The 115,343-nt window shown below is 44.7% G+C and carries 101 protein-coding genes, 3 tRNA genes, 3 pseudogenes and 1 other annotated feature (1 of these 108 only partly in view); of the genes and pseudogenes, 72 read left to right on the top strand and 35 right to left on the bottom strand.

Annotation, left to right across the window (positions count from 1 at the left end):
• Positions 1-10: 10 nt before the first annotated feature.
• From MKY16_RS15405 to MKY16_RS15385, 5 genes are all read left to right on the top strand, one after another.
• Entirely contained in the window at positions 11-412 is a 402-nt protein-coding gene (locus MKY16_RS15405; RefSeq protein WP_254350043.1) for a hypothetical protein, read from the top strand.
• Between the two features lie 170 nt (positions 413-582).
• Positions 583-1,656 carry a thermonuclease family protein gene (locus tag MKY16_RS15400; protein WP_340955947.1) on the top strand — a complete coding sequence of 358 codons (1,074 nt, stop codon included), beginning with the start codon at positions 583-585 and terminating at the stop codon, positions 1,654-1,656.
• A 166-nt stretch (positions 1,657-1,822) separates the two neighbouring features.
• A complete protein-coding gene (locus MKY16_RS15395; RefSeq protein ID WP_340955946.1) occupies positions 1,823-2,404 on the top strand; it encodes a hypothetical protein in 582 nt (193 codons plus the stop codon).
• Positions 2,405-2,723: 319 nt separating this feature from the next.
• Positions 2,724-2,789: transfer RNA gene (locus MKY16_RS15390), tRNA-Met, on the top strand.
• 416 nt (positions 2,790-3,205) lie between these two features.
• Positions 3,206-3,937, top strand: a complete 732-nt coding sequence (locus MKY16_RS15385) for a hypothetical protein (protein ID WP_340955944.1) — start codon at positions 3,206-3,208, stop codon at positions 3,935-3,937.
• Between the two features lie 544 nt (positions 3,938-4,481).
• On the opposite strand, the gene MKY16_RS15380 is transcribed toward MKY16_RS15385, so the two are convergent.
• From MKY16_RS15380 to MKY16_RS15365, 4 genes are all read right to left on the bottom strand, one after another.
• Positions 4,482-4,694, bottom strand: coding sequence for a hypothetical protein (locus MKY16_RS15380; protein ID WP_069010291.1), 213 nt, complete (start codon positions 4,692-4,694; stop codon positions 4,482-4,484).
• Between the two features lie 177 nt (positions 4,695-4,871).
• On the bottom strand, positions 4,872-5,078 hold the full coding sequence (locus MKY16_RS15375; protein ID WP_069010292.1) for a hypothetical protein: 207 nt from the start codon (positions 5,076-5,078) through the stop codon (positions 4,872-4,874).
• A gap of 266 nt (positions 5,079-5,344) precedes the next feature.
• Positions 5,345-5,677 carry a hypothetical protein gene (locus MKY16_RS15370; protein ID WP_069010293.1) on the bottom strand — a complete coding sequence of 111 codons (333 nt, stop codon included), beginning with the start codon at positions 5,675-5,677 and terminating at the stop codon, positions 5,345-5,347.
• 290 nt (positions 5,678-5,967) lie between these two features.
• Positions 5,968-7,464 carry a GDSL-type esterase/lipase family protein gene (locus MKY16_RS15365; protein WP_340955942.1) on the bottom strand — a complete coding sequence of 499 codons (1,497 nt, stop codon included), beginning with the start codon at positions 7,462-7,464 and terminating at the stop codon, positions 5,968-5,970.
• Between the two features lie 168 nt (positions 7,465-7,632).
• Here MKY16_RS15365 and MKY16_RS15360 point away from each other — a divergent pair, with 168 nt between their 5' ends.
• Positions 7,633-9,894 carry a helix-turn-helix domain-containing protein gene (locus MKY16_RS15360; RefSeq protein WP_340955938.1) on the top strand — a complete coding sequence of 754 codons (2,262 nt, stop codon included), beginning with the start codon at positions 7,633-7,635 and terminating at the stop codon, positions 9,892-9,894.
• On the opposite strand, the gene MKY16_RS15355 is transcribed toward MKY16_RS15360, so the two are convergent.
• Positions 9,891-10,790, bottom strand: coding sequence for a carbohydrate ABC transporter permease (locus MKY16_RS15355; RefSeq protein WP_013311057.1), 900 nt, complete (start codon positions 10,788-10,790; stop codon positions 9,891-9,893). The genes MKY16_RS15360 and MKY16_RS15355 overlap by 4 nt on opposite strands.
• Before the next feature lie 268 nt (positions 10,791-11,058).
• On the opposite strand from MKY16_RS15355, the gene MKY16_RS15350 reads away from it, so the two are divergent.
• The 7 genes from MKY16_RS15350 (at position 11,059) to MKY16_RS15320 (ending at position 19,189) form a co-directional block, all read left to right on the top strand.
• Positions 11,059-12,018, top strand: coding sequence for an ABC transporter permease (locus tag MKY16_RS15350; protein ID WP_023989418.1), 960 nt, complete (start codon positions 11,059-11,061; stop codon positions 12,016-12,018).
• 21 nt (positions 12,019-12,039) lie between these two features.
• A complete protein-coding gene (locus MKY16_RS15345; RefSeq protein ID WP_340955936.1) occupies positions 12,040-12,663 on the top strand; it encodes a YesL family protein in 624 nt (207 codons plus the stop codon).
• Between the two features lie 28 nt (positions 12,664-12,691).
• Positions 12,692-14,212, top strand: coding sequence for an extracellular solute-binding protein (locus MKY16_RS15340; protein ID WP_029517726.1), 1,521 nt, complete (start codon positions 12,692-12,694; stop codon positions 14,210-14,212).
• Positions 14,213-14,343: 131 nt separating this feature from the next.
• Positions 14,344-15,705 carry a glycoside hydrolase family 28 protein gene (locus MKY16_RS15335; protein WP_340955933.1) on the top strand — a complete coding sequence of 454 codons (1,362 nt, stop codon included), beginning with the start codon at positions 14,344-14,346 and terminating at the stop codon, positions 15,703-15,705.
• Positions 15,706-15,728: 23 nt separating this feature from the next.
• On the top strand, positions 15,729-16,613 hold the full coding sequence (locus tag MKY16_RS15330) for a dienelactone hydrolase family protein (protein ID WP_340955931.1): 885 nt from the start codon (positions 15,729-15,731) through the stop codon (positions 16,611-16,613).
• Positions 16,614-16,638: 25 nt separating this feature from the next.
• A complete protein-coding gene (locus tag MKY16_RS15325) occupies positions 16,639-17,595 on the top strand; it encodes a pectinesterase family protein (protein WP_029517723.1) in 957 nt (318 codons plus the stop codon).
• 16 nt (positions 17,596-17,611) lie between these two features.
• On the top strand, positions 17,612-19,189 hold the full coding sequence (locus MKY16_RS15320; protein ID WP_340955929.1) for a glycoside hydrolase family 43 protein: 1,578 nt from the start codon (positions 17,612-17,614) through the stop codon (positions 19,187-19,189).
• Between the two features lie 60 nt (positions 19,190-19,249).
• Here the strand turns inward: MKY16_RS15320 and MKY16_RS15315 are convergent, their stop codons facing one another.
• A complete protein-coding gene (locus MKY16_RS15315) occupies positions 19,250-20,137 on the bottom strand; it encodes a LysR family transcriptional regulator (protein ID WP_029517721.1) in 888 nt (295 codons plus the stop codon).
• Between the two features lie 118 nt (positions 20,138-20,255).
• On the opposite strand from MKY16_RS15315, the gene MKY16_RS15310 reads away from it, so the two are divergent.
• Together MKY16_RS15310 and MKY16_RS15305 are read left to right on the top strand one after the other, a co-directional pair.
• A complete protein-coding gene (locus tag MKY16_RS15310; protein ID WP_069010298.1) occupies positions 20,256-21,281 on the top strand; it encodes a YeiH family protein in 1,026 nt (341 codons plus the stop codon).
• A gap of 239 nt (positions 21,282-21,520) precedes the next feature.
• A complete protein-coding gene (locus MKY16_RS15305) occupies positions 21,521-23,065 on the top strand; it encodes a GH25 family lysozyme (protein WP_029517719.1) in 1,545 nt (514 codons plus the stop codon).
• Positions 23,066-23,136: 71 nt separating this feature from the next.
• On the opposite strand, the gene MKY16_RS15300 is transcribed toward MKY16_RS15305, so the two are convergent.
• Complete coding sequence (locus MKY16_RS15300; RefSeq protein WP_025719729.1) at positions 23,137-23,403, bottom strand: DUF2642 domain-containing protein; 267 nt, start codon at positions 23,401-23,403, stop codon at positions 23,137-23,139.
• A gap of 168 nt (positions 23,404-23,571) precedes the next feature.
• Between MKY16_RS15300 and MKY16_RS15295 the strand changes: the two genes are divergently transcribed.
• The gene (locus tag MKY16_RS15295) at positions 23,572-23,700 is read left to right on the top strand and encodes a hypothetical protein (protein WP_013371969.1); all 129 of its coding nucleotides are present in this window, start codon (positions 23,572-23,574) and stop codon (positions 23,698-23,700) included.
• A 189-nt stretch (positions 23,701-23,889) separates the two neighbouring features.
• On the opposite strand, the gene MKY16_RS15290 is transcribed toward MKY16_RS15295, so the two are convergent.
• Both MKY16_RS15290 and MKY16_RS15285 read right to left on the bottom strand, forming a co-directional pair.
• Positions 23,890-24,120 (bottom strand): hypothetical protein, encoded by a 231-nt coding sequence (locus tag MKY16_RS15290; RefSeq protein WP_029517718.1) that lies wholly within the window; start codon positions 24,118-24,120, stop codon positions 23,890-23,892.
• Positions 24,121-24,232: 112 nt separating this feature from the next.
• Positions 24,233-24,899, bottom strand: a pseudogene (locus MKY16_RS15285) (cupin domain-containing protein).
• 457 nt (positions 24,900-25,356) lie between these two features.
• Between MKY16_RS15285 and MKY16_RS15280 the strand changes: the two are divergent.
• The 6 genes from MKY16_RS15280 to MKY16_RS15255 all read left to right on the top strand — a co-directional run bounded on the left by MKY16_RS15280 (position 25,357) and on the right by MKY16_RS15255 (position 29,951).
• Complete coding sequence (locus MKY16_RS15280; protein ID WP_340932626.1) at positions 25,357-26,010, top strand: cell wall hydrolase; 654 nt, start codon at positions 25,357-25,359, stop codon at positions 26,008-26,010.
• A 183-nt stretch (positions 26,011-26,193) separates the two neighbouring features.
• A complete protein-coding gene (locus MKY16_RS15275) occupies positions 26,194-26,544 on the top strand; it encodes a hypothetical protein (protein WP_029517714.1) in 351 nt (116 codons plus the stop codon).
• Between the two features lie 31 nt (positions 26,545-26,575).
• Positions 26,576-27,562, top strand: coding sequence for a ketoacyl-ACP synthase III (locus MKY16_RS15270; RefSeq protein WP_340955927.1), 987 nt, complete (start codon positions 26,576-26,578; stop codon positions 27,560-27,562).
• Between the two features lie 201 nt (positions 27,563-27,763).
• Positions 27,764-28,312 carry a GNAT family N-acetyltransferase gene (locus tag MKY16_RS15265; protein WP_029517712.1) on the top strand — a complete coding sequence of 183 codons (549 nt, stop codon included), beginning with the start codon at positions 27,764-27,766 and terminating at the stop codon, positions 28,310-28,312.
• A gap of 133 nt (positions 28,313-28,445) precedes the next feature.
• Complete coding sequence (locus MKY16_RS15260) at positions 28,446-29,549, top strand: glycerol dehydrogenase (RefSeq protein ID WP_029517711.1); 1,104 nt, start codon at positions 28,446-28,448, stop codon at positions 29,547-29,549.
• A gap of 186 nt (positions 29,550-29,735) precedes the next feature.
• Entirely contained in the window at positions 29,736-29,951 is a 216-nt protein-coding gene (locus tag MKY16_RS15255) for a hypothetical protein (RefSeq protein WP_013311038.1), read from the top strand.
• 72 nt (positions 29,952-30,023) lie between these two features.
• On the opposite strand, the gene MKY16_RS15250 is transcribed toward MKY16_RS15255, so the two are convergent.
• Both MKY16_RS15250 and MKY16_RS15245 read right to left on the bottom strand, forming a co-directional pair.
• The gene (locus tag MKY16_RS15250; RefSeq protein ID WP_029517710.1) at positions 30,024-31,055 is read right to left on the bottom strand and encodes a glycosyl hydrolase; all 1,032 of its coding nucleotides are present in this window, start codon (positions 31,053-31,055) and stop codon (positions 30,024-30,026) included.
• 31 nt (positions 31,056-31,086) lie between these two features.
• Positions 31,087-31,365 carry a hypothetical protein gene (locus MKY16_RS15245; protein WP_340955925.1) on the bottom strand — a complete coding sequence of 93 codons (279 nt, stop codon included), beginning with the start codon at positions 31,363-31,365 and terminating at the stop codon, positions 31,087-31,089.
• A gap of 353 nt (positions 31,366-31,718) precedes the next feature.
• On the opposite strand from MKY16_RS15245, the gene MKY16_RS15240 reads away from it, so the two are divergent.
• From MKY16_RS15240 to MKY16_RS15230, 3 genes are all read left to right on the top strand, one after another.
• Positions 31,719-31,901: a hypothetical protein gene (locus tag MKY16_RS15240; RefSeq protein ID WP_029517708.1), complete on the top strand. Its 183-nt coding sequence runs from the start codon at positions 31,719-31,721 to the stop codon at positions 31,899-31,901.
• A 52-nt stretch (positions 31,902-31,953) separates the two neighbouring features.
• Positions 31,954-32,280, top strand: a complete 327-nt coding sequence (locus MKY16_RS15235; protein ID WP_023989398.1) for a YnfA family protein — start codon at positions 31,954-31,956, stop codon at positions 32,278-32,280.
• Positions 32,281-32,375: 95 nt separating this feature from the next.
• Positions 32,376-32,528, top strand: a complete 153-nt coding sequence (locus MKY16_RS15230) for a hypothetical protein (protein WP_322251737.1) — start codon at positions 32,376-32,378, stop codon at positions 32,526-32,528.
• A gap of 75 nt (positions 32,529-32,603) precedes the next feature.
• Here the strand turns inward: MKY16_RS15230 and MKY16_RS15225 are convergent, their stop codons facing one another.
• Complete coding sequence (locus tag MKY16_RS15225) at positions 32,604-32,792, bottom strand: hypothetical protein (protein WP_023989396.1); 189 nt, start codon at positions 32,790-32,792, stop codon at positions 32,604-32,606.
• A 129-nt stretch (positions 32,793-32,921) separates the two neighbouring features.
• On the bottom strand, positions 32,922-33,080 hold the full coding sequence (locus MKY16_RS15220) for a hypothetical protein (protein WP_013311032.1): 159 nt from the start codon (positions 33,078-33,080) through the stop codon (positions 32,922-32,924).
• Positions 33,081-33,317: 237 nt separating this feature from the next.
• On the opposite strand from MKY16_RS15220, the gene MKY16_RS15215 reads away from it, so the two are divergent.
• Positions 33,318-33,403: transfer RNA gene (locus MKY16_RS15215), tRNA-Leu, on the top strand.
• A gap of 266 nt (positions 33,404-33,669) precedes the next feature.
• On the opposite strand, the gene MKY16_RS15210 is transcribed toward MKY16_RS15215, so the two are convergent.
• Entirely contained in the window at positions 33,670-33,918 is a 249-nt protein-coding gene (locus MKY16_RS15210) for a hypothetical protein (protein WP_340955924.1), read from the bottom strand.
• Positions 33,919-34,617: 699 nt separating this feature from the next.
• Positions 34,618-34,947: pseudogene (locus tag MKY16_RS15205) on the bottom strand (response regulator transcription factor); the annotation flags it as partial.
• 918 nt (positions 34,948-35,865) lie between these two features.
• Here MKY16_RS15205 and MKY16_RS15200 point away from each other — a divergent pair.
• The 9 genes and pseudogenes from MKY16_RS15200 to MKY16_RS15160 form a co-directional block, all read left to right on the top strand.
• On the top strand, positions 35,866-36,447 hold the full coding sequence (locus MKY16_RS15200; RefSeq protein WP_049816996.1) for a YkoP family protein: 582 nt from the start codon (positions 35,866-35,868) through the stop codon (positions 36,445-36,447).
• Between the two features lie 201 nt (positions 36,448-36,648).
• Positions 36,649-37,275, top strand: a complete 627-nt coding sequence (locus MKY16_RS15195) for a YqaA family protein (protein ID WP_049816997.1) — start codon at positions 36,649-36,651, stop codon at positions 37,273-37,275.
• Positions 37,253-37,774: a phosphatase PAP2 family protein gene (locus tag MKY16_RS15190; RefSeq protein ID WP_029517704.1), complete on the top strand. Its 522-nt coding sequence runs from the start codon at positions 37,253-37,255 to the stop codon at positions 37,772-37,774. Before MKY16_RS15195 ends, MKY16_RS15190 begins: the two co-directional genes overlap by 23 nt.
• Before the next feature lie 24 nt (positions 37,775-37,798).
• Complete coding sequence (locus tag MKY16_RS15185; protein WP_241113309.1) at positions 37,799-38,965, top strand: MGDG synthase family glycosyltransferase; 1,167 nt, start codon at positions 37,799-37,801, stop codon at positions 38,963-38,965.
• A gap of 30 nt (positions 38,966-38,995) precedes the next feature.
• Positions 38,996-39,697 carry a polysaccharide deacetylase family protein gene (locus MKY16_RS15180; protein ID WP_340932617.1) on the top strand — a complete coding sequence of 234 codons (702 nt, stop codon included), beginning with the start codon at positions 38,996-38,998 and terminating at the stop codon, positions 39,695-39,697.
• A gap of 22 nt (positions 39,698-39,719) precedes the next feature.
• A complete protein-coding gene (locus MKY16_RS15175) occupies positions 39,720-40,853 on the top strand; it encodes an MGDG synthase family glycosyltransferase (protein WP_340932616.1) in 1,134 nt (377 codons plus the stop codon).
• On the top strand, positions 40,853-42,076 hold the full coding sequence (locus MKY16_RS15170) for an MFS transporter (RefSeq protein WP_340955922.1): 1,224 nt from the start codon (positions 40,853-40,855) through the stop codon (positions 42,074-42,076). The genes MKY16_RS15175 and MKY16_RS15170 overlap by 1 nt, the downstream gene beginning before the upstream one ends.
• A gap of 21 nt (positions 42,077-42,097) precedes the next feature.
• Positions 42,098-42,412 carry a hypothetical protein gene (locus tag MKY16_RS15165; protein WP_029517699.1) on the top strand — a complete coding sequence of 105 codons (315 nt, stop codon included), beginning with the start codon at positions 42,098-42,100 and terminating at the stop codon, positions 42,410-42,412.
• A 1,470-nt stretch (positions 42,413-43,882) separates the two neighbouring features.
• A pseudogene (locus MKY16_RS15160) lies at positions 43,883-44,168 on the top strand (IS110 family transposase); the annotation flags it as partial.
• 37 nt (positions 44,169-44,205) lie between these two features.
• Here MKY16_RS15160 and MKY16_RS15155 read toward each other — a convergent pair.
• Complete coding sequence (locus tag MKY16_RS15155; protein ID WP_241081055.1) at positions 44,206-45,999, bottom strand: response regulator; 1,794 nt, start codon at positions 45,997-45,999, stop codon at positions 44,206-44,208.
• 299 nt (positions 46,000-46,298) lie between these two features.
• On the opposite strand from MKY16_RS15155, the gene MKY16_RS15150 reads away from it, so the two are divergent.
• Together MKY16_RS15150 and MKY16_RS15145 are read left to right on the top strand one after the other, a co-directional pair.
• The gene (locus MKY16_RS15150) at positions 46,299-47,525 is read left to right on the top strand and encodes a serine hydrolase domain-containing protein (protein ID WP_340955915.1); all 1,227 of its coding nucleotides are present in this window, start codon (positions 46,299-46,301) and stop codon (positions 47,523-47,525) included.
• A gap of 853 nt (positions 47,526-48,378) precedes the next feature.
• On the top strand, positions 48,379-48,714 hold the full coding sequence (locus MKY16_RS15145; protein WP_318627884.1) for a YolD-like family protein: 336 nt from the start codon (positions 48,379-48,381) through the stop codon (positions 48,712-48,714).
• Between the two features lie 457 nt (positions 48,715-49,171).
• Here MKY16_RS15145 and cysK read toward each other — a convergent pair whose 3' ends face one another.
• The gene (gene cysK, locus MKY16_RS15140; RefSeq protein WP_029517693.1) at positions 49,172-50,110 is read right to left on the bottom strand and encodes a cysteine synthase A; all 939 of its coding nucleotides are present in this window, start codon (positions 50,108-50,110) and stop codon (positions 49,172-49,174) included.
• Positions 50,111-50,427: 317 nt separating this feature from the next.
• Here cysK and MKY16_RS15135 point away from each other — a divergent pair, with 317 nt between their 5' ends.
• Positions 50,428-50,694, top strand: a complete 267-nt coding sequence (locus MKY16_RS15135) for a hypothetical protein (RefSeq protein WP_340955912.1) — start codon at positions 50,428-50,430, stop codon at positions 50,692-50,694.
• Between the two features lie 177 nt (positions 50,695-50,871).
• On the opposite strand, the gene MKY16_RS15130 is transcribed toward MKY16_RS15135, so the two are convergent.
• Positions 50,872-52,815: a serine hydrolase domain-containing protein gene (locus MKY16_RS15130; protein ID WP_340955910.1), complete on the bottom strand. Its 1,944-nt coding sequence runs from the start codon at positions 52,813-52,815 to the stop codon at positions 50,872-50,874.
• Positions 52,816-53,072: 257 nt separating this feature from the next.
• Between MKY16_RS15130 and MKY16_RS15125 the strand changes: the two genes are divergently transcribed.
• The 5 genes from MKY16_RS15125 to MKY16_RS15105 all read left to right on the top strand — a co-directional run bounded on the left by MKY16_RS15125 (position 53,073) and on the right by MKY16_RS15105 (position 59,289).
• A complete protein-coding gene (locus MKY16_RS15125; protein ID WP_340955909.1) occupies positions 53,073-55,133 on the top strand; it encodes a glycosyl hydrolase 115 family protein in 2,061 nt (686 codons plus the stop codon).
• 119 nt (positions 55,134-55,252) lie between these two features.
• The gene (locus MKY16_RS15120; protein ID WP_340955906.1) at positions 55,253-55,915 is read left to right on the top strand and encodes an S-layer homology domain-containing protein; all 663 of its coding nucleotides are present in this window, start codon (positions 55,253-55,255) and stop codon (positions 55,913-55,915) included.
• A gap of 259 nt (positions 55,916-56,174) precedes the next feature.
• Positions 56,175-56,843, top strand: coding sequence for a uracil-DNA glycosylase (locus MKY16_RS15115; RefSeq protein WP_340955905.1), 669 nt, complete (start codon positions 56,175-56,177; stop codon positions 56,841-56,843).
• 16 nt (positions 56,844-56,859) lie between these two features.
• On the top strand, positions 56,860-57,282 hold the full coding sequence (locus MKY16_RS15110; RefSeq protein WP_340955904.1) for a hypothetical protein: 423 nt from the start codon (positions 56,860-56,862) through the stop codon (positions 57,280-57,282).
• A gap of 120 nt (positions 57,283-57,402) precedes the next feature.
• Entirely contained in the window at positions 57,403-59,289 is a 1,887-nt protein-coding gene (locus tag MKY16_RS15105) for an Ig-like domain-containing protein (protein ID WP_340955902.1), read from the top strand.
• A gap of 68 nt (positions 59,290-59,357) precedes the next feature.
• Here the strand turns inward: MKY16_RS15105 and MKY16_RS15100 are convergent, their stop codons facing one another.
• Complete coding sequence (locus MKY16_RS15100; RefSeq protein ID WP_013310964.1) at positions 59,358-59,660, bottom strand: hypothetical protein; 303 nt, start codon at positions 59,658-59,660, stop codon at positions 59,358-59,360.
• Between the two features lie 385 nt (positions 59,661-60,045).
• Positions 60,046-60,240 (bottom strand): hypothetical protein, encoded by a 195-nt coding sequence (locus tag MKY16_RS15095; RefSeq protein ID WP_029517686.1) that lies wholly within the window; start codon positions 60,238-60,240, stop codon positions 60,046-60,048.
• A 141-nt stretch (positions 60,241-60,381) separates the two neighbouring features.
• Between MKY16_RS15095 and MKY16_RS15090 the strand changes: the two genes are divergently transcribed.
• Positions 60,382-60,822 carry a NucA/NucB deoxyribonuclease domain-containing protein gene (locus tag MKY16_RS15090; protein ID WP_340955900.1) on the top strand — a complete coding sequence of 147 codons (441 nt, stop codon included), beginning with the start codon at positions 60,382-60,384 and terminating at the stop codon, positions 60,820-60,822.
• Here the strand turns inward: MKY16_RS15090 and MKY16_RS15085 are convergent.
• Positions 60,815-60,991 carry a hypothetical protein gene (locus tag MKY16_RS15085; protein WP_176715684.1) on the bottom strand — a complete coding sequence of 59 codons (177 nt, stop codon included), beginning with the start codon at positions 60,989-60,991 and terminating at the stop codon, positions 60,815-60,817. The genes MKY16_RS15090 and MKY16_RS15085 overlap by 8 nt on opposite strands.
• 114 nt (positions 60,992-61,105) lie before the next feature.
• Between MKY16_RS15085 and MKY16_RS15080 the strand changes: the two genes are divergently transcribed.
• From MKY16_RS15080 to MKY16_RS15050, 7 genes are all read left to right on the top strand, one after another.
• Positions 61,106-62,926, top strand: coding sequence for a sensor histidine kinase (locus tag MKY16_RS15080; protein WP_340955898.1), 1,821 nt, complete (start codon positions 61,106-61,108; stop codon positions 62,924-62,926).
• Positions 62,901-64,526 (top strand): response regulator transcription factor, encoded by a 1,626-nt coding sequence (locus tag MKY16_RS15075; protein ID WP_340955895.1) that lies wholly within the window; start codon positions 62,901-62,903, stop codon positions 64,524-64,526. Before MKY16_RS15080 ends, MKY16_RS15075 begins: the two co-directional genes overlap by 26 nt.
• Before the next feature lie 136 nt (positions 64,527-64,662).
• On the top strand, positions 64,663-66,345 hold the full coding sequence (locus MKY16_RS15070; protein WP_340955893.1) for a sugar ABC transporter: 1,683 nt from the start codon (positions 64,663-64,665) through the stop codon (positions 66,343-66,345).
• Positions 66,346-66,596: 251 nt separating this feature from the next.
• Positions 66,597-67,487: an ABC transporter permease gene (locus tag MKY16_RS15065; RefSeq protein WP_029517681.1), complete on the top strand. Its 891-nt coding sequence runs from the start codon at positions 66,597-66,599 to the stop codon at positions 67,485-67,487.
• 27 nt (positions 67,488-67,514) lie between these two features.
• Positions 67,515-68,393, top strand: coding sequence for a carbohydrate ABC transporter permease (locus MKY16_RS15060; RefSeq protein WP_029517680.1), 879 nt, complete (start codon positions 67,515-67,517; stop codon positions 68,391-68,393).
• Between the two features lie 26 nt (positions 68,394-68,419).
• A complete protein-coding gene (locus MKY16_RS15055; protein ID WP_340955892.1) occupies positions 68,420-70,507 on the top strand; it encodes a beta-galactosidase in 2,088 nt (695 codons plus the stop codon).
• Positions 70,508-70,608: 101 nt separating this feature from the next.
• Positions 70,609-71,661 carry a glycoside hydrolase family 53 protein gene (locus tag MKY16_RS15050; protein WP_340955891.1) on the top strand — a complete coding sequence of 351 codons (1,053 nt, stop codon included), beginning with the start codon at positions 70,609-70,611 and terminating at the stop codon, positions 71,659-71,661.
• A 93-nt stretch (positions 71,662-71,754) separates the two neighbouring features.
• Here the strand turns inward: MKY16_RS15050 and MKY16_RS15045 are convergent, their stop codons facing one another.
• From MKY16_RS15045 to MKY16_RS15030, 4 genes are all read right to left on the bottom strand, one after another.
• Positions 71,755-73,518: a methyl-accepting chemotaxis protein gene (locus MKY16_RS15045; protein WP_209949555.1), complete on the bottom strand. Its 1,764-nt coding sequence runs from the start codon at positions 73,516-73,518 to the stop codon at positions 71,755-71,757.
• A 326-nt stretch (positions 73,519-73,844) separates the two neighbouring features.
• On the bottom strand, positions 73,845-74,804 hold the full coding sequence (locus tag MKY16_RS15040) for an AEC family transporter (RefSeq protein WP_069010563.1): 960 nt from the start codon (positions 74,802-74,804) through the stop codon (positions 73,845-73,847).
• Between the two features lie 99 nt (positions 74,805-74,903).
• Positions 74,904-76,622 carry an NAD-dependent malic enzyme gene (locus MKY16_RS15035; protein WP_318627887.1) on the bottom strand — a complete coding sequence of 573 codons (1,719 nt, stop codon included), beginning with the start codon at positions 76,620-76,622 and terminating at the stop codon, positions 74,904-74,906.
• 379 nt (positions 76,623-77,001) lie between these two features.
• On the bottom strand, positions 77,002-78,243 hold the full coding sequence (locus MKY16_RS15030) for a nitrate/nitrite transporter (RefSeq protein ID WP_029517674.1): 1,242 nt from the start codon (positions 78,241-78,243) through the stop codon (positions 77,002-77,004).
• Between the two features lie 419 nt (positions 78,244-78,662).
• Between MKY16_RS15030 and nirB (MKY16_RS15025) the strand changes: the two genes are divergently transcribed.
• On the top strand, positions 78,663-80,837 hold the full coding sequence (gene nirB, locus MKY16_RS15025; RefSeq protein ID WP_340955887.1) for a nitrite reductase large subunit NirB: 2,175 nt from the start codon (positions 78,663-78,665) through the stop codon (positions 80,835-80,837).
• A gap of 81 nt (positions 80,838-80,918) precedes the next feature.
• Complete coding sequence (gene nasC, locus MKY16_RS15020) at positions 80,919-83,099, top strand: assimilatory nitrate reductase catalytic subunit NasC (RefSeq protein WP_241113519.1); 2,181 nt, start codon at positions 80,919-80,921, stop codon at positions 83,097-83,099.
• 126 nt (positions 83,100-83,225) lie between these two features.
• Here nasC and MKY16_RS15015 read toward each other — a convergent pair whose 3' ends face one another.
• Both MKY16_RS15015 and MKY16_RS15010 read right to left on the bottom strand, forming a co-directional pair.
• The gene (locus tag MKY16_RS15015) at positions 83,226-84,299 is read right to left on the bottom strand and encodes an anthranilate phosphoribosyltransferase (protein WP_340932589.1); all 1,074 of its coding nucleotides are present in this window, start codon (positions 84,297-84,299) and stop codon (positions 83,226-83,228) included.
• A 19-nt stretch (positions 84,300-84,318) separates the two neighbouring features.
• Positions 84,319-84,921 carry an ANTAR domain-containing response regulator gene (locus MKY16_RS15010; RefSeq protein WP_029517669.1) on the bottom strand — a complete coding sequence of 201 codons (603 nt, stop codon included), beginning with the start codon at positions 84,919-84,921 and terminating at the stop codon, positions 84,319-84,321.
• A 446-nt stretch (positions 84,922-85,367) separates the two neighbouring features.
• On the opposite strand from MKY16_RS15010, the gene nirB (MKY16_RS15005) reads away from it, so the two are divergent.
• Both nirB (MKY16_RS15005) and nirD read left to right on the top strand, forming a co-directional pair.
• Entirely contained in the window at positions 85,368-87,800 is a 2,433-nt protein-coding gene (gene nirB, locus MKY16_RS15005; protein ID WP_340955885.1) for a nitrite reductase large subunit NirB, read from the top strand.
• A 12-nt stretch (positions 87,801-87,812) separates the two neighbouring features.
• Entirely contained in the window at positions 87,813-88,142 is a 330-nt protein-coding gene (gene nirD, locus MKY16_RS15000; protein WP_029517667.1) for a nitrite reductase small subunit NirD, read from the top strand.
• Between the two features lie 247 nt (positions 88,143-88,389).
• Here the strand turns inward: nirD and MKY16_RS14995 are convergent.
• Positions 88,390-88,461: transfer RNA gene (locus MKY16_RS14995), tRNA-Val, on the bottom strand.
• Positions 88,462-88,603: 142 nt separating this feature from the next.
• On the opposite strand from MKY16_RS14995, the gene MKY16_RS14990 reads away from it, so the two are divergent.
• The gene (locus MKY16_RS14990) at positions 88,604-89,047 is read left to right on the top strand and encodes a GNAT family N-acetyltransferase (RefSeq protein ID WP_029517666.1); all 444 of its coding nucleotides are present in this window, start codon (positions 88,604-88,606) and stop codon (positions 89,045-89,047) included.
• A gap of 87 nt (positions 89,048-89,134) precedes the next feature.
• On the top strand, positions 89,135-89,371 hold the full coding sequence (locus MKY16_RS14985; protein WP_165150297.1) for a DUF3892 domain-containing protein: 237 nt from the start codon (positions 89,135-89,137) through the stop codon (positions 89,369-89,371).
• Between the two features lie 122 nt (positions 89,372-89,493).
• Here the strand turns inward: MKY16_RS14985 and MKY16_RS14980 are convergent, their stop codons facing one another.
• Positions 89,494-90,252, bottom strand: a complete 759-nt coding sequence (locus tag MKY16_RS14980; RefSeq protein WP_340932583.1) for an MBL fold metallo-hydrolase — start codon at positions 90,250-90,252, stop codon at positions 89,494-89,496.
• Positions 90,253-90,453: 201 nt separating this feature from the next.
• Here MKY16_RS14980 and MKY16_RS14975 point away from each other — a divergent pair, with 201 nt between their 5' ends.
• Together MKY16_RS14975 and MKY16_RS14970 are read left to right on the top strand one after the other, a co-directional pair.
• Positions 90,454-91,011, top strand: coding sequence for a hypothetical protein (locus MKY16_RS14975; RefSeq protein ID WP_013310940.1), 558 nt, complete (start codon positions 90,454-90,456; stop codon positions 91,009-91,011).
• Positions 91,012-91,090: 79 nt separating this feature from the next.
• Positions 91,091-91,396 carry a DUF1292 domain-containing protein gene (locus MKY16_RS14970; protein ID WP_007431055.1) on the top strand — a complete coding sequence of 102 codons (306 nt, stop codon included), beginning with the start codon at positions 91,091-91,093 and terminating at the stop codon, positions 91,394-91,396.
• A 108-nt stretch (positions 91,397-91,504) separates the two neighbouring features.
• Here the strand turns inward: MKY16_RS14970 and MKY16_RS14965 are convergent, their stop codons facing one another.
• Positions 91,505-92,980 (bottom strand): aminotransferase class I/II-fold pyridoxal phosphate-dependent enzyme, encoded by a 1,476-nt coding sequence (locus MKY16_RS14965; protein ID WP_029517663.1) that lies wholly within the window; start codon positions 92,978-92,980, stop codon positions 91,505-91,507.
• Between the two features lie 187 nt (positions 92,981-93,167).
• On the opposite strand from MKY16_RS14965, the gene MKY16_RS14960 reads away from it, so the two are divergent.
• Positions 93,168-94,451 carry an MFS transporter gene (locus MKY16_RS14960; RefSeq protein ID WP_340955882.1) on the top strand — a complete coding sequence of 428 codons (1,284 nt, stop codon included), beginning with the start codon at positions 93,168-93,170 and terminating at the stop codon, positions 94,449-94,451.
• A gap of 25 nt (positions 94,452-94,476) precedes the next feature.
• Here the strand turns inward: MKY16_RS14960 and MKY16_RS14955 are convergent, their stop codons facing one another.
• Positions 94,477-95,109 (bottom strand): YktB family protein, encoded by a 633-nt coding sequence (locus tag MKY16_RS14955; RefSeq protein WP_029517661.1) that lies wholly within the window; start codon positions 95,107-95,109, stop codon positions 94,477-94,479.
• Positions 95,110-95,388: 279 nt separating this feature from the next.
• On the opposite strand from MKY16_RS14955, the gene MKY16_RS14950 reads away from it, so the two are divergent.
• Both MKY16_RS14950 and gndA read left to right on the top strand, forming a co-directional pair.
• Complete coding sequence (locus MKY16_RS14950) at positions 95,389-95,988, top strand: hypothetical protein (RefSeq protein WP_029517659.1); 600 nt, start codon at positions 95,389-95,391, stop codon at positions 95,986-95,988.
• Positions 95,989-96,161: 173 nt separating this feature from the next.
• Positions 96,162-97,568 (top strand): NADP-dependent phosphogluconate dehydrogenase, encoded by a 1,407-nt coding sequence (gene gndA / locus MKY16_RS14945; protein WP_013310934.1) that lies wholly within the window; start codon positions 96,162-96,164, stop codon positions 97,566-97,568.
• Between the two features lie 248 nt (positions 97,569-97,816).
• Here gndA and MKY16_RS14940 read toward each other — a convergent pair whose 3' ends face one another.
• Entirely contained in the window at positions 97,817-98,122 is a 306-nt protein-coding gene (locus tag MKY16_RS14940) for a rhodanese-like domain-containing protein (RefSeq protein ID WP_010345522.1), read from the bottom strand.
• 269 nt (positions 98,123-98,391) lie between these two features.
• On the opposite strand from MKY16_RS14940, the gene aroA reads away from it, so the two are divergent.
• The 4 genes from aroA to ptsP all read left to right on the top strand — a co-directional run bounded on the left by aroA (position 98,392) and on the right by ptsP (position 104,077).
• Complete coding sequence (gene aroA, locus MKY16_RS14935; RefSeq protein ID WP_340955879.1) at positions 98,392-99,684, top strand: 3-phosphoshikimate 1-carboxyvinyltransferase; 1,293 nt, start codon at positions 98,392-98,394, stop codon at positions 99,682-99,684.
• Between the two features lie 33 nt (positions 99,685-99,717).
• Positions 99,718-100,152 carry a CoA-binding protein gene (locus MKY16_RS14930; protein ID WP_013310932.1) on the top strand — a complete coding sequence of 145 codons (435 nt, stop codon included), beginning with the start codon at positions 99,718-99,720 and terminating at the stop codon, positions 100,150-100,152.
• Between the two features lie 299 nt (positions 100,153-100,451).
• Positions 100,452-102,335, top strand: coding sequence for a glucose PTS transporter subunit IIA (locus MKY16_RS14925; RefSeq protein WP_023989337.1), 1,884 nt, complete (start codon positions 100,452-100,454; stop codon positions 102,333-102,335).
• Positions 102,332-104,077, top strand: a complete 1,746-nt coding sequence (gene ptsP, locus MKY16_RS14920) for a phosphoenolpyruvate--protein phosphotransferase (protein ID WP_029517655.1) — start codon at positions 102,332-102,334, stop codon at positions 104,075-104,077. Before MKY16_RS14925 ends, ptsP begins: the two co-directional genes overlap by 4 nt.
• 193 nt (positions 104,078-104,270) lie before the next feature.
• Here ptsP and MKY16_RS14915 read toward each other — a convergent pair whose 3' ends face one another.
• Entirely contained in the window at positions 104,271-104,801 is a 531-nt protein-coding gene (locus MKY16_RS14915) for a type 1 glutamine amidotransferase domain-containing protein (protein WP_029517654.1), read from the bottom strand.
• 338 nt (positions 104,802-105,139) lie between these two features.
• Here MKY16_RS14915 and MKY16_RS14910 point away from each other — a divergent pair, with 338 nt between their 5' ends.
• The 4 genes from MKY16_RS14910 (at position 105,140) to MKY16_RS14895 (ending at position 107,957) form a co-directional block, all read left to right on the top strand.
• Positions 105,140-105,586: a hypothetical protein gene (locus MKY16_RS14910; protein ID WP_029517653.1), complete on the top strand. Its 447-nt coding sequence runs from the start codon at positions 105,140-105,142 to the stop codon at positions 105,584-105,586.
• A 101-nt stretch (positions 105,587-105,687) separates the two neighbouring features.
• A complete protein-coding gene (gene ytxJ, locus MKY16_RS14905) occupies positions 105,688-106,029 on the top strand; it encodes a bacillithiol system redox-active protein YtxJ (RefSeq protein WP_069010576.1) in 342 nt (113 codons plus the stop codon).
• A 107-nt stretch (positions 106,030-106,136) separates the two neighbouring features.
• The gene (ccpA, locus tag MKY16_RS14900) at positions 106,137-107,144 is read left to right on the top strand and encodes a catabolite control protein A (protein ID WP_029517652.1); all 1,008 of its coding nucleotides are present in this window, start codon (positions 106,137-106,139) and stop codon (positions 107,142-107,144) included.
• A 114-nt stretch (positions 107,145-107,258) separates the two neighbouring features.
• Positions 107,259-107,957 (top strand): 5'-methylthioadenosine/adenosylhomocysteine nucleosidase, encoded by a 699-nt coding sequence (locus tag MKY16_RS14895; protein ID WP_025724019.1) that lies wholly within the window; start codon positions 107,259-107,261, stop codon positions 107,955-107,957.
• 14 nt (positions 107,958-107,971) lie between these two features.
• Here the strand turns inward: MKY16_RS14895 and MKY16_RS14890 are convergent, their stop codons facing one another.
• Positions 107,972-108,604 carry a GNAT family N-acetyltransferase gene (locus tag MKY16_RS14890; RefSeq protein WP_340955876.1) on the bottom strand — a complete coding sequence of 211 codons (633 nt, stop codon included), beginning with the start codon at positions 108,602-108,604 and terminating at the stop codon, positions 107,972-107,974.
• Positions 108,605-108,844: 240 nt separating this feature from the next.
• Here MKY16_RS14890 and acsA point away from each other — a divergent pair, with 240 nt between their 5' ends.
• A complete protein-coding gene (acsA, locus tag MKY16_RS14885; RefSeq protein WP_340955873.1) occupies positions 108,845-110,560 on the top strand; it encodes an acetate--CoA ligase in 1,716 nt (571 codons plus the stop codon).
• Between the two features lie 88 nt (positions 110,561-110,648).
• Here acsA and MKY16_RS14880 read toward each other — a convergent pair whose 3' ends face one another.
• The gene (locus MKY16_RS14880) at positions 110,649-113,672 is read right to left on the bottom strand and encodes a transglycosylase domain-containing protein (RefSeq protein ID WP_340955871.1); all 3,024 of its coding nucleotides are present in this window, start codon (positions 113,670-113,672) and stop codon (positions 110,649-110,651) included.
• A gap of 135 nt (positions 113,673-113,807) precedes the next feature.
• Positions 113,808-114,073, top strand: a binding site (T-box leader).
• A 66-nt stretch (positions 114,074-114,139) separates the two neighbouring features.
• On the opposite strand from MKY16_RS14880, the gene tyrS reads away from it, so the two are divergent.
• Positions 114,140-115,343, top strand: the 5' portion of a protein-coding gene (tyrS, locus tag MKY16_RS14875) for a tyrosine--tRNA ligase (protein ID WP_165150271.1). Its footprint extends 50 nt past the window's final position; only the first 1,204 of its 1,254 coding nucleotides appear in the window; the start codon lies at positions 114,140-114,142; its stop codon lies off the right edge, out of view.

Below are 115,343 nucleotides of genomic sequence, written 5' to 3'. Positions count from 1 at the left end.
GGGATGAGTATTGAGTATACGAAAAGAAGTTGCACAGGGAATTAAAGATTATAAAACTGGAGGTTTAGCAGAAGGGTTTGTTCTAGCTGAAATTTTGGTTTTGTGTGTAGTCGTTGGTAGATGGGCTGATAGAACTTGGTGGCCAGACGGAGAATGGTGGATTGGAGCTTGGGTCTTTGTCGTTTGTCTACTTCTTCTTTTTGTACCTATAACTTGTTTAATTATGATGATAGTGTTTACTTTGGGTTGTGGTGTAGCGGGTTGGGTGATAGGTGACTATCTATTCAATAATTTGGGTGCTTCTGTGGTGATTTCAATCATTTCTGCAGTTATTGGACTAAGTATGAATGTGTCAGGCTGTCCCAAATACGCTTCAAAACGTTTAGTTAAAGAGCTTGGTGATAAACTTTAAATTATGAAATTTTCAGTTACAATAAAAGATCTTCAGAAAAATCTAAAACCGTACGTAATAAATATTTCTGTAAGCCCTGGGACAATCTCAGGGTTTTTGTCATAAATACGTAGAATTTGGAAAATCGACGTGGTATATTTATCCTACAACTAAATACCCAAGGAGGAACTATGAGTAGGGGAAGCAATAAAAACATTGGTACAGCAAAGATACTAGGTTTTGTATTTATCATCATGATAGTCTTGGCGATCATACAGTATTTTGGGTTACTTATTATTGCAGGTGGTCTAGGGTATTGGGGCTATAAAAGATACCAGATTGGAAAGGCAGCTAATCAAAAGAGTAAATCGGCTACAGTGTTATTTTCATTAGCCGGTATTTTTTCCGTCTTCTTTCTTATCAATATCACTGTACATAAAGACGAAACGAAGGTCGCCGCTCCTACAGTAGCTCCAGTTGAACAGACTGTAAAGACTGAGCAGAAAGCAGAGTCAGTCTCGGCCAATGCTGCTCAAACTTCACCTGTTGTTACTACTGCTGATCCTGCTAAGGGAACTAATCAAAAAAATCGTCTTTCTATTACACTGATTGAGGGTACGGATGGCGACACATTCAAAGCTTTGGTGAAAGGCAAGGAGGAAAAGATTCGTCTTTTGCTGGTTGATACACCAGAGAGCGTGAAGCAAGGAACGCCAGTTCAACCGTTTGCCAAAGAAGCATCTGACTTCACATTAAAACAATTGAAAAAAGGCAATTTGAAGTTGGAACTAGACATCTCCGAGCGTGATAAATATGGTCGCTTACTCGGTTATGTATGGGTTGGTGACAAAATGTTAAATGAGCAGCTTTTAGAGCAAGGTTACGCCAGAGTAGCGTACGTCTATCAACCTAACGTAAAATACGTTGACCATTTTGAAGCAATCCAAACGACAGCGAAAAAGGCTGGAGTAGGAATTTGGAGTCTTGAGAACTATGCTCAGGAAGATGGATTCCATGAGCAAGTGGCGAAAAAAACAACAGCTGCAGCGAATAGTGAGAATAATCACAACAGCTCATCGTCACATGTTAAACGGTCCACACCCAAAAAAGAAACTGTTAAGCCTGCTCCTGAGTCAACAGAGTATGTCTTCTATAAAAATTGCTCTGAAGCGAAAGCCGATGGAGTTGCTCCGCTCTATGAGGGAGAACCTGGGTACAGACCTAAATTAGATAGGGATCATGACGGGGTAGCATGTGAGAGATAAATAGGAGACCTGGATATTGTAAAATTTGTTCAGTCGGATATTTATCAGTTTAGTAACAACAACCTAGTAATGTTTTAGCTATATTTCAGTATTGGGTATAAACCAACAGTAAAGGTAAAATTAATGTAGGGCTTCGTAATTTGATATCAACAATTAGGAGGACACAATGCAATTTATTACACCGATTATTACAGCTTTAGTAACTGCCGGATCCACCTTTTTACTAATGTATATTAAAGATGTACGACTTCAAAACAATAAAGAAAGGGTTTTACTAATTAAAGAAAAGTTGGAGAGTTGTTACACTCCTTTGTATGTAAAGTTAAGAACAAAGAATGAGATACAGGAAGGATTTTTAGAAAATGAAATTAATCCTATTGTTCTTTCATTCGGACATTTTATGTCTTCAAAATCTCTTGCTGAGTATTCAGAATTATATGATTTAGAAAGAGAAATTAAAAGTCTAATAATAGCTGAAAAAGATGAAGAGCGAAAATTAGAAGAATATAAAAAGGAAGTTGAGAAAGCTGATTCCGGAGAATCATCGATGAAGAAAGGTAGTCCAATGTACGAAAATTTACAAAATAGAATAGAGAATCCTAAAATGCTTGGAGCTATATTGGGAAAAAGATGGAAATTAATGGATGAATATAAAGGTGGTATTTCTGCATTTAGGGTAAATATAAAAGAAGAGTATGAGTCTTTAATAAATAGTTATGAAAAGTACTACAATTCTCAGATTATTTAAAAATATTGGTTCTTGTGTGGAATAAATTGAGAATTACAATTCAACTTATCGAAGCTCCTTTAATAATATAAGTTTAAGATGTCTAATTTCATTTTTTGTTTATAATATATTATAGTTATATTTAGGAAATGTTTGTTATTAATTGTTTGACTTATTTAATCTATTAAGGATTAATTGAGTATATATAGTACGATGATTAAGAATGAATGCTAACGCATTTGCTAACGAACATATAAAAACTTAGTGATATTAAAAATGAGAAGACTCCTTATACTAACAGATTTATAAGCATAATAAACCTGATAATAGCGTTTTAACTAGCTCAGTTGGTTAGAGCGGTCGGCTCATAACCGATTGGTCGGGGGTTCGAGTCCCTCAGGGCCCATTTCCTCAAAAACCCTTGCTTAGCAAGGGTTTTTTCGTCGTTTATAGAAGCATTAGGAAAAGAGTGACACAGGACTACTGAAAGTGATTTACAAGATGGAAACTTAAAAGTGACCCTCTTATTAATCAAATAAATTTAATTTAATTTAATTAAACTTTTTGAAAAAGGAAGAATGGTATTGAATAATTTATCTATGAAAACCTTTTTCCATAAGAAGGATAACTTGGGGGACACTGTTTCCACAAAGAATACTATCTTATTAGTAGAAGTCCTTATATACCTATTTATTCATTTGTCGAAGTATTTTTAAGTTGATGACATAAATAAAGTGAAAATTGCCCGGACATTTATAACTATGACTTTATAAGCTAAGCATGTAGTTAACAATCATATTGATCAGCGAAGGAGTGGTGATTGTGAAGAACAAGGTGGGAAGTTTGAAAACTTCCCGAAAAAGTCCGGCTCAGCAATTAAGAAAAAAAGGAAAGCAAAATTTTATTTCATCTGTCAGATCGCTTCAGCTTATTACCTTACCCGAAGTAAAAAATCTAAAGGGCAAAAAAATCCGAACGACTGTACCAAATATAACCGGGACAATTACCGCCACAGTAGGGGATTATGATTCGAATACAAACCGAGTCCAGTTGATTAATATTATTAGTGACAGAACAGGAGTAAACTATGGAAATCTAAGTTATCTTCCTGATGAATTGAGTGGCTTAGAAGTGTTAGGCGGTGAGACACCGACACCAACACCAACACCAACACCAACACCAACACCAACACCAACACCAACACCAACACCTCAAAATTGTGCCATAACTGGAGGTAAAGGTAATCTCCTTTATTCGGGAGAAGCTAGTATCTCGATAGGGTCGGTAAGTTACACGGTACATGAATGCCAAATCGAAGTAACGCCAAAAGTTGCCGGAATACCTGTTCAAAAGTTTGTATTGAATAGAGACAAAAATAGAGTTGAAGGTACTTACCCTACAAGCATAGTAACGAGAATAAAATTTGCAATATGGGTAGTAAACAAGGAATTATGGATCGAAGTTGAATCTCAACACAAAAATTTATTGGGTAAATGGCTTAAGACTACGGGAGGAAAAACTAAAGTTGGTTCTTGGTCAGGATTGAAGTTTTAAATAAATTTAATAAGAGAGCAGTGAAGGTACCTTTCCTGCTCTTTTTATCTCTTGTAAAACAAAAGCTGTCGCACATACTCTTTTTTTCTCAGCCGACCGCCTTTGAATACTGTCGCTAAAGGTATTGGGAATTATGAGAATCAGCGTTTTTGGTATCGAGGGATAGGGAACAGATCGGATCGAAAGATTATTATGTCATTTGTTTTTTGTCACCTCATAACAAATTTATAAAGTTCTTTTTTTGAGAGGAATACCTATTGTGGACCGAAGTCTTGCCACCATGTTCTTCTATAGTAGAGTAGTTGTTCATATTTTATAATTACAATAACTATATCGTGACTGAACAAGCATCTTCAAAGTTTTATTCAATTTCGGAGCAAATCAGAATTTATAGTTTTAGGAATATAGGTGAAAGGCAACGGGATAATAACATACCCAAAACGGGGAAGGGGAAGAAAAACTATAATTTTGTTAAGGATACATTTGAGGATACCAATTTCTTGGGTAATAGCCATCACCAGGCACACCAGTACCGGGCATACCACTACCAGGCAGGCATACCACTACCAGATGTACTTCCGCCAGGTATAACAAGCTGCCCTGCCGCAGCAATCGCTATAATATCATCAGCTGTTGTAAATTGTGGTGCATCTGGTAGTGCTCCCTGAGGGAAAAACTTAACAGATCCAAAATTAGCGCCAGACGAAATATCAACTTCTTCAATATAAGCGGTTTTGTAAATAAACCCATTTTTCAATATCATATCTACCTTTTTTCTCAAAACTTTTGGCAGTAGGAACCGTTAAATATTGTATACTTCGATTTCTATTACGTTCATGTAGCTTTTCTTCCTAAATTTAGGTGAATGCAATCCATTGTATGTCTGTATATTTAAGGTTGCAATATTTAGGTTTTGAAGGGTCCGTATGATCTGTTATAAATACATATCCATAAGGTCGCCCCATTGCAACATCGGTTGAATCCCAAACATCGTAATTTTTCCTTTAATCAACACTCCTTGGTTTGTAAAAACATTTACTTCTTTATCTAAGTAAAGTTGTTTGATTAATTCTGGATATAGAGGGGGACGGGCATCAAATTGCATAGCGACAGGATAGTAATAAACCCAAAAAGCTTGCATTAAAATTAACCACCACCTTACAATACAATATTTCATACTGATAAACGCCTAATTTACTTAAACAAATTATTTAAACTAGCTACTGCTGGTGTATGTACGAATAATAATTACGATTGCATTAAACAAAAGCACTGCCCCAATAAACGGACAGTGCTTCTTTTGATATTCTCGAAATCACTTAACAAAGTGCCTAAGAAACTCGCTATCAAATCACCATTTTGATAATGATCGTTGACTCCGTACTCCCAGGAATGCTTATTCCAACCTTAGTTTACCTTGACGGTATACACCATTCTCAATTTACCGTTACCGCCGTAAATTTCTACTCTTGCGCTCGTTGCAGTGGTGGTTGTTACCACGCCGGAAGAGGAAACTGTGACATTTCCGCTCGCCACTTTATAAGTATCGCCCGGGTAATTTGACAGCGCATAGGAATAATTTCGTGGCAATGTAGCCGTTCTGTAATATACTCCGTTAACTTCTACAACAGGCGTAATTACGGGCGAAGGACCTACTGCTGCGGACGCACTAGGGACGATGATACTACCAATTAGCCCCAAAGACATTGCTGTTGTTAATAAGATTTTCTTAGTATTCATAAAAATACCCCTGATGTATTTATACAAGCTCCTAAAATATACCATGTAAATTGTTATTTTCACTTTATTCGACAAATGCTGTCAATATAAGACATTCAAATGATACAAAAGGCCTATGGAATATTAAAAAATTAAATTATAATAAATGAAGAATTTTCTTTCGATTTATCATACTTTTGAACTATTCTCTATAGCTGGGCAATCTTTGACCTAAAGCGAATAAAAACGGACGTCAGAGTGATTAGCTCTAAGCCCGATTTTCGTATTTGTATTCTATTTAGTTCTTGATATCAGTTGACAAGTTGGTGCGCAAGCCTCTCACCGCCGTCTGGATTCTTTTCTACCATACGCTGTTTTAATGCAGACAGTTCCGCACAATGACGAATGGCTTCTGCTACAAGCTGAGCAATCTGTCTTGCTCCTTCGTCAGAGAAATGGGTATTATCTGTTACACCAGCGGGGTAATTAGGATGTGTTTTTTCAGGCAAATGCATAAATAGCTGCTGGGACTCTTTTTCACCCATGGAACGATAAAGCTGCTGAGAAGCTTCAAAAATATCGAGCAGGGGTGTTTTGGTTTCCGCGGCTACTTGTCTCATGGCAGCGGGATAGGCTCCTACAGCCAGCGGATCAGGTTCACCGTTTGCGGTGAATCGGCGGCGGCTTACAGAGGTCAATAGCACTGGAATTCCACCACGCTCTCTAGCGGACTGAATGTAATGAATTAAGTTTTGACGATAATCTCCATCAGGATCGGTATAGCGAGTGGGGTCTTCTTTTTTCTCATCGTTGTGTCCAAATTGAATAAACAGATAGTCTCCAGCTAGAATATCCTTTTCAATATCAGCTAATCGGCCTTCTACTATAAAAGATTTGGTGCTTCGCCCATTGACAGCACGATTGTCCACATGAACAGACGGTGCCAAATAGCTTTGCAAGTATTCACCCCAGCCTGTCATCGGTTTTTCGGTAGCCCCTTTTTGAGCTGCAGTGGAGTCCCCGGCGATAAACAGTCGAGTTGTCATCTGTTGTCTCGCCCGAGCATATCCATGTTTTTGAAGCCAAGTTTCCGCCAGATTGAGCCATTGATGGCATTCATGGTTGTCTTCTGACAGTCCCAAGCCGTGTCGTCCTTCCTCAAATACATGCAGTTCAAACGGAATACGTTCCCTGGATAATGAAAAAGCGAACAACAGACTATTTTCTACCGGTACAGCGCCATCATTGGCTGTAGTCCACATCAAAGTTGGAGGTGTCTTTGAAGTCACTTGCCGATCGGATGAAAAGGCTTGAAGCTGTTCCAGCGTCGGCTGTTCCCCTAAAAAATGCGTACGGCTTCCGATATGTGTATAAGGCTCATAAAATGAAATTACAGGGTATCCCAACAACAGAAGATCTGGCTTTACCGTCCCTATAGTGGAGACAATGGAGGCCAAATGACCGCCTGCTGAAAAACCGATGAGCCCCACTTGGTCAGGGATGACCAGCCAGTCATGCGGTGTTTGGCGAATCCATTGCAGAGCATGTTCTACATCCTCCAACAAGGAAGTAATCTCGAAATCACCGACTTGATACTCCAGCACACCCGCATGAATATCTAGATCGTTCAACCACCGAGCTATAGGCTCTCCTTCATGTGAGGCCAAATGCTCGTAACCACCGCCAGGTAATACCAATATAAAAGGACGAGCTTCACCAACTGCTACGGGATAGAGGGAGAGAAAGGAAGTTTCTGACGGAAATTCTTCTTTTACAATCGGTTCTTTAGGACTAACAACATATAACATAAGTAATTCCTCCAAATTTCTTTTTAACTGCCGCCAACCAAACAAAATCGACTTAAATTGGAATGATACGGATGTAAAAAATAATGCACACGTGAAAAAAATGATTTAAACCTTGTTATGAAAGCGCTATAATTTTGATGTGATACAAAGAGCCAGAGGGGGAGCGCAATGAAAAAAGGAAGAATGTTCTACACCATTTTTATTACGATTCTGGTTTTAGGAATAGGATTTGTGGCCAGTTTTGGAAGCTACATCTATTTTACAACAATTAGCTCCGTTGTGGAGAGGGTTTCCAATACCAAGCAAAGCTATATGGCACAGATCAGAAATAGCCTGGAGCAGAAAATTCAAACGATTGAATATGCTTTTAATACGTATAGCACGACCAGTTCCTTTAATGATGTTGTGAAAAATCCCATTACAGAAAAAGACTTTATAGCGTATCGGAATGTGAATACTCAGCTCAATTATATTGCTACGATGGGATTAGAGGGAACGGAATATTCACTCATCAGTCTGGATCAGAATTGGAGAATCTCCAATGGAAGCCTGTCTTATTTGACGAAAGCAGAAAGGGAGAAGCTGGTTAATACCTATATCGACCATCAGAATCAGGGACTATTCTGGGTTAAAACAGATAAAGGGATTCGTTTTGTTAATACCTTGCCTGTATTCTCTAAGAAGAAGCAAGCCATTGCTCTGTCGGATATTTCGCTGCAAACATTAAATCATACCATTCAAACAGAGGATCATATGCCCGTGTTTATTTTGAATAATCAAGGTGATTTAATGTATGAAACCCAGCCTGCTGAACAATTATTGTCTACCCAGCAGCTTTTGCACATTTCAGAAGCCACAGTGAAGTCGAGCAACACAGGTATGCTAACTTTGGAGAAAACGGATCAGCAGCCTGCACGACAAGTCATCTATGCCAAATCTGCCTATAACAATTGGACTTACTTAACAGTGTTAGATAAGAAAGAAATTGCGGATGCCTTTCAAACGACCAAATTTGGGATCATCATGATGGGACTTGTATTAACGCTTTTAATGGTGGTAGTGGCGTACTTCATTGCCATTTACTTTACAAAGCCATTTCAGCAAATAAAACGAAGCTTGCCTAAAAATCCTAATTTCGCTTTCAAAAATGAACCTTCTAAAAATGAAATTGAATGGATTATTAATTCCATCGACAATATTGTAACCGAGAAGGAAAGCTTGGAAAGTCTCATTCAGTCCGAAATGCCACAGTTGGAAACGCAATTGATTCTCAACCTGTTTCGCAAACGTATTTCTGCAGAGGAATTGGCACGAAAGATGCCACGCTTGGGTTATCCGCAGATCGAGAATCAAATGTATATTACCTTGTTAGTCCAGCTGGATAATCTGGGAGATCGAGAGCCCTCGGATAAAGATGTTTTGCTGCTGGCTATTAACAAAATCGTAGAAGAAACGATTCCAGAGCAGCAGCGAATGCTCCCCATCATTTTGAACGATAACACTCAGGCCACCATATTAATTTTGGCAGGGTTGAGCGAACAGGAAATGAGAAAGCAAGTTCTGGATGATGCGACCCTTTTGGTTCGAAACGTAAAAGAGTATTTAAATGTTTCCATCAGCATCGGCATTAGTACGGCGTATGATAACTTATTAGAAAGTAAAGAAGCCTGTGAGATGAGCAAGCAAGCTTTGCATCACCGTTTAAATTTAGGCAAAGAGTCGATTATTTTTTATGAAGATATTTCCATGGTCATTTCAGGTCCGGTGCTGCTTCATTATCCTACGGAATTGGAATCGAAACTGTTTGATGCCATCCGAATAGGGGACGAAGAGCAGGTATATCATACCGTGCACTCTTTATTGGAGGAAATGATGATAAAAAATAATCATTCCATGAACTTTGAAGTGCTGTTGGTACGGTTTGTGAATAACCTCATCCAATTGGAGCAACTATTAGGGATTGAAGTGCTGCTGACGCAAGACAATCATGCCTTGTATCATCGTTTGCTGGACATCCGTAACCCGGAAGAGATAGAACGTATGCTGATAGAGCAAGTTATTTTCCCCATGGTAAAAAGCATGAAAGAGAAGACCAACCAGCAATTCCGCTGTCTCTCGGAGAAAATTGCTGCTATTATCCGTGCTGAATATGACCAGGAATTATCATTAGAACTCATTGGAGACCGACTTCATTACAATCCAAATTATTTAAGCAGTATTTTCAAAAAAGAATACGGAACGACGTTTAGTGAATATCTGATGGGCTACCGGTTACAAATGGGCAAAAAGTGGCTCGTTGAGACAGATATGACGATTAAAGAAATCGCTGAGCGACTGCAATATCATAATTCGCAAAACTTTATCCGCTCTTTTCGGAAAAAGGAACAGGTTACACCGGGAGCTTACCGAAAGATGAAGCAAGCCAATTAACCTTTAACCGCGCCTAATAAAGCTCCTTTGACAAAGTGCTTTTGCACAAATGGATACACGATTAACATCGGAACGGTCGCAATGACAATGACCGCCATCTTAATGGTCTGCGCAGGCGGAATGACATCTACAGCAGTTCCTTCTGCCTGCATACCACTGGAAACGATTACAATTTGCCGAAGCAATACTTGAATCGGCCATTTGGCAGAATCATTGATATAGAGAATGGCGTGCATATACGTATTCCAGTAGGCAACAGCGTAGAATAGAGAGATGGTTGCAATAGAAGGCAGGGCTAATGGCAACATAATTTTAAAGAAGATACCAAAATCGTTGCACCCGTCCATCTTGGCTGATTCCTCCAAATCATCTGGCAGCGCCTGAAAGAAGTTACGCATGATAATCAGATTAAACGCATTAATGGCCACAGGAAGAATCAAGGACCAATACGAATTGATAAGCCCCATGCTTTTTACAACCAGGAATGTTGGAATCATCCCCCCACTAAACAACATAGAAAACACGACAATGAAGTTAATCGTATTGCGGCCGAGTAGATATCTTCGGGATAATCCATAAGCCATAAAAGCAGTAAATATCATACTTACAACTGTACCGACGATCGTTACGCCGACCGAAACCCCGAGACCTCTAAAAATGGTGGGAGTCGACAGAATATAGCGGTAGGCATCCAAGGAAAAAGTAACTGGGAATAAAATGAACTTCTTGGCTATCACTTCTTCGGTTGAGGCAAAAGAGCTGGCGATGATATTCAAAAAAGGTAAGAGACATGTGAGGGCAATGAGAATCAATAGTGTACTGTTTACAATGTTGAAGATACGGCTGCCCAGCGATTCTTTTTTTCGTAATTTTTGTTTTCGTAATGGCTGTGTCAATGTGGTTGACCTCCTCGTAATCGTTTACATGGCAACCTTATCAAGAGGAAAGAATTCCGTATATAATCAAATCTTGAGGTGTTCCCTAAGCCTGGAAAAAAGCGAATGATCATTAGGTTGTGTAGTAATCATTAGCTAAGGTGAAAGGTTGAAAAGTAGGCTGCACACCCAATTTTGTAAACGCTATCATTTGGTGATTATATGCGGAATGCTGAAAATCGCATACTCTTGAAAACGTATACAGGAACGTTTGAAGGAGGTCGAACTAATGAAAGTTTCAAGTGTCCCCGCACCAAACATGAAAATGAAAAAGAACAAAAGAACGACGGAAAGCCTTTTACGAATGCAGAAACACAAGCTGCTCTATCTAATGGTTTTACCCGGACTGGTATACTTCATTATTTTTAAGTACTTTCCTATGGGGGGATTGGTGATTGCATTTCAGGATTATCAAGCTTTTCAGGGAATCACAGGCAGTCCATGGGTAGGCATGAAGCATTTTATTCGTTTGTTTACCGAGCCTACGTTTTTTATGCTGCTTCGCAATACGCTGGTTTTGTTTGCATTGAACATTGTAATCTTTTTTCCATTGCCCATCATTTTGGCGCTTATGCTGAACGAAGTCAGGAAGATGTTCTTTAAGAACATTATCCAAACCATTATCTACATCCCGCACTTTATGTCATGGGTTATCATTGTTTCGATTTCTTATGTATTCCTAACCGTAGACGGTGGGGTGCTGAACGAAATGATTGCCGCGCTAGGCGGTGAGAAGATTAGCTTCTTAACTTCTCCGCAATGGCTACGAACGGTCTACATCGGGCAAGTGATTTGGAAGGAACTCGGCTGGTCTACCATCATTTATCTTTCTGCGATTACAGTGGTAGATACGCAATTGTATGAGGCAGCAGAGATGGACGGAGCTGGACGCCTAAGAAAGACATGGCACGTTACCTTGCCTGCGATTCGCCCGGTCATTATAACATTGTTAATTTTGAAAATCGGTAGCACGTTGGATTTGGGCTTTGAGCATATGTATCTGCTATTGAACTCCTTAAACCGCGAAGTTGCCGAAATCTTTGACACCTACATTTATACTGCGGGCTTAAAGAATGGACAATTAAGTTTCAGTACGACGGTAGGACTTTTTAAAGGTGTGGTAGGTTTAATCCTGATTATGGGCTCCAATCGACTGGCCAAGAAATTTGGTGAAGACGGCGTTTACTAATGACGACGGGAAGGATGCAAAATGGTACGGTTTGTAGAAAACATGAACAAATGGTGCATGCGCCTGCTACGATTGGTCTATCTTAACTTGCTTTGGACGGTTGCGACGATTCTGGGCTTGGGTTTTATAGGCGTTGGGCCTGCAACCGTCGCTATGCTTAGTATTTTAAGACAGTGGATTCGGGGCAATGAGGAAGTCGCCATTTTCTCGACGTTTGTACGTTACTTTAGAGAAAGCTTTAAAGAAGCAGCAATCATTGGCGGGCTTTACAGCCTTGTGGGTTACGTGCTCTACGTAGATATCGTCAACGTCTCGTCCTGGTATGTTCGTGTGGTGACGCTTATTGGAGCCTTTTTGTATCTCATCTCTTTGGCCTACATTTTCCCGCTGCTGGCTCACTATGATTGGAAAGGTATCAGACTGAAGGTCAAAATGTCGATAGTGATTGGATTTTCGTATTTACAATATACGCTTGTTCTTTTTGTAGCCATTGTCGTGCTATTTGCATTGATTCTAGGCTTGTACCCAGGAATTCTAACTTTTGCCGGAGCAAGTATTATGGGTTATCTCGTGATGTGGATGACGTATCAGGTGTTCAGCAAAATAGAGCGAGAGGTTCTGGTGAAAGAGGAAGATATGGCATAAATATATACACAGAAAAGGAGCAAACACGATGAAAAAGGGAATCACGACGAAAAAGGGAGTATCGGGCCTTCTTGCTGTACTAATGGTCATGAGTGTTTTTTTAGCTGCTTGCGGTGACAAGGGGGGGGAGGATCAAAGCGGCCAAACCTATGATCCGAAGTCCAAACTGGAGTTCACTTGGTTAAACGTATTGCATACTGCTTCTCCGCCTACAGAAACGATCAAAAGCAAAATTGAAGAATACACCAATTCTAAAATCACGTTCAATTGGGTGCCGGATGCTTCCAAAGAAGAGAGAATTACCACCGCACTGGCTTCTGGTGAATTGGCTGATATGGTGACGCTGACGATGATGACTAACTCTTCAGTGCGTAGTTCATTGAAATCAGGACTATTCTGGGATGTAGGAAAGTATTTGGATGATTATGAAAATTTGAAGAAGATCCCGCCTGAAGTGCGAGAAGCCGCATCCATTGAAGGGGTACTGTATGGCGTTCCGTTCCAGAAGAATCTGGCGCGGGCGGGTCTGGTCATTCGTCAGGATTGGCTGGATCGCTTAGGATTGAAGGTGCCGACGACATTGGATGAGTTGTATGAAGTTGCGAGAGCGTTTACAGAAGATGATCCGGATGGGAATGGAAAAAAGGATACGACTGGATTTGTAGACAGATCGGATCTACGCTACAGCAGCTTCAAAACTTTAAGTTCCTACTTTGGCACACCTAATGGCTGGAAAGTAGATGAAAGCGGAAAGTTTACGCCGGAATTTGATACTCCCCAATATTTGGAGACCTTAAAGTATTCGAATAAGTTATACAAAAACGGATATCTCTCTAAAGACTTTGCTGTAACCGCTAAAACGGACCAGCAGCAACAATTTGCACAAGGTAAAGCAGGTATTTATACAGGCATGATCGATATCTCTAACCTCAGAACCTTGTCCCAAGGCCTGCAAAAGGGGCTGAAGCTGGTACCAGTTAACAAGATTTCAAATGGAGATGGCAAATACCACGTATGGTCTGAGGGAAGCGGGGTAGGAGGTTTGCTGGCATTTCCGAAATCAGAAGTTAAGACTGAAGCTGAGTTGAAGAGACTGCTGCAATTTGTAGATGATTTAATTGACAAAGATGTATATATGTATATGACCGGTGGTATTGAAGGCACTCATTATAAAATCGAAAAAGATGGAGCCTTCAAAATTACGAATACAGATTTGTGGCAAGCAGATGTTCAGCCATTTTCAAGCTCCAGACCAAGTGAAGTGACTTATAACTTAAAAGATGCCAATCCAGAAAAGGAACTGGCTAATGAATTAGTCCGAGAAAATAATGAATTTGCTGTTCTGGACCCGACCGTGCCACTGGATTCAGTCACCGCTAATGAGCAAGGAACAGAGCTGGAGAAAATCATTACCGACGCCTCCTTCAAATTTATTATGGGTGAGCTTGACGAAGCCGGATTTAAAGCAGCCGTAGAAAACTGGAAAAACTCCGGTGGATCACGGATTACCGCTGAGTATGAGGAAGCGTATAAGAAAACGAAAAAATAATAGCTGAGCATGGCTGTTGCCCCCAGACTCCTTGAATGATTTCTTGGATGTTGAAACCCGGGGGCAGCTTATGCTTTCCCAATACAAAATGGATCTAACATCCACAAAATATAAAGACAGGAGAGAACGAAATGCAATTGTATAACATTGTAGATTATGGAGCAGTTCAGGATGGTACGACGTTGGCTACGGAAGCGATTGCGGCTGCCATTGAAGCGGCCAGCAATGCTGGAGGAGGAACCGTTGTTGTTCCGTCTGGGACGTATCTGACAGGAGCTATCTTTCTGAAAAATAACATTGAGCTACATGTAAGCCCTGGCGCAATTCTGTCCTTCAGTACGGATCTGGCTGATTATCCTGTAGTAGAATCCAGATGGGAGGGCGTTCAGCGGGAAGTACATGCGTCATGTATTTATGGAGAGAACCTTGAGAATATTTCAGTTACAGGTAGCGGAACGCTGGATGGAAATGGTCAGCCGTGGTGGGAAAAGCACCGGAATCATCCAGAGGAGTTACAGTATCCGAGACCCAAATTAATCAGCTTTGACCATTGTCAGCGGGTTACCATTAAAGATGTTATGTTAAAAAATTCCCCCAGTTGGACGGTAAACCCCATCGCTTGCTATAACGTTACGATTGATAATTTGTCCATTCTTAACCCGGCGGACTCCCCCAATACGGATGGCATTAATCCTGAATCCTGTTCCAATGTTCGTATTAGCAACTGCAATATAGATGTGGGCGATGATTGTATTGCGATCAAAGCGGGGACCGAAGATACACAAGAGCGAATTCCATGTGAAAATATTACGATTACCAACTGTACGATGGTGCATGGACATGGCGCAGTTGTACTGGGGAGCGAAATGAGTGGTGATATTCGTAATGTTACGATCAGCAATTGTGTGTTCAAGCAAACAGATCGGGGTATACGTCTGAAATCCAGACGGGGACGTGGCGGAATCATCGAGGATATCCGCGTCAGCAACATTGTGATGGAGGAGGTCATTTGTCCATTTATTCTGAACCTGTATTATTTCTGCGGCCCTCGGGGCAAAGACAAATATGTGTGGGACAAAAATCCCTATCCGATTACCGATGAAACCCCGTGCTTTAGACGAATTCATTTTTCCGATATTACGGCACGACAGGTTCATGCGGCTGCTGGATTCTTATACGGACTAGCAGAACAATATATTGCTGAAATTACATTCTCCAATATTGATATTTCTATGGCTAAAAATGCAATTCCCGGTCGTCCGGCCATGATGACAGGGATCGAAGATATGAATAACCGTGGTTTTTATCTAGGTAACGTGAGGGATATTCGTTTTCAACAGGTGACGATTGAGAATCATCAAGGTCCTGCCTTTTATATTGAGAATGGGGAAGACGTTGAAATCAATCGTTGCCATTCGAAGAATACAGCTCAGCCCGAAAAGCTGATAGAACAAGTAACGATACAACCTTCTGAACAAAATAGGATGAATTAGGAGGACATGAAAGGAGGTACAACGTGGATAAATTACAAGCATTGTTGGGAGACCTTCCGGCAGATCTCCCTATAACGGCAACTCTGTTGAATGAAGAAGAGCGTGAGGGGTACCGACTGGAGTGTCTCCTGCTGGACTTGAACGGGATCGAATCTGTACCCGCTTATGTAGCTACACCCTTGCAAGGGAACGGTCCGTTTCCAATGGTCGTTTTTAACCATTCGCATGGGGGCAACTATACGAATGGACGTAAGGAACTGCTCCATAGCAGCTCTTACTTGCAGCAGCCCTCGTTTGCTACAACCCTGACAGACATGGGGTACTGCGTATGCTGCATTGACATGTGGGGCTTCAATGAACGTGGGGGCAAAACCGAAAGCGAGCTGGTAAAGGAAATGCTCTGGCAGGGCCAAGTGCTGTGGGGCATGATGCTGTATGATAACCGTCGCTTGGTGGATTATATGTGCCAGCGTGAAGACATTGATGCTTCCCGTATCGCAACAATCGGTATGTCGATGGGCGGACTCATGGCATGGTGGATGGCTGCGTTAGATGAACGGATACAGGTTACGGTTGATATTTGTGGACAGGTAGATGCCCATACGCTAATCGCTAAACGGGGATTGGACCATCATGGCTTTTATTCCTATGTCCCCGGCTTGCTGAAGCATTTTACCACCCTTGATATTCAAAAGCGGATCGTACCTCGTCCACGGATGAGTATAACAGGTCAAAATGACCGGATGTGTCCTATTGAAGGAGTCGAGCATTTGGCAAAAGGGTTGCTGGAAGCTTACCAGCAGGCAGGTCACCCAGAGCATTGGCAGCCTGTGATTGCAGGCGGTGGACATATGGAGACGCTGCAAATGCGCACGGCGTGGCAGACATTTTTAGCCAAGCACCTGTAAATCAAATGAAAGGATCGGGGTAATCATGCTAGTTGGAAAAGAATCCTTTTGTGATTTCCATACGATTCAGGAGGCAATTGCTGTATTGGAGCAGTCGGCTTCCAATGAAATGGAAACGTTAACTATTTTATCAGGTATTTATGAGGAAGAGGTGCGAATTTACCGTTCGTATCTTCATATTATAGGCATCGGGCAGGTAGAGATTCGAATGAATCGGTATGCCAAGGAGCGGAATGAAGCGGGTGAGGAAATAGGGACCTTTGCGACACCCACTTTATTTTTAGGCGGTAGCCATCTGATCTTGGAAAATCTCACGATTTCCAACACGGCAGGACAGGGAGAAGCCATTGGGCAGGCCGTTGCGGTATACGCTCATTGCGATGAAACGGTCTTTAGAAACTGTACCTTTAAAGGGCACCAGGATACTTTATTTACAGGCCCTCTACCTCCTGCACCGAAAGAACGACTCCAGTTTGGTGGAATCCATTTGAAGGAGCACCATAGACACTATCGGCAGCTCTATCAGCATTGTTATATAGAGGGTACGGTGGACTTTATTTTTGGTGGGGCTACCGCTTATTTTGAAGATTGCGAAATTCGCAGCTTACGCCATCATGAGAACCAAACGAGCTACGTCACAGCCGCCTCTACGCCGCAAGGACAAGCGTATGGCTATGTATTCAACCAATGCTACCTAACTGCAGAGCCTGATATTACCCCGGTTTTTTTGGGCCGTCCGTGGCGGGAATATGCCAAAACCGTATTTGTCGATTGTAAAATGGGCGATCATATTGACCCACGTGGCTGGGACAATTGGAACAATGTTGCGAACGAGAAAACCGTCTGTTATCAGGAATATAACGGACCCGATGAAGTTGCTACGTTACGTAAGCAGCGTGTTCCGTGGGCGGATTGTTTTGAGGCGGGAACAGAAGCATGGAGCAAGGAACAGGTTTTTGCTGAAGTCACATTTTGGAAGTAAGGAGAAGTGAGGTCTCATGATGATCCAAAATCCCATATTAAAAGGCTTTAATCCCGATCCGTGTATTACACGAGCCCTGGATACTTACTATATTGTGGTGTCATCGTTTGAGTGGCTGCCTGGAGTACGGGTGTACCAGTCCAAAGATTTGGCCCATTGGGAGCACTGCACAGATATTTTGACCGATCAGGTTGACTTAAGAGGTAATCCTAAAAATTGCAGTATTTGGGCACCACAGCTTAGTTATGCGGATAACCTTTTTTATCTGCTCTATACGGATGTGAAAAGCACCAAACGTCCGTTCAAGGATGTTCATAATTTTGTGATGACGGCGCCTACGATCCAAGGACCGTGGTCGGAACCCGTTTATCTGAATAGTAGCGGATTTGATCCGTCTTTATTTCATGATGATGACGAACGCAAATGGCTGTTGAACGCATTGTGGGATTATCGCATGTTGGAAAGCAATAAATCTTCCGGTATCGTCATGCAGGAGTATGATAGCAAGCAACAACAGCTCATTGGGGAGCCTGTTAAAATCTTTGATTGTACTCCTTTGAAGAAAACAGAAGCGCCTCATATCTACAAGCAAAACGGATATTATTATCTTGTTACAGCGGAAGGCGGAACGGGTACGGGGCATGCCGTTACCGTAGCACGCTCGAAGCAAATAACCGGACCATATGAAGTAGACCCGCACAACCCGATGCTTACATCACGTGATCGACTGGATTTCCCGTTACAATGTGCAGGACATGGCAGTCTTGTACAAACACCAGACGGCGAATGGTACATGGCTCATTTATGCACACGCCCGGTAGAGGGGAAATATGCCATTTTGGGACGGGAAACAGCCTTGCAGCAAGTGTACTGGAATGATGAAGGCTGGCTGCGATTAACCGCGGGGGGCCATACGCCTCAATTGGAGGTGCCTGCACCTCAAGGGACAATTTCGGTTAAGCAAGAGCAAAAGAGTAATATTTTCGAGGATTTTTTCGAGGGAGCCCTATTAGATAAAACGTGGAACACATTGCGTATCCTAGCGAACGAGAGCTGGTGTTCATTAAGTCAGCGCCCGGGCTATCTTCGAATCCATGCTGGGGAATCCATACAAAGTCTGTTCCAGCATCACGTGCTTGCCATTCGGCAAACGGATCATCATTTCCGGGTAGAAACAGCACTGGAGTACCAGCCAACAAGCTATTTGCAGATGGCGGGGCTACTACTGTACCTTAATGAAGAAGATTATTTGTACGCCTATATTAGCTATGAGGAAGGACAAGGGAAGGTACTGCGCTTGATGCGATGTGAAGCCAATACATTTACTTTAGTTCCCCAAGCGATTACGCTTCAGGACGATCTTCCTATACATTTAGCAGTGGAAGTCCATGCATCCCACGGGCAATTTTATTATGGAGTCGGAGATAGACCTGCTTGGAAGCGACTTTTTGAAATGCAGGATATCAGCTTTTTATCCGGTGGTTTTACAGGGAATTTTGTAGGTATTGCTGCTCATGATATGCAACAGTTCCAAGGAAGCTACGCTGATTTTTCTCATTTCTTATATCATGGTATGGATCATCTTTCTTCATAAAAAATATTATAATGATGAATGCTGAAAGCACCTTTATGGGTGCTTTTTTGTTTATGCACGTTATCTTTTCACATTATAACTTCGCAAAACCTCCAAAAAAGCGGTGCATGCTTTCGTCTCAAATACTGCAGAAGGGGTCAGAAAAGAAAATTTCCGAATGAACGGGAGATTGAGAATATCCAATACTTCTAATGTTCCCAAAGCAAGTTCCTTCTGAATGACCCATTGGGACAGCAAAGAAATCCCCAAGCCTGCTTCTACAGACTCTTTGATGATCTGTGTACTGCCAAAATTCATCATATGAGAAGGATAAAATCGAAGCTGTGCAAACATCTTTTCAGCCGCCTCCCGGGTTCCAGAGCCTTCTTCCCGCAGAATCCAGATGTCCTCATGCAGCTCATTTATATCCACTTGAGATTTACCAGCCAAACGATGATTTTGCGGAACGACGATATACATTCGATCATCAGCAAATGATTCAATGTGTAGATGGTCATGCTGAAATTCTCCTTCGATAATCCCCACATCCAGTTGATTATGGATCACGAGCTTTTCAATTTCCAATGTATTGCCGATGGTAATGGAGGGCTGAATGAGTGGATACTGGATTCTCATTTGCGCAATCACATGCGGCAGCACATATTCGCCATACGTGTAGCTTGCACCAATAGACAGGTTACCCTTTGCCGTATGCATTAGCTCATCCACCAAGTACTGCATACGTGTATGGAGTCGGATAATCTCCTGGGCATGATGATACACAATTTCACCTGCTTTGGTTAAGCGCACATATTTATTACTACGCTCCAGGAGACGGGTTCCTACGCTACGTTCCAGCATTTGAATATACTGACTTACCGCAGGTTGGGTCATGTGTAATACCTCGGCAGCTCGTGTGAAGTTTTGTTTCTCTGCGACCCTAACAAATACGATTAAAGATTGGTCCAAAGCCCATTCCTCCAAATTTATTATATCTATTTACTTATTATCATAATTATAATGATTTATTTTTCTTATGACAAAAAACATATTAAGCTGGATGTATGTAGAATTGGAGGGGTTCACCATGAATAGTCATACACAACATACCAAATTATTTTCGAACAGAGGGCGATTATTCCAGCGTATATTTGGCATTATCCTAACGATGTTATTTGCTTTGGCAGGCTACGGTCTGAACGAATTGCCAGGCTTTCATTATGTAGGTCCATTGGCTTGTGCCATGTTTCTCGCTATTCTGTACCGACAGTTGTGGGGATACCCTGAAGCTGTGCGCTCAGGGGTTGAGTTTTCAGCAAAGAAAATACTACGCGGAGCGATTGTGTTATTTGGGCTGAAGCTGAATATGGATGTTGTCATTCATCATGGACTGGGTTTACTTTTGCGTGATGTGGGCACCGTTGTATTTTCCATCTTTTTTACGGTTTGGCTGGCAAAACGTTTCAAGGCAGATGCTTCGCTTTCGCTTCTTCTTGGTATTGGAACAGGAGTTTGCGGTGCAGCAGCGATTGCAGCGGTTTCTCCCTTGTTAAAATCCAAAGATGAGGATACAGCCATAGGAGTAGGACTCATTGCCTTGGTTGGTACGATATTTGCCATTTTGTTTACCGTGCTTCGACCCTGGCTTCCTTTGACGGATATGCAATATGGGATCTGGTCGGGCGTCAGTTTACATGAAATTGCACATGTGGCCTTAGCTGCAGCGCCTGCCGGACAGGATGCTCTTGCAATGGGCTTATTAGCCAAACTGGGGCGTGTTTTCTTGCTCATACCGCTCAGCTTTGTTTTAATGGTTTGGATGAAACGAACCGGAAAAATTCGTACAGATGCTAAAGTGGAGTTTCCCTGGTTCCTCATCGGCTTTATGGCTACAAGTGTTGTGGGCAGCTATGTTTTTGGAAAATATATTGTAGTTCCATCTAGTCTGACAAACGGAATTTCTCAAGTTACCACCTTTATGTTAACGATGGCTATGGTAGGTATGGGGCTGAATGTGAGCTTTAAGGCTTTGCGAGAGAAAGCAATGCTTCCCTTACTGGTACTGTCTGTTACCTCGATTATTCTTATAGGTTTAACATTTTTAACAGTATGAACATGAAGTATTCGTTTGTGATAAGATTGCTAGTAAACCAGATTAATAAAACTGGAAAAAGCTCTGCTTGCTATATAGCTGGTAGAGTTTTTTAGTACTTTTGTATGATAAAACTGAAATATGTACTGAATCAATCGTAACTTTTTACATATGATTCGCGTCTATCAAAATGGAGGTCCTGAGAATCATAGAGTGCAAGAATTTCATAAGCGAAAATATAGAGAATGGTAGGGTACATAATGAAGAAAATTTGTTTATTTGCTTTTTTGTTTCTGTTTCTACTAGCATTTCCAAGAGAGAGTCACGCTGCCTCTTCGAGTTCACATCTTCAGTTAGACGGTAAAGATATAAGTGTTGGCAAAGGTGTTCAGATTCAAGAAGTAAAGGGGAATATACTGGTTCCACTCCGTCTCATTGTAGAGGAATTGGGTTATAGCGTGAATTGGGAGTCCAAGACAGGGACCATAACTATACATAAGCAAAATCTTAACCTCAGTCTTCAGGTCAACAATCCCATGGCCTCTGTTAATGATCATCAAATGGGATTGGCTGTAGCGCCTTTGCTTAGAGAGGGGACGACTTATGTTCCGCTTCGCTTTGTATCCGAACAGACAGGGGTTGATGTGGTCTGGAACAACGAGCTTAAAACCGTGTTCCTGACGACTCCACCTGCTTCAAGCGGGAATAGCGAGTCCACTCATGATCATTCTGCTACTCCAGCTGTAAGTAATCCTAAAGAGAGTGCGCGCACGGCTATAAACCAAATTAGCTTCGCTAATCACCAATTGACTATAGCTGTTAATGGAAAAGTAACCCCCAAAGTAACTACGTTGACTCATGCAGACCGTATTGTTGTAGACATACCGGATACAAAGTTTGCTGAGGAATTTCTAGCATCGCAATCATTTGACAATAGTGGACAAGGAAGTTTTCCAGTCACAGAAGATCCAGATGTTTCCCAAGTAAGATATTCCATGTTTAGTACAACTCCCGCATCGGTACGTATTGTGGTTGATCTTAATAACAGCACACCTTTTCATATACTCAATGCAGATGATGGTAAGGTTGTTATAGCATTGGATCAGGAAACGGAGGAGCCATCAACTACCGAGAACGTTTTACCTACCATACCTGTTGCACCTGTGATTTCTTCCGATGGACACGCGCAAGGGATTGACGTCTCACACTATAATGGCAATATTGATTGGCAGCAAGTGGCAGCGGCAGGTAAAACATTTGCTTTTATTAAAGCTACAGAGGGCACAAAATATCAAGATAATCAATTTTTGATAAATGTACAGGGTGCCAGAGAGGCTAACATCTTGGTTGGCGCTTACCACTTTTTGAACGCAACTACCGCGGATGGAGCTCGTCAGGAAGCTGCTAACTTTGCTAGGGCTCTAGATTCAGCAGGAGGCAGGCTGGATCTGCCCCCTGTGATGGACTATGAAAATAACCCCAAAGGTCTTACTCCTGCACAAATTAATGAAGTGGCTCATGCCTTTTTGGATGAAATGGAGAGGCTTACCGGACGTCAGCCGATCGTATACACGGGTAATGTCTTTGCTTCCAAGTTTGATCCTACATTTTCTATGTATAAACTGTGGGTAGCCCGATACAGCACTACGCAAAAGCCGACCGCGGTTCCAGCTTGGAATAACTGGTGGGCTTGGCAGTACAGTAGCACAGGCAGTGTTCCGGGTATTCGAGGCCAAGTGGATTTGGATGAATACAACGGAACGATAGATGAACTCCGGGCTTCACTTGGAGGAGAGCTCGATTAGCATAATCATATCATGATCAATCCTCGCGAATCCGGAATAGGATCTGCGAGGATTTTTAATGTCTGTTTTGTTTAGTTGGGCATGATCCATACGATTTCGCTGATTCGAACAAAGAATTTTTTCCCATATACATCTAAAATGACATGGTCGGGCTTACAATCAACTACGCATCCATCAATTCTGCCACGAGTGGTCTCAAGTACAACGTACTTGCCGATCACCGATTTTAATGTTTCTACGACGTATGGATCTACAGGGTGCACCACGACGTGATGAGAGGTAGGATGGTGAGGAAAAGGTTGATTAACGTTGTAATTGAGCATTTGATTTGAATTCAATTGCTTCACTCCTTCAAGATTAGTTGTGTTATCCTATGCTCCTGCCTAGGAAAGGTGTAGGCTAATGCCCATCAGCGAAAACATTCATAACATTGCCAAAAAGCCCGGTCCATAGGAAAGCTCAATACATAAGCTATGTTGTACCTTGAATTGAAGGAGGCAATGACCATGAGTGAATGTGAAAGAGGTTGTGGCGGCGGTTCAGTAGGAGGCTACCCAGGAGTTTGGACATCGACAGGAGCTATTCTGGTACTGTTCATTCTGCTCGTTATCATTACGAAGTCTTTATGGGTTTAATTTAAAATGAGTAGCTTAACCCCCCATCGGTATATAACTGATGGGGGGTTAAGTGTTTTAGAGGATGGAATAAATGATAAAACACCTCAAATAACAGCGTACAAGCCCTACACAAATGGTGCCGGGCGAGACAGCTGTCATTTGAGGTACATTGGCATCTATAGACAGGAACGGACAATGGGTCAGGGATTAAATTAACGCAATCGCCAGCAGGGTGAACAGGCTCAATGTTAAGATTTGATTCCCATACCCGTAGCCAGGGTAAAAGGCAGACGTTTGTACACGTCCGTTCCGTTCTGTTTTTAAGTACACATTATTACGATCCACATCCATAATGGTTCCTTCGTACTGTTTTCCGTCCATGGTGAGAATACGTACCTTTTTATTCATGCAGTTCAAACAGTTGTAGTAAGCGTCCATTCCATCACCCCCTCTTATACATTGGCATTTTATGAGAGGGACGGTCTTATGGTAACGGCGAACATACAGGGAAAAGGTATTCCCTCGAACTTAGGACCTGACTAGAGTTAGCCTATTCTTGATAGGGATTAAAAGAGAAGCCAGGATATCCGTTAGTATAGGCGTAATCTCTTTGGGGGACGGCTTGATAGTGTGGTGAAGTATCAGCAAGCCTCACATGTATCCCAGGTTTTCGGGGGGGGCTGCTGCTTGCAGTCATTGGGAGGACCGATGATGACAGGCTTTTTAATAGGGACGAGCGCTTCCTGAACCTTATTCTCATCCAGGCAGTAAGTATGAGCCATAATGTTATTTGGCGTTAGGCGCAAAATGTCAGATCCCAGTATAAATTCAGGGGTCGGGGCATCAAAAATCGTCAACAAATGAGTGTTATCCATCGTGGCGACCAGATAATGCCACCATCCTTGAGGGACGTTAGCCACTTGGCCAGGTGTGATCGGAAAATGTCGTAACTCGCGGGTAAAGGGGTTAATCAGTGACACGGTTACGGCTCCAGAGATGCAGTAGACCAGTTCTGTGGCATTTTGATGATAGTGAGGCTCCACAACATTAGCAGTGCTGAGGCGAATATCCAGCAGCGATACATTTGCCAATGTATTCAGCTGCTGGATCGACAGCTCGTTGATCGAATTTTGAGCATCCTTCTGAAACAAAACATTGTCTCTTAAATCATAGGTGAATTGTACAGTAGGAGAGGTGTAATCCATATATGAATTCACGCGTCGTTTCCAGCCTTTCTGTTATTCGAAATTTGAGGATCGTACGCTACCCTATGCATACGCCTATATATGTGTGCGCGGAAATGTGATTTGAATTCATAGAAATCAGGCTTCGGTCCCGGGTAAGTTAAAGCGAAAAATAGCGAAAAAAGTCACGTATTCAAGTGTGTCCAGAACATGCTCCATTGCTTTTAATACACGTCATTCCTTTAGGGATGGCGTTTTATTTGCTTGGGTAGTCTTAGGACCAGAGCCGGATGATACGTAAATGCGGCTTGTGGTATACTGCAACGGACGTGTGAAAGCATGATTGTCCCATTCCGTATGTAGCCACGCGTCATTTCTGCAGCTAGGCATAAGTTATGTCATAAGAAACATCATCGGATAAACGTCCCTGAGTTGTACAGGCCGGAATGGTTGCACCGGACAGAACATGAAAGAGGAGGTTGTCTGGAATATGAAAAAATTATCTATTTTAATCCTGTCCTGCGCATGTATGTTAGGTACTGTATTTTCAGCCGCACCAGGACAAGCACAAGCACAATCGTCAGCTTTGAAGAAAGGGGTTCAAAGCGAACGGGTGCTGGAGCTTCAACAGCAGCTTCATTCGCTCGGTTATTTCAAAGCCGGGTTTACTGGGTACTATGGTTCTCTGACCAGTAAAGCGGTGACTCGTTTTCAACGGGATAACGGTCTGACACCTGATGGAGTAGCCGGAGCGGCTACACAAGCCAAGCTGAAATCCTTCGGTAAGGTGCGCGTAACCGCGCTGGATCAACTGGCTCGTATCATTTATTCTGAGGCGCGCGGAGAATCGTTTGAAGGTCAAGTGGCTGTCGGCGCTGTCGTATTAAACCGTGTTCAGTCCGGCGAGTTTCCAAGCTCGATCCCGGACGTTATTTTGCAGCCTGGCCAATTCACCGCTGTACAGGATGGACAATACCGCCTGAAACCCAACAAGACTGCGTACCGCGCAGCCAGACAGGCACTTAATGGTGCTGATCCGACCAATGGGTCCTTGTTTTATTACAACCCGGCCATTGCCACAGCCAAATGGAGTAAAAGTCGCCCGGCTGTCATCTCACTCGGTCGCCATACGTTTACGAATTAATTTCACATGAGAATACGCAAATTTCTAGCCGTCAGTTGCTTCTTTAGGAGCAGTGACGGTTTTTTATATTCGCAAATTTGTAATATTTTAGTGGTGATTTATCTGATTTAATATTAAAAATTCTACCTATTATTCCGATACTCTTAATAGACAAAAAAATGAAATTAAAGGAGTCTTTCTAAAATGAGTCAACATCCTTACACTATCGAAGTAGATCAAGCCATGAAAACGGTACATATGGCGGTGAATGGAGTGTTTAGCCAGGAGGAGTATGATAGCTTTGTAAAAGATTATGTAGCCAAAACCTCATCCATTCAGGCGTCCAGCTTTACACTCAAGGTAGATTGTACCCAGATGGCACTTTTGGGTCCGGGAGAAGTGGAAAAATTGAAGGGCTCATTTGTACGTTATAAAGAAACCGGATTTGCCAAAGTAATCTTTGGTATCAGCCTTCAACAAACCATTATTAAAATGCAGCTTGGTCGAGTAGCACGCGAAGCAGGATTAAACAACGTAGATATTGTTGTACAATAATGCGCTGACGTATGTGTAAGGGGGAAGCCTGATGAGCCATATCAAAATAAAAGCACTGGGTGTGTACCATCCGTCCCATTCGTTGGATAACGAATACTATGTTCGCCATTTTGACGAGCGGGGCAAGGATATTCGACGTTTCATGGAGCATATGGGCAGAAGACAGCGTTATATCATTGATGACCCGAACGAAAACGGTTTAACCATGGGAATTGCGGCTGCACAAAAAGCTCTGGAACAGGCTGGTATGACAGGCCGTGACGTGGATATGATCGTGTTCTCCACTCAAGTTCCTGAGTCACTGTTTCCGATGAATGCCTTGTTTGTTCACCATGCGATTGGGGCCAGACATGATGTGGCCGTGATGGATTCCAACGCGAATTGTGCAGGGATGACAGTCGCTGTCGATCAAGCCAGTCGGTCGATGTTATCTAATCCTGACGTGCGGACAGCGCTTATTATCGGGTCGGATTATAATTCACTCATTTCCGGTCCGGAGGATGAGATTACTTATGCGAACTATGGAGATGCTGCATGTGCGGTTATTTTGGAGCGTACAGAAGAAGACACCGGATTTATAGATTCTATGTATTTTACGGACCCAGTCAATATAGATAAAATTTTGTACCCGGCTCAGGGATTAGCGGCAACACTCCAAAGGAATGCTCCCGGAAAATATATTCAGTGGCTTCCGTTCGATGCTAATATGGCCTTGCCTCCTACATTTGATCTGCTTGAACGCATTTTAAAAAAGAATGGGCTGTCGCCTCAGGATGTACGGGCTTATTGTCTGTCTCAGTTCTCGTTAGCAAATGTATTAAAGATTCAGGATCACTTGGAGCTAGAGGATACCCAAATGATTTATGTGGGTGATCGATATGGTTACACAGGAACCAGTAGCCCGTTCATTGCTCTACATGAAGGTATTGAATCGGGTCGTATCCGGCGCGGTGATTATGTGCTGTTCTGGACGATTGGAGCTGGGTATCAGCTGGTTGCTATGTTGTTTAAATATTAGTTATGCGAAGACCTTGCAGCTGCAAGGTCTTTTTGTGTATCACACAATGACAATTGTAATGATTTGGTTGTGTTATGTTTGATTATTTTGTAAAATTTAAACATTGAATTCATAAGGGAGAGCTTATATTGCGGACATCGGATAGCATGATAATTATGACAGAAAACATAGCACACATTTCATAATAGGAGCTGAAGGGTCATTAAGATCGAAAATTTATTTTATGGAGAACGAATAAAGCTGGCCGCAGTCAGGGAAGAAGATGCCGAAGTGATGTTCAAATGGGGTGAGGATGCGAAGTATCTGCGAAATGTAGATACGGATTTAGCGCTTCCTTACACGTTGAAACAGATGGAGTCAGAAGGATCTCCCAGATCTAACGAGGTCTATTTTCGATTAAGAACATTGGCAGATGATGTCCTGATCGGATTTGTTGCTATCCACGGGATTGAGTGGAATAATCGCAGCGGACAACTGGCAATAGGTATAGGTAATACGGAGTACCGTGGCAAGGGCTTTGGGGCAGAAGCTGTAGGTCTCATTCTTCGGTATGCGTTTTATGAGCTCAATTTAAATCGGGTCGGCTTGGATGTGATTGAGTACAATACACAAGCGATCCGAACTTATGAGAAGGCGGGGTTCCAGCTTGAGGGTAGAGTTCGTTCCGCTGTTCTTCGTGATGGCAACAGTTATGATCGTATCATGATGGGTATCCTGTATTCTGAATGGAGCTCGACTGTTCAAGTATAATAGATACACAATTTGTTCATAAAATATTCCATAATAAGCCTTTTAATAATGTGAAAAGAGGTTTATAGTTAAGGGGTCACATGCCCAAATGGTTATTAATTTGAGTATGAGTCAAAGCTGAGGAGGAATTTACATGGCAAACGTTGTAAGATCCATCACTTCACCCAAGAAATTTATTTCTGGACAAAATCTGCTCTCGTCGTTAAATGACTATATTAAGGATTATGGCGATAAAGCCTTTGTTATCTGCGATGAGTTCATACTTGAAAGGGCCCAAAAGGAGGCAGGCGCTTCAATTGAAGCAGCTGGTAACCAAGTGGTCTTCGAGAAATTCCAATATGAATGTACAAAAGAAGAGATTGATCGTAACCGCGAATTGGTGCGTAAACATGGTTCGAACATTATCATAGGCATTGGCGGGGGAAAAACATTGGATACCGCTAAGGCAACGGCTTATTATGAAAAGCTGCCTGTTGTTATTTTCCCAACGATTGCTTCTACAGATGCTCCTTGTACCGCGCTTGCGGTTATATACAAAAAAGATGGCTCTTTTGATGAATATCTGTTCCTGCCTACTAATCCAGACGTTGTACTGGCGGATACAGGCATTCTGGCAGCAGCGCCTGCACGTTTCTTTGCAGCTGGAATCGGTGATGCACTGGCCACTTATTTTGAAGCTCGTGCTTGCTATCAGGCCAACGGGGATAACCTGGTTCTGAATAAGCCTTCCACTACAGGGCTGGGACTTGCTCGTCTTTGTTATGATACGTTGCTGGAAAATGCTGTGAAGGCCAAACGTGCTGTGGATCGTAAAGTATATACTCGTGCGGTGGAGGATACGATTGAAGCTACCATTTATCTGAGCGGTGTTGGTGCAGAATCAGGTGGATTGGCAGCAGCACACGCCATTCATAATGGTATGACGGCTGTTCCTTCGCTTCATAAAGCACAGCATGGTGAGAAAGTCACATTTGGTTTGTTAACCCAGCTAGTGCTGGAAAATGCACCGAAAGAAGAACTGGAAACCGTGATTAAACTGGTTAAGGATGTAGGTCTTCCATTGACACTTCGTGACTTGGGTGTAGAGGAATTTGTTGAGGCTGAATGGCGCCAAGTGGCTGAAGCTGCTTGTGCATCGAATGATACAATGGTCAACATGCCGTTCCCGGTTAGTCCTGCTGACGTGTACAATGCAATCATTGCAGCGAATGCAATAGCAGAATCCTATCAAGAATAGTTTCTTCCTAAATCACGAAAATGGGTTTGCAAAAACGGGTCTGTCACATCACTGGCAGACCCGTTTCGTGTACGTGCACTACATGAGAAACGAAAGAAGGATACCAGGGACTTATATCCTATCTTGTTCTGACCGATATACATGTAACAGGGAGATTAGGTTGGTTACACAGCAGGAGGAGATTTGATGTTGGTGCATGGTAAAACACGTAGGGGCAACTTGTACATCCATATGTCCAGCGGTTTTCACAAAATTGGAGATTATCGGGAAGAATACTCTGTAGCACCGGGTGATCGGCTGATGTCTAGACTGTCCAAGCGGATCTACACCATTGTATCCGTACATCTTGGAGAAGAGGCATATGCCGATATTGATCTAGAAGAGGTTATCAGGAATAGTTAGAGAACTTTATTTGGATTTTGGTATAAAAAAGCTTTCACTTTGCTTCTAGAGCGAAGTGAAAGCTTTTTTCTTTCAGTCCAGAGATTCATGAAGAAGGTCTCGTGTAATGATATTATTTTGGTTCATAAAATGTCTGATTGCTGCTTGTGAATTGGTTGCCGACAGTTCCTTACCCCATGTCATGGCATAGGCCCAGGCTGGCTGGTTCTGCAGCACCTTCGCACTCGGCAGAATATTACTTTCTCCGATTCCCATAGGCTTGCCCTGCGCAAGCTTTAGTAATTCGGTGTAGTAAGAGGATTTGTAATCATTGTTATAGATATCAGCTGCAAGAATATCTACCCGGTTAATACCTGGGAAGGAAAGATCATAAGGAGTGCTATATGCGTTTGGGGCATTGGGACTCCACACCCACAACAGGTTATCCAGATGATGGACATGAGTAAATCGATCATACATTAAATTCCACAACTTGGCGTAATTTTGCTTGTCTCCCCACCAAAACCAGTTGCCGTTCATTTCATGATAGGGCCTCCATAAAACAGGTACATCCGCGTCTCGTAAGGTCTTAAGGGACAGAGCCACCTCATCCAGATCGGCGATCAGTTGTTTATATTGCGGGGTACCTGGCGTGATGTAACGATTAAATTCAGCTTGAGTAATTTTTGCTTGTACGTTTTTCCACGTTTTGGGTTTGCCCGGTAGCGCCTGATGGAAGGTAACAGCTACGATTCCGCCGCCCCGACTCCATTGGATAGCACTATTCACAACATGCTGACGTTGCTCTCGTAGGGCCGTAAGAGACTGATTGGCTAATCCTCCAAACTCATAGCCGTGAAGCCCTGCGTATTGTCCGCTGATTTGTTGTAGCTTGTTATTTTGTTCATCCGGTGCCTCTAAGTAATCATGCTGCCCGGAAATTAGCATACCATCCGGTACATTAGATAGGTAGGCAAGTAATTGCTTGGCTTTGGCAGAGGCCTGAACATTAATTGGCGGGGCGGCATCGGCAACAATGAACGATTGCTGAGAGCCGCTGAAGAGTAAAACAAGCATTAGCAGTAGCACCCTCTGTAACCAAAAGCGTGTTGAGTGAGATTTCATGGCGCTCCTCCTTTGATGCATGGTAATGGGATTAGTATTTTTCTTTTTGCTTTCTAAGCTGTATATAGGCACCAATAATAATCACCAGCAGACTAATCATGGCCCATCCATTGAATTCCTGTGAGTGTATCCAGTTGTCCCATACAAGGAAGCCTAAAATTACAACGAGCAAACTCATTGTGAGATACATTTTGGTTTGTGCTGGACGTTGAGTGCGTTTCGAAATCCAATGTATGATGCCGAAAACGATGGCTGCCTGAAATAAAAATATACCCATTATCATTAAACTTGCTAAAAAGATTGGGGACATCGGTATCCTCCTCCTGGGTTTACAAACAGAATATGCAGGTTGTAAACGGAATGTGGATTCTTGGATGTGAATTTAATTGCAAGTTGAGTAAACAATTGAGCACTGGTTACGATCTTGAACAAGTTGACTAAATTATACCATAACTACCGTCCTGCAATGAAAGACGTCTAAATACCTACTCTACCTTGATTCGACATCAGACTTTATATTCAGCGAAATATTGACATAAGGGGGTACACTTCACATATATGAAGATGCAATCAGAAATATGTGGTAAGTATATACATAAAAGCAACGCGAAATCGACGGAAAAGTTTGGTATGATTAAAGTGGATTGAAAAGGAGGTACTCTTATGAATGAAGAAAACAGACCATTCTCTAGATCGGCAGATGCTGAAGGAGCAAAAGCGAACTTTGATGCCAATCAGCGGAAGCTTCACTCCGAGGGAGTGCCCAGCTTATGGCGTCAGGTCAGCAACCTGCTGATTCTGGTTGGTGTGATTGCATTGATTATCATTTTAGGTCGAGTGCTCTAATGAGATATCCAAAAAAATCAAAAAGAATTTGAAGAATTAGGGATGTGAAATGGTGCTAAAGGCAGCTTTACTTTTTATATTGGCTGGCATCGCTGAAATTGGAGGAGGATATTTGATTTGGCAGTGGCTGCGGGAAGGGAAGACATGGTATGTCGGACTTTGCGGCGGAGTAATTTTAGCTGTGTATGGAATTATTGCTACCTTTCAGGTATTTTCCTCCTTTGGGCGTGTATATGCAGCATATGGTGGTGTCTTTATTGTTCTTTCCATTGCATGGGGCTGGTGGATTGATAAAAAGACACCCGACTTGTACGATTTCATTGGTGGATTGATTTGTTTGGTCGGTATAGCTGTAATCCTGTTTCCGCGATCAGGGTGATAGGACGAAAAACCCTTTTTTATTTTTAAAAACATGACTATAGGTCTACAAAAACAAGCTTCATATTCCGAAATAGAACTTAAGGAGGGGGTTCTATGAACTGGAATCAAATGAAGCTTAAATTGAAATTTGGCAGTACCATGCCAAAGAATGAAGGTAATTTCTCTTTTGGTATCATGTGTGGACTCTTAATCAGCATCGTGCTGTGGATCTCGATCATTGGCTGGATCATGCTGATCTTTAAGTGATTTTACGAAATCGCTTTACATATCAAAACAAATGCATTAAGGGCTACTTTAAACCTATGTCCTATTACCCATGCTTTATTTTGTGAAATCGTTACGTAACTTGTCTATCCCGCGACCTATGGCTTCATCGATCATATCAGTAGCAGCAGGTGTATCTGCATCGGTGTCAGGAATGCGATTAAATCCTGGCTCGCGCTTGTCCAGGGATTGTTTATGTTCAATTTGATCGTCAGTACGATTCTTTTCAGAGTTATTATCTCTCATAGCACATCACAGCTCCTTTTATTAGGTACATTCAGCTTCTATACTTTACATAAACGTTTGTACTCCAGACTAAACGTTGATAAAAATAAAACCGGGGGGAGTAAATCCCGCCCGGCACTTCCCAAACAACTAGCGATGCTCAATCAGATCAATCGCTCCCAGAACAACATGAGCCAGTCCGAAACCGAGAATGCCTGTAGCTGCAAGTTTGTACTTACTGCTCAGCAACACAGCGCCTGAAGCCGATACTACCGTTCCAAGAACAGCTGGAATCATACCTTCACGCATTCGTAACACCCCTTCTGGTAGTTTGGAAAGACGTTTATTAGTGTAATTCAAATGTGCATAAGTTATACAAAAAGAAAATTTTATTATTTTTTTTAAAAAAACACTTTACAATCCGATGAAATTATCGTATTATATGTTGGTGCCCGGTTGAACGACATTTACATAGCGAGAACACTTCTGTGTTTCTCAGATACTTGTAAGACAAGTAAGTGTAAAGAGTAACGTTCCTAAGATTATGCCGGGGTGGCGGAATTGGCAGACGCACAGGACTTAAAATCCTGCGGTAGGTGACTACCGTACCGGTTCGATCCCGGTCCTCGGCACTATCGTTTTTCTTTTGGATCCCTTGATTATCAAGGGGTTTTTTATTTTTTAGTGATTGAAATCCTCGCTTCCATATCACAGGATCACAGGGAGTGAGCGCCTTTTTCGCTCCTGGGGACGGATTGGGGACGAACTTTTGGATCGAAGACATCTAGGTGTGCTGTTGTTTTACGACTAAGCTTCTTGGTGATGTGAGCATAGGTATCTGAAGACACCTGAGATGTGGAATGTCGTATCGATGTTGAATCTCCTTGATAGATGCTCCCTAGCCAAGCAAATACGTTGCATTTGTATGGCGGAGATCATGAAGTGATACATTACGGAAGCTGTGCCGCTCACACCAGTTTTTCCACTGCTGGGACGGCGTTGTATGGTAATAGGGTTTCCCTGTACCTGAATGAAAAACAAAGTTACGATCCCCGCCTTTCCATGTCCCATTTGCCTTTGTCTCAAACCTTAATTTCCGCATGCTTTTAACATGGACGGCCAGTTCCTCCATGTACCATTGTGGCATATCTACATAATCGTTAGATGCTTCATTCTTGGTAACTGTAATGTCCGCCTGGCCATTTTTGGTGCTGTCAACCGAATACTGGATTTTGTCACCAACGACTATGGACGGGGGACGAAACGAAACAAGAAAAGTGAAAATGGACTCAGGATGCCAGAAGTAAATTAGACCGTAAGGGCTTAAGCCTTTGCGGTCTTTATTGTAGGTGTCTAAAGTTCTAGACTGAAAAATAAAGTAATAGTCTGAATGAGAAATTATCTAAGATCAATACATTGGTCTCCTCATCAAGATACCAACCAGGTGTTTATCGTGCTCGAAGAAGAGATGTTCATTGATTTCCGCGATAGCCAAGTAAAGATTTCCCAAGATGTTGTTTATTGTACCAAGGGTGTCGAACACAAAACTTTCGCTAACCAGGAGTATCATATCATGTTAGTAGAGCCCAGGGGCGTAGTAAACACTGGCGAGACTGAGTCAGAATTAACAGCAGTCAATGATATTTGGATCTAATGCATTTAGCTTCAGTTCGATTACATCGTTAAAGTAACGGGACACGATAGTTCAACTTCACTTGCTGCTATGACGAGAACCGGATTCCCCTGTAAGGGTCCGGTTTTTTCTGCAACGCATTGCTTAGCGTACGATTTTTTCCGTTTCGTGAGGTGCCCCCTATATCGTGAGTACCATCGGGAAATTCTCCAGCTACACGATATTCTTCATTCGCGCCATTTCTATTGCTTCTTCGCGGTTGTTGACGCCGAGTTTTGAGTAGAGAATCGAGCAGTAATTGCGGATCGTTCCCTCCGATAAAAATAGCTTGGCGGCGATCGATTTGTAGCGCAGTCCGCTCAACAGATGCTCCAGAATCTCCATCTCGCGTTTCGTAAGCCCGTACGGGTAGTTTCCCTGACTTGAACCGATTTTCTCCAACTGCTCACGTTGACGCTTCATCTCTTCGAAAACTCGCGTAGCGACCGATTGGTCGATCCAGATTCCTCCATTATAAATAAGTTTCAAGGCTTCCTTCATCTCAATTTCCGAATGATTCAGACTATCATGCAATATAACTTCCCGATCCGTCAAGCGACAGAGGGTGGGGTAACTGCGGTTAGAAAGTAGTTTAGCAAGCACGTCATATAAGACAGTTGACAGTTTGTCATGCGGTATATGTGACAGGTCCAAGTCAATGTCATCAAAAGCTTGGCGGTTTTATCACTGTTCGATTTAACAGTATCGGAGGTAAGATGAGGGGGTAAAGCAGAACAAGATTCTAAAATAATAGGAGCGATTGCGTTATGAAATCATTCACCATTCGAAAAGGAGTTGCACTTACTATAATAGCTATATTGGAGACGGATTCCTAACGCTACTCTTTAACGATTCGCTACTTCAGGGATTTGAACTCACGTTCTTATTCAGCTGTACATTTCTTACAGGTGGTACGCAGAACTGAATGAATTGTTTAGCTTCGGCCGTAAGAGGGCGACGAATCCTTAGGTTGCAGGGTTTGTTGAAGAAGATGTCTATGAGGGGACTTTCCGTCATTTTCCCGGCACGCGCTGCACACTGCTTTAATTGAAGGTTTCCGATCAGCATCGTACCGATGTGATTCGGGTCATCCGGACTTTTCAGAAGGAGAAGCCATCTTATCAGTATTACCTGATTGGATTGTTAGGAGTGCAAATGAATCTCAACTAGCATGTAACGAAATTATTTTTGGTCGCACTTATATATCAGATTAAACTTGAGCGATCAGCGATGTGCATCAAATTGAGTGAAGGCCCCCCTCAAGACGGGCCACCATCCAGTACCTCAGCCCGGATGCTTTTTTGGTTAAATCCTCTATCATAAAAGTAACAAAAATAAGGAATTCACATAGGAATATTATTTCAGTTGGACAATTTCAATAAAATTTGTCGATTAAAATAAGAATGAGGGATGATTGGATCAATGTTGCTTCGTTTACGCAAATCTTCAATGCAGGCGGCCTGGATGGTGTGGGAAAGAGGGTTCGATTGGATTTCACGCTTTCGCGGCTCGCATACATCGCACTTTGGAATTTGCAAAGTCATGATTAAGAAACACCGAGGGGAGAGTATCGTCTGTGCGGACTCCACGATCATCAATAAAGGCGATCTGGTCGGGGAACTCCATCTCAATAATGAAACGATTCTGACGCTGATCAAATCCGAAGACTCAGACCGCGCGGCGCTCATGACGGCCCGGCTTACACGGAAATCCATGCAGCAGATCAGCGAGGCATTCGCAAGTCAGCCGGAGTTCAGAGAGGTGAAGGCGTTAGTCGGCGTTACGCTGCTTCATCGTGGTTTGATACATGGTCTTGGTTTCGAACAACAACCGATGAAGTCCGATCTGTTCCAACGCATTACAACGGCTTATCTCCGATTATTGTTATCCGTCATGCACCCTGAAGGCAAGAAGCGGATTGGCCGCAAGACCGAAAAATTGATACCGATGATGCTGATTCACTCCCGCAGCTCGCTGAGGAACCGATTTATGACGGTGAAGTGACGGTCCGTTTCAAAGGAGTTATGTCTAACCAAATCAAGCTCCAATTAATTAAAAAAAAGAAACTAAGAGCGTGGTGAGTAAGTTCCTGGAGGGCGGTATGGAGTTGGAAACACAGCGATTGGAAACCCATACCGCCCGGAGGCAACCTATTTTTCATCATGCTCTGTAACAAAGGCGGGATAGGCATTCATGGATAAAATTATGGAATTTTTACAGAACTTTGGAGCGACGGGACTTTTCATTCACGCTATGCTCGATGCGATTATTTTCCCCATCCCGGCGTTCTTCCTGCAGCTTTCTTTAAGCGCGGTGCAACCGGAGTCGGCTTTATGGCTCGCTACGGTTGGCTTTGCAGGAAGTCTGCTTGGGACACCGATCGGTTATGGGATCGGCAAGGTGTCGGGAAAGCATGTTATGGGTGGTGTAATGAAGAAAAAATGGCTGGATTCGGCAAGCGACTTATTTGCCCGCCGCGGCGAGGCTGCAATCCTGATCGGATCGTTCACTCCGATCCCATTTAAAATATTTACGATTTTATCTGGATGCATGAATTATCCATTGTGGAAGCTGCTCAGCTATGCGGCCATTGGCCGGGCGGTGAAGTTTTATGTAGTCGGTTTTCTCTTCTATATATATGGCCGTGCGGCAGAGAATATGGTGAACCAAGTTCTCACGATTACGCTGGTGGGCATTGGTGTTGCGATTGCGGCAATATGGTTCTTGATACGGAAGCTGTGCGAGCGGAGGAAGATAAGGGATGAACATCAACCGATCGAAAAAACAGGGAATGGAGGCGGAAAACAGGATGCAGTGGATAAGGCGAATTGATCAAACGATGTTCTTCTGGTGCAACCAGCGGCTGAGCAGTCGGGCAATGGACCGATTGTTCGGATGGATTACCCATTTGGGCGGAGCTTTGTTTACCATCATTTGCGCAGTGTCCTTGGCATGGTTCGCCGAGGGGGAGTTCAGCAGAATCGGGCTGCAAAGCTTGATCTCACTGGCCGTTAGCCATATCATTGCTGTCCTGATCAAGAGAAAGGTGCGCAGAGACCGGCCTTTCCGCAAGCTGGAGCAGGTGAAGGTAGGCAAATTCCCGTTGAAGGATTATTCCTTCCCATCCGGCCATACTACCGCTATTTTCGCCCTGGTTACACCTTTTATGTTGGCCTCATCGCCGGCAATTATGCTTGTCTTGATTGGTCTGGCCTTGTTGGTGGCCATATCCCGGGTTTATTGGGGTTATCACTATCCGATCGATTGTGTGGCTGGTGGGATGGTCGGATTCCTAACGGCGGTGCTGGTTGTTTTGTTCATGCATAGTTAAATTTCACGAGGGAGGCGATTGTTGATGAATAGCATGAAACGGGAAAAGCTGCTGATTCTGTCCGGCGCGCTCGGGGATGGACATATGCAGGCGGCCAAGGCGATTTTAGAGGCATCGGTGCTGTACAAACAGGGAGTAGAGGTGATCGACTTCATGCAATGGATCCATCCCCGCATGCATGTGGTTGAACGGTATTGCTTCCTGCAATGGGTGAAGCATTTTCCTTCCTCATACGGATATATGTATCAGAAGACCCGGACGGACAGTACACTTACTTTCTTCCTGAAGCATTTTCTCACGACCAGCCTGCAGCGGCTGCTCAAGCTTCTGAATGAGGAACAGCCGACGTTGATTGTCAGCACGTTCCCGCTGGCATCAGCCGCCATTTCCTTGCTTAAGGAAAAAGGAATGACGGATCTGCCTGCGGCAACGGTCATTACCGACCATTCCGATCACAGCTATTGGATACATCCGTCTACGGATCTGTATCTGGTTGGCTCCGAAGGCGTGCGTGCAGCTCTGCAGAGAAAAGGCGTTGCTGACCACAAAATCGCTGTAACGGGCATCCCTGTTCGCCCATCCTACAGTCAGCATGACAATAAAGACCGGCTGCGCGAGAAGCTGGCCTTGGCTCTTGACGCCTTTGTCGTGCTGGTGATGGGTGGCGGCTGCGGGATTATCGATAAATCCTTCATCGAGCAAATGCAATCTGACTCTTTTCCCCCTAACGTGCAATTTGTCATCGTATGCGGACGCAATGTGAAGTTGCTGTACCGCCTGCGTGAAGCGTTGGGAGACAGGGATAACGTCATACTGACAGGCTTCATGGAGGGAATCCATGAATGGATGGCGTCCGCAGACGTATTGATTACCAAGCCGGGCGGACTGACGACCTCCGAAGCGCTGGCGCTTCAGCTTCCCATGCTGCTGCTGGAGCCACGGCTGGGGCAGGAAAAGGATAATGCCGATTATTTGATTCAAGCGGGAGTAGCATATCTATGTCAGATTGACAATTTGCAGGATCAGCTTCAGCGGCTGGTTCAACAGCCTTCCCTATTGGAAGAAATGAGGGAGAAGGCAGGGCTGTGCAGACAGCAGGATTCCGCCAGACATGCGGTCATGCAAATTCTGAGCATGCAGAGCGATACACAGGAAGAAAAATGGGTTTGCTCCTTGCAGCAGTATGCTTAAGCTTAATTTTCACTAAGGGGGATAAAGACGTTGCTTGTTAAATATTTGTTGATTGGGCTCATAGGCTTCATCAGTCTGTATATGATAATTCCTAGTTTTCTGCCAAGAATGATCAAATTTGGAGCCTTTCGTAAGGGAACGACCAAGAACCAGGTAGCGTTCACGTTCGACGATGGGCCGCATCCGAGGTATACACCGGAATTATTGGATTTATTGCGGGATTATCAAGTGAAGGCCACATTCTTCGTGCTTGGCTCGCAGGCGGAGCTGCACCCGGATCTGATCAGAAGAATGGATCGTGAAGGTCATCAGATTGGAATCCACAATTACAATCACATCTCCAATTGGCTGATGCTTCCCTGGACGGTGCGGCGTGATCATATGAAACGGACCGCAGATATTATTGAATCCATAATTGGAAAAAGGCCGGATCACTATCGTCCGCCGTGGGGGCTCATGAACGCTTTCGATTTCTTTCATCCCAAATCGTACCGCATTGTACTCTGGTCCTTGAAGGCGGGGGACTGGCGCAGCAGAAGCTGCCGCAAGAAACTGAAGGCAACGCTGCTGAACGGAATTACGGACGGATCTGTTATTTTGCTGCATGACAGCGGAGATTCGCCGGGAGCGGACCGTCACGCGCCATATTTTATGCTTCGGGCTCTGGAGGAAGTACTGCATCAATTACAGGGACGCAACTTGCAATTCGTTCGTCTGGATGAAATGGCTTGACAAAGGAAATGAGGTGACAATAGTGGGACAGGAACCGCAAATTTTAATTTTAACGGCCGATTACGGAGAAGGTCATCATCAGGTGTCCAAGGTGTTGCAGCAAAGCTTGATCCGCAATGGTTATTGCCAGGTGGCGGTTGTCGACTTGTTCCGGGAAGCCTATCCTGTGCTGAACAAAATAATCCGCTATCTGTACCGGCAAAGCCTGTATGCAGCCAGCCTGGGCATTCCCTATTACGGATGGACCTACCATCTGACCAACCAGCTTCCCATGAAGGGAAAGATCGCAGCCTGGATGAACAGTCTTGGCGGCGACAGGCTCAAGAAAATCATCCTCCAGTACCAGCCGGAAGTCATCATTTATACATTCCCGTTCGGCAGCTTGCCAAGCAGCGTGGCATTATCTGCGATCCGTCCCCGGACTGCTGTTGTCATAACGGACTTTGACGTTCACCGAAGATGGCTGTTCGCCAAGCCGGATCATTATTTTGTCCCTGCCAGCGACGTGAAAGAGGCCATGGTCAGGCAGGGCGTCCCCGAGAGTCGTATTACCGTGACCGGAATTCCGGTCAGAGAGTCATTTCATGATGCGGCAATGAGTGGTCCCGGCTCCGTTAAAGAAGCAGATGAGCATGTGATTCTGCTTATGGCTAACGTCTGCGGCACATTGCATTCGCTATCGAGGCTCATCGGGAAGCTGCTGCTCTTGTCAGGCGTCCGCATTCAAGTGATTTGCGGCCGGCAGGAAGGATGGAGACGGAGGCTTGCGGAGAGCTGGGCGGATGATGCAAGTGTGGATGTATTCGGCTTCACCGATCAATTGCATGTTCTGATGAGCAGCGCCTGCTGCGTAGTCACGAAAGCGGGAGGCGTTACACTATCCGAGACGATTCAGGCCGGGGTTCCAATTTTCATCCTAAATCCGTTTCTGGGGCAGGAGAAGGAAAATGCCCTGTATTTGCAGCGCAAAGGAGCGGCAGTCGTGGCCTTTACGATTCATGATCTGGTGTTGCAGATACAAGCGATGATCTCCTCTGAGCAGATCAAGCAGTCGATGATGAACGGGCTGCTCGCAGCAAGGCAGAAAGCGGCTGCGGACCATATTGTCCGGCATTTGTTTCCTGAGGCAAGTCCCTTAAGAAGGAGTGAAATATGATGAGCGGGAGGAGCGCGTTCAAGCTTTCTACTCTGACGCTGTTCACGGTGCTTTTTTGCACAGAGTTTGTCCGAAGCGCTTTCTTGTTCTCGTTCCTGCCGAACTTTGCCGTCAACGAGTCGGGGCAAACCGTTGCTTTGGTCGGTCTTGCCGTCTCGCTTCATTATACAGCCGATACGCTGATTAAATGTGTGGCTGGATATTTGCTGGACAGGTTTTCGCTGCGCTGGCTGCTGCCCGCCACTTTCGTCCTGATGCTGTCCGGACTAGCCGCCGTGTTCTTTAGTCCGTATGCCTGGGGGCTTGTTGCCGGTTCCGTGATGCTTGGGATGGGGGCGTCGCCTATATGGCTCATTTGTCTGGAGAAAGTCCGACTTACGGAGCGGGCGGCCCAGATGGGAGCGATATACACCGTGTGGTTGGCCTGCATCGGTCTGGGGCCGGTCACAATCAATCTCACCTTCGATTATGGCTTCGAACCTGCCTTCCGGCTGATGGTTGCGCTGCTCGCCGTCGGCTGCATCGCATCGTTCGGGATTAACAGAACAACCCCCTTGCATCTCCAGAATGTCAGCTTTGCCGAACAAGCGGCAGGACTGCGAAGAAGGCTCGTTCAGCTGAAATGGCTGCTGCCAGGCATGGTCCTGCAGATGACCGCCGCGGGACTGCTGCTGCCGATACTGCCCGGTTTTGCCGCTGACCAACTCGGTCTGAGCCAGCCGCAATATTCGCTAATGCTCATATTAGGCGGGGCCGGCGCGATGCTGTTTCTTGTCCCGATGGGAAAGCTGGCCGATCGATGGGGGCACAAGCAAATGCTGTTCGCCGGTTTCGTATCGCTTACGGTCGTATTGGCTCTGTTAGTCGTATCCATGCCGCCGCCTGCATTAACGATGCTGTTTGCCTTTATGCTGGGATTGTCTTACTCAGCCGTGCTTCCGGCCTGGAATGCGGTGCTGTCGTACCTTGTTCCGGAGGATCAGAAGGGGACCGGGTGGGGAGTACTCTCCGGGATTGAAGGGCTCGGTATTATGATTGGCCCGGTCATCGGGGGAGGGATAGCCAGCCAGTATACGAATGCCGCTGCCATTAGCATCAGCACTGCTTTACTGGCGGTTCTTGCACTTTTTTATTTGATTTTGCCGCAAAACAAGCTTGTCTCGGCTGGCGGGACTTTGCAGCACAAGAGGGAGAACGCTCATGGACCTGATCGGGTTAGTTGAACCGAGTATGGATACCTGGTCTTGCTCATCGGCTTGCCGCTGGACTTCATCGCGCTCCCCATTCCGCCGAGTACACCTGAAATCCAAGCCATCGAAAATCATCACGATACAAGCCTCAGTTCATCTACCTCAGTACAAGAAGCTGGTGAAGGTGCCGATTTTAATTACGATTCTTTAAAGGATTACATTGCCTATGGTCTAACTTATGATAAGAAAGAGGACAGATTTCTCTTCAATGACAAGCAAGTCAGATTGTTTGTTGATAAGGATATAAAAAATGAAGGTAGATCAAATAACTTTTACTATGATGCTAAAGGAAATCCGATTTCAAAGTGATTAGAGATGATAACAATAAGATAATCAAAATAACGGAAGTTCATGGGAGTGAGTTACAAGCCTTAAATAAAACATTTGGATTTATAATAACTGATGGAAATTTACAGTTTGAATAAGTAGAGTCATTATATAAGCTACTGAAAAAGCCTTAAACCGTAAAAGGTGAAAGAATACCAGTGAAATGATGGTTTTCTTTCACCTTTTTTAATAGACGGATTGTCAAGACAAGTACAACAGTTCCTCCTGTAACGATTCGTGAGAGGACTTCCATCTTAAGTTTTTCGGGGCCGGTTGTTAATCAGGGCGAGAGCCTGCTCCAGATCAGCATCTGTCACCAGAGCGAAGTTATGCCCCTTTGAGATAAATTCACGCTCAAGACTTGGCATTCTCGTTGGAGTCTCGTTGCCAGGATGAGTACGGGTCGGCGAAATAGACACCCACGCCGTACAGTCGTTCCAACTCTCTGTGACAGGCGAATTCTTTCCCCACGGTCGCGCTCCGAATCGCAGACATCGGATACTGAGCCGCCAATAAGCCAAACGCGATCTTTATCGATAATGCCGTGCGATCGTCATATAATCACTTGGTAAAAACGTGTTTTTGCCACCACGATGTGTCGACGCAAGCTTACTCTATCCTCGGCTGGAAACGACCGTATCCAGCTCCCAGTGACCGAAGGTTTTCCGGCTGTGGATCGTATTGGGACGCTGAATCAGGCTGGGTATTATGAATCGATATCACGCTTTGGGTACAAACAGCGGTACTACTAAGTATAAACATAGGGGAAAGCAGAAATAAAAAGCAAGAGATTATCAGGCTCTACCGTATAAGGTGAGGCAGGTGCAAAAAAGCAAAGGGAGTTATGCAGGAATAACGATGAAATAGAAAGAAATATCATTGATGACAATTTTCTTTTCAAAGTAGACTATTAATTTCAAAAGCATACAAAAAAAACCATCGAAATTATACTTCCTGTGCATGACATTCATGTTCCCTCTTACTTCTCAACACCATCATTTGATAAAATAAAACGAGCGACCGATAACATGACTTGCACGGCCACTTCATGCCTATTGTCGTTTCATTTCATTATTCCAGGTGGTATGTTCGTGATGGATATACGATTTATTGGCTGCTAAAAGGTTTGGTTTAGAACAAGTCGTGGTTCAGTACAGCCAGCATTTTCATTTTACAAACGAAGATTTACACGAGGAAGTTGCTGCTACCCAACTCTTGATAAACTTTCTAATACATAAATAATCAGTCAATTTAAAATGCCGTTGCAACGGAGAAAGTAATCACTATTTATCAAGTTTGTCCCCTATATTGATAATGAAGTAGGTTTAGTTTTTATATGAGGTAAGTTGAAATAAGAGGTTTCAGAATGAAAAAGACTCCTTGGTATGATGTAAATGGGTCCACGATGCTGGCCAGCGACTGGATCCAAAAACAAACCAAGGAGACTACAAGATGAATTCTACTCAAAATGAACATATTAAATCAAATCACTTCTTCTACCTTAATTATCGGTGTAGACATCGCTAAATTCAAACATGTCGCCCGGGCACAAGACTACCGCGGAGTCGAGTTCGGGAAGGCTATTACGTTTGAGAGCGACCGTGAAGGCTTTGAATTGTTCGTTAGCTGGTTCAGAAAGATTGCTACGGAGCAAGGGTTCCAGGACGTCATCGTTGGCATGGAAACAACCGACCACTACTGGTTGAACCTGGCCCATTTTGTGAAAGAACAGCACGTGACCCCTATATCGTGAGTACCATCGGGAAGTTCTCCAGCTACACGATATTCTTCATTCGCGCCATTTCTAATGCTTCTTCACGGTTGTTGACGCCGAGTTTCGAGTAGAGAATCGAGCAGTAATTGCGGATCGTTCCCTCCGATAAAAATAGCTTGGCGGCAATCGATTTGTAGCGCAGACCGCTCGACAGTTGCTCCAGAATCTCCATCTCGCGTTTCGTAAGCCCGTACGGGTAGTTTCCCTGACTTGAACCGATTTTCTCCAACTGCTCACGTTGACGCTTCATCTCTTCGAAGACTCGCGTAGCGACCGATTGGTCAATCCAGGTTCCTCCATTATAAATAAGTTTCAAGGCTTCCTTCATCTCCCGCGGATGAATCGACTTCAGCATGTAGCCTTCTGCCCCGCGCTCCAATGCAGTTGCTGCCTGCGAGGAATCCTTAAACGTTGTCATGAATACAACCTTCATATCAGGCCATCGTTGTTTCATCTCAACTAAAGCTTCAATCCCGCCCATTCCTTGCATACGAATATCCATTAGCACGATATCTGGTTGGGAGCGATCACAATGTTCTAATGCTTCGCGCCCGTCCCTGGCTGTACCAACGACGTTAAAATCAGCATGCTGATCCAAAATTTGCTTCAAGCTGTCGGTAATGATCACCTGGTCATCAACGATCAGCAGGCGGATTGCATCATGTACAGGCTCTGTCTGCAACGGAATATCACATATGACGAAAGTTCCTTGTCCTGACTCGGAATGCACGGACACCGTGCCGTGAAATAGTTCAAGTCGTTCCTTCATTCCATTGAGCCCAGATCCAAATTGGATTTCTTCCATTCCGATGCCGTTATCTTCGATCTGTAATCGAAGCTGCTGACTATTGAAATGTAACTGAACGGATATCATGCTCGCCTTGCCGTGCCGAACTACGTTGGTTAGAGACTCTTGAAGGCAACGATATAAACAATTGTTTATTTTTTGCATAACAAGAGTCTCACTGCCGATCACACGGAATTTGACCGTTATACCTGTTGACTTCATAAAATCTTCAGTTAATTGCCGCAGCGATTCACTTAACGAATGGTTCAACGGAGTATGAGAGAGCTGATGCAGATGCTTTCGGATATCAACCAGACTGTGTTGGGCGATTCCGACAAGCGAATTGATCCTCTCTATTTGCGCATCTGGTACGGACGATCGCAGTGATTCGACGCCGACGATGAGCGAGGTAAGCGTATGGCCAATCGTGTCATTCAGCTCATGTGACAGCCGGCTGCGCTCCTCCATCAGCGTAAGTTCCTCAATCCGCTTAATATGCTGCTCCAGCAACAGCTTTTGCTCTTGAATAATTCGGGCTTGCTTATGGGACTGAATTAAAATATTAAACGCGAAGCCGATGGCAAAACCAAGGCTGCAGCTAACGATAAACTCATACGGGAGACGATCAGCAATCCAACCGTTCAATACCGGGAATACGATTCCGCTAAGGATACCTGTCCACACATAGTTTCTTCGACTGCTCGTCAAGCCGATAGTAATCACGAGTAAAACAAAAGACCAAAGCAATCCCGGGGCTGCGTAAGCTAAATAAAGATAAAAAAAGCCCGTTACCGTGACTTCGATTGTGAGATACCAGTCTTCTTTCCTATAGAGGATGATTAATGGAACGAGATAAACGACGAAAGCGAGAGAAAGTACAACCCAAAGCGACACAACGGTTAATGACGGATCGACAAAACCAGCGCTTGCGATAATGACCAGCCAAAGCGTTCGTATGGCCACAAGTATCCAATCATACCAGACCCTTTTTTTCATTATCGAGAACACGAATTACGCACACCTTCTTATATTTTTTTGCAAATCAAATTCCGAATGATTCAGACCTATCATGCAATATAACTTCCCGATCCGTCAAGCGAAAGAGGGTGGGGTAACGGCGGTTAGAACGTAGCTTAGCAAGCACGTCATATAAGACAGTTGATAGTTTGTCATGCGGTATATGTGACAAGTCCAAGTACGATGTCATCAAAAGCTAGACGGTTTTATCACTGTTCGATTTAACAATATCAGAGGTAAGGTGAGGGGGTAAAGCAGAACAACATTCAAAATAATAGGAGCGATGCGTTATGAAATCATTCACCATTCGAAAAGGAGTTGCACTTACTTTAATAGCTATATTGGCGGGTACAGTGGCCTATGGAACTGTCCACGCAGAGGGTCAGACGGCAACTTATCAAGCTATCAATAAAGCTGCCAATACCGACAATATTTTATCGTCGGAATTCGCAAAAAAAACCAAAAAAGAACTCAACGAGAAAGAAAAGAAAAGAAAGCATCGGGAAGAAGTCAAACGCGTCATGGATCAAGTAGTTACCAACAAAAGAGTTCCAAGTGTCGTGGCAGGCGGGCTACAGGATGGGGAACGCTGGTCCTACGCTACGGGTACAGCCAGTTTCGAAGTACCACGCCCGGTGGAGCCGGATTTTTCATTCCGTATTGGAAGCATCACGAAGACATTCACTGCTACCGTTGTATTGCAGTTGGCTCAGGAGAAAAAATTGAACCTGGATGATTCGGTCGAAAAATGGCTGCCGGGGGTCATAAAGGGTAATGGGTATGACGGCAACAAAATTACGATTCGTCAGTTATTGAACCATACAAGCGGGCTTGCGAGCTATACTGATCTTGATTTTCGAGATATTACCTTGCCTCAAAATCCATTCCGTTACTATTCGTCCGACGAGCTTATCAGCATGGGACTAGCAAAGCCGCCTGTATATGCGCCAGGGAAGGGCTGGAACTATTCGAACATGAATACTATACTAGCCGGTCAAATTATTCAGAAGGTAACAGGAGAGACGTATGCGGAGCAGATCAGGAAACGGTTGATCGAACCGCTCGGGATGACAGGGACATTTGTAATGGAAAATAGTCACGATATTCCAGGTAAGCATGCCACAGGATATAATATGGACAGATCGGGTCATTTGTATGATTTAACAGAGATGAATCAATCATGGGCAAATGCAGCCGGAGACATAGTCTCAACAACCAAAGGTTTGACCACCTTCTTCAGTGCGCTGTTGGGCGGAAAGCTTCTAAATCAAGAGATGATGGACCAGATGCTCACGACAGTAGATTCACCTATAGGTAAAGTTGGACTAGGGATTTATGAAATAAAAACAGCTGACGGGCAATCATACTGGGGGCATGCTGGCGGTACTTTCGGATTTGAATCGAGAGCCTTCGGATCTCTAGGCGGGCAGCATATTTTGGTAACGTGCATCAACTCGGTAGCTCCGGAAGTGGAGCCTGCTCACAATAAAATAATTAATAAGGAGTTTGGCCGTTAAGTTTAAAGCCGACATCGCGTCCTTTATTTGAGGGCGGATGTCGGTTTCTGCTGTGATTAACCGTCGTTTCATGCAATCGAGGCACAAATGTCCGCATTCAGAATAAAACGATAGATAAGATTCACGAGGGGCATAACGACGGCGTATTTTATATTCGGTCGGTCAAGCTCTACTATCGACTTCTTTACCACTCCCGCCAACAGATGGTTTACCGCCAAAATCGGTAAAATAGGTTAGACGCAAATTCGATATATAGAATAGGAAGATATATAAATTTTTAGAAATACATAGTAGGTATAGACAACGTAATATTACTAACCTACACATTGCACCAGACTACAATTTCTATTTAAAAAAGACTTCAAGGAAAATCAAACATTAAGACTATTGTACAAAAATATCAGAATTTCGTATATGTTATTCCGCTAACGGGATACGTTAGTTCAATGGAACAGCGACAGTCTAGGACATTATTTTCTCGTACTGGTTGTCACTGTTCCAATTTCAAAGTCCGTCTAAAACTTATTTTATGGAGACTAGCGGTATGACAATTCGAAAGATGCATAGAATAATGTCGATACAATCGTATGGAACAATATAGGAGATGAATTTGAGGGAAAGAAACTTAATCATTATTCAAAACTTGATCTAACCAGGTGAATATGCGGTGGTTAGCCAATTTTAATGCTCCAAAATTTTCATTTTATCCCTCTGATTTTGTATTTTCGTCTAGTCTATCAGACCTAGGAATATTTTTCTAGGACAAAAGTTTTGGATGCGGTATACAAAAAGCCTTGTCTAGAACGTATGTTCGGAATATAATTTCTACATAATACATCAGGAGGCTACATACATGTCGAAAAAATTAGAAGGTAACGGCTTATGGGAAAGCAGCAGGATTATCATACCAGAACACAAGGAAGCATACTTAAAACTCATGAAAGACCGTCAGCGGAGAGGCAAGCCGGAACTTGACGATCAGGAAGTCCAGTTGATCGAGCAAGCGCTTATAGAGTCCTACAACACACGTCAACCTATAACACTAGTGGTTTTTAGCCCGTTCGGTGACGAAGAACTCACAGGTGTAATCACGTCTATAAATACTGCTCGCAGGGAAGTGAAACTGTTTCGTGGCGAGGATGATTTTAGTTGGATCAAGTTGGAGGATATATTTTCAGCAAGTATCTAGCAAAAATCTAAGGGGAGTAAATATTCTACTGACGTTATCCAACAAACAAGAACTGTTTTCAACCGCCTTACTTACGATAATTCAGTCGGAGTCTTTCTAGGAGCATTTGACGCTGGTGTTTTAGCTGATTAATTAAAAAACAGAATTCTCATATCGCAATCGAAGACTTCCTGATGACGATGCGCTACACCCGCATCAAGTTAAAGAAAGAGGCATACAGATTGGTACAAGACTACTATGGGGAAGCCTACTTTTACAGAAAATCCTGATGAGCTCCAACAACATCGCGCTGGACCAAGGTAACTTTTTCTTCACTAACGGTCCATTTGTTGTGCAAAAAATGGACCGATAGCGAAGAAAGAAATCAATTCAGGTTAATGAAACAATTCTATGCGCTCTTGCTTGTGTACTTGGAAAATTAACAAAAGAGGCAGCTGGATTCCTGCCTCTTTTGTTATTATTCTACGTCTGAGAAAAGCGGAGTGGACAAATAACGCTCACCTGTATCAGGTAATATGACCACGATCGTCTTGCCTTTGTTTTCTGGAAGCTTTGCAATTTGTGTTGCTGCATAAACCGCAGCCCCAGAAGAAATACCAACAAGCAGCCCTTCTGTTTTGGCAAGCAGGCGTGCAGTTTCAAATGCATCTTCGTTTTTAACTTTGAAAACCTCATCCACATATTCTTCATTAAAGTTATTTGGAATGAAACCAGCACCGAGTCCTTGTAGTTGATGTGAACCTGGAGTACCGCCAGACAGCACTGGTGAATCGAACGGTTCGACGGCTATCACTTTTACAGAAGGTTTTCGTTCCTTCAATCCCTGGCCAACGCCCGAAATAGTCCCACCTGTACCTACGCCCGCAATAAAAATATCTACACCGCCATCCGTATCATGCCAGATTTCTACAGCTGTAGTTTTGCGGTGGATTTCTGGATTGGCAGGATTGCTAAACTGCTGTGGTATGAAAGAGTTTGGTGTTTCGGCAGCCAATAGTTCAGCACGCTTGATAGCGCCTTTCATCCCCTCGGATCCCGGTGTTAACACAAGCTCAGCACCGAACGCAGTCAAAAGCTTGCGACGTTCGATACTAAACGTTTCAGGAAGTGTAATTATAAGTTTATATCCAAGAGCCGCAGCTGCAAATGCAAGTCCGATTCCAGTATTTCCACTTGTTGGTTCGATAATAACGGAGTCTTTATTGATTAAGCCTTTCTCCTCAGCGTCTTTAATCATAGCATATCCAATGCGGTCCTTAACGCTACCAGCCGGATTGAAATATTCCAACTTAGCTACCACGTTTGCCTCAATATTTTGGATTTGGCTGTAGTTCAACAGTGCTAGCAAAGGAGTATTTCCAATTAATTCAGTCAACTTTTGGTGAATTTTAGTCAAAATTATCCCTCCAAACAATTAATTCATATCTACTTACTATGACATAGATATTATCACGAATTTTTCTTCATAACCATGTTCTGTTAATTCATAGTGAGGAGCGGGAACGGATGGAACAGTTTAAACCTAAGGTACTACTCATAAAAAAGTAGTCCAAGCTTATTCAGAACCTGAGAGTCATTAAGAATGTATACAGTGTATCCTTTTACCCGCTAACCTAGTGGTCGGCGGATAACGAATTTGTATTTAGTAGAAGGCAAAAAGAGCAGTAAGGAATTAATCCTTCTGCCTCACCGTTAACATACGGGGAGGCGTTTTTGTTTTGGCAAGCTTACGGTGTATCAATTCGCGCCATCAAGTTGCTCTTGCGAGAGCTTACGACTAAATGCCTACAATACGAAGTAATTTATGTTCTTAATAAGGATATCGATACATCATCTAAAAGAATTGTGGCAAAGGTATCCTCTGCTGTAACACGGAACACTAAATCTCTGGAAACAGTTCTTGAATTTCCCGAGATTGAGAAAGTGCGGGAGGATATGACAGGGGCTACGTCTTTTCCACTTTTCTTTGGTTTCATTTGAATTAACCCTCTTTCTGTAGACATATTTGCTACACTAGTAGTTTATGAAATATGAATAAGAGTGTTCATAGAGAAGAGAATACAAAAAAGACCGTCTATTGACGGCCTTTTCTATGTTTCGACTCGAAATATGTCGTGGAGGCTATCTATGCTACAAAAAGGATAAAATTAAGTAGATCTATGCGAAAAAATAGAAATTATAGGAATACAGGAAAAACGAAATAGCTAAAAACGAAAGAATCAGCGTCGCGGTGTATACCTTTCTTAATAATGTAGTCTCCGAAACGTTACATTTTCTTACAGCAAGATAGGCAGCCGGTACAAAGGCAAGCCCAAGTACCCAGAAAAAGATAATATTGAAATTGAAATTGGACATAGGCTGATAGGGGTCGCCTATCAATTGGATGCTTGAAGCAATGAGATTGATGATCACAAGCAGACCCAGCAGCGGTATTAAGGTTACACTGTCAGGCAAGGGAAGCCGTGAAGCACTCTTCTGCTTTCTTGCGTCCTTGAGCTTCCGCAGCCATCCAATAATACCGAAAATAGACCCAAGCGCAAACCAAATACCGCATCCCCCGACCAGAATATAACTGAAGATGGATGTTTGCAGGAAGGATATCGGCAATTGGTCATCGATCACTCCATATGACAACTGCGTCACTTTACCATCGGCATTGGTTAAGAAAAAAAGACGGCTGATGTTTAGGCCCGCGTGATCATAAGGAGTGCTCCCGGGAGTCACGCGTTCAAAAAAATAGGGTTTGGTTTCTACATAATCAACATGAATATTCATGGATGGAATACTCAGAGTGATTCCGCCATTGCCGTTGGCTGTGACCACTTCTTCCGCATTGGATAATACGGGTATAAGCTTCAATATACCAGATGATACTGCGCGAGCAGAACGGTATTTTCCCTCCACATCCGCGCTATGCTTCAACGTGCTGTCCGCTTGCGGAGTAGCGTGGGAACCCCCGACAAACAGGTCAATGAGTTCGCTTCTTGCCCCGGACATTTCATTTTCCACATTAGTCAGAATACTGATCCCAAAGTTTTGATCCGGCACGATAGAGACCAGAGAGGAGAATGAATCTGTATTTCCACCGTGCTCGATAACACGATAATCTCCCGCGAACCGTTCCCAAAAGCCATGGGCATTCCCCGGAAGCTCGGGATAGTGGGTATACGAAGCCTCATGCATTTCTCGCAAGGTTTCATTCTTGTTGAACAGCGAATATTTTAAGGAATGGTCCATGTTCAGATGAGCAAGCATAAAATGAGCCATGTCCTCCGAAGTAATGTTTAACGCACCAGCCGGCACATCATTAAAGAAAACATTCGGCTTTGCCACCCAGTTTCCATCCTTCTTGAAGTAGCCTGTTGCTTTATGTTCGATAACCTCTGGAATAAGATCATACCGTTGTGTAAAGTAAGAATGTTTCATGTCTAGAGGCTCAAATATATGTTTCTGAATATAGGTTTCAAAAGGCATTCCGGATACACGTTCTATAATATAACCGGCTAGGTTGGTCCCATAGTTGGAATAAGCAATCACTGTTCCAGGCTCATAAATCTGTTGAGGCTGATTTTCGGGTGCGACATGCTCCTTGAGAGGCCTAAGATCAGCAGGATCATGAACCAAAAGTTTTTCCAGGCGCTCCTCAAAACCTGCCGTGTGGCTCATCAGTGATTTCAGGGTAATAGGCTTATCAAAAGAAGGCTTGAGAAAGCCGTCAGGCAAGTATGTGCGGATGTCCGTATTCAAATCCAGCTTTCCTTGCTCAACCAGTTGCATTACTGCCGTCCAGGTGAACAATTTCGATACGGAACCGGCCTCCATATAGGTTGTTTCCGTACTCATGGGTGTTTGTTTCTCGATGTTTGCGTATCCGTAACCTTTTGAAAAAACAATTTTTCCGTCCTTTACTATGGAAACCGCAGCACCAGGAATCGCTGTTCCTATATATTTTTTCATAATTTGATCTGTTCTGTTTTCGATTTCGGAAATCGGGATTCCAGAGGGAGTGGTTGGAACGGACCCAGAAGCATATGCCTGGACCGGGATAAATGCCATCAATGCCAACAGGAACAAAGAGGCAAATCGTTTTTTCAATTTCATATCAAGTCTCCTTTTTGCTGCGCTTGAATCTTTAAGAGCAGTCTGTTTTTTGGAACATTTTTAGTGTAGCAGTCAAGTCTTTCTTATTTCTCTCCTGTTCCTTACTTTTTTCTTTCTCAAATGAAGCTTCAACTCTCAAATGATTTACCGAAAAAAAGCTATATTTACGTTGGTACAGCTTTATATGTATGTTGACAACCTATAAAATAAAGACAAGAAGAATCCTCATAGTTGAAAAAAATAGGAGATGACAATAAATGAAAGCCTGTGAACCTCTGACTATTTCATCTGAAAGCGGATACAATCTTCAAACTGATGAAAGTGTGCCCATTGCCCACGCTTGGAACATGATTGCTCGAGATCATAAGCAAGTGTTTGGCCGCGAGCCATTGCAAACAGAAGTAGAGCCCTCGATCATTATCCGTTATGCGCAGGAAGGAGATAGCTGTCCGCATTGGCCAGAGGGCTATTGTCTGCGTTTTGTTGCTGGTAGCAAGGGAACGGTACTCCATATTATTGGCCGTGATGAATTGGGAATTATTTATGGACTGCTTCATTACAGCCGTTTCGCTCTGGGTGTGGAGCCGTTCTGGTTCTGGGCGGAGATTCTACCGCCTAAGCGGGATATCATAGTAATACCGAGTCAGAATGTTGACAGTATACCGTCCAAGGTCCGGTATCGGGGATGGTTTGTCAATGATGAGGTATGCTTGATTGGCTGGAAGGATGATTACCCACCGACGGAGGAGGTGTGGAAGCCCGTTTTTGAAGCGTTACTGCGCTGTGGTGGAAATATGGTGATTCCCGGAACCGATTTACCACGCACAGGTATCCATCATAAGCTTGCAGCAGACATGGGTTTATGGATCACACATCATCATGCTGAACCGTTGGGGGCGGAGATGTTTTTGCGAGCCTTTCCGGGTAAACAAGCTAGCTACAGAGAATATCCCGAGTTGTTTGAACAGCTGTGGCAGGAAGCGATTGAACGGCAAAAGGAAGAGAAGATTGTATGGGTATTATCTTTTCGCGGGCAGGGTGACAAGCCTTTTTGGGAAGATGATCCTTCCTTTAATACGCCGGACAAACGCGGACAATTAATCTCGTATGTGGTTCGCAAGCAGTACAATATGATCTGTGAATTTGTGGATCAGCCCGTGTGCTGTATGGCGATGTATGGTGAGATTGCCGAGTTATACAAGCAGGGGCATATGGAAGTACCCGAAGGGGTGATTAAAATATGGGCGGACAATGGTTACGGTAAAATGGTATCTCGGCGCCATGGGAATCTTAATTATCGTGTACCAGCATTGCCTGAGACGCAGGATGGGGGCAAGAATGGAGTATATTACCATGTGACCTTCCACGACTTGCAAGCGTCGAACCATCTTACCCAATTTCCCTCCTCAGTCAGCTTGATTGTAGAGGAATTAACAGCAGCGTTTACTACAGGGGCGGACGAGTACCTGCTGGTCAATTCAGGGAATATTTTGCCACATGTATATACGCTGGATTTAGTAGCAAATTTATGGACGAAGGGTGAAGTGGATGCTGAAGAGCAGCTTACTGATTTTATCGGACGGCTGTACAGTAGTCAGCTTCAAGAGATTTCCCAATTATACCGGGATTATTCCCGTTGCACTATCGTTTATGGCCCGCATAGGGATGATCGAGCAGGGGAGGAACTCTATCATCATCCAGCTCGGCAAATTATGGGGTATTGGCTACAAGGCAAAGAAAGCAGTGATGAACGGCTGTACTGGGCTACTGGAGAAAGGCCTTTTCCTGAACAGGTTCGCTGGTTCAAGGAAAAAGCCGAGTCGGCAATCCCGGACTGGGTTGAACTGCGAGAGAGGTGTCTACGAATCATGAAGTCATTGTCAGAAGATGAATGTCGAAGGCTGTATAATCAACTGCTTGTGCAGATTGAACTGCATCTAAGTGGCTCACGTGGACTAGCAAGCTTATGTAGCGCTTATGGGCTCTTCCTTGAAAAAGATTATCCACGAGCATTTATACAAGCTTCTCATGCCGTTTGGAGCTACCGGATGGGTAAAGAAGCTTTATCGCTCGCAGGAACTGGAAGATGGGAGCATTTCTACCGGGCAGATTGGTTAACCAATCTAGATAACACTATTTCTCATGCGGACACTGTGCGGAGATTTCTTCGTCTTCAGGGAGATAGTCCAGACATGTTCCTGTGGTCCAAACAATATTTAATGCCAGAAACAGAGAAATATATCTACCTAGAGAATACGCATCGCAAGCCCCTTCCCGATGATGAGCTGGCACGCTGTCTGGAGAAGGTATTATATTAAAAGGAAGGCATGTAGCATAAGAAGCAACAGCGTCTGCCTGCAACCTTTCCAGCTTATACTACGTCAATGAAGTTGTTAATGGCCAAGCGGCCTAATTCAACTACAAGGTGGAACTTAACATGAGTATGAGAAAAAGTGCATTTGCAGCCATTACAACTGTAGCCATTTTGTCCTTCACCGTTGGAGGTCAAATGTCTGCGGCAGACCGTCAATTTAAGGATTTGGATAACGTAAGTGGTAAAGAAAAAATTATATCCCTTAAAGATCAGGGTCTACTCAAAGGTGCCTCTGACACGCAGTTTCTCCCATCATCTAAAGTCACCGCTGCCCAAGGCATTCAGTTGATCTCCAGCGGACTCCAGCTCAATTTGACCGCCATTGATTTGAACAAGGAGCCACAGGTCAGTAGACTGTTTACCCATGTTAAGGATAATGCATGGTACGCCGATGCTTTTATCAACGCTCATTATAATGGTGTGGTTATTCCAAAGGATATTGATCCTGCCAAAGCTCTGACTAAGGAACAGTTCACCCACATGTTGATTCAGGGCATGGAAAAAGCAGGCGCTCTTCCGATGATTAAAATCGCACCTGCGAATATTGCGGATGACAGTGAACTGGAGCCTTCTTACCAAGGTAGCATTCAACGCTCGCTAGTCTACAAGGTCAATACCTTGGATGTAAATGAAAAGTTTCATCCAAAAAACGAGATTACACGTGCCGAAGCTGCTGTTATGTTATATAATGCATTGGAATACCTGAATGTTCATACAAAATCGTAGTAAATACAGCAATAAAGAGCTTTTCTTCTGAGGGAATTAAGCTTTCAGTTACTTGACATCATTATCGTTAATGTTATAATAAGGAAATCGAATTTAGACCTGCGGTAGCTGATTACCGTAAGGATATTTTCCTGGTCCTTCGGCATATAACACAGGTAACGAATAAATAAGCTGGCTCCGGATGAGGAGTTCAGCTTATTTTTTTGGATCAAAAAGCTTACCGTTTTCACAGATTTACATATTGAGAGGAGACAGGAGTATGTTTGGGAATGACTGGGATGATGTACTACGAGAAGAGGTCGAAAAGCCATACTTTAATGAATTAAGGTATACGTTAGCCCGAGAGTACAAGTTACATAAGGTATATCCTCCAAAAGAAGACTTGTTTTCCGCACTTAAATTAACGCCATTTCATCTGACCAAAGCGGTTATATTGGGACAGGATCCATATCATGGAGAGGGACAAGCTCACGGTTTGAGCTTTTCTGTTAGACCTGGTGTGCGAACTCCGCCGTCTCTACTAAATATATACAAGGAGCTCCGCGATGATATCGGTACTCCCATTCCGAATCAGGGATACCTCGTTCCTTGGGCTGAGCAAGGTGTGCTGCTGCTAAACAACGTGTTAACCGTGCGTGAAGGACAACCGCAATCTCACCAGAGAATAGGTTGGGAACGTTTCACGGATGCTGTCATTGAAGCGATTAATGAGCGCGAGCAGCCAGCTGTGTTTATTTTGTGGGGGAGCCATGCTCAGAAAAAAGCGAGCTTCGTGAATACCAGCAAGCATTTGGTGCTGAAGTCCGTTCATCCGAGTCCATTGGCGGCCCACAGAGGCTTTTTTGGCAGCAAGCCTTTTTCGCGTACCAATGCATTTTTGCAGGAGCATGGAATGGAGCCGATTCGGTGGGAGATTCCTAACCGCTAGCACTGGAGGTGAGGACATGCGTCAATGGAAGGGACGTCAGGTCATTTTATATCACGGCAACAACGATCATACCCAGAAGGTGCGCGGCACGCTTGAAAAATGGGATGATGTACGAAAGTGCGTTATTATAGGCCCGAAAATGCTGGCTATTCCTTTTGAAAATATTTCGTATATTACCATGCTTCCTCCGGGGCGTGAGCGTAGAAGCCGCCATCCGGCGAAGCTGAACGCAATCGGTTATGTAATTAGTGTTCCGTTACAGTTTGATAATGCCATTCATTTTCAGTCGGCGGTGACGATTTGGAGAGAAGATCAGCTGGTTGCTTATAATGTAAAGCTGGTTAGTCACTCGGCACACAATGTAATCCTTGAAGATGGACAAATCTTATCTAAGGAAGGGCATTTGTTTGTGGTAAGGTCACTACGTGGGGAACTTTAACTGTAATAATTCACCTTTTTTTGATGAAGGGTTCAATTTAGTTAACTGCTTACCGATAAAAGATAATGGGATTGTTAATAATACCCTGTTTTATAGAATGAAACAAAGGGAGAGAAACGAATGGAACGTATGAAACGTATGAGCAAACGGAGTACCTTCTTACTTGCTTTGCTGATGTTTGTATTTGCAGCATGGCCAGCAGGTTTGCTCCAGGCTGAGGAGAGCAAGACCTCCACGGTAGAGTGGGATAGTCAAAATCCGACTACATTGAATCTGGGGGGAAACCCCGCTCAATTAAAAGTGTGGTCATTGACAGAAAAGGGCAAGGAAGATGTTACACAAAAGGCAGAATGGATCTCTGGGGATTCAAGTATTTTAAAGGTAGATAAGGGACTCATTACTCCTGTGTCAAAAGGGCAGATTAAGATTGTTGCCACATATGAGCAGCAAACGGTAAGTGCAACGATTACAGTAAAATCGCCTTACAGCAAGCTGCAATTAAATCTGTCTAGTCCCATTAATTTGACGATTGGCGGAGAATCAAAGCAATTGACTGCTCAAGGTGTACTTACTGGAGGTGGGACGGAAAATGTATCCGGTGTCGAATGGACTTCCTCGAATACGGCTGTTGCTACCGTTGAAAATGGTCTTGTTCGTCCACTTGCCAAAGGCGTGACTTACATTAAAGCAAGCAAAGATGAACTTAAAGCACAAACGATTGTGTATGTGCGTTCTTCTTCTCAGGCTTTAGTATTGAGTGCAACTGGGTCCAAATCGGTCTTTCTAGGTAGCTCCCCCATTCAGGTTAGTGCAACTGATGTCAACCTGACTGGCGGCAAAACAGATGTGACCAACACGGCAGAATGGACTTCCTCCAATCCGCTGGTTGCCACAGTCGAGCAAGGTAAAATCACACCGATGGATGCAGGCAATTCGACGATTACAGCGTCCTATCACGGTTTGAGCAAGACTCTGAAGATTAATGTACTTCCAACGGTTGAAAAACTGGTTTCAAGCAAAGCCAGTCTGACTCTCGAAACAGGAGGAAAAACTTCTCTTCCGAGTATATCTGCTTATTTGGTCAATGGAGCAAAAAAAGCAGTTCAATCCGATGTGAAATGGAGCTTAAGCAGTGAAAGTGCAGTTAAAATAGCAAATGGTAAGCTAGTTGCAGTGAACCCAGGCAGTGCAACATTGACAGCAACGGTAGGTGCGCTCAAACTGGATATTCCAGTGACTGTGCAATACAAAGTGCTCAAGTTGACGGCTTCTGAGAAAAAATATGTACTGGTTGCAGGCCAAGAAGCAAGTATTCCGACAGTAAAAGCCCACATGGCTGGTGGTGGAATCCTGGATGTTACCAATCAGGTAAGCTGGGTAGGTACAACAGCCGCAGTTACAGTAGCAAATGGTAAAGTAAAAGCAGTGAATGGCGGTAACTCTGGAATCAAGGCTATGTATATGAACAAATATGTGAAAGTACCTGTCATTGTGGAAGGAGCCATTTCTACATTGACACCAAGCTTTTCGAATGCCGAAATGAATTTGAAAGGAAGTAAGTCCATCAAAGTCATCGGCATATATACGGATGGTAAAAAAGTTACCCTGAGCAGCAAAGTGAAATGGACAACATCGAATGCTTCCGTAGCGATCGTAAAAGGCTCTTCCATTAAAGCTGTTGGAATTGGAAACGCAACGATTACGGGCACATATCAGGATAAGTCGTTTAACGTCGAGATCAAGGTCACACCTAAGCTGCTCAAACTGGTATTGAGCAATAAAAACCTGAAGCTGCCTAAAGGCTCCTCTCAAGTGCTTAGTGTGAATGCAGTTTATGATTCAGGTGCTACTACCAATGTGACAAGCTCAGCGGTATGGACATCCTCCAAACCGTCGATCGTACAGGTTACAGCTGGTCAGGTGAAGGCCTTGGAAAGCGGAAGCTCCAGTATTAAAGTAGTCTATGGCGGTAAGAAGGTAACGACATCTGCCAAAGTGTTAAAATAGCTACGTACATTGCCACATCCACTTATACAAAATAACCCCCGGTCCAAAGACCGGGGGTTATTTTCAGCTTATTCTACGCCGTCCTGATAATGATTTTTCCAATGCTTATCGCCTTTGTGTGCGAAGTCTTCAACTGTCTTTTCCAAAGTAGCTACCAGTTGGGCTTTAATCTCAGAAATTGTGTCTCGGAACAGTCTTTCTTCCGTACCATTGATCTTTTCACCATATAGAGCCTGAGCGGCTATAAATTGACGATGTTGCTCCACAAAACTGTCAATCGAATGCAATGCATGCTCCACGTATTGGGAAATGCTATGATGCTCGTTAGGCAGTTGCAATTTTAATTCATGAACTCTGTTTAATAATGCCATGATGATCACCTCGTGCGTTTTGTTATGTCAATAATTATACATCATTTTCGGAAAACTTTCATTAAATTTTGATTAAAATGTGACTTTTATTATGTCATGATTGCATTTTCAATGGTGATCAGGCATAATTTTCGGAAATTTCATTATTTTCCTTTGTATTGTGATTTTAAAATTTGAAATATATGATACGAAGATGATGCAAGAGCAAGCTGCGACAGCTGTCTTTCTGACATGTTATAATGGGGAAAAGCCCAGTCGGAAAGGTTGTCAGTATGGTATGAAGCTTTTTAAAGGTTTATTTTTGGGGATTCTGATTAGTCTTCTTTTGTGGTGTGCCTTGTTTGGGCTTGTCCGCTGGATGTCTCATTAAGTCGCTTCCTGTATCTTATACAATAACTCTTGCGACTGTATCCACGTCATTAACAGAAATCGTATATACGTGTTCGTCATCATAGAGCTTGAATTGCTGAGTTTCTTGGTCAGATAGGAGCTTAGGCCAGCCAATTACGGTACTTCCATTCAGTAACCGGACTACAACGGCTTGCATTTGGCTCACGGCCAGTTTGATCTCATCGTTCATTCGTGCAACCTCCTCTCTATACTATTTGTCGTCCAATATTCAACCTTTTTTTATAGTTAGTAAGGGGTTACAAAAAATAAAATCCGGGGATTACCTTAGTTGAAGGCATCTATTGGAATAGCTTGAAGGGAAGAGAGAAAATTGAAGAAAAAGTTGCTAAGTTTTATAGTTTTAGTGCTGCTAGCTGCGGGCGCGTATTGGTTTGAAGGAGGCAATCTTCTTACGAAAATAACAGGAGAGAACCCGCCTTCCTCGGCGGCTCAGGTAACGCTGCAATTCCCGTCAGGTCGTTACCCTGAAACGGCGCAGCATATTAAGGAAGCCATTCAGGCGGGAAAATCACCAGTATGCACAATTGACCGTGAAGGAGCCGAGCAAAATCGCAAGCATTCGCTTACAGGTGTTCCCACTCGTAAGGGATACGATCGTGATGAATGGCCGATGGCTATGTGTTCAGAAGGAGGCAAAGGTGCAAATGTCAAATACATAGCCCCTAAGGATAATCGTGGGGCAGGATCATGGGTTAGTCATCAATTGGATGAGTATGAGGATGGAACTCGTGTAAAATTCGTTATTAAATAGTTTTTGATTTCGTGTTTTTACCTTTTAGCTCCTTAGATGTTTCCTGTTTGGCCTTAACCAACGCCAGAAAATCAAAAAAATCACCTAGTGTATTGAAGCCGGCACCTAAAATGGCCAAGTCTTCAGCGGATAGTTGGTTAAACCATTCCATTTGCTTAGCATCAAACATATTATCACCGCCAACCATTGATAATGTAGTGTATGTACTGACGGCAACAAAGGTCAGGGCTCAGGCATACCAATTAAGTATGCCTGTTTCTTGTGCAGAGGATGTGTAGAACTCATGTTTAAATTTAATTTTTATACTAAAATCGTCTCCATCGTTATCGTATTGCTTATACCTCTGCTGATCCTGTATGTCTATTCTAATCAGACAACGACAGGTGTATTACGTGAGGAGCTGAATCAATCTAATTATAATCAGCTGACTTTTTTTCAAAACCAGGTGAATACGAATATTGAAATGATTTCCTCCTGGCCGCATCTGCTGATTCATGATCCTGATGTAGCCAGTTTTCAAGCGATTTTTTTGAAGGACAAAGTTCTCAATCTGGATGGAATTAACCTTGTCAAACGGATTCAAACCAAGCTTGGGCTTCAGGAAAGCTCTTCTAATTGGAGAACCGGACTGAGTATCTATTCTCCTTCGCTTGGACGGGTTGTATCGGAAAATGGAGCAGGTTTATATGACCAGAAAAAACTAAATCAGCTGATAAAAGACGGCTGGCAGGTATCCAAAAAAAGATCATACGGGAAAGACCAATTTATATTTTCATTGTATACATTATCCCCGTTTTCTTCACTTGGTAATCCAGAAACTGCTAACACGATTATTAAGGTTGAATTTGACAGCAGTAATATTCAGGATATGCTTGACCGCTTCAAAGGTGATGGACGCAAGGAGCCTTTTTATTATAAAAAAGGCGTAGGAGCGATCTATAATCGTACTGCCAATGAAGAGCTGTCTGGACAGCTGATTTCAAAATTGGAAAAAATGGGACTCCATGAAGTTGACAATCTGACTGTGAAAATTGGAGAAGAAAGCTACCTGGTTCATGCCGTTCTTTCGCAAACGACGGGTTGGTATTTGATTGATTACATGCCTTTGTCTGATATGATGTCTCCGATTTACTCATCGAATCGACTGTTTTATATAACGGTTGTTGGCTCGCTGCTGGTAGGCCTGATTGGCGCTTACTTGCTTCATTCACAGGTACAAGTGCCGATTCTTCAGCTTGTGCGGGCATTTAGGAGACTAAAGGACGGAGACTATGCTGTTCGATTAAGTCTAAGGGGGAGTCACGAGTTTGCTTTCCTGTCTAGTCAATTCAATCAGATGGTCGAACAGATTCAGGAGCTGTTTGAGAAGGTGTATGTTGAGCAGCTACATGTCAAGGAAGCGCGACTAAAGCAGCTCCAGTCACAAATCAATCCACATTTTTTTTATAATTGTTTTTCGTTTATCACAAGTATGGCGAAGCTGCGCAATCATGAGGCGGTCGTGGCCATGGCTCATAATTTATCCAGGTATTATCGATATACAACAAGACAGGAGCGGGATTTAGTTCCATTATCAGAGGAAGTCGAGTTTGTTCAATATTATTTGAACATACAGCAGATGCGTATGCCAAGGCTAACGTTCTTAGTTCATGTTTCTTCGCAGGCCAGCAGTCTGCCGATTCCGCCGCTTATAGTGCAGCCACTGGTGGAAAATGCGGTGCTGCACGGAATAGAGCCTCAAGCGGAGGAGGGTCTAATTCATATTTTGACTGAGCGTGTTGGCTCGTATATGTACCTGATTGTGGATGATAACGGACTCGGTTTGAGTAGAGAGGCTATAGCTGCCCTGACATCAACGCTTGACAAGCCTGTGGAAGAGGATCATGGATACGGTTTGTGGAATGTGCATCACCGCATGCGATTACATTTTGGGGAAGATGCCGGACTGGAGTTCTCTTTGTCTCCATTGGGAGGATTGCGTGCAGTATTAAAATGGTCGATCTCAACAGAAGGAGAGCATGCGAATGGTTTAATTGAGCCTTCGCCAGATTCGAATATAGTTAAAACGGAGGGACCAGATGGTTCAGATATTACTAGTAGATGATGAGAGTTATGTAACAGAAAGTCTGGCAGCTACCATTCCGTGGGAGACGCTAGGCATCGAGAGGGTTCATCAAGCGGTTTCCGCATTAGCAGCAGTGGATGTGCTGGAAGCGTACGATATTGATATTCTGGTTACCGATATTCGTATGCCTGGTATGACGGGACTGGAGTTGATTGTTGAAGTAAACGAGCGATGGCCGCATATCCGAAGTTTGTTACTGACAGGCTATGCCGATTTTGAATATGCTAAAAAAGCACTTCAGCTTAAGGCTTTTGATTATATTTTAAAACCGGTGGATGATGAAGAGTTTATCAAATGTGTGTCAGCCGCCATGGATTCGCTAAAGGAAGAATGGGAAGCATTTGATAAGGTTCACCAATTACAATATAGCCGCAGAAACGATTTTGGTGTACTGCGGACCCATTTGATGCATGATTTGCTACTCGGGCGTGATTTACCAGTACCAAAAATAGAGAGCAAAATGTCCGAGTACGAAATCAAGCTACGTACGGGACATCCTGCCAGTATGCTGCTTATTCAGCTAGGAAAGCATTTTTCTGATATGGACTATCATTCAGTCTCCTTAATTGAGTATGCGATTGGAAATATTGCCGAAGAAGTGTTCGCACCTGATTTTCACGTTTGGCATTGCAAAGCGCCGCATGACTGCTTAATTGTATTAATAGAAGGAAATTGGAATGCATTTCCTGAACGGAGTGTGGATGAGCAGAATCTTTGTTTGCGTGCGGCGATTGAGACCTTTCGAAAAAATGTGAGCAATTACTTGAAAGGGGAAATTTACGTTGCATTAACCGGATGGTTTAAGTTTCCAGAGGAGCTACCTAAGCTATATCAGACAGCGATTAGATCTTTATACTGGAATCATCAGGAGGAAACGGATGCACTGCTATTCATAGAAGAACAGACAGAACAGCCACACAGTTCAGTTAAGTCACTAGAGGGGCTTTATATGCACCCTACGCTTACTCATCTGCTCGAATCCAGGCAATGGGACGAGGCTGAAGCGAAAGTGAGCCGTGTATTTGGAAAAATGGAAGAGGTGGGATATACACGCGAGCATTTATATGAGCTGTTTATTTCGGTGACGAGCGCCTTTATGTATACAGCGCACAAACAAGGACGTTTCATTACACAGATGGATCAAGTAGGCTTCGATCCGTTACATGCGCAGAAAATGGTTCATTCGTTCCCCCACCTCAAAGAGTGGATATTTTCCATGATGAACAAACTTAAATCTGAATGGTCCGCAAGCGAACAAAGCGCTAAAAGTTATGTGGTCAAGCAGGTTCAGGAGCTCATCTCCCAGGATAAAGGCCAGGAGCTGTCTGTTAAGACGATTGCTGATCAGGTTTATCTTCATCCAGTCTATCTGTCTAAAATTTATAAAGCTGAAACCGGAGAAGGTCTGGGTGACTATATTATCCGAATGAGAATGGAGCGGGCTCTTTATTTGCTCAAATATTCCAACAAAAAAATATACGAAATTACGACGGAACTAGGCTACCAGAATCCCCAATATTTCAGTAAAATGTTCAAAAAGCATTACGGAATGACTCCGCACGAATTTCGAGATCAGTAGAGATGGGACCAGTAAAGACGAAATCAGTAAAGATCAGTTGGGAAAGGTGCAGAAATATTTATTTTGTGACATAGGCTGTGAAGAAAAGCCCTTCTATAATAAAAGAGTAGAAAATGATTTCTAGAGGGGGAACAATATGCGAGTTCATTCGAAGAAAAAGCTGTTGTCGTTGCTCGCCGCAACTATGGTATTAGGAGTTGGCCTTGTGGGCTGCTCAGGTGCGGAAAATGATGGGAATGCGGACGGCACAGCTAAAACTGAAAACGTATACAAAGAAAAATACAATCCAGAAGTCACAATTTCCACGGTATGGGGTGTAGATCCCGCCTTAAAATTTAAAAATGGTGAATCTATCGAAAATAACATTGCGACCAAATGGGCTAAAGAGAAATTCGGTATTAATATCAAATCACTCTGGTCCGTCACGGATACGAATGGTGCATTTGCTACGAAGCTGCGTTTGGCTATGTCCTCCGGTCAGGAGATGCCGGACGTCGTTGTACTGGGGACGGAAAATGAGCAACTGGCACAGGACATGATCGATTCCGGTATGTTTGTAGAGGCTGGTCCGTTGTTTGACAAGTACGCTTCGGATTCCTGGAAGCAGGCGATGAATCAGGATACGAATGTATGGAATCAGTATAGCCGAGATGGTAAGAAAATGGGTATTCCTGTGCTTGATTTCGCCTATAACCATGATTATGTATTGTGGGTACGACAAGATTGGTTGGATAAGCTGGGTATGAAGGCTCCTGAGACGATGGATGATCTGGAAAAAGTGATGGATGCCTTTAAAAATAAAAATCCGGACGGACTGGCTCCGAACAAAGTGGTTCCGCTCAGTATCGGTTTTAAAACATCCATGAACACTTGGATGGGTGACCCGTCCTGGATTTTCGGGGCATATGGCACACTACCTCAGCAGTGGAACAAAGGCGCGAATGGCAGTTTGGAATATGGCTCCGTGCAGCCTGGCATGAAGCCGGGTTTGCAAAAGCTGAGCGAGTGGCTCAAAAAGGGATATATCCCTCAGGAAGCAGCATTGTGGGATGAAAATAAAACGGCAGAACCTACAGTCGCAGGAACAGCCGGCATGATTCCTGGGCCATATTGGATGAGCGGCTGGCCGCTTCAGGATACAGTCAAAAATGCGCCGGGTGCCATATGGAAGCCGATTAAGATTCCAGCAGGTCCTGACAACAAAGCCATGCGTCACGGTACGCAATACACCAATGGTGTTGTACTAATCAACAAACAAATGCAGCATCCTGAAGCTTTTTTCACTTATCAAAACTATTTGTTTGACCATTATGCTAATGCCAAACCGGATAGCGATTTGTCGAATGGGCTGTTTAAGGGCTACGATTATGATTTGGATGCGGACGGAAAGCTAATGTCTATCGATAAAATACCAGGCGGTTATGTAAACTCTATTCGTTATTTGCTGGTTCGTGATGGTGCGCGTATACCTGATGCCCAAATGAAGGCTTTGCTAAGTTTGGCTAACGGCGCAGAACCGAAGACCCGTCTGGAGAAAGATGTAATGGTGAACTACGGGAAAGGTACTCCTGCAGCTGCCAAAGTGCTTATGGAACAGAAGGATATCTCCATGAAAGATCAGTTCACAGGTCCAACTACGCCAACCATGAAGGCTAAAAAGGACTATCTGGATAAAATTGAAAGTCAGACCTTCAATGAAATTATTTATGGCAAGCAGCCGATCTCTGCTTTTGATACCTTTGTGCAGACGTGGAAAACAGCGGGTGGCGAACAAATTACAAATGAAGTAAACGAATGGTATAAAAGCGTCGAAAAGTAAAAACCAATGATGTTGTAACAGAGTAGGAAGGCTGTCCCGAGGTGGGCAGCCTTTTTACTACAGTTTCACCCGTATCGAGTGGAAATGAATGCGCTATCATGGTGTATTTGAAAAAAAGTTTTATTCGTTTGGCGAGCTTAAAAAAATGATTGCTTTTGTGCCATGTATGTTGGTTTTTTGAACTGTCGGGACTGCGAAAACGCTTTTATAATTGAAGTATACCATGAATGAAAGTTACAGGAGGAACTGCAATGAGAAGTCTGCAACGTACGTGGCCATTTCATATCATGCTGCTGCCAGCCATCATTTTCTTAATTGTATTCAGCTACATTCCGATGGGCGGCATCGTGATGGCCTTTCAAAATTACAAGCCTTGGCTAGGCATAACGGGTTCCGAGTGGGTTGGACTGGATAACTTCCGCTTTTTGTTTCAACGGGAGGACAGTCTTCAAGTTGTCTGGAATACACTAATTATTGCTGTGTTAAAGATGTTTTTCAATCTGGTGGTTCCGTTTGTTTTTGCTATACTGCTGAATGAAATTCGCAAGGTCGGACTTCAGCGATCCATTCAGACACTGGTTTATCTACCACACTTTCTGTCGTGGGTCATCTTGGGCGGAATTCTGATTGACCTGTTGGCTACAGATGGATTTATGAACCGTATTCTCGGTAGTTTCGGGATCCAGCCTATCTTTTTTCTGGGAGATAATAACTGGTTTCGATTTACTGTCATTGTTTCAGATATATGGAAGGAGTTCGGCTACAACACCATCGTATTTCTCGCTGCACTGGCGGGTATTAATCCTTCGTTGTATGAGGCTTCTGAAATGGATGGAGCGAGCCGCTGGAGACAGACGCTACACATCACTGTACCTTCGTTAATTCCGATGGTAGTCGTTGTTGGAACGCTTGCACTTGGCAATGTACTGAATGCCGGTTTTGACCAGATTTTCAACCTTTATAATCCACTGGTTTACCAAAAAGGCGATATTATTGATACATTCGTCTACCGGACAGCGTTAATCAATGGGGAAATGGGCTTTGCCACCGCTATCGGCTTGTTCAAATCCGTTATCAGTATGATTCTCATTCTGATATCTTATCGACTTGCTTACAAATGGGCAGGTTACCGCATATTCTGATTCCACGAGGCTGAAAGAGGGAGAGTCATGTATCATAAAACAACGCCATACCGCATCTTCAATGTGTTTAATATTTGCTTACTAGTGATGTTGTCTATCATGTGTATCGTTCCACTGATTCATGTGTTGGCGGTATCATTTAGTGCTAAATCAGCAGCAGATGCCAATCTGGTTGGACTGTGGCCAGTGCAGTTTTCATTAGAAGCCTATAAGAAGACAATGAATAACCCGATTTTTCTGCACTCCATCTGGATTTCTGTCTGTCGGACTGTATTGGGAACCGGCTTGACACTGCTGATTACCTTTTTAGCTGCTTATCCACTTTCAAAGGAAACATCTGTGTTCCGTAGCCGAAACGTATATTCATGGTTGTTCGTGTTCAGCATGATTTTTAACGGTGGTCTGGTTCCATTCTATATGGTTATTCAAAAGATCCATCTCATGGATAGCTTCTGGGTACTTGTTTTGCCAGGAGCGGTCAACACATTTCTGGTCATCCTTATGTTGAACTTTTTTAGAGGAATTCCCAAAGAGATGGAAGAGGCCGCATTGATCGACGGAGCAGGACATTTTCGGACATTGTTTAGTATCTTTTTACCGATATCCATGCCTTCCATTGCGACGATTGCGCTGTTTAGTATGGTATTTCATTGGAACTCCTGGTTTGACGGTCTACTCTATTTGAGCAATGCAAAGGACTATCCGCTCGCGACGTTCCTGCAAACTGTAATTATTCAGAAGGACATGAGTTCCATGAGCATGAGTCCAAAGGAGATGGAATTACTTTCTCAAACGACGGTTAATGCAGCGCAAATTTTCATTGGTGCAGCGCCTATTCTCATTGTATATCCATTTTTACAAAAGTATTTTGTTAAAGGTATGACGCTAGGTTCCGTCAAAGAGTAATAGAAATAATAAGGAGATGATTTACAGTGACGTATCAAAACATAACTAAGTACCCCCCGATTAGTGAGCGAATTCCACGTATGCTGCATGGAGCGGACTATAACCCGGAGCAATGGCAGCATTACCCTGAGGTGTTAGCGGAGGATATTCGTCTAATGAAACTAGCCAAATGTAACGTGATGTCTGTTGGCATTTTCTCATGGGTATCATTGGAGCCTGAGGAAGGTGTATTTACGTTTGAGTGGCTGGATCGTATTCTGGATTCGTTTGCTGAGAACGGAATCTATGCATTTTTGGCTACTCCTAGTGGAGCAAGACCAGCCTGGATGTCACAAAAATATCCTGAGGTGCTGCGTGTGGAGGCTAACCGTGTCCGTAATCTGCACGGGTTTCGCCATAATCACTGTGCTACATCGCCTGTTTACCGGGAAAAAGTACGTATCATGAATACGAAGCTAGCCGAGCGTTATGCTAACCATCCGGCTGTTATTGGCTGGCATATTTCCAATGAATTTGGTGGAGATTGCCACTGTGATTATTGTCAGGAGGCATTTCGCGCTTGGGTCCAGGATAAATACGGTACGCTGGACAAGCTAAATCACGCATGGTGGACGACCTTTTGGAGTCATACGATTACGGACTGGAGCCAAGTTGAGTCCCCGGCACCTCACGGTGAAACACAGGTTCATGCCATGAATTTGGACTGGAGACGGTTTGTGACCGATCAGACCGCAGATTTTATCAAGCATGAGATTGTGCCGCTCAAGGCTGCAAATCCAGCAATTCCGGTCACAACCAATTTGATGGAGTTTTTTGAAGGATTGAACTACTGGAAGTTTGCTGATCTGCTCGATGTTATATCCTGGGATAGTTACCCAACATGGCATGATCGTGAGGGAGATGATAGCCGTCAGGCTGCTAAAGTGGCCATGATGCATGATATTATTCGTTCAATCAAGGGAGGTAAGCCTTGGATGCTCATGGAGAGTACACCAAGTTTGACGAACTGGCAAGACGTTAGCAAGCTGAAGCGGCCGGGAATGCATCTGCTCTCGTCTTTACAGGCTGTGGCACACGGGTCAGACACCGTTCAATATTTTCAGTGGCGGAAAAGCCGCGGTTCGAGTGAAAAGCTGCATGGTGCGGTTGTCGATCATATCGGACATGAGCACACTCGGGTATTCGGGGATGTGACCCATGTCGGTAATACGCTGGAAAAATTGGAGGAGGTTATCGGTACATCTGTACCGGCGGAGGCCGCAGTCATTTTTGACTGGGAGAACCGTTGGGGAATCAACGATTCACAGGGACCGCGGAACAAAGGTGTAAAATATGAAGAGACAGCTGAAGCGCATTATTTGGCGCTGTGGGAGCAGGGTGTGCCTGTAGATGTCATTCATATGGATGCAGATTTCTCCAAATACAAACTTTTGGTAGCTCCGATGTTATATATGGTCCGCAGCGGCGTGGGGGAGCGTATACAGAAGTTTGTTGAAAACGGTGGTATTTTCGTAGCAACCTATTGGTCTGGTATCGTAGATGAACATGATTTGTGCTTCCTTGGAGGCTTTCCGGGCCCGCTTCGTAAGACGCTGGGGATCTGGTCGGAAGAGATTGACGGATTGCATGATCATGACCGTAATCACATTTTGCCGGTTGAAGGCAATGAGCTGGATCTGCAAGGGGAGTATGAAGCTGTAGAATTGTGTGATCTCATTCATACAGAGGGTGCAGAGGTACTGGCTGTGTACGGTTCAGACTTTTATGCAGGACGCCCAGCTTTGACGGTGAACCGTTTGGGACAAGGAAAGGCTTATTACATCGCATCACGCAACATCGGACTATTCCACAGTCATTTTTACAGAAGTTTAATTGAGGATGCAGGAATCAGTAAAGCGCTCAATGTGAAGTTGCCTCATGGAGTGAATACGGCGATTCGTACCGATGGAGTTCATGATTATATTTTCATATTGAATTTCACGCATGAGCCACAAAAGATTATGTTGGATGGACGAACTTATGCGGATATGCTTGAAAATCATGTGATAGAAGACGGTAGCATTCAATTGGATGCCTACGCTGTTAAGGTTTTAAAGACAGAGCGCAATAAATAGAACATGATATTTTAAGTGTGATCTCTATCGTTTTCCCGAGTGGGAGCTGGTAGATTGGTCAGAGGCAATGAGAAGTATACAATTCGGATGGGAGATGACTTATGAAAACAGGTAACCGCACGATGGTATTTGCGATGTTGATCTTGTTATCCAGCTTATTGTATCCGTTCGGTTCTGTAGGGTTTGGTGCGGCTTCGGCCGCCCCTGCTTTCGCCAAAGGAGCAGATATAAGCTGGGTAGCAGGAATGGAAGCGCAAGGTATGAGTTGGAAGGATAAGAAGGGTGTTCGTCGAGATATACTGCAAATTTTGCGAGATGACTATCAGATCAACGCGGTGCGTATCCGTGTGTGGGTAAACCCTGACATGAAAGATTATGCAAGCGGATACATGAATGCCGAAAAGGCAGCAGAACTGGCGCAACGAGCTAAAAAGTTAGGTATGAGCGTTATGCTGACTCTACATTATAGTGATTCTTGGGCAGATCCAGGGCAACAGAACAAACCTTATGCGTGGCGCAATTTCACATTTACACAACTTATGGATGCAGTCTGGTCCCATACGGTCTATGTTATGAACACGATGAAAAGCAAGGGGGTAACACCGGACTGGGTGCAGATCGGTAATGAGACGAACAATGGAATGCTCTGGGAAGACGGCAAAGCTTCGGTGAACATGAAAAACTATGCGTGGCTCGTCAACACGGGCAATAACGCTGTAAAATCGGTAAGCAGTAGTACTAAAACGATCGTACATTTAGCCAACGGGGATAACAGTTCTGTGTTGAACTGGAATATCGGCGGACTGATTGATAATGGAGCTCAGTTTGATCTCATCGGACTGTCTCTGTATCCCTCTCCTGCGGACTGGCAGGGCAAGGTGGATCAGACGATTACCAATGCCAATAACCTCATTGCCAAATACGGAAAAGGCATTGTCATCAGTGAAATCGGGATGGAATATAATGAACCTGCGGCTTCCAAGGCATTTATATTTGCAATCAAAACGAAGGTTCGGAACATCGGAGGCGGTAAAGGTACAGGGGTATTTTATTGGGAGCCTGCTGCAACTCCAGGTTACAATCAAGGTTATAACAAAGGTGCTTGGCAGGCTGACGGTAAACCAACCTCAGCTTTGGAAGGATTTATAAATTAAGAAGTATGTAAGAGTAGATCAAAGAACCTCTAGTTCGCATTTATCAGACTAGAGGTTCTTTATTGTTATCTAGGGCTCTTGGAAGTTATAGGATTAGGCTTCTCGGTTCACCTTGAAGAACGAAATGAGCTCTTCCAGCTCGCCAGACATCAATGTAAGCTTGTCAGAAGCTTGGACAATAGAAGCCATAGACTCAGCCTGTTCTCCAATAGTATGCTGAATTTGTTTGCTGCTGTCGACTGTTTTGCTAACTGTGGAAGACAGCTCGTCAGAGGTAGCTGACATTTCCTGCGTGCTGGCTGAAATCTGCTCCGTTGCACTGGATACTTCCTGGATTTGTGACGACACTTTATTAGACGCATCTAAAATTTCAGAGAACATTTCGCCTGTCTGCTTCGTAACTTCTAGCCCAATCTGAACTTCTTTTGTACCAAGGCTGATGCCTTTTACAGTCTGTTCAATTTCTTTTTGGATTTCTTCAATAAGCTCTGCAATTTGTTTGGCAGACTCTTGAGACTGTTCAGCCAAATTACGCACTTCTCCCGCTACGACTGCAAAACCTTTGCCTTCTTCACCGACTCTGGCAGCTTCAATAGAAGCGTTCAGTGCAAGCAGATTCGTTTGACTGGCAATGCCTGTAATGATGCTGACGATATTGCTGATTTCGTTAGAACGGTTCTGCAGCGCATTAACGGAATCAGCTGTACTTTCCATTGTAGTGGAGATAGAGTCCATTTGAGCGGAAAGCTTTTGGGCTACCTGATTGCCTTCAACGGAGCGTTTTTCCATAGAATAAGCTTGATCGGCTACGGAAGAGGAGCTCTCCGCAATGGTTTGGATAACCGTCGACATTTCATTCATAGCTCTGGAGCTTTCAAGTGCTGCGTGATCCTGAGCTTCAAGCCCTTGGGTTATTTCCTGAATATTGCTGTTAATGACGTTCGTATTCGTACTGTTTTTCTCGCTAATGCTTAACAATTCCTGGGCAGATCCCGTAACTTCTTGCGTGGTATCCTGTACTTTCACCATTGTATCGTTAAGGTGTTTGATCATTGAATTAAATTTTTGATTGATAATGCCAAGGTCGTCCTCGCCTGTCTTGATTTTTACATTCAGATTTCCCTCGCTGACTTCTTCAATGCCCTTCATCAGGCTACGAATCGGGGAGAGGGTGCGTTTTACCAGTAAATATTGAATCGTTAAGAAGATGGCAAGAAACAGAATGAGCAGTGAAACACCGTATACAAGCAATTTATGAAGGCCGGTAGGTACAGAGCTCGCATCTACGTCAAAGTAAATCGCACTTGTGACTTTCCCGCTAGCATCTGTAATCGGGTAAACAATAGTAGTCCATGTGCCATATTCGTCCGTGTAAAAGCTGCTTAATGCTGATTCATTAGATTGAAGCATCTTTTTTACGGCTTGTGCATTTTCGTCAGGAAGAGTGTACATGTCCCCAATGTTCATCTTTAAGTCTTGGAAAGCTTGGACTAAATTTGTGGGAACGCCAATAATGGAGGTCTGATTTCCTTCTGTTAGCTCTGTGCCGAATATGTAAGCTTGGGCAACGTTAGGATAAAGTGTGTGAATAGAATCGAGAAATTTGCGTAAATCTTGTTGCACAGAGCCGTTATAATCTTTTTCATTCAATGCTTGTTGTACTTTTGTTTTATCAACATCTTCTGCCCATTTTTTAGTCAATACCTTAACTTGGTCTTGCAGCTGCGTGGTGAGAATGTTCTTTTGAAGTATATAGCTGGATGTGATGAGAATAGCTCCTATTAATACGATGTTAAGAAAAGAGATTAATAGATTTTTACCAAAAAAGGACATAGTTCTCCACTTCAAGTTTTTCACGTTTTCTTCTCCTTTGAATTAGCGATTTAGTTTCATATACAACCTATCCCATATATATTTCGACAATTTGCTTTCTAATTGTTAGGTATTTATTAAAAGGGAGAGTAGAAGGTTATACAAAAAGAACGGCGGCCCCCGAGTGAATGAAACGATGGGGCCGCCGCTTGTCGGCAAACTGGATTTATGTTGTTTTTCCAACTCAATTCTTACTAAATCACTTTATTGTTCAGACAATATTTAAAAAATAAGATAAATGAGGACAAACGGGTTTGCTTTACACCTATAAATACCTGGATTGCATTGAGGGTTCTTAACTTTTCTGTCCCTTATAAAAGAAGTGAAATGAGCAAGGGTAGTGAAATGAGCGATAAGACTGAGCTAATAACAAATGCAGATGCAGCTTCCGTTTCCAGTGTTTCATAACGGGTAGCAATCATAGCGGCCACAGCCGAGCCGGGAAAAGCGACAAGCAGTACGGCTTTGCTTACATCTTCATGGGATAGTCCTATCAGAACAGCAATACCGAGCATAACAATAGGCATTACGATGGCTTTCAGCATAGCAATGCTAAGTGCTTTTGGACTGAACGTAATCTTCTTGATACCAATGGTTACCCCGATGGCAAATAGGGCTGTACCGGCAGTAACATTGCCGATTTGATCAAACATGGATTGTAAAAGTTTCGGAGCGTGGAATCCACATAGAGTCAATATGACACCAAACAAAGGTACACAGGCAAGTGGCTCGCTGAGTCCATGAAGGACTGATTTCATAGTGACTTTAAATAAGTTGCCTTTAGTGCCGTCGGATTCTGTTGTTTTGCGCTGGCCGACCGTTCCCAAAATACTTGCAAGCGGATCAAGAATGGCATTAACGACGATCCCGGTAATCGCAATCGGGATGGCGACTGTCGCACTTCCGAACAAGCTGCCCAGAACCGGAATTCCCATGAATGCAAAAGAAGGCTGTGTTGAATTCAATGCGAACATGGAGGATTCAGTCAGGCCTTTTTTGGCAATTAAGCGATAAACAATGAGCAATACAATATAAAAGCCGATTACACCAAGTAGCAAAGCCACAAGAAAGGGCCACTTTTGAATCAACGTCTCTCTTGGTGTCGTCGTAATCCCAATAAACAAATGTGCGGGTAGAGCAAACTTCGTCACGAGTGTATTTAATCCCTTAGAAGAAGCGGGGTTAAAAGCTTTAAACAATCCTGCGAAATAACCAATTAAAATGACAAAGAAAATAGGAATTAAGATAATAAAAATATGACCTGTAGCCATGATGTCGCCTCCAATGAAGATGTCCGCCAAAAATGGCGGACATCAGTTAAATAATCACTTTGCGTATGCAAGTATAAATTTGATGTTGTTCGCTATTTTTTAAACCAGGACCGCTTCCTGACCATATTGTTTGATGGGTTTATATTTACAGTCCCACATCGCATCTCGAACTGCTTGTGCGATATCGTCCGGTTGATGACGCGCTACTCCATCCTGAACTGCTGCCTTGGCCACAGCCACGGCTACCGCTTCAGATACTTCGCGTAATTCATTGATTTTTGGCAGCAGGGAAGCACCAGGCTGCGACAAATCCACCATTTGAGCTACTGCATGGGCAGCTGCAGCAAACATGCTATCTGTTATGATTTTGGATTTTACCACGATTGCGCCAAGACCAAGACCCGGGAACACGAAAGCATTGTTGGATTGCCCAATTTCAAACTTAATATTGTTATAGATCACCGGCTCAAAAGGACTTCCTGTGGCAATCAGGGCTTTTCCTTCGGTCCAGTGGATCAAATCTTGCGGAGTTGCTTCTGCAAGTGGAGTCGGGTTGGACATAGGCATAATTATAGGACGTTCTGTATGTTTGGCCATTTCTTTAACGATTTCCTCACTAAATGCCCCACTAACACCGGAAGTACCAATCATAATCGTCGGTTTCACGCGGCGAATGACTTCAAGCAGAGGGATTTTTCCATCTTCAGCATGTTCCCAGTCACGGCATTCTGCAGCATCACGCGCATAAGGAACCTGAAATGGAAAAAGTCCTTCTGTTTCGTTGGTAAGCAGGCCACGGTAATCATAAGCCCAGAAGTTACGTCTTGCTTCTGCTTCTGACAGTCCTTCCAGCATCATGGCGGCGCTAATTTGGTCTGCATTGCCGATTCCGGCAGCTCCTGGACCAAAGACTAGAACCCGATGCTTGCTCAGTGGGATTCCGGACAATTGAACACCGGACATCACACCTGCGAGTGTAACCGCTCCAGTACCTTGAATGTCGTCATTAAAAGTCAAAATACTATTTCCGTATTTATTGATAATGTTCCGTGCATTGACATTGCCCAAATCTTCCCAGTGCAGCAGAGCATTCGGGAAAAAGGAAAGTGCAGCTTGAACATAAGTGTCAATAAATTGATCATATTGTTCTCCACGTACACGTTTGTGACGATTCCCCATATATAAAGGATCTTCCAATAGCTTCTCGTTGTTTGTACCTGCATCAAGAACAACTGCCAGCACCCGGCTAGGATCTATACCAGCAGCAGCTGTATACACAGCAAGCTTACCAATAGAGATATTAATACCTCCGACTCCCCAGTCCCCGATTCCCAAAATACTCTCGGAATCTGTGGCTACGATCAGGTCGATATCATCAGGGTCCAGGTTCAAATTCTTAAAAGCCTCTTCGATACCCGCCAGATTATCAATAGATAAATACATACCACCGGGCTTGTGATATTCATGACTGTATTCCTGTATAGCCTGGCCTACTGTTGGTGTATAAACAATCGGGAGCATTTCGCTTAGGTGCTCAGAGAGCAAACGATAATAAAGGACCGTATTGCGATTAAAAAGATCATTTAACGCAACATTTTTACGCAAATTATCCGGTTGGCTCTGAAATTGCTCGTAAACCCGTTGAACCTGTTCCTCAATAGTTAATATCGTAGGAGGAAGGAGACCGTCAAGTCCAAGTTGTTTCCGTTCTTCCAAGGTAAAAGCCACTCCTTTATTCAGCAGTGGGTTGGCAAGTAGATCTTTTCCGGTTAATTTGGTTTCGATAGATCCGTCTTCCGTAAAATGAAAAGCACGCATTTTTAATTCCTTCTTTCTAGAAAATTACATTTAGTTCATCCTTGAACAATTCGTGGACAAGTATACGCCTTATTTTAAACCAAGTGAACAAGTATGTTGTGTGAAAAATGGTTATATAAGTGTTTACATAAGAGAAATTATGAAAATGAAAGCGATTTTCAATGTTTTTTAAATGAAAATTTCATTTAATTTTCATAATATTTTCGGAAAATATTGATCTAATGTGATGTTTATCATAGTTTTTATAGGTGTGATTCGATTGAGTGTGCATGAAAAATAGCTTAACTTCATTTTATATAAACGAAGTTAAGCCATTTTTTGGGCTATAGGGATGGTTGAGGGACAATTCAATGCTTCGCAGCTTTATATTTAATGAATATCAGGCATTTAATTCTCCAATGCGATTGACGGCTTCATCAGTAACTGTAGCAGAGCGTCGCATCCAGCTGTTACGCCATTTCAATTGCATTATGATGACGAGGGTAAAGGCACAGAACGTAAGTAGGCTCAGACAGATGAAGCCCGGCATATAGGAACCCGTTGATTTGTACAGATGACCCAGTATAAGAGGGAGAAAGTACCCGCCTATGCCACCAGCAGCGCCGACGATGCCGGTCATGAGCCCGATTTCGTTGCCGAAGCGCTGCGGCACGAGCTGGAATACAGAGCCGTTGCCAGCGCCAAGGCACATCATGCCTACGAACAGCAGCACAACTACCACGGTAAGTGGCGGTAAAAACGCAATGCCGGCGAGCATAATCCCGGCCCCCGCATACAAGTACATTAGCATGCGTGAACCACCAATCCGATCGGATAAAAAACCACCTACAGGACGAAAAAAGCTTCCGGCAATCACACAAACGGTTGCAAAATCGGCGGCATGTACCGCGGAGAGGCCATACTGGGTATTGAAGAAAATAGTCAAATAATTAGAAAGGCCAACGAATCCGCCAAACGTCACGCAATAAAAGGCACAGAATACCCAGGCATCCCTCTGTTTGAGCACCGAAGCATATTGCGACAGATTTTTTGGTGCCGGGCGGTGAGGGCTGTTGCGGGCAAAAATACTGAACAGAATGAAGACGATTAAGATGGGGAGGATGGCCAATCCGAAAACGGCTTCCCAACTGCCAAAATGTTGAGCAATGCGGTTGGCGAACAAAGTCGCAAGGACGGTACCACTATTACCGGCTCCGGCAATTCCCATAGCCAAGCCTTGATGCTCTTTGGGGTACCATTGACCGGCTAACGGCAGCGCAGCTGCAAATGAAGCTCCAGCTACGCCCAAGAGTAGGGCAACAACGTATAATTGCTCCAGCGAATCAACCCACAGCCAGCCGAGCAAAAGCGGGATGATCGTGACAAGCATACCAATCTGTCCTGTGAGCTTGGGACCGATATAATCCGACATGAATCCGAGCACGAGCCGCAGCAGGGAACCACCGAGTATGGGTAGAGCGACAAGATTGGCTTTTTGTACAGGGTCCATTGGATAATCATTGGCAATTACAACGGCCAACGGTCCGATCATCCCCCATATCATAAAACTGATATCAAAATACAGAAAGGAACCAAATAAGGTGGGCTTGTGTCCGCTTTTCCAGAAACTTTTTTTGTTCATTCTCCATCTCTCCTGTTCTAATTGTTGTTCTTTGTCTGCAAAATGTAATTTGAACATGAAAAGCCGCAAATCGCCCCTACATGGTATCTAGGAAACGGTTTGCGGCTTCATTGCCGTGGTTGACACACTTCATTGTGAGTCGACTTGGTATGATCACGTTGGAGTGATTTTAATTCAAATTATAAAAAAGGATCTAATGTATGTCAATATACATAACACAAATTCGAGAAAAAAATTAAATAAAAGGTGAAAATATAGTTTTCATGTATTGAATGTTGACATGACATTCACAATTCAGTAATCTTAGATACATATCGGCACAACGATGTGCCGACTTTTACGGCAACGGTGCCCTTTTCCATTGAATGGAGAAGGGCTTTTTCTGTCTTATTTTATTCGGAGAATGGGGCTGGTTTAACATGATGAAAAAACTGGTCGTCGTCGGCAATGGTATGGCAGGCATCAAATGTGTGGAGGAAATACTCAATTTGGAGCCAGAGCGGTTCCAAATCACGATATTTGGTGCAGAGCCCCGTCCCGGGTACAACCGAGTGCTCCTGTCCAAAATGCTTCAGGAGGAGAGCTCATTTAAACATATCGTTACCCATGACTGGGACTGGTATGAAGAGAACGGGGTAAAGCTGTACGCGGGTGAACGCGTCTGTCGTATTGATGTTGCAGCCGGGATGGTGGAAACGGAATCCGGCATGAAAGAACCTTATGACATGCTCATATTGGCAACGGGCTCATTGCCTTTCATGCCGCCCATTCCTGGAGTGCGAAAACAGGGAGTAATTGCTTTTCGTGATGTGAATGATTGTGAAACCATGGCTAGATATGCCAAAACATACCGCAGGGCCACGGTTATCGGAGGGGGGCTGTTAGGACTTGAAGCTGCTCAAGGCCTGCTGAATCTAGGGATGGAAACTGAGGTTGTTCATAATGCGCAGTATCTTATGAACCGTCAGCTTGACCGGACGGCAGCTGTGCTTCTGCAGCGAAAGTTGGAGGAACAGGGCATGAGGTTTCATTTGGCGAAGGAAACGGTCAACATCATAGGCCGAAACAGGGCACAAGGCTTGATGTTTGCGGACGGGAACAGGCTGGACACGGATTTGGTTGTGCTGGCGGTTGGTATCCGACCGAATATCGAATTAGCTCAGGATAGCGGTCTGACTGTAAACCGCGCCATTGTCGTGGATGATTATATGCGCACGAGTATTCCTGGTATTTATGCCGTCGGCGAATGTGCTGAGCACCGGGGGATTTCATACGGACTGGTGGCGCCGCTATATGAGCAGGGCAAAGTGCTGGCAAAAGTTATTTGTGGTCGTGAAACGGCTCCCTATGAAGGGACGATTCCGTATGCGCAGCTCAAGGTAGCGGGGATCCATGTGTTTTCCGCAGGAGACATTCGCGATGAGGGAAACGAGACAGCAGTTATGGAATATAACGGGATGCTGGAGGTTTATAAAAAAGTGATGATGCACGGCGGTGCTGTCACTGGCGCCATTTTGTACGGAGATACGGCGGAAAGTACCTCGTTGCTCGGAATGGTACGGCGCGGGGCGTCCGCTACAGAGCTTACATCCCGGGATAACAGCCGGAGCAAAGCAGAGGATGCGGCAGCCGCACTGCCGGAAGAAGAAACGGTATGTGCGTGCAACGGCGTGAGTAAGGGGGCTATTTTGCGAGCGATTGCCACGGATAAGCTGAAGACGGTGGAAGAGGTGAAGAGCCGGACCAAAGCGTCCGGTTCCTGTGGGGGATGTCGGCCGCTGGTGGCTGCACTGGTCAAAAATAGTTTGTCCCGATCCACAGATTCCGGACCTGTAGTTACTCCAACCGCCCAAGAAATTGTCCCTGTGTGTGGATGTACGCATTACGATCATGATTCGCTTAAAACAGCTATGGTGGACGCAATCTGTCAGACTCCAGGTGAAGTAGTATCCCGTCTCGGTTGGACTAGACAGCAGGGGTGTGAATTGTGTCGTCCGGCTGTACTTTATTACTTGGAATCTCTCGGGTTGCGCGACAGATCTGCGACAAATCCATTAGGGGCTGGCGTTGCGGTTCAGGTCACACCGCAGTACGGAGGAGAGGCGCCCTCTGCGGGTCTGCGCTTTACGAACCTAAATGCCGAGGATCGGTCTTTTGTTGAGTCGGATCTGATGGATCAGGCATTTGTAGAAGTAGCCTGGCTAAGAGAGCGGTTGGCAACTTTATGGGGAAGTCTCGCATTGCCAGCGTTAGTTACAGTTGCTATTTGTCCTGGATCGGCGTATCCCGGAGGTGTACTTGTCCACGATATTGGAATATCTCGTTCTCCAGCAGGCTGGGAGGTCTATGCGGGTGGCCATGCAGAGCATCCGGTTCGCCAGGGGCACCTGCTTGGATTGGAGGAAGACCCGACAGAAGCGGTTCTGCTGACTGCAACTTGCTTGCAAATATACCGACATAGTGCCCGGTATGGGGAAAAAATGTGGGAGTGGATTGAAAGGACTGGTGTTCTGGCATTACGGGAAAGTGTGCTTGACGCTGCTCTTCGAAGTGGTCTAGCGGGTAGTCTGCGGACCACAATGCTGACAGGATGACGGGTTGAGTTGGAGTTATGGCGAATTATCTATCGTGCAGACGATAAAATTCCGAAAAATGGCGAAAGGAAGGTGGCTTTGATGTGTCAGTCGGGAGAAGGCAAACCGGAAGCTGGGCTACATGTACCGTCAGTAATGGATACGCAGTGCCCGTTTTGCAGCGTGCAATGTAAGATGACCGTTAGCACGGGTACAGAGACACTTGCGGGTATCATTCGTACAGTGTATAAGGCGGAAGGGAAGCATAATGCAGCCTCGCAGGGTAGGTTGTGCATCAAGGGAATGAATGCGCATCAGCATGCGACTCATGCGGAAAGGCTGGTACAGCCCCTCATTCGCAAAGAGGGTCAACTGGTTCCCGTCAAGTGGGAGGAGGCGTTGGATACTATAGCTAGCAGTTTCTCTACGCTACTGTCCACACAAGGTCCTGATGCAATCGGAATTTACGGTGGAGGTTCACTCTCCAATGAAACGGCTTATTTACTCGGCAAATTTGCAAGAGTGGCTGTAGGTACGCGATATATCGACTATAACGGGCGCTTCTGCATGTCGGCAGCGGCATCCGCTGGCAGTAAAGTGTTTGGCATTGATCGCGGACTGACCTGCAGGCTGGCTGATATTCCGTTGGCTCGTTGTATTGTGCTCGCAGGTACGAATATCGCTGAATGCCAGCCGACCTTAATGCCTTACTTTCACCAGGCGAAGGAAAACGGCGCCTTTGTCATCGTAATTGACCCGCGCGCGACACCAACGGCGGCCGCCGCTGATTTGCACCTGCAAATCAAGCCGGGTACGGATGCTGTGCTGGCCAATGCCATGCTAAAGGTCATCGTGGATGAGGGATTTGCGAATGAAGAGTTTATCCGCAAGCGGACCAACGGCTATGACCAGCTGTTGACTCATTTGAAGGGTGTGGATCTGAGAGAATCGGCTGCGTTGTGCGGAATTGAAGTAGAAATGATCCAGCAGGCAGCACGTGCCTTTGGCAGTGTGGAGACGGGCATCGTTTTTACGGCCAGGGGTGTTGAACAGCAGACAGATGGACATATGGCGGTGCGTGCATTTCTTAATCTGGTGCTGGCCACTGGCAAGATTGGAAGGGAAGGATGCGGTTATGGAGCTATCACAGGTCAGGGAAACGGGCAAGGGGGACGAGAGCACGGCCAAAAGGCTGACCAGCTTCCTGGTTACAGATCGATTGAGGATGAAGAAGATCGAGCCTATGTGGCGTCCGTATGGGGAGTGAAACCAAGCAGTTTGCCAGGAAAAGGGGTGTCCGCCTATGAAATGATGGAGCTTGTCCATCAGAAACAAATCCAAGCTTTGTTCGTGATGGGCTCTAATCCTATTGTATCTAACCCGAATGTCCGGCTGGTGGAGAAAGCCCTCAAAAAGCTGAATCTGCTGGTTGTGGCGGATATGTTTCTCACGGAAACCGCGCGAATGGCTGACGTCGTTTTGCCTGTGACATCTTATTTGGAGAATATGGGGACGATGACTAATCTGGAGGGCCGCGTTCTGCTACGGGAAGCGGCGAGGCCCGCACCAGGCGAGGCTAGAGATGACTGGAACATTTTGTGTCAGGTGGCTGCAAAGCTAAACAAGGGCGGCTATTTCTCGTACAGGGATGCCGAGCATATCTTTGAAGAACTGCGGCTCGCCAGCCGGGGCGGTCCTTCCGATTACTACGGGATCACATACGACAGGCTGCGTCGTGAAGAAGGAGTATATTGGCCATGCCCGTCTACGGACAGAGCCGGTATGGATACAATGTTTCGGGAAACCTTTGCCCATTCTGATCAAAAGGCTGTTTTTACGGTGGTTGAAAGCTGTGGAGCAGGAGAGGAGATATCAGAGGAGTACCCGCTTATTTTGACGAACGGCCGTGTACTGGCTCACTATTTGACCGGTGCACAAACGCGCAGAAGTCCGTCGCTGGCCGCGCGAGAGATTGAGAATTATGTGGAAATTCATCCGCGGACAGCGCGACGCTGGCACATCAGGGACGGGGAGTGGGTAGAAATAGCATCACAGCGCGGCAGCTTCACTGTCCGCAGCCGGATCAAACCACATATCCGCGAAGATACGCTCTTCGTGCCCATGCATTGGGGTGGGATACAAAATGTTAATCGGGCGACCCGCCCTGATCTTGATCCGTTCTGTCGGATGCCTGGCTTCAAAACGGCAGCTGTACGCATCCGTCCCCTTCATCTGGCTGCAGCCGCAACCAGTGCAGATAACGAGGAATGGTCGGAGTTCTAGAGCAGGACGGAGTAAGTGACTTTTTCTTTGCATAAAAGGCCAGCCCCCTTGTATGAGTGAGGGAGCTAGCCTTTTTGAGTTGGACAGTTTAGGGCTCGTAATCACTAGACTGCGTGACGCCAGTAATTATAAATGCAATCGGGTTTCAGATCTGTCTGCTCCCGTTTTTATTTCTGTTCTGAGCATGGCTTCCCGCCAGTGACAATACAAACCCCAGGCGTGCCCATTTTCTAGCAGCGGTTTGCAGGTATACAAACCTTCCTCTATGGAGTCAACTCGCCCTGCAACGAACAGCCGGACCGCACTGTTGAGTAACACTTGATTCGAAAAGGCTATAGAAGCTGTGCCTTGTAGCACTTCCTCCGTAATGCGCAGTTGTTCAGCGGGGGTCCAGTTATGCTCTGGTACCACCGAATCCAGTCCGTACATTTCCGGATCAATAACCTGTAATGATACTTCACCGTTAGCAAGCAGGTAAGTCCGGGTCGGCCGATCGATGAACAGATCCTCCGATCCTTCGCTCCCTTGGACGATCAGAGCTCTGTGGTAATTCAGATTTTGTATGAGTTTCGCCGTCTTTTCGAACACAGTATTGTGGAAAACGCCGAATACAATATATGGGGAAGAACCGTAATCAACCAGTTTCTCGGCAGTATTCAGCACTGTGCGAAGCCCCAGTTCTTCGCGAATGGGCCGCATATCTCGCAGAGGCACGCACCACTGTTCGGAGGCTACGAACAGTACACCAGTCAGCTTCGCGGCATGAACGGCGATTTCACGCGTCATGTTCCGGGGCGTTACCCCCATTTCCTGCAATAAAAGCGGGAGCGTAACACCCCATTTGGGAGGGAGAGGTGCACTGCCGTGCATCGTTACAGGAATTCCGCATGAGGCGAGTAGAAAGGCCGTTGCGAAGGTGGCAATAAATGAAGACTTCCTGCCATCATACGGACCGGCGAAATCAATACCTTCCTGCATCGGGAAGCGATGGGTATATTTACGACAGACGTTTACGAATGCTTCCAGCTCGCCAACACTCTCCATTTTAATGCGCTCCGCGGCAAAGAAAGCTCCGATTTGAGCAGGGGTTGCTGATTGGGTCATAATAAGTTCGGCAGCAGCTTCGGCTTCGGCGTAATTCAGATCCCGGGCGCCCCTTTTGCCACGACCAACTTCTTTTAATATTTCAATGATATTCATGTTCAGGCCCCTTTCAGATTTATGCTTTTAGCATTTGCTGTGCTTTGACGATGGAAATTGCCACATCAACGATACGTTTGCGTTCGTTCATTGCTTTTTTCCGCAGCACATCATATGCTTCCGCTTCCGGGATACCGTTTACTTCTCCAAGTATTCCTTTCGCCATATCAATCCATTTGCGTTCTTCCAACCGAGCGGTCAGTTGCTTGCGTTCACTTTGCCAGTGCTGGCGTTCAAAAAAGCGTTTGGCACTAAAATGAAGAGCCCAATTCAGCTCATGGGCTGCCATAGAAGGGGTTAGAATGCCATCAACAGTGACATCAGCTTCACAAGCCTCTGTCGATGATAACGCTGATTCTGCGCTGCACCACCAGAGCAACGGGACTGCTTTGGCTTGCTCCAGCCTGCCACCCCACATGCTGATCGTGCCGACAGGCATGTCTAGTACCGCCGCATCTGCATTAAGGATTAGCTGTTTGATTTCAGATTCATTGCGGCAGGGCAGAGTTAGGTATCCGTTGGATTCTAAAAGGTTTTCAGGTCCTGCCTGCCATGAGGAAACGGCGTGTGTCTGCTCAGATACATGGTCAGAATGTAAGTGAATTACCAACAAGGAACGCAAGCGGGCTCCTCCTCTCTGTAATATGAAGGGTAGTTAGCGATGGGGATGATATTCATTGATAACAAATATGACATGTGATTTCATCCGTTTGCTTTATTTTTCCACCATCCTCAAGTTAAAACGGACTTTTAAACCATTTTGGCGTGTTTTGGTCTGAAAATCAATCCTAATTTTGTAGGGAAGTGATATTTTATACGTCATAGACATGTTACATGGTGATAAAATATAATTTTTTATAAGTTTATGCGTTAGGAATGTTGACATATCATTTGAACCATTATATATTAGCTACAATACTTTTTAATTCCATACTCTGATGGATACAACGGCGTATTCGATGAAACGGCAATGGAGCCTGTTTTCTCATGTGGGGGGATATTTTGAATCCCCATATGTGAAGCGGGCTTTTTATGTTTTGAGGATACCAATGGAAAGGGAGTGACCTGATGAACAATATCCAAAAGTTAGTGTTGATCGGCAACGGAATGGCGGGGATACGCACTCTCGAACATTTGCTGAAGCTTGCACCAGGTAGCTATGAGATTACGGTATTCGGGGCCGAGCCCCATCCAAACTATAACCGGATCATGCTGTCTTCCGTTCTGGCGGGAGGGGCTGGTTTGCAGGATATTGTCATCAACGACTGGAGTTGGTATGAAGACAACAATATTCGATTGTATACCGATGATCCTGTCACAGCTATCGACACGGAAAAGCAGCAGGTGACATCACGCTCCGGCGTATGCATCTCTTATGATTTGTTGTTGTTGGCAACGGGGTCTAAAGCCTTTATTCTGCCGCTTCCAGGGGCCGACAAGGATGGTGTTATCGGTTTCCGGGATATTCGTGACTGTGAAACGATGATGGAGACGGCGAAGACGCACAAAAAAGCAGCCGTCATCGGTGGCGGATTGCTTGGACTAGAGGCAGCCAGGGGGCTGCTTAACTTGGGGATGGACGTCACAGTTATCCATATTAACGGATATATTATGGATCGGCAGCTGGATGAGGCTGCTTCCCTTATGCTACGGCGCGAGCTGGAAGAGCAGGGAATGACATTTCTGGTCAATAAGCGGACGGCGGCTATAACAGGACGTCGCCGCGTGGAAGGGTTGAAATTTGCTGATGGCAGCGAGTTGGAAGCGGATCTGATCGTTATGGCGGTAGGCATCAAACCAGACATTGAACTGGCGGTGTCGGCGGGAATCCCTGTAAACCGCGGGATCATCGTAAATGATCACATGGAAACGAATATCCCCGGCATCTACGCCGTTGGAGAATGTGCAGAACACCGGGGAATCACTTACGGGCTGGTTGCTCCATTATATGAGCAAGGTGGTGTACTGGCTCAGCGACTCGCGGGAATGGAGACTCCCGGCTACAGTGGTTCAGTTACCTCGACAAGGTTGAAGGTATCGGGTGTCGACGTGTTTTCAGCAGGGGATTACAAGGATGAACCGGGAACACGTTCCCTGCGGTATCAGGATGATATTGGTAGCGTCTACAAAAAAATCGTAATCAAGGAAGAAAAACTGATCGGAGCCGTTCTGTTTGGGGATACGTCTGACGGAGCCATGCTGTTTTCGTTGATCAAAAGTGGCGAGTCGGTGGTTGGCCGAGAGAAAGAGTTATTACTTGGCTTCAATCCTGGTCAACCAGAAGCTAGTGGCTCCATGATGCTGGAGCAGATGCCTGATGACGAAATTGTATGTGGATGTAATGGTGTATCCAAGGGTGACATTGGAGAGGCGGTTGCGGCTGGCTGCCGGAGTGTCGGGGAGATTAAGGCATGCACAAAAGCATCGGCCTCATGTGGCGGCTGCAAGCCATTAGTGGAGGGACTCTTACAGCTATACGCAGGCGCAGAAGCCGGAGAAACGATGAAAGAGGGTATTTGTAGTTGTACGACGCTTGACCGGGAAGCGATCATTGATGGCATTCGGGAGATGGGATTAAAGAGTGTCAAAGAAGTGATGAATGTGCTGGGATGGAACGAACCGGAAGGTTGCACTAAATGTCGGCCGGCCCTCAATTATTATCTAGGTATGCTATGGCCACTGGATTATGAAGATGAGAAGGAATCCAGATTTACGAATGAACGGTACCATGCCAATATACAAAAAGATGGCACCTATTCTGTCGTGCCCCGCATTTATGGAGGAGTTACTTCACCTGCCGACCTGAAGAAAATTGCTGCTGTCGCGGAGAAATACAATGTGCCTCTGGTTAAATTTACGGGTGGTCAACGTCTTGACCTGCTTGGTGTGAAAAAAGAGGATTTGCCAGGGATCTGGGCCGAGTTGGATATGCCGTCTGGATATGCCTATGGAAAGACGCTGCGAACGGTTAAGACGTGTGTAGGTAATACCTTTTGCCGCTTTGGCACGCAGGATGCTATGGGGATGGGCATCCGGTTGGAAAAGGCATTTGAACGTCTGAATGCTCCATCCAAAGTCAAACTGGCTGTGTCCGGTTGCCCGCGTAACTGCGCTGAAGCGACGATCAAGGATTTGGGCGTCGTTGCTATTGACGGTGGCTGGGGGATCTACGTTGGAGGTAACGGGGGTATCAAGGTTCGGGCAGCTGAACTACTTTGTACCGTTAGAACCGAGGATGAAGTGATGGAATGGACCGGTGCCTATCTGCAGTATTATCGTGAGCAGGCCAATTGGAACGAACGCACAGCCCATTGGTTGGAACGGGTCGGAGTGGAATCCATCAAACAGGCACTTTCGGATGCAGAGACGAGGAAGCAACTGGTGACCAGAATTGAAGAGACATTAAGCACGACGACTGATCCGTGGCACGAAATTATTCACAACGAAGAGCTGCGCAAAAATTTTGTGCAGCTGCCGGAACTTAAGCCAGTAATGGAATAGGGGGCTGACAAAATGGAGACCAATACGACAACCAACAGAATCAGAATAGCTAATTTGAACGAAATTGACCGACGTGGAGCAAGGACAGTTCGCATTCATGATACAGAAATAGCTGTATTCCGTCTGAGCGATGGCAGCGTGCATGCACTTGAGAATCGTTGTCCGCACAAAGGGGGACGGTTATCCGAAGGAATGATATGTGGCTCAGCAATCCATTGTCCGCTCCATGACTGGAAAGTTGACCTTTCCACTGGCCGGGTGCAAGAGCCAGATACTGGATGTGTGACTGCTTACCCGACGGAGATTGACGGTGAGAGCGGGGCGGTTTATATCGTAATCTAAGAGTTCTATGCGTATTGTGCTGAGGTCCTGCTTTTTTTCTTCTATATATAGAAGGATTAAGGTGAAAAGCTTTGCTGAAGAAAAAATGGCATTGTTAAAGTACAACGATCTGAGTATACAGAAAAGTCGACCCTATCTTTCCGGGCGGCTTTTTTATCTTATAAGTATCATTTTGATTAAAAAACAGGATAACTGGATTTATCTCTAGACAAACAAAAAAGCCTTGAATATCAAGGCTTTTGACGAATAGGACGGATGGGGATCGAACCCATGACCCTTACCCTGTCAAGATAATGCTCTCCCGCTGAGCTACCGTCCTTCGGTTATTAGATAATATCATGTATTAACCATATATGTAAAGTGAAAAAATAGAAGTCAGCCTGTACTTCATGACCATTTATATATATAATTCGAATTTAGTGAGTTTACAAATTTGGAGTTAATGATAGGGGGAACAGGTGATGGCCGCAGAAATTATAAGTGTAACAACAGAGGAGCAGCTACAGGAGGCAATATCGATCCGTACCAAAGTGTTTGTCGATGAGCAAAAGGTTCCTCTCGATTTAGAAATTGACCATTATGACAAGCTGGGAGATACGGCCCATCATTTGCTAATTTGTGAACATGGTGAAATGGTGGCCACTGGTCGGTTGACATACTATGAGGAAGATACAGCTAAAATGCAACGTATTGCCGTTCTCAAGGAGCATCGTGCCGCAGGCTATGGACGTGTATTACTGCTAGCACTGGAGGAACGTGCACGTGAATTGGGGTTAAGATACTCGTTGCTAGATGCCCAATGTCAAGCCGAGAAGTTTTACGAAAAGCTTGGCTACGAGACGATCTCCGATGAACCTTTTGACGATGCGGGAATACCGCATGTTCGTATGCGCAAAAAGTTGTAGTCGGCAGCGCAAGGTGCATACAAATCTGTACAATGCGCATGCTAGTAAAAGTTCCTCCACTATATTATGGATAAGGAGCGATACAGCATGGCTAATACAGAACGGGAGCGAATTACAGCAGTACGTAAAAACGGGGATGGCGACCTTACGTCTTTTCAGACATCTACCGGTCGAATTTTAGATTATAGCCAAGCTTTGAATGAGATTGAGACAGGCTCAATTGCAGGCGTTAACGTTTTCAAGGCCAAGGATGGCAGCAAACGAATTCGGGGAGATGCCGACGGAGATCCTTCTAATAACCTGGATCAACTGCCATTGTTCTGACCTTAACTCGCAACATTAGAATGCAAGTTCATCAATATATTCAAGAACTAGCAAGCCGCCTGGCTTTCCTACAAAGGATAGCCAGGCGGCTTTTTGTTAATTGTTAAGCTGTATTTAGCATGCTACTCTGCACGTTCCAACTCTGCAAGTTGATATAATCGTTGCTGTTCCAGAAAGGACATGACGCCAGCTTTATCCCTGAATTGTTCCATATCATCACTATAGTGCATCAAATGAATCCGCTCTTGAAGAGATGGCGCCAAGCTTAGCAGCTCGTTCAACGTCGTATGGACTTCTCCGGCACCTTGTAATTGAACCTCATGCAGAATACTCCGACATCCTCGTTCATGCACCAGATGATGAAGCAAATCAGGGTCAAAAACCATATCTGCACTATAAAAAAGTCGGTCATTTATGAATAAGGAATAACTGTTTTTACCAGGAATATGCCGTGTAGGGATCAGCTCCACCTGGATACCGGATACTAATGTAGTGGGCACACCAAGCGTTATTACGTTTACCTCGAATACATCTTCAAGCTTGTCAATCATACCCTGCTGTGACATCCCGCCCTTGAGTGTATGCTCCCATAAAGGGTGGATTAGGGGTTCGGCGATATAAAGTAGAGGCTTGCGACGATGGAGAATGTTCATTTGAAAACCGAATTCCTCCAAACCTCCGACATGATCTGCGTGAATATGTGTGATTAAAATGGCGTCAATATCAGGCAAAGGAACGCGCATTTGGTGTAATGCTAACGAAGCGGTTGTACCACAATCGATTAGCAGTTTGCCTTCTCCGCTGTCCAGCAGCGCGTTGTTGTTGTAATAATGTTTGGCAAAGGCACTGCCTGTGCCAAGCATTTGTATCGTTAGGCTCATAATGGATCTATCCTCCAGACTTTGTGTACTAGGACATTCTACAGTCGTATTTTACCACCTATGCTGCTGGAACTAAAGATTTGGCTCCTTCTGTAAAAACTTTGGACAATTTGTGAAACACAGCGCAACTTGTGCGGCTGAGCTAGGTATAAATGTACGACAGAAGGTTTTTAACAGATGACGATGGAGGGATTAGTAGTGATGAAATGGAGAAGAGTGATGGCCCTAATGATGGCCTTTTCAATAATGGGAGGGACCGCCATTTCGGCGGAATCCGCCAAGGACCAAGTGCAGTTGATTATTAATGGAGAGGTGTCAAAAGATGGTGCAGTTGTCATTGATGGGAAGACCTATGTGCCCATCCGTGATTTTAACGGACTTGTAAATTTTGATCCATCCGGTGGAAAAGTTGTTTTCGACCAGCCTAACGTGCATATGTTCCTGTTCAAGGGAGATACTGTGTTTGGTAACGTGAATAAAGGCAATAAAGTGAAATTTAATGTATTTAGTCAAATTGATACCTTGAAAACAGATATCTCCGGAGTGAAGGTAGCGATCACCGACCCTTCGGGCAACGTGAAGGATATTCAGTCCCAAGATATCAAAGGAGCACAAAAGGATAACTTCTGGTTCCGTACGAACGACTTTACGTATGATTTCAAAACAGCAGGGAATTACCGGGTTGGTTTCTACATTAAAGAGAGCAAAGATGGCAGCTATACCTTGGTGTCCGAAAAAGTCATTACAGCGATAAATTAGGCATACCACAAATTGACCTGCACCCTTGATCATGTTACGATACGGGGGAAAATAAAACAATTTGAAGGTAGGTATTTCCATGAGTGATCACAAACATGAACACGGTGAAGCCTGCAACCACGATCATGACCACGAACATGAAGAAATGGTTCTTACGCTAACTGATGAAAATGGTAAAGATGTAGAAATGGTGCTGGTAGAGACCTTTGATGTAGAAGATCACGTTTATGCTCTTCTGCTTGAGCGAGGCAATCCCGAAGCGGATGGCATTATTCTTCGTATGGAAGAAGAAAACGAAGAAATGGTGCTTTACAATATTGAGGACGAAGATGAGTGGAAACGTGTAGAAGCTGCATATAGTGAGCTTGTTGCCCAATACGAATAGAATTGGATGTAGTAGCTGTTATAGCTCTTTAAGAAAAAAAGCCCCCAAATGGAGGCTTTTTTTCTTGACTATCAACATATTTTGTAAGCATGTGTTGTCCGATCAATATTATGAAATAGCGTCAGTCTCGACGATAACCTTCACCTGATGTACTGTTCGGTCCTCGGGTCCTTTAACAGGCAGGCCTACTTCTACATGATCAACAATATAATCAATATTGTCCTGCGAAATAACTTCTCCTGGCAGTAAGATCGGAATACCCGGTGGATACACATAAATGAATTCTGCAATAATGCGACCAGCAGATTCCTTGAAGGGCACGATTTCCGTATCTCCATAAAAAGCGTCTCTTGGAATGAGGGAGAGCTGAGGGATATCTGGTATCTTTACAACCAGCTCATGCTCTTGACCTGTGGAATAGTGCAGAGAAGCCAGCTCACGCAGAGCTTTCAACAAAATTTCAATTTCCTCTTTGGTATCCCCAGGGGTCACCAAACAAAGAATATTGTACATATCGCTAAGTTCAACCTCGATATTATAGTGATCTCTCAGCCAATTTTCCACATCGTATCCGGTAAGGCCCAAATGGCGGATATGAACCGTAATTTTGGTTGGATCATAATCGTAGGTAGCTTCCGTGCCGAGAATTTCACTACCAAAGCAATATAGCCCTTCAATCTTGTTAACCTCTGAGCGGCAATATTCAGCCAAATCAAGGGCGCGTTGTGCTATTTCATGACCGTTAAGGGCCAGATTACGTCGGGATGTGTCTAACGAAGCCAACAGAATATACGAAGTCGACGTTGTTGTCAGCATACTGAAAATCGTTTGTACACGCTGCGGATTAACGAATCCGTTTTTCGTATTTACATTCAGGATTGAGCTTTGAGTCAAGGAACCACCCAGCTTGTGAACGCTTGTAGCTGACATGTCTGCTCCCGCCTCCATGGCGGACATCGGTAGATCAGAGTGAAAATGAATCAGTACTCCATGAGCCTCATCGACCAGGACCGGCACATTATAGCTGTGAGCGAGATCTACAATTTCCTTCAAATCGGCGCACACACCGTAATATGTCGGGTTGATAACAAGGACGCCCTTGGCGTCAGGGTGGCGTTCCAATGCCCGGCGTACGGACTTGGTTGTAACCCCGTGGTGAATACCGAGATTCTCATCACTGACTGGAGAAATGAATACCGGCTTCGCACCAGCGAAGATAATGGCAGACATTATAGATTTGTGTATGTTTCGGGGTACAATAATTTTATCACCAGGCATGCAAATCGACATAATCATGGTGATGATGGCTCCGCTTGTCCCCTGTACACTGTAATACGTATAATCAGCTCCGAAGGCCTCTGCTGCAAGCTTTTGAGCTTCTTCGATGACGCCTGAAGGCTGATGCAGATCGTCCAATGGAGCGATGTTGATCATATCTATGGAAAAGGCATTATCCCCCATAAATTCGCGAAATTCCGAATCTGCTCCCACTCCCTTTTTATGACCTGGGATGTGAAATTGAACCGGGTTGCTCTGAGCATGCTTTTTCAAAGCAGTAAAAAGCGGGGTGTTGCTTTGATTCATTAGTGTTGTCACAACCTTTCGTGCAGGATTTCGACAATCCTGTGCAAGTGATAATAGAACAAAATTGAGTATAGCAGTTTAAAGTAGGAATGCAAGCGATTGGGGGCGCATTTATTTGCGAAAGAGTGGAGTAGGCGGAGAACCCGGTCTTTATAGCCAAAAAATGAAGGTGGAGGATGTGGATTAGATGAGACAAATAGGACGAAAAAAAGCTCCGCAGCGGTTGTGGACTCCTTTTTTTACTAAATTATGGGTTTTGGTATTTCTGGTCGAATTTATGAAAGGATCTCTTCTGGTATCCATCCTGCCGGTATATATGGGAGAAACGCTTGGTTTGTCGGCTGGGGTTATTGGTTTGGCCTTTTCACTTCAGTATTTTGGAGACAACGCGTTTCGGGCACCGGCGGGCTGGATGGCTGAACGACTCGGCTACCGTGGAACGATGTCGACCGCGCTGTTGTTTACGCTTGTAGCGATTATTATGCTGAGCGTACTGACAGAGCCCGTGTGGCTCGTCGTCGCGTGTCTGCTGCTCGGTCTAGGTACTTCTCCGCTCTGGCCTTGTGTTATGACCGGAACGACTGAAATGTCCGGGCCTAATAACAGCAATGGCGCGGCGATGGGTACACTGGAAATTGCGTCTATGGGCGGAACAGGATTGGGCCCGCTCATTATGAACTTCGCCATATCCCACTATGGACATTCTTACGGCATGGTGTTCATGATGTTGATAGGATGCAGTATTGTGTTGTTGTTGGTTGCTCTCATGCTGCCAGGACCGAAAAGGTCTGCTGACAAAGTTGACCTCGAACAGAGCGCTCTAGTGTCGTCTGATGGGTACATAAAGCAGAAGCGGGGGACTCTAAGGGGAATCCAAGAGACGATCGGCGTACTCAAAACAAAGCTTAACGTCAATCCGTTAATTTACCCGGCGCTGTTTTTGCAGTCTTTTGTTATCGGTTTGATCAGCCCAGTACTTACGCTATACGCTCGGACGGACCTTGGGATTTCACCGAACCTGTACAGCCTGCTCCTGATTGCAGGCGGTGGGGTGACTGTGCTGGCACTGATCCCTTGCGGCAAATTGGTCGACCGACTTGGAACGGAGTATTTTCTACATGTTGGCTTTTTGTTAGCCGGAATTACGCTGTTTTTCTTCTCAATCGTTCGATCTATTCCGCTGGTGTTTGTATCCGTAGCGCTTATTGGTTTGGGATATGCGCTCATTTTGCCTGCATGGAACACGTTTCTTGCCCGACTGATTCCGGAAAACGAGCGAGCAACGGTATGGGGCTTTTTTTTAACACTTCAAGGCTCCGGCATGGTTATAGGCCCGCTCGTTTCAGGAGTGCTATGGGACCGTGCTGGACACACAGCTCCATTTATCATCAGTGGGGTCGTGATGCTGCTCATGTTTGGCTGCCACTTGGCTCTGGCGCGGAATCCACGCAGGAAGACTGTGGAGGCCTGAACAGCGCCTTGAAAAGCAGCGAGGGCTACTCTTTCGAGAAAGACATTCGGTACAGCGGCAGCAAATGCTCAAAGGTGGAACGCACCGTCTGCAGCAATGCTGCTCCGTCACTGGCGAGAGGGTCATTACGATCAATACGGAGCCCACACATGACCTCGGCTTTTTTTACCTGTTGCAGCTTGTGGATGATCGTTTGAAACTCTTCAGTGTCCATGTGCTGCTGTTCTGTACCTTCTGGAGCCATATGATCCATGGACCAGTAAAAATGGCCCGGTATGTTAGAGCGCACATCGCTCAGGTTGGCTTCAAGCGCCTGGGCAAACGTTATTTTATTGGGACTTTCATAAATGACTGCGAATATGACGAAAATATGGGAAGCAAACATACCTACCTCGAAATGGGGCAACGCCTTATACCCGCGTTTATTTGCCGCCCAGGCTACCCATGTATCTATCGGGGGATTGACTTTGCGTCGTGCATGCTTGGCAACGTGAACATGCATAGGCTCCCCACATAAATCTGTTAGAAATGGAGCTAATTCCTCGCCAATCGCTTCCAGCTTGGGCCGAACCTGCTGAATCAGCACTTCCATACGAGGCTCCAACCCCGGTATTTCAAAAACATCGAAGTCCTTTGCAGTAAATCCACTAAATGTCATTCCTTTTCCTCCTGTAAATGGGTTAAGCCATGTCGTGTGGCGTAATATGTCCGATTATAGCATAATGTCAGCGGGCTTGACCGACTTTAGGCCAGGCTCGGTACAAGCATATAAGGCAAAAGTAGGATTGTGCGCTGTTACTCATAAAAATAGGTCAAATAACCAAGTACCCTTACATAAAATGAAGTATAAAATAGAGCAAGGGAAGATCAAGCGGGAAAGCCGCAGGCTTGCTGTAGCCGGACTTCTTGAATCGGACTTGAAAAAGGAGGGAATGCCGTGAACAAGGGCTGTGAGGTAGAATATTGCAATCTAGAGCTCCGGTTTAGCCGTCGGCATATCCATAATCTGATCAAGGATTTGATATCGGAAGGGTATTCGCTGTACTGGAGCGAGGATGAGTCGTATCTGGTTTTGTCGGTGAGAACCGGGCGCAAGCTGGTGAAGCTCCGTTTTCAACAATTGCGCACAGGACACTACAAGCTGGCTGGAGATTATGTGATCCGCGATGCCAAGCTGGCTGAGTGGCTGGAGAAGCTGATTGGAAGCACCCGGGGCCATGCCATTGTCAAAAGAGTCAAGGACCATCATATTTTAGTAGAAAATATTTTGTTTGGTGAGGTCATTCGTCTGGTCGAGGTTACAGGCTTTAAGCAGCGTGTTATTTATCAGAAGGGACCGGTGCTGTCAGCACAGGAAATGGAGGATATGTACGCTTCCAATGAAGGAGAAACCCGACTGCTGCTGCTTAAAATGGAAGTGGACGATGCATTGGAGAAGCTGTTCACAGCGATGACAGACGGAGATAAGACTGAAATCGGGAATTGCCATGAACGCCTGCAAACGCTATCCCACCAACTGCTGATGATGGAAGCGTAGTACATCTGAACACCTCATGTAAATGGGGTGTTTTGATCTGTGAATAGACAGGGGTTCACTTCTTACACCAAAAACGTTAAAATAGAAGTGCACGTATTCCGATTCACATAAAGTGTAATGCGGTAAAGCGGCGATATAGAAGACAAAATATGTTGCAAAGGATGAGGAACCAGATGGCAAAACAGCAAATTGGTGTGATCGGCCTGGCGGTAATGGGTAAGAATTTAGCCCTTAATATTGAGAGCAGAGGCTTCACTGTCTCGGTTTTTAATCGTTCTCCAGAAAAAACGCACGATCTTATCAAAGAAGCAGAAGGTAAAAAACTGACGGGTACTTTCTCCATTGAAGAATTTGTGAACTCATTGGAATCGCCCCGTAAAATCCTGATCATGGTTCAAGCCGGTAAAGCTACAGATGCCACGATTGAACAGCTTGTGCCTCATCTGGACAAGGGCGACATTATTATAGACGGAGGCAATGCCTACTTCCCTGATACACAGCGCCGCAGCAAGGAGCTGGAGGAAAAAGGACTTCGCTTTATTGGTACAGGCGTGTCCGGTGGTGAAGAAGGTGCCTTGAATGGTCCTGCGATCATGCCGGGTGGACAAGAAAGTGCCTATAAACTGGTAGAGCCGATTCTAACGGCAATCTCTGCTAAAGTGGAAGGCGACCCATGCTGTACATATATTGGTCCCGACGGTGCTGGTCACTATGTAAAAATGGTGCATAACGGTATCGAATACGGTGACATGCAATTGATCGGTGAAGCGTATCACCTGTTAAAATCAGTCCTAAACGTGAATGCAGAAGAGCTGCATGAAATCTTCACGGAATGGAATAAAGGGGAACTGGACAGCTACCTGATCGAAATTACAGCTGACATCTTCTCCCAGTACGATGCTGAAACAGGTAAGCCAATGGTAGATGTTATCTTGGATGCTGCAGGTCAAAAAGGTACAGGTAAATGGACAAGCCAAAGCGCTTTGGATCTGGGTGTGCCATTGTCCATGATTACTGAATCTGTATTTTCCCGCTTCTTGTCTGCTATGAAAGACGAGCGCATTGCGGCAAGCAAAGTGCTGAGCGGTCCTAATGCTGAGTCCTTCAGTGGCGACAAGAAAGAATTTATCGAAAGCGTACGTAAAGCACTGTTTGCAAGTAAAATTGTGTCCTATGCTCAAGGTTTTGCTCAAATGCGTGCAGCTTCCGATGAATATGATTGGGATTTGAAATACGGAAAAATCGCTATGATCTTCCGCGGCGGTTGCATTATCCGCTCGCAATTCCTGCAAAATATCAAGGATGCATATGACCGCGATCCTGCCTTGAAAAACCTGTTGCTGGATTCTTACTTCAAAAATGTAGTTGAAACGTATCAAGATGCATGGCGTCAAGTGATTTCCGTGGCTGTATCCCAAGGTATTCCAGTGCCTGGTTTCTCCAGCGCGCTTGCATACTATGACAGCTACCGCACTGAGCGTTTGCCAGCAAATCTGTTGCAAGCACAACGTGACTACTTTGGTGCCCATACGTTCAAACGTGTGGACAAAGAAGGCGTATTTCATCATCAATGGTTCTAATGAACGGATGGATATGTATGAATAGCATTATGTAATACAACGGAAGCTTTTTTGCCCTATGGGTAGAAGAAGCTTCCGTTTTTTAATTTATAATTATGGATACGATTATGATGGCAGTAGAGGATTGTGTAATCTTTTGACGCTATGGTATGATAGGGACAAAATATTTTAATGCATTACCGCGTCTAAGCTTTGAGTTAAAACAAAAAAGACGGGAAGGTTCCCGTCTCTTTTGTGAAGTAGGTATTCTATTGCTCCTGTGACCATTGCAGCATGCCGCCAGTCATGTTAGTACAGCCTTCATAACCTAGCTGCTGTAGATATTCGCAGGCTCGTTCACTGCGATAACCGCTCCGGCAAATAAAGATAATTTCACCGGTGCGTTCAATTTCTTCAAGACGACCCGGAAGCTGTCCGAGCGGAATGTGCTTGGCACCTTCAATCATGCCTTCCGCTACTTCTTCCGCTTCGCGGACGTCAATTAGTTGCAATTGCTCTCCTGCTTGCAGACGTGCGCGCAACTCAGAAGGTTCAATCAGGGCGATTTGCGTCATGGCCGGACCTCTTTTCTGATATATAATGGGTGCTACGTATGTTTTTGGCGTGTGCAAAATGTCACACACACTCTATGTATGATAGCTAAGCTATCTCTTGGATGTCAATCGGCTTAATCTTGAAGGCGGGTATAGATTAATTAACCGACGGGATTCACTCGGGCGACCTAGATTAATATTTCTTATTTTTTTGGGTGGAGAAATGAATGCTACAACTTGTATAATTAACGTATAATAGGATGGTTGAACCGAAAAGGAGCATGTACATTATGGATGTTATCGTTAGACCTACCCCTTCCTTACAAGGAGAGATTGGGGCCCTGTCCTCCAAAAACTACACTACTCGTTATCTGCTCACTGCGGCACTTGCTGAGGGACAAAGTACCATTTTTTATCCTGCCCATAGTGAAGACAGTGATGCTATGCGTCGTTGTATCGCCGATCTGGGTGCAGTATTGGAAGAGGATGATGAAAAAATAGTTATTACGGGTTTTGGTAGCCATCCTCAAGCTGTGAAGGAATTGAATGTGGGAAATGCAGGAGCGGTGCTCCGTTTTTTGATGGGTATTGCATCTCTATGTCCGGATGTTACATTTGTTAATACATATCCCGACTCATTGGGCAAAAGACCACATGATGATCTAATCGATGCACTGGGGCAATTGGGTGTGAAAGTAGACCATCGTGAAGGTAAGTTGCCAATTCGTATTCAGGGTGGTCAGGCGAAAGGCGGTAAAATTCAGGTGTCCGGCTCGGTTAGCTCACAATATTTGAGCGCCCTGCTATTCCTTACGCCTATACTGGAGGAAGACAGTGAAATCGAAGTGCTGCATGATTTGAAATCCAAGGTGGTCATTGGGCAGACTCTGGAGGTATTGCAAGAGGCTGGTATTATCATTCATGCAAGCGATGATTACATGTTTTTCCGTGTCCCGGGACGGCAATCCTATCAGCCACGTACGTATACGGTACAGGGAGACTATCCAGGGAGTGCAGCGGTGCTGGCGGCTGCTGCAGTAACGAATTCCGATGTTACCATCCATCGTCTTAAGGAGCAGAGCAAACAGGGAGAACGCGCTATCGTAGATGTGCTGCGCATGATGGAAGTACCACTGACACATGAGAACGATACCGTCGTTGTGAAGGGCAATGGTCGATTGAAAGCTGTCGAATTTGACGGTGATGCTGCAACAGACGCTGTGCTCGCAATGGTGGCTGCGGCTGTATTTGCTGAAGGCACGTCCCGTTTTTATAACGTGGAGAATTTACGGTATAAGGAGTGTGACCGCATTACCGATTATTTGAATGAGCTGACAAAGGCTGGAGCTCGGGTAGAAGAACGTCAAGCGGAAATTATCGTACATGGCAGACCGGAGGGTGTCGAAGGTGGCGTGGAAATTAACGCGCATTTTGATCACCGTGTTATTATGGCCTTGACGATTGTAGGTTTACGCGCACAGAAGTCGTTAGTGATCAAGGATGCACATCATGTTGCCAAATCGTATCCGCAGTATTTTGACCATCTAACGGCGCTTGGTGCTTCTGTAGAATGGGTAAAGTAAAAGCAAACGAAGATACGAATAGGAGGGAACAGAATGGCTTTTGAAAATCCGTCGAGAGAAGAGATTAAAACCATTTTGGAACAAGTAGGAAATATTGCGGTTGTTGGTTTGTCTGATAAATCAGATCGAACCTCTTATATGGTTTCTTATGCCATGCAGAAGCGGGGATACCGGATTATTCCGGTTAACCCTGCGGCGGCAGGGCAAACGATTCTTGGGGAGACTTGTTATGCCAGTCTTGCTGAAGTACCTGAGCCTGTGGAGCTGGTCAATGTATTCCGCCGCAGTGAATACTGTGCAGAGGTTGCGCGTGAAGCAGCAGCTATTGGAGCTAAGATTTTGTGGCTTCAACAGGGGATTATAAGCCAGGAAGCCGCTGACATTGCGCAGGAGCATGGAATGACGGTTATTATGGATCGTTGCATTAAGGTGGAGGACTCAGTGACCCAGGCTGTACGTAAAGGATAAACAAGGATCAGTGACCCGTGCTATACGCACATGAAAACCTTCTTCCCTTGCTTCACAGGGTTGAAGGTTTTTGGTGCGAAATGAGGAATATGGTACAGTATATTATCCTCTCGGGAATCCATATAATGTATGTATGCCTTGTTGATGAAATGGATCTAAACGGATTCATAGTGTTATCTTTTGTGATGATAAAGTTTTTGACCTGTAGTAGCGTAAATAAATTTTTGGCAGACGGAATCATTGCTTTGACAAAAGTATTTATTCGGCTTACCATCAGGGAAAGAAAGGAGAGGAATGCCATGAATTGGCTCGGATCCTTACAACAGCTTGGTCGTGCTGTCATGCTCCCGACGATGGTGCTACCAGCCGCTGCAATATTGCTAAGTCTCGGCAGCCTTCCTTGGTCGACATGGGGATTCCCCATGGTGTCTGATATGGCAAATGCGGCAGGACACGGGATTTTTTATTTTTTGCCATATTTGTTTGCGGTTGGTGTTGCCCTGGGTATGTCGAATCAGGCAGGTCAGGCGGGACTGGCAGCATTGGCTGGTATGGCTATATACGATCAGGTCACATTGAGATTTGGAAACGGACTCATTCAACCAGCGACGCTCATTGGTATCATTTTGGGGGTCATTTCAGGGGTGGCCTATAATCGTTTCAAAAGCATCAAATTGCCCGAGGTGCTTCAGTTTTTTGGGGGTACCCGATTTGTTCTGCTGCTTATTGGCCTCTTCTCGGCTGTGTTTGCAGGACTCATGCTAATTATTGCCCCACTCATACAGAGAGGGCTGCAATTTATAGTAGGTTTGGAATCGAGCTTGGGCGGCTTTGGACTGTTTATCTACGGTATTCTATACCGGCTACTGGCTGCCTTTGGTCTTCACCATCTGCTTAATAATATTTTTTGGTTTCAACTGGGTACATATAAAACACCGTCTGGTAACGTTGTGCAGGGAGATTTACCCCGGTTTTTTGCTGGCGATCCGACAGCGGGCTATTTCATGTCCGGGTTGTTCCCCATTATGATGTTTGCGATCCCTGCCATTGCGCTGGCGATCATTCAGGAAGCGCGTGAAGATTTGAAGCCAAAGGTGCAAAAAACATTTTTGACAGCTGCGCTTGTTTGCTTTTTTACTGGAGTGTCGGAACAGATTGAGTTTGCCTTTTTATTTGCTGCTCCTTATTTGTTCCTCGTTCATGCAGTTATGTCTGGGCTGGCCATGTGGCTTACCTTTGAGCTGGATATTCATCACGGATTTTCCTATTCGGCGGGTTTTATAGATTATGTCCTTAATTTTCATCTCTCACATAACGCCTGGTTGTTAATTCCAGTGGGAGTCGCGTACGGGCTTGTGTATTATGTACTGTTTCGATGGGCTATCCGGCGGTTCCGTATTCCAACTCCTGGACGCGAGGAAGGTTCGGTTCTGGAGGATTGGGCCGGCAATATTCCTTATAGTGCTCCGCTTATTTTGGAAGCACTTGGCGGGAAGGAAAATATTGTGCAAGTAGAGGCCTGCATCACACGTTTGCGGCTGACCGTCCACAATGACAGGCTGATTGATACCGGAGCGATGAAGGCTTTGGGATCGGCTGGGCTTATCAATCTGGGTGGGGGTAATTTGCAGGTTGTATTCGGAACGTATTCAGAACTGATTCGTGAGGAAATCGCGAAGCTGATGGAGCGTGATCTCCCTCAAATTTTGTTCAACGCTCCTGTACATGGAAAAATGCTACCGATTCATGAAGTGCCTGACAAAATTTTTGCGACGAAGCTGGTTGGGGACGGTGTTGCTTTTGTTCCTGAACGCGGTGAACTTGTTTCTCCGGTGTATGGTACTGTGATGCATTTGTATCCGACCATGCACGCTTTAGGCATCTCCACACGAGAAGGACTTGAAGTTCTACTTCACATCGGGATTGATACTTCACAGCTAAAAGGGAATTTTACTGCTATGGTAGAAGCAGGCGATACGGTGGAACCGGGGCAATTGCTGATCAAATTTGATTTGCAGGCGCTACGAGAGCAAGCTCCATCGCTGGTGACTCCTATGGTCATCACGAATCCGGATCGCGTCAAGTCGTGGAGCTTTGCTCCGTTTAAAACAGTGAAAAAAGGTCAGGCCTCGGTAATGTCCGTTGTGCTGCATGACAGGAATGTTGGAGGGGTAGAAACATGATAGAAGGCATCGGCGCCGCAGCAGGTGTGGCAATCGGGAAGGCATTTGTCCTGCCGAGCTGGGAGTGGGATTTACCTGATCAAAAAATGGATGCGGTAGATCTTGCAAAGGAATTTGAACGTTTGTATGAAGGGATACGCACATCCAAAAGTGAAATCCAGTTTATTAAGGATGAGTTTCGAGAGATGGTGGGGCCAGAAGAATCCAGCATCTTTGATGCTCATCTTGCGATATTGGAAGATCCGGAATTCATGAATGAAATTCGTGGAATTATTGAGCGTCAGTACAAGGCGGCCGAGGTGGCCGTGAAGGAAGCCATTGATCATTTTGTGACAATGTTTGATTTACTGGACGATGAATATATGAAGGAGCGGGCAATCGATATCAAAGATGTGGGGAACCGGCTGCTCAAGCATTTGCTGGGTGCACCGGAGGTGACTCTTCCCAAGGACACACAGCCCTATATTCTGGTAGCCAAGGAGCTCTCACCCTCCCAGTCGGCACACTTGAATCCTAGCTATGTTTTAGGGATTGTAACTATGAATGGTGGTAAAACTTCGCATTCTGCGATCATGGCCCGTGCACTTGGGATTCCACTCGTTTCAGGACTGGAGAGCAATCTGAATTTGCCCGTTCAAACGGGAGACATAATGGTTGTGGACGGAGACCTGGGCAAAGTTTATGTGAATCCGGAAAAAACGGTAACTGATCATTATAAAATTTTGCGCGACGAGCAGCGACGTAGAAAAGAGCAGCTTCAGGTACTTGCTTCTGTAGATGCCGTGACTAAGGATGGAACCACCCTGAGGCTGGCGGCCAATATTAGTTCGATTAAAGAGCTGGAGGCAGCTTTGAAGCATGGCGCTCAAGGTGTAGGACTGTTCCGCACGGAATTTTTATACATGGATCGCAAATCTGCTCCAGATGAAGAGGAACAGTATGAAGTATATCGGCTGATAGCAGAAAAGGCAGGAAACCACTCTGTGGTCATCCGTACCTTGGATATCGGTGGAGATAAGCCGTTGGACTATCTTCAACTACCAGAGGAAGAAAATCCTTTTCTGGGTTACCGTGCTATACGGATCAGTCTGGATTGGAAAGAATTGTTTAAAACCCAGTTGACTGCAATTTTGCGAGCCAGTGCAATGGGAAATATCAAGGTAATGTATCCGATGATCTCATCTGTAGAGGAGGTCCGCCAGGCAGATGCTCTTTTGAAGGAGGCTATGGCGGATTTGGATGCAAGAGGGCTTGCCTATAATCCGAACATTCAGCGAGGAATTATGATTGAGGTACCGGCTGCAGCGATGATCGCTGATTTATTGGCAGCTGAAACCAATTTTTTTAGTATCGGAACGAATGATCTGGTTCAATATGTGCTGGCTGTAGACCGTATGAATGAGCAGATTGCACATATGTACCATCCATACCATCCAGCTGTACTTCGAATGCTGCGCATGACTGCACAAGCGGCACATCAAGCAGGAATTGATGTGAGTGTATGTGGTGAGATGGCTGGAGATGAACGGTCCGTTCCGCTTTGGCTGGAACTGGGGATACATCAACTCAGCATGTCTCCCCAATCTTTATTGCGGGTCAAGCATCGTGTGCTGAATACGACTGCATCTGAGGCAACGACGGTCGCTCAGGTTTGCTTTGGCATGTCCACTGGTGCAGCGATTGAAGACAAGCTGACTGCAGCTAATGTCAGCTGCACTCCGGCCGGGCCTGGACGGCAGTAATATGTAATGTCCGCAAAGCTTCGCAATTAGCATACACTTTTGGGGGGAGCCAAAAACTCCATACTGTTAGACTTGTCGTGACAAACCTTAATGGCGTAGCATGATTTGGACGAAAAAGAACCTTCAAAACCACCTCATTCATGGTTTTGAAGGTTCTTTTTTCATCTTGTTGACAGTCTGTTGTGATTTCGGTTTAGGTGTTATCTGCTAACAAATCGCAGAACGCTTTTCCGTAAGGTGGAAGATCAGGCGGCCGACGAGCAGAAACAATATGTCCGTCCGTCACAACAGCTTCATCCTTCCAGGTAGCTCCTGCATTTTCCATATCATCACGAATACCTGGTGTGGAGGTTACCGTAACACCATCCAAAATTTTAGCAGAGATCAGTACCCAGCCTGCATGGCAGATTTGTCCAATTGGCTTATGAGCAGCATGAAACTCCTGTACGAGTTGAATGACCTTGGGATAGCGGCGCAGTTTATCAGGTGCCCAACCGCCAGGGACAAGAATCCCGTCATAATCACTGCTATTCAGTTCCTCAAAGGCATATTCCGCTTCGGCAGGTACGCCATATTTTCCAATATATTTTTTACCCTTTTCCGCACCGGCTAAATGCACTTCTGCGCCTTCTTCACGAACACGGTAAATCGGATACCACAGCTCCAGATCCTCGAATTCCTCATCCACTAGGGCGATAACCTTTTTTCCGGCAAGTCTTGACATCCAACCATCCTTTCGTGCGTCACATGATGACACCTCTGTTTTGTAATCTGTACTTTTACATCTTAAGAAAAAGAACGCCCGAAGTCCATTCCTTCGCAGATTCTTATGTTAGTAGTCTGCTCTTTGACGGCAATTGTCGTCATTTTCTGACCCGCCAAAGCTTTGGTAATTTGTTCATAGCTGCAACGTGTGGAAGGATTTGAAGTCCCAAAGTCGAAATAAAACAAGGTATGATAGATTTAATGGAGTTAACAAATATTTATTAGACTAGTAGATAGATATATTTGGATTCTGATGAGATCCTCGTATAGTTTGATCCTACGTAATGAGGTGGTTAAATGCATAAGCAATGTCAATGTGGCAAACCGATGGGACTGGAACTGCGAAAGGTAATCTATGCGGACAAGGTTGAAATTTTGCACGTCCCTGTATTCTCATGCTCGTCATGCTTTTCCAGTGAGGTTTTGCAGCATGTGACGAAGGACATTAAGGCACTATTACAAAGTCTAGGGAGCAAACCTACGGCGCGGAGAATTTCTTTTGCTCGCAACAATGAACTGGCAGAAATCATTCGCAAGCTTGTACTGGAGGAAGCGGACAATCCCAATGTAGATTGGCAATCTGCTTTGGAGGAGCGGATGGAGCTTCGAATTAATCTCTTACTGGATCTTTATCGCTATGCGAGAAGTCTGGGAGACGAAGATTGGATGAATGATGTAGAGAAAAAATTGGTCCAATTATCCGGTTTTACCAGTGAATCGGTATTTACAAATACAAAAAACTAAAAAATATGAAAATTTTCATGGTCACCATTGGATTTTACATGTTCTTTTTGTTACGATGGGAATAGGCCATACGACAAGACACAGAAAGGAATGTATATCCAATGGCGACGATGACAAAAATGACTACTGTTCAACAATTAGATACGGCTCTGGAAGCGTCATCAGACAAGCCGTTGCTTCTCTTTAAACATAGCACACGTTGTCCGATAAGTGCAGGCGCATATCAGGAAGTGGAGTCCTATTTGCATGACGCTCCCAACGAAAATATTGAATACGGTATCATTTATGTAGTAGAAGATCGGCCGGTGTCCAATGAAACCGCGGACAGGCTTCAGGTGAAGCATGAATCCCCGCAGGCCATTTTAATCAAGGGCGGAGAAGCTGTTTGGCATACATCCCATTCGAATATTACAGCCCGTGCACTCCACGATCATCTCACATAGATAGAATGTGTGCTGTCGTTGCATAAAGTAGTATTTTGTCGTATCATGGTTCTAATTAGTTGATCTAGGATTCGGTTGAAAATTTATTGGCAATGGAGAGAAGGAATGTGACGGTAACGATCTATGATGTAGCTCGCGAAGCTGGTGTCTCAATGGCCACAGTGTCCCGCGTAGTTAACAATAATCCTAATGTGAAACCTCAGACCCGCAAGAAAGTGTACGAAGCGATTGAACAATTGGGATATCGCCCAAATGCGGTCGCTAGAGGTCTGGCCAGCAAGAAGACAACGACCGTCGGCGTGGTTATACCGGATATATCGAACTCAATTTTTGCAGAAATTGCACGCGGTATTGAGGATATAGCGAATATGTATCACTATAATATTATTTTGTGTAATGCCGACAAGCGAAAAGAAAAAGAGATTCGTGTCATCAACACATTGCTTGAAAAGCAAGTGGATGGTCTTCTGTTCATGGGTGGTACAGTAACGGACGAGCATATTCAGGCGTTCCATACAGCTGCGGTCCCTATCGTTCTATGTGCAACGAGTGATGAAAAAGGAAGCTATCCTTCGGTCGATATTGACCATGAAGCGGCTGCTTTTGATGCAGTAAACACGTTGATCCGCCATGGACACCGTCAAATCGCAATGATCAGTGGTACGCTTCAAGACCCTGCAAACGGCTATGCACGTTTCCAAGGTTACAAGAGAGCATTGGAAGCAGCCGGAATTGATTATCAGGAGGATCTCGTGCGAATCGGGAACTACCGTTATGAATCTGGTGTTGAAGCCATGAAATATTTTCTCGGCCTGAAGAAGAAGCCAAGTGCGATTTTTGCTGCAACGGATGAAATGGCAATTGGTGCGATCCATAGTATTCAGGATGAGGGATTGAAAGTTCCTGATGATTTTTCGGTAATCAGTGTTGATAATATTCGTATGGCCTCTATGGTTCGTCCTCAGCTGACAACCGTCGCGCAACCCATGTACGATTTGGGTGCGGTAGCGATGCGTTTGCTGACCAAGCTGATGAAAAAGGAAAACGTGGAGAACCCTCGCGTTATTTTGCCGCATGAAACTATTTTGCGGTTGTCAGTTAATTATTTAGACTAGACGCAGTGCTGAATAGGATATACCTTCGATGAAAGCTCCTTTGATGGAGCTTTTTTCGTGGATATAAAGCTTCTTCTGGACATCATCATCAAACTAAGAATAGAGGGATGCGTAATGAGCCGACTTTATGGATTAATGGGTGCTATGGATGAAGAGATTGAATTGCTGCTGGCAGCGATGACGGAAGCGAGTAAGACGGTCAAGGCTGGAATCACTTACACTACAGGAATCATTCACGGGCAAAGAGTCGTCGTCTGTAAATCCGGTGTAGGCAAGGTTAATGCTGCGGTAACAACACAAATCCTGATTGATCATTTTGGTGTAGAACAGATTATATTCACGGGAGTGGCAGGGGCGGTTCATCCTGATTTAAACATTGGGGATATTGTCATCTCATCAACATGTATGCAGCATGATATGGATGTAACGCCTTTGGGTTATGCCAGAGGGGTCATTCCTTATCAGGACACCTCAGAGTTTGTGGCTGATCCCGAGCTTGTAAGTCTAGCTGAGCAAGCCTGCAAATCGTTTGGCGATCGGTATATTGTCGGCAAGGTACTTTCTGGCGATCAATTTGTTGCAAATCGTGAGTTAGTGACTGCATTGCATCAGGAAATGGACGGCGCTTGTACCGAAATGGAGGGTGCGGCTGTGGCTCAGACAGCTCATATGAACGCTGTGCCTTATGTTGTACTACGATCTATGTCAGATAAGGCTGATGGATCGGCCCACGTTAATTATGCTGAATTTACGGTAGAAGCTTCACATCGTTCGCATCGTATTGTGGAGTTCATGCTCAAGCATTTGGGCTAATGGTATAATTTTTTTTAATACATGAATCTTCGGACAAATCGGATATGGTCAAACTGCTCTTGTGATGCGAGGGGCACATCCTTTCCCATTCGTACCATCAGACAGTTAGCAGGATGTGAGCATATTTCAGGATCATCCGTGGCGTACCAGACCATATCTACAGTTTTCATTAGACGCTCCATCATGCGGCGGTATTCCCATACGGAGAGACCGCTGCCTTTTAAATCCCAATGCCAATAGTATTCGGTCGTAAAAATAATATAGGATTCAAGCTGTCCATCCTCAAAGGCAATCCGAATCATTCGGCTACCCAGGCCTAGACCACGATAGTCATCGGCTACCTCAACAGCTCCGAGTTCCAGTAAATCCTTCATGCCAGCTTCCGACCAGCGCTCCATCTCATCTGGGTAATGAAAAGTAACATATCCCAAAAGGGTTTCCCCGTTGTGGGCAATGATAATTCTGCCTTCTGGCAGTTCCGAAATATCCACCAACGCGTCGAATTGCTCCTTTGGTTTGCGAAAGGCATCTAATTGCTTGTGCATTTGAAATGAACGCAGTTGATCCGCGGATACGGGGCCTTCTACATAGATTGTTTGTCCGTTATGATTCAGCGTATCCGAGTGGTACAGTTTTAAATGCTGCATACGTACGCCCTCCTTGTTCGCCATGAGCTCGTTCCTCATATCCCATACTTATAGCAAAAAAACAATTAAATGAAAAGGATGGTCGTCACATCGTGACCTATGATATACTGTTTTAGACATAAAATGTTCACAATTTAAATCAACCAGTAAACCAAAGGAATCTATCTGCTTTATTGATTTTTGTAAGCGTTATCTTGTCCTGTGTATTTCTCATTAATCCATTGTGAGGAGGCTGAACGCATGAAGATTGAAGAACTCCAGACTGTAGTTCCCACATCCAACATGGGCCCGTATGAACAAGCTTACAACAACTTTCAGTGGGAGGATGCAGAGCGTCATTTTACGTGGTATGAAACAGGCAAGGTAAATATGGCACATGAAGCCATTGATCGACATGTACAGGAAGGACGGGGTGAGAAAGCGGCACTATTGTATTGTGACGCAAACCGTCATGAAACCTACACCTTCTCTCAGCTTCGTGCTAGCTCTAACAGGTTCGGAAATGTGCTGCGCAAATACGGTATTGGTAAAGGGGAGCGGGTGTTTATTTTCATGCCACGTTCACCTGAGCTGGTTATTAGTTTACTTGGTGTTCTAAAGGTAGGGGCTGTTGTCGGTCCATTGTTTGAGGCGTTTATGGAAACTGCGGTTAAGGATCGATTGGAGGATAGTGGGGCAGTGGCATTAGTGACCACACCTGCGCTTCTGTCACGGGTAAAACGTGAGGAGCTTCCTGAGCTACGGCATATTTTTGTGGTTGGTGATATGGATGAACGCGAGCAGGGAATTATCGATTTTGAGACAGAAATGCTTACGTCCTCAGAGGAACTTGAGCCTGAATGGTTGGGTCGTGAAGATGGATTAATTATTCACTATACATCAGGCTCAACAAGCAAGCCCAAAGGCGTGTATCATGTGCAAAATGCAATGATTCAGCATTACTATACTGGCAAAATGGTGCTGGATTTGCGGGAAGATGATGTGTATTGGTGTACTGCTGATCCTGGCTGGGTCACGGGAACGTCATACGGTATTTTTGCTCCATGGCTAAATGGAGCGACGAATGTCATTCGTGGGGGGCGTTTCAGCCCGGAAGACTGGTACCGTACGATTGAGCGTCACGAAGTGACCATATGGTATAGTGCTCCTACAGCGTTTCGGATGCTGATGAGCGCAGGGGAGCAGGTTGTTTCCAAATATGATCTCAGCAGTCTGCGGCATGTATTATCCGTTGGGGAACCGCTGAATCCCGAAGTGGTGCGATGGGGATGGCAAGTATATACACAGCGCATTCATGATACTTGGTGGATGACGGAAACAGGAGCACAGTTGATCTGTAATTACCCTGAGCTGCCGATTAAGCCGGGTTCGATGGGAAAGCCACTCCCAGGTATTCAAGCAGCTATTTTGGACGACAGAGGGCAGGTGTTGCCTCCTAACCGAATGGGTCACTTGGCGATCCGTACACCATGGCCATCCATGATGAATCGTATATGGAACAATCCGAACAAGTTTCAGGAATATTTCCGCTTTCCCGGTTGGTATGTATCGGGTGATTCAGCTTACATGGATGAGGACGGATATTTCTGGTTTCAGGGTAGGATTGATGATGTCATTAACTCCTCTGGAGAGCGAATCGGCCCTTTTGAGGTGGAAAGCAAGCTTCTGGAGCATCCTGCTGTAGCGGAAGCCGGAGTCATTGGAAAACCAGATACCGTGCGGGGAGAGATTATCAAAGCTTTTGTTGCACTGCGTGAAGGCTATGCACCGTCTGAAGCTTTACAGCAGGACATCTATCGCTTCGTTAAGGAAGGGCTGTCTGCCCATGCTGCTCCACGCGAAATTGAATTTAAGGAAAAGTTACCCAAAACCCGCTCTGGTAAAATTATGAGACGCGTGTTGAAAGCCTGGGAGCTTAACCTTCCTACAGGTGACTTATCTACCATAGAGGATTGAAGTACTGTGTATATTAGAATTAAAAAAAGGAGTCTCCAAAGCCTTAATGGCTAAGGGGACTCCTATCACTTTCTACTCTTGTCTTCAGTTATGGACGGACGGCTCCGGAAGGAGCCGATTCCCCCATGGCATTCATGGAAGTGACACGAAACCAGCCTTTTGGCTTTTTCCTCGACTTATATTCAAAGCTGGTAGATGCGGTAGAGCCTATATTTGTAAAAGGCTCCGCACCGCTTTCGCTGTAATACACGTTATAGCCTGTAATAGCGTCCGCCGACTTACCTGCGCTCCATTGGAGCGCTACGGATGAGCCTGCGGCTTTAGCTTGAGGCTGTCCAGGGGCAGTAGGGACCTCTGTAGGCTGCTCACCTGTTCCATCTCCCTCGCCCGGAACGTCTGGAGACTCAGAATCTGCAGGTGGCACTACAGGTGTTGCGCTTGCTTTCGTGCTTGGACCGGACTCATGGCCGCCCACATCAACGGCGGTCACGTAGTAGCTAGAGCTGCTGCCCCCAGGGCTGTCAGAGAACACCTTGGAGCTGTCAGCCATAACGACCTTGCCAAGCCGTTGGAAGCTCCCCCCATCTGTAGAACGATACAGACGGTATCCTACGACGTCGCTGTTTCCGCTTGGGCTAAAGCTGATTATGGCTTTACCATCACTATAGCTTACGTTGACGCTAGATGGAGCGTTAGGAGCTGCTCCATCGTCCTTGCGTGGATCAATCTGAGTAGGAGCTTCCTTATCTGCATCCTGAGGCAGATAGTAGGACAACGAATTATGTCGTCTCATCACCTTAAAGGCTTGCTGAAGCTCTTTAATCAATTCTGAGATTGACTTTTCCCGTTTCCTAACGGTCCGTTCATATAACATATCATCCGGTGTACCATCGCGTGGAATATAATTCACACCTTGGTAGGTAATATATTTCGCACGACTCACACCATTTTCACTGTTTTTAGGTGGATACTTACTGTTATAAATGTCCGAACCATACGCGGATGCTGTACGGCTTACAATGCCGTCAGGTCTCTTGAAGCTGTCCGTTTGGAACAGCTGAGCATCTTTAGTTGTTACTTCATTCATGATTAGAGCCCATAAGCGGCGAGCCCGCTCTTTTTGGACTTTCGTTTCAAGCTTATTGACAGGTTGCTTGTAACCAACCCATACACCCAGTGTGACGTCAGGCGTAAAGCCCTCGAACCAAACATCAGTGTAGGATTGCGTAGTGCCTGTCTTGCCGGCAATCGGAATCTTACCGGATTGATCAAAGTTCCGCTTCACCAGTCTGCCTGTGCCCTCCGACACGGCTGTACGCAACATATCTGTCATCAGGTAGGCGGTTTGCGGTGAGAAGGCCTGCACAGGATTAGGCTGATGCTTGTATATAATATTGCCTTGCGAATCCACAATCTTTTCGATCATATAGGCGTCATTAAACACACCGCCATTTGGAATGGCTCCATATGCATTCGTAAGCTCCTCGACGGTCACCCCATGGGCCAAGCCGCCAAGTACACCCGTTTGGGCGTTGTTATCACTGGATTCCAAGGTGGTGATGCCCAGCTTCTTGGCAAAAGCCCAGGCTTTGCTGATCCCTACTTTTTCGTTAAACAGCTTGAGTGCTACCGTATTGAGCGATTGATTCAGTGCATAACGCGCCGTGACCAATCCTTGATAGCGGTTGTTAGAATTTTTCGGAATGTGATACCCATTACTGCCATCTTTCAAAATAATAGGGGCATCATCCACGATACTACCAGGCTGCACAAGACCGCTGTCCAATGCAGGGAGATAGGCAGCAATCGGTTTCATTGCCGAACCCGGCTGACGAACCATCTGGGTGGCATAATTCATCTGCTCCTTTTGGAAGTCCCGACCTTCCATCATTCCAAGAATGGCGCCTGTTTTATGCTGAATCAGAATAGCCGCTGCTTGTTCGTCACCCTTGGTTTTACTAGTGGCAGAGAAGTTATTCTTATTTTCTGCAATTTGACGCATAGATTTGTATACGCTCTTATCAATGGTGGTGTACACCATATAACCGCCTGTGCGAAGCTGCTGTTCAGCTTCTTTGAGCAAATCATTATCGTCCTTGGTTTTGGCATCTGCACTGGCATTAGCTGCTTGACCCGGATTAGTGACAGACATGAGTGCCTGCGCAGCTTGTCGTTCTGTTTCTATCATAAGATATGGATAGGTGTTATAAGCCTTAACAGTACGTGGTGCGAGAGATTTTTTGATATCAAAAGCCATCGCTTCATTATACTGTGCTTTATTGATTTTGTTCTCCTCCAGCATTCGACTGAGCACCAGGTGCTGGCGGTTGATGGCTCTTTTAAAGCCAGCTTCATTAAACTCACCCTTACCGTTGTAAGCAGAATAGGAAGAAGGAAGCTGTGGCAAACCTGCCAGATAGGCAGCCTGGGCTATATTAAGCTCGTTCAGATCATTCTCATTAAAGATACCTTTGGCCGCTGCTTTAATGCCAAAGACGTTGTAACCGCTTGAACCGTTACCAAAAGGTACTTTATTAAGATAGGCCGTAATAATTTGTTGCTTGCTTAGGAAGCGCTCAAGGCGCAGAGACAGCAAAATTTCTTTGACCTTGCGATCATCCGTGCGATCGAGATTTAGAAAGACACGACGCGCAAGCTGCTGGGTGAGGGTACTACCCCCGGTTTGTACGGATTCATGCAGCGCCTTTTGCTTCACAGCACGCAGTGTTCCCGATAGATCGACACCTTTATGCTCGTAAAAATGATTATCTTCAATGGCAATGACTGCGTCAATGACGAGTTGTGGAATCTCCTTAAACGTGACAGGTCTTCGATCTTCTTCTGTCCGGAGTTGTCCGATGGGAGAGCCATCATTGAAATAAGCGAAGCCTGTAATTGCATTCTTATCTACTTCCTGTAGGATCATGGATCTGGAACGCACGGGTTCGCTTTTTACAATAGAAGCAACATAGCCGGCGGCCGCTCCTCCTGCAAATAGTGCCCCCATAAAACCGATGATGACGACCCACTTTATGACACGGCCGAGCCTTCGCATGGTTGTCCGCAAGCGGGAAGGCTTTGGCTCTGATACATTGTTTTTTTCTTCAACCATTAAGTCTTCCTCCTTTATAACAGCCATTATTATAGCATAAAATTACAAAATGAACCCATATGCTAAAAAGCCTGTCTTTTGGTGTCGTTGACTACATAAAAGCAGTGTGTTATAAATAGGTCAAAGTAAATATCGTGAAAAGCAGAGAAAGACTTCAGTAGAAGGCGGATTCACGTTGTACAGAGAGCCGATGGGTGGTGTGAATCGGTAGCGTCCCTCCTTTGAATTACCGTCTGGAGCTGTCTGGATGAATGGAAAGCTTTTGCAGGTTTGCGAAGCACCATAGTAATCCAGTACCGGGTGTAGGCCCGTTATAGGAATGAAGTGAAAGAAATGTCTGTCTTTGACATGCGTTTCTTTAATTAGGGTGGTAACGCGAGTAGCTCCTTCTCGTCCCTTGGGATGAAAGGGGCTTTTTGGTTTGTCTAATATGTAATATTTTGGATGAAAAATAGGAGGTATACAGGATGAAGTGGGAAGAATTGAAGCCGGAGCAGCAGGTAGAGGTAGAACGACAGCTAGAGGTGATACAGCGGGGTGTAGCGGAAATTGTACCGGAGGATGAGCTGAAGCGTAAGGTGATCAAATCGGTCGTTAGCGGCGAGCCACTCAAAATTAAGCTGGGCCTTGATCCATCTGCTCCCGACATTCACATCGGACATACGGTTGTTATGCACAAACTGCGCCAGTTCCAGGAATTAGGCCATCAAGTACAACTGATTATCGGAGATTTTACAGGCAGAATTGGTGATCCGACAGGTAAATCGGAGACTCGTAAGCAACTGACTGAGGAAGATGTACAGCGCAATGCCCAAACATACAAGGAACAAATTTTTAAAATTCTCGATCCTGAAAAAACAAAGGTATTTTACAATTCCGAATGGTTAGGGCCAATGTCTTTTGCTGATGTAGTAACCCTGTCGGCCAAAGTAACGGTTGCCCGTATGTTGGAACGGGATGATTTTACCAAAAGGTACCAAAACGGTTTGCCGATCAGTATCCATGAGTTCTTTTATCCGCTGATGCAGGGCATGGATTCCGTGGCTCTCCAAAGCGATATTGAATTAGGGGGAACGGATCAGAAGTTTAATCTTCTGATGGGTAGAACCCTGCAAAAAGAATACGGAGTTGAGCCACAGGCTACTATTACTTTACCATTGCTTGAAGGGCTGGATGGAGTTCAGAAGATGAGTAAAAGCTTGGGGAATTACATTGGTGTTGATGAGGAGCCGAACGAAATATACGGAAAATCCATGTCCGTTCCTGATGAGCTGATGCTGAAATATTTTGAGCTTGCAACGGATATCAACAACGAGGAGTTGGCAGAGCTGGCGAAAGGTGTTAAGGAAGGCTCAGTGCATCCACGTGATGCCAAAATGAAGCTGGCTGGAACGTTAGTGCGCATGTACCATGGTGAAGAAGCAGAGGAAGCAGCGAAGCAGCATTTTGTGACCGTATTCCAGCAGCGCGCGCTGCCTGACGATATTGAAGAGTTCACCTTGACGGCTGATCAGTTAGAAGAAGGTGGCATTCGTGTGATCCAGTTGCTGACTCATCTGGGCTTTGCAGCATCTAACGGTGAAGCCAAGCGCAGTATTCAGCAGGGTTCGGTCAAAATTAACGAAGAGAAATGGACCGATGTGAACGAAGCATACACGCCGAAGGAAGGCG

It is taken from the genome of Paenibacillus sp. FSL L8-0641 (genome assembly GCF_038006265.1).
GTDB lineage: Bacteria > Bacillota > Bacilli > Paenibacillales > Paenibacillaceae > Paenibacillus > Paenibacillus polymyxa_D.
The sequence above is the reverse complement of the archived record's forward strand: the minus strand, read 5'-3'. Positions and strand labels throughout refer to the sequence as shown.

Excerpts from the sequence above, each read along its gene's own strand:
- MKY16_RS14930 (WP_013310932.1), top strand. The coding sequence starts at position 99,718 with ATGGCTTTTGAAAATCCGTCGAGAGAAGAGATTAAAACCATTTTGGAA.
- MKY16_RS15295 (WP_013371969.1), top strand. The coding sequence starts at position 23,572 with ATGAGTGAATGTGAAAGAGGTTGTGGCGGCGGTTCAGTAGGAGGCTAC.
- MKY16_RS15040 (WP_069010563.1), bottom strand. The coding sequence starts at position 74,804 with ATGGCTACAGGTCATATTTTTATTATCTTAATTCCTATTTTCTTTGTC.
- nirB (WP_340955887.1), top strand. The coding sequence starts at position 78,663 with ATGATGAAAAAACTGGTCGTCGTCGGCAATGGTATGGCAGGCATCAAA.
- MKY16_RS14975 (WP_013310940.1), top strand. The coding sequence starts at position 90,454 with ATGAAATGGAGAAGAGTGATGGCCCTAATGATGGCCTTTTCAATAATG.
- MKY16_RS15275 (WP_029517714.1), top strand. The coding sequence starts at position 26,194 with ATGAGTCAACATCCTTACACTATCGAAGTAGATCAAGCCATGAAAACG.
- nasC (WP_241113519.1), top strand. The coding sequence starts at position 80,919 with ATGTGTCAGTCGGGAGAAGGCAAACCGGAAGCTGGGCTACATGTACCG.
- MKY16_RS14960 (WP_340955882.1), top strand. The coding sequence starts at position 93,168 with ATGAGACAAATAGGACGAAAAAAAGCTCCGCAGCGGTTGTGGACTCCT.
- MKY16_RS14985 (WP_165150297.1), top strand. The coding sequence starts at position 89,135 with ATGGCTAATACAGAACGGGAGCGAATTACAGCAGTACGTAAAAACGGG.
- MKY16_RS15125 (WP_340955909.1), top strand. The coding sequence starts at position 53,073 with ATGAAAGCCTGTGAACCTCTGACTATTTCATCTGAAAGCGGATACAAT.
- MKY16_RS15095 (WP_029517686.1), bottom strand. The coding sequence starts at position 60,240 with ATGAACGATGAGATCAAACTGGCCGTGAGCCAAATGCAAGCCGTTGTA.
- MKY16_RS15085 (WP_176715684.1), bottom strand. The coding sequence starts at position 60,991 with ATGTTTGATGCTAAGCAAATGGAATGGTTTAACCAACTATCCGCTGAA.
- MKY16_RS15375 (WP_069010292.1), bottom strand. The coding sequence starts at position 5,078 with ATGCAAGCTTTTTGGGTTTATTACTATCCTGTCGCTATGCAATTTGAT.
- aroA (WP_340955879.1), top strand. The coding sequence starts at position 98,392 with ATGGATGTTATCGTTAGACCTACCCCTTCCTTACAAGGAGAGATTGGG.
- MKY16_RS15260 (WP_029517711.1), top strand. The coding sequence starts at position 28,446 with ATGGCAAACGTTGTAAGATCCATCACTTCACCCAAGAAATTTATTTCT.
- MKY16_RS15015 (WP_340932589.1), bottom strand. The coding sequence starts at position 84,299 with ATGAATATCATTGAAATATTAAAAGAAGTTGGTCGTGGCAAAAGGGGC.
- MKY16_RS15310 (WP_069010298.1), top strand. The coding sequence starts at position 20,256 with ATGAATAGTCATACACAACATACCAAATTATTTTCGAACAGAGGGCGA.
- MKY16_RS15105 (WP_340955902.1), top strand. The coding sequence starts at position 57,403 with ATGGAACGTATGAAACGTATGAGCAAACGGAGTACCTTCTTACTTGCT.
- MKY16_RS15115 (WP_340955905.1), top strand. The coding sequence starts at position 56,175 with ATGTTTGGGAATGACTGGGATGATGTACTACGAGAAGAGGTCGAAAAG.
- MKY16_RS15185 (WP_241113309.1), top strand. The coding sequence starts at position 37,799 with ATGAATAGCATGAAACGGGAAAAGCTGCTGATTCTGTCCGGCGCGCTC.
- MKY16_RS15270 (WP_340955927.1), top strand. The coding sequence starts at position 26,576 with ATGAGCCATATCAAAATAAAAGCACTGGGTGTGTACCATCCGTCCCAT.
- MKY16_RS15190 (WP_029517704.1), top strand. The coding sequence starts at position 37,253 with ATGCAGTGGATAAGGCGAATTGATCAAACGATGTTCTTCTGGTGCAAC.
- MKY16_RS14890 (WP_340955876.1), bottom strand. The coding sequence starts at position 108,604 with ATGCAGCATTTAAAACTGTACCACTCGGATACGCTGAATCATAACGGA.
- MKY16_RS14925 (WP_023989337.1), top strand. The coding sequence starts at position 100,452 with ATGAATTGGCTCGGATCCTTACAACAGCTTGGTCGTGCTGTCATGCTC.
- MKY16_RS15225 (WP_023989396.1), bottom strand. The coding sequence starts at position 32,792 with ATGAGAGATAATAACTCTGAAAAGAATCGTACTGACGATCAAATTGAA.
- MKY16_RS15110 (WP_340955904.1), top strand. The coding sequence starts at position 56,860 with ATGCGTCAATGGAAGGGACGTCAGGTCATTTTATATCACGGCAACAAC.
- ptsP (WP_029517655.1), top strand. The coding sequence starts at position 102,332 with ATGATAGAAGGCATCGGCGCCGCAGCAGGTGTGGCAATCGGGAAGGCA.
- MKY16_RS14955 (WP_029517661.1), bottom strand. The coding sequence starts at position 95,109 with ATGACATTTAGTGGATTTACTGCAAAGGACTTCGATGTTTTTGAAATA.
- MKY16_RS15130 (WP_340955910.1), bottom strand. The coding sequence starts at position 52,815 with ATGAAATTGAAAAAACGATTTGCCTCTTTGTTCCTGTTGGCATTGATG.
- MKY16_RS15230 (WP_322251737.1), top strand. The coding sequence starts at position 32,376 with ATGAACTGGAATCAAATGAAGCTTAAATTGAAATTTGGCAGTACCATG.
- MKY16_RS15360 (WP_340955938.1), top strand. The coding sequence starts at position 7,633 with ATGAAAAAAGGAAGAATGTTCTACACCATTTTTATTACGATTCTGGTT.
- MKY16_RS15120 (WP_340955906.1), top strand. The coding sequence starts at position 55,253 with ATGAGTATGAGAAAAAGTGCATTTGCAGCCATTACAACTGTAGCCATT.
- MKY16_RS15305 (WP_029517719.1), top strand. The coding sequence starts at position 21,521 with ATGAAGAAAATTTGTTTATTTGCTTTTTTGTTTCTGTTTCTACTAGCA.
- MKY16_RS15195 (WP_049816997.1), top strand. The coding sequence starts at position 36,649 with ATGGAATTTTTACAGAACTTTGGAGCGACGGGACTTTTCATTCACGCT.
- nirB (WP_340955885.1), top strand. The coding sequence starts at position 85,368 with ATGAACAATATCCAAAAGTTAGTGTTGATCGGCAACGGAATGGCGGGG.
- MKY16_RS15325 (WP_029517723.1), top strand. The coding sequence starts at position 16,639 with ATGCTAGTTGGAAAAGAATCCTTTTGTGATTTCCATACGATTCAGGAG.
- MKY16_RS15200 (WP_049816996.1), top strand. The coding sequence starts at position 35,866 with ATGTTGCTTCGTTTACGCAAATCTTCAATGCAGGCGGCCTGGATGGTG.
- MKY16_RS15370 (WP_069010293.1), bottom strand. The coding sequence starts at position 5,677 with ATGAATACTAAGAAAATCTTATTAACAACAGCAATGTCTTTGGGGCTA.
- MKY16_RS15075 (WP_340955895.1), top strand. The coding sequence starts at position 62,901 with ATGGTTCAGATATTACTAGTAGATGATGAGAGTTATGTAACAGAAAGT.
- MKY16_RS14990 (WP_029517666.1), top strand. The coding sequence starts at position 88,604 with ATGGCCGCAGAAATTATAAGTGTAACAACAGAGGAGCAGCTACAGGAG.
- MKY16_RS15365 (WP_340955942.1), bottom strand. The coding sequence starts at position 7,464 with ATGTTATATGTTGTTAGTCCTAAAGAACCGATTGTAAAAGAAGAATTT.
- MKY16_RS15145 (WP_318627884.1), top strand. The coding sequence starts at position 48,379 with ATGTCGAAAAAATTAGAAGGTAACGGCTTATGGGAAAGCAGCAGGATT.
- MKY16_RS14965 (WP_029517663.1), bottom strand. The coding sequence starts at position 92,980 with ATGAATCAAAGCAACACCCCGCTTTTTACTGCTTTGAAAAAGCATGCT.
- MKY16_RS14880 (WP_340955871.1), bottom strand. The coding sequence starts at position 113,672 with ATGGTTGAAGAAAAAAACAATGTATCAGAGCCAAAGCCTTCCCGCTTG.
- MKY16_RS15345 (WP_340955936.1), top strand. The coding sequence starts at position 12,040 with ATGGTACGGTTTGTAGAAAACATGAACAAATGGTGCATGCGCCTGCTA.
- MKY16_RS15220 (WP_013311032.1), bottom strand. The coding sequence starts at position 33,080 with ATGCGTGAAGGTATGATTCCAGCTGTTCTTGGAACGGTAGTATCGGCT.
- MKY16_RS15050 (WP_340955891.1), top strand. The coding sequence starts at position 70,609 with ATGAAAACAGGTAACCGCACGATGGTATTTGCGATGTTGATCTTGTTA.
- MKY16_RS14970 (WP_007431055.1), top strand. The coding sequence starts at position 91,091 with ATGAGTGATCACAAACATGAACACGGTGAAGCCTGCAACCACGATCAT.
- MKY16_RS15320 (WP_340955929.1), top strand. The coding sequence starts at position 17,612 with ATGATGATCCAAAATCCCATATTAAAAGGCTTTAATCCCGATCCGTGT.
- MKY16_RS15350 (WP_023989418.1), top strand. The coding sequence starts at position 11,059 with ATGAAAGTTTCAAGTGTCCCCGCACCAAACATGAAAATGAAAAAGAAC.
- MKY16_RS15060 (WP_029517680.1), top strand. The coding sequence starts at position 67,515 with ATGTATCATAAAACAACGCCATACCGCATCTTCAATGTGTTTAATATT.
- MKY16_RS15210 (WP_340955924.1), bottom strand. The coding sequence starts at position 33,918 with ATGCCACAATGGTACATGGAGGAACTGGCCGTCCATGTTAAAAGCATG.
- ytxJ (WP_069010576.1), top strand. The coding sequence starts at position 105,688 with ATGGCGACGATGACAAAAATGACTACTGTTCAACAATTAGATACGGCT.
- acsA (WP_340955873.1), top strand. The coding sequence starts at position 108,845 with ATGAAGATTGAAGAACTCCAGACTGTAGTTCCCACATCCAACATGGGC.
- MKY16_RS15335 (WP_340955933.1), top strand. The coding sequence starts at position 14,344 with ATGCAATTGTATAACATTGTAGATTATGGAGCAGTTCAGGATGGTACG.
- MKY16_RS15255 (WP_013311038.1), top strand. The coding sequence starts at position 29,736 with ATGTTGGTGCATGGTAAAACACGTAGGGGCAACTTGTACATCCATATG.
- MKY16_RS14895 (WP_025724019.1), top strand. The coding sequence starts at position 107,259 with ATGAGCCGACTTTATGGATTAATGGGTGCTATGGATGAAGAGATTGAA.
- MKY16_RS15100 (WP_013310964.1), bottom strand. The coding sequence starts at position 59,660 with ATGGCATTATTAAACAGAGTTCATGAATTAAAATTGCAACTGCCTAAC.
- MKY16_RS15150 (WP_340955915.1), top strand. The coding sequence starts at position 46,299 with ATGAAATCATTCACCATTCGAAAAGGAGTTGCACTTACTTTAATAGCT.
- MKY16_RS15030 (WP_029517674.1), bottom strand. The coding sequence starts at position 78,243 with ATGAACAAAAAAAGTTTCTGGAAAAGCGGACACAAGCCCACCTTATTT.
- MKY16_RS15400 (WP_340955947.1), top strand. The coding sequence starts at position 583 with ATGAGTAGGGGAAGCAATAAAAACATTGGTACAGCAAAGATACTAGGT.
- MKY16_RS15395 (WP_340955946.1), top strand. The coding sequence starts at position 1,823 with ATGCAATTTATTACACCGATTATTACAGCTTTAGTAACTGCCGGATCC.
- MKY16_RS15065 (WP_029517681.1), top strand. The coding sequence starts at position 66,597 with ATGAGAAGTCTGCAACGTACGTGGCCATTTCATATCATGCTGCTGCCA.
- gndA (WP_013310934.1), top strand. The coding sequence starts at position 96,162 with ATGGCAAAACAGCAAATTGGTGTGATCGGCCTGGCGGTAATGGGTAAG.
- nirD (WP_029517667.1), top strand. The coding sequence starts at position 87,813 with ATGGAGACCAATACGACAACCAACAGAATCAGAATAGCTAATTTGAAC.
- MKY16_RS14910 (WP_029517653.1), top strand. The coding sequence starts at position 105,140 with ATGCATAAGCAATGTCAATGTGGCAAACCGATGGGACTGGAACTGCGA.
- MKY16_RS15290 (WP_029517718.1), bottom strand. The coding sequence starts at position 24,120 with ATGGACGCTTACTACAACTGTTTGAACTGCATGAATAAAAAGGTACGT.
- MKY16_RS15035 (WP_318627887.1), bottom strand. The coding sequence starts at position 76,622 with ATGCGTGCTTTTCATTTTACGGAAGACGGATCTATCGAAACCAAATTA.
- MKY16_RS14980 (WP_340932583.1), bottom strand. The coding sequence starts at position 90,252 with ATGAGCCTAACGATACAAATGCTTGGCACAGGCAGTGCCTTTGCCAAA.
- MKY16_RS15240 (WP_029517708.1), top strand. The coding sequence starts at position 31,719 with ATGAATGAAGAAAACAGACCATTCTCTAGATCGGCAGATGCTGAAGGA.
- MKY16_RS14915 (WP_029517654.1), bottom strand. The coding sequence starts at position 104,801 with ATGTCAAGACTTGCCGGAAAAAAGGTTATCGCCCTAGTGGATGAGGAA.
- MKY16_RS15070 (WP_340955893.1), top strand. The coding sequence starts at position 64,663 with ATGCGAGTTCATTCGAAGAAAAAGCTGTTGTCGTTGCTCGCCGCAACT.
- MKY16_RS15245 (WP_340955925.1), bottom strand. The coding sequence starts at position 31,365 with ATGTCCCCAATCTTTTTAGCAAGTTTAATGATAATGGGTATATTTTTA.
- MKY16_RS14940 (WP_010345522.1), bottom strand. The coding sequence starts at position 98,122 with ATGACGCAAATCGCCCTGATTGAACCTTCTGAGTTGCGCGCACGTCTG.
- MKY16_RS15170 (WP_340955922.1), top strand. The coding sequence starts at position 40,853 with ATGAGCGGGAGGAGCGCGTTCAAGCTTTCTACTCTGACGCTGTTCACG.
- MKY16_RS15340 (WP_029517726.1), top strand. The coding sequence starts at position 12,692 with ATGAAAAAGGGAATCACGACGAAAAAGGGAGTATCGGGCCTTCTTGCT.
- MKY16_RS15280 (WP_340932626.1), top strand. The coding sequence starts at position 25,357 with ATGAAAAAATTATCTATTTTAATCCTGTCCTGCGCATGTATGTTAGGT.
- MKY16_RS15250 (WP_029517710.1), bottom strand. The coding sequence starts at position 31,055 with ATGAAATCTCACTCAACACGCTTTTGGTTACAGAGGGTGCTACTGCTA.
- MKY16_RS15080 (WP_340955898.1), top strand. The coding sequence starts at position 61,106 with ATGTTTAAATTTAATTTTTATACTAAAATCGTCTCCATCGTTATCGTA.